General features: G+C 67.9%; 102 protein-coding genes and 2 pseudogenes (1 of these 104 only partly in view). 41 read left to right on the top strand and 63 right to left on the bottom strand.

Annotated elements, in window-relative coordinates; translation table 11 throughout:
• From OGL92_RS11470 to pdxY, 3 genes are all read right to left on the bottom strand, one after another.
• A partial coding sequence (locus tag OGL92_RS11470) for a DUF2946 family protein (protein WP_263143734.1) occupies nt 1–359 on the bottom strand: 359 nt, incomplete at its 3' end.
• Nucleotides 360–553: 194 nt separating this feature from the next.
• Nucleotides 554–1846, bottom strand: a complete 1293-nt coding sequence (locus OGL92_RS11465; protein WP_263143733.1) for a hypothetical protein — start codon at nt 1844–1846, stop codon at nt 554–556.
• Nucleotides 1843–2709 (bottom strand): pyridoxal kinase PdxY, encoded by an 867-nt coding sequence (pdxY, locus tag OGL92_RS11460; protein WP_263143732.1) that lies wholly within the window; start codon nt 2707–2709, stop codon nt 1843–1845. Before pdxY ends, OGL92_RS11465 begins: the two co-directional genes overlap by 4 nt.
• A 196-nt stretch (nt 2710–2905) precedes the next feature.
• Between pdxY and OGL92_RS11455 the strand changes: the two genes are divergently transcribed.
• Entirely contained in the window at nt 2906–3310 is a 405-nt protein-coding gene (locus OGL92_RS11455; protein WP_263143731.1) for a DUF3301 domain-containing protein, read from the top strand.
• 113 nt (nt 3311–3423) lie between these two features.
• A complete protein-coding gene (locus OGL92_RS11450) occupies nt 3424–4626 on the top strand; it encodes a PQQ-binding-like beta-propeller repeat protein (protein WP_263143730.1) in 1203 nt (400 codons plus the stop codon).
• 166 nt (nt 4627–4792) lie between these two features.
• On the opposite strand, the gene OGL92_RS11445 is transcribed toward OGL92_RS11450, so the two are convergent.
• Nucleotides 4793–5698: a zinc ABC transporter substrate-binding protein gene (locus OGL92_RS11445; RefSeq protein WP_263143729.1), complete on the bottom strand. Its 906-nt coding sequence runs from the start codon at nt 5696–5698 to the stop codon at nt 4793–4795.
• Between the two features lie 67 nt (nt 5699–5765).
• Here OGL92_RS11445 and OGL92_RS11440 point away from each other — a divergent pair, with 67 nt between their 5' ends.
• The 4 genes from OGL92_RS11440 (at nt 5766) to OGL92_RS11425 (ending at nt 8754) form a co-directional block, all read left to right on the top strand.
• Nucleotides 5766–6266, top strand: a complete 501-nt coding sequence (locus tag OGL92_RS11440; protein ID WP_263143728.1) for a Fur family transcriptional regulator — start codon at nt 5766–5768, stop codon at nt 6264–6266.
• The gene (gene znuC, locus OGL92_RS11435) at nt 6263–7036 is read left to right on the top strand and encodes a zinc ABC transporter ATP-binding protein ZnuC (protein WP_263143727.1); all 774 of its coding nucleotides are present in this window, start codon (nt 6263–6265) and stop codon (nt 7034–7036) included. The genes OGL92_RS11440 and znuC overlap by 4 nt, the downstream gene beginning before the upstream one ends.
• A complete protein-coding gene (znuB, locus tag OGL92_RS11430) occupies nt 7029–7814 on the top strand; it encodes a zinc ABC transporter permease subunit ZnuB (protein ID WP_263143726.1) in 786 nt (261 codons plus the stop codon). The genes znuC and znuB overlap by 8 nt, the downstream gene beginning before the upstream one ends.
• 109 nt (nt 7815–7923) lie before the next feature.
• On the top strand, nt 7924–8754 hold the full coding sequence (locus OGL92_RS11425; protein ID WP_263143725.1) for an aldo/keto reductase: 831 nt from the start codon (nt 7924–7926) through the stop codon (nt 8752–8754).
• 52 nt (nt 8755–8806) lie between these two features.
• Here the strand turns inward: OGL92_RS11425 and OGL92_RS11420 are convergent, their stop codons facing one another.
• Both OGL92_RS11420 and katE read right to left on the bottom strand, forming a co-directional pair.
• Complete coding sequence (locus tag OGL92_RS11420; RefSeq protein ID WP_263143724.1) at nt 8807–9958, bottom strand: acyltransferase; 1152 nt, start codon at nt 9956–9958, stop codon at nt 8807–8809.
• A gap of 222 nt (nt 9959–10180) precedes the next feature.
• Nucleotides 10181–12325, bottom strand: a complete 2145-nt coding sequence (katE, locus tag OGL92_RS11415; protein ID WP_263143723.1) for a catalase HPII — start codon at nt 12323–12325, stop codon at nt 10181–10183.
• A gap of 359 nt (nt 12326–12684) precedes the next feature.
• On the opposite strand from katE, the gene OGL92_RS11410 reads away from it, so the two are divergent.
• From OGL92_RS11410 to OGL92_RS11400, 3 genes are read left to right on the top strand one after another with little or no spacing between them, the layout of a single operon-like run.
• Complete coding sequence (locus tag OGL92_RS11410) at nt 12685–13692, top strand: methionine ABC transporter ATP-binding protein (protein ID WP_263143722.1); 1008 nt, start codon at nt 12685–12687, stop codon at nt 13690–13692.
• Nucleotides 13692–14369, top strand: a complete 678-nt coding sequence (locus tag OGL92_RS11405; protein WP_263143721.1) for a methionine ABC transporter permease — start codon at nt 13692–13694, stop codon at nt 14367–14369. Before OGL92_RS11410 ends, OGL92_RS11405 begins: the two co-directional genes overlap by 1 nt.
• Before the next feature lie 47 nt (nt 14370–14416).
• Nucleotides 14417–15193 carry a MetQ/NlpA family ABC transporter substrate-binding protein gene (locus OGL92_RS11400; protein ID WP_263143720.1) on the top strand — a complete coding sequence of 259 codons (777 nt, stop codon included), beginning with the start codon at nt 14417–14419 and terminating at the stop codon, nt 15191–15193.
• A gap of 121 nt (nt 15194–15314) precedes the next feature.
• Here OGL92_RS11400 and OGL92_RS11395 read toward each other — a convergent pair whose 3' ends face one another.
• From OGL92_RS11395 to OGL92_RS11375, 5 genes are all read right to left on the bottom strand, one after another.
• The gene (locus OGL92_RS11395; protein WP_263143719.1) at nt 15315–15950 is read right to left on the bottom strand and encodes an SCO family protein; all 636 of its coding nucleotides are present in this window, start codon (nt 15948–15950) and stop codon (nt 15315–15317) included.
• Between the two features lie 82 nt (nt 15951–16032).
• Complete coding sequence (gene cyoE, locus OGL92_RS11390) at nt 16033–16929, bottom strand: heme o synthase (protein ID WP_263143718.1); 897 nt, start codon at nt 16927–16929, stop codon at nt 16033–16035.
• 28 nt (nt 16930–16957) lie between these two features.
• Nucleotides 16958–18037, bottom strand: coding sequence for a COX15/CtaA family protein (locus tag OGL92_RS11385; RefSeq protein WP_263143717.1), 1080 nt, complete (start codon nt 18035–18037; stop codon nt 16958–16960).
• 88 nt (nt 18038–18125) lie between these two features.
• A complete protein-coding gene (locus tag OGL92_RS11380) occupies nt 18126–18710 on the bottom strand; it encodes a hypothetical protein (protein WP_263143716.1) in 585 nt (194 codons plus the stop codon).
• Nucleotides 18685–19413, bottom strand: coding sequence for an SURF1 family protein (locus OGL92_RS11375; RefSeq protein ID WP_263143715.1), 729 nt, complete (start codon nt 19411–19413; stop codon nt 18685–18687). The genes OGL92_RS11380 and OGL92_RS11375 overlap by 26 nt, the downstream gene beginning before the upstream one ends.
• Before the next feature lie 71 nt (nt 19414–19484).
• Between OGL92_RS11375 and OGL92_RS11370 the strand changes: the two genes are divergently transcribed.
• A complete protein-coding gene (locus OGL92_RS11370) occupies nt 19485–19688 on the top strand; it encodes a twin transmembrane helix small protein (RefSeq protein ID WP_263143714.1) in 204 nt (67 codons plus the stop codon).
• 40 nt (nt 19689–19728) lie between these two features.
• Here the strand turns inward: OGL92_RS11370 and OGL92_RS11365 are convergent, their stop codons facing one another.
• The 4 genes from OGL92_RS11365 to coxB all read right to left on the bottom strand — a co-directional run bounded on the left by OGL92_RS11365 (nt 19729) and on the right by coxB (nt 24019).
• On the bottom strand, nt 19729–20616 hold the full coding sequence (locus tag OGL92_RS11365; protein ID WP_263143713.1) for a cytochrome c oxidase subunit 3: 888 nt from the start codon (nt 20614–20616) through the stop codon (nt 19729–19731).
• A 58-nt stretch (nt 20617–20674) separates the two neighbouring features.
• Entirely contained in the window at nt 20675–21223 is a 549-nt protein-coding gene (locus tag OGL92_RS11360; protein ID WP_263143712.1) for a cytochrome c oxidase assembly protein, read from the bottom strand.
• A gap of 41 nt (nt 21224–21264) precedes the next feature.
• Entirely contained in the window at nt 21265–22788 is a 1524-nt protein-coding gene (gene ctaD / locus OGL92_RS11355; protein ID WP_263143740.1) for a cytochrome c oxidase subunit I, read from the bottom strand.
• A gap of 106 nt (nt 22789–22894) precedes the next feature.
• Complete coding sequence (gene coxB, locus OGL92_RS11350) at nt 22895–24019, bottom strand: cytochrome c oxidase subunit II (protein ID WP_263143711.1); 1125 nt, start codon at nt 24017–24019, stop codon at nt 22895–22897.
• Between the two features lie 434 nt (nt 24020–24453).
• Between coxB and OGL92_RS11345 the strand changes: the two genes are divergently transcribed.
• On the top strand, nt 24454–25110 hold the full coding sequence (locus OGL92_RS11345) for a hypothetical protein (RefSeq protein WP_263143710.1): 657 nt from the start codon (nt 24454–24456) through the stop codon (nt 25108–25110).
• 25 nt (nt 25111–25135) lie between these two features.
• Here the strand turns inward: OGL92_RS11345 and OGL92_RS11340 are convergent, their stop codons facing one another.
• From OGL92_RS11340 to prlC, 9 genes are all read right to left on the bottom strand, one after another.
• On the bottom strand, nt 25136–26677 hold the full coding sequence (locus tag OGL92_RS11340; protein ID WP_263143709.1) for a SulP family inorganic anion transporter: 1542 nt from the start codon (nt 26675–26677) through the stop codon (nt 25136–25138).
• Between the two features lie 129 nt (nt 26678–26806).
• The gene (locus OGL92_RS11335) at nt 26807–27529 is read right to left on the bottom strand and encodes a carbonic anhydrase (RefSeq protein ID WP_263143708.1); all 723 of its coding nucleotides are present in this window, start codon (nt 27527–27529) and stop codon (nt 26807–26809) included.
• A 243-nt stretch (nt 27530–27772) separates the two neighbouring features.
• Entirely contained in the window at nt 27773–28834 is a 1062-nt protein-coding gene (locus OGL92_RS11330; protein ID WP_263143707.1) for a PA0069 family radical SAM protein, read from the bottom strand.
• A 95-nt stretch (nt 28835–28929) separates the two neighbouring features.
• Nucleotides 28930–29928: a bile acid:sodium symporter family protein gene (locus tag OGL92_RS11325; RefSeq protein ID WP_263143706.1), complete on the bottom strand. Its 999-nt coding sequence runs from the start codon at nt 29926–29928 to the stop codon at nt 28930–28932.
• A gap of 227 nt (nt 29929–30155) precedes the next feature.
• The gene (locus OGL92_RS11320) at nt 30156–31466 is read right to left on the bottom strand and encodes a cytochrome c (RefSeq protein ID WP_263143705.1); all 1311 of its coding nucleotides are present in this window, start codon (nt 31464–31466) and stop codon (nt 30156–30158) included.
• An 11-nt stretch (nt 31467–31477) separates the two neighbouring features.
• A complete protein-coding gene (locus OGL92_RS11315) occupies nt 31478–33262 on the bottom strand; it encodes a GMC family oxidoreductase (protein WP_263143704.1) in 1785 nt (594 codons plus the stop codon).
• Nucleotides 33263–33264: 2 nt separating this feature from the next.
• The gene (locus tag OGL92_RS11310; protein WP_263143703.1) at nt 33265–34008 is read right to left on the bottom strand and encodes a gluconate 2-dehydrogenase subunit 3 family protein; all 744 of its coding nucleotides are present in this window, start codon (nt 34006–34008) and stop codon (nt 33265–33267) included.
• Nucleotides 34009–34296: 288 nt separating this feature from the next.
• Entirely contained in the window at nt 34297–34581 is a 285-nt protein-coding gene (locus OGL92_RS11305; RefSeq protein WP_263143702.1) for a YheV family putative zinc ribbon protein, read from the bottom strand.
• Nucleotides 34578–36641 carry an oligopeptidase A gene (gene prlC / locus OGL92_RS11300; protein WP_263143701.1) on the bottom strand — a complete coding sequence of 688 codons (2064 nt, stop codon included), beginning with the start codon at nt 36639–36641 and terminating at the stop codon, nt 34578–34580. Before prlC ends, OGL92_RS11305 begins: the two co-directional genes overlap by 4 nt.
• 123 nt (nt 36642–36764) lie before the next feature.
• On the opposite strand from prlC, the gene OGL92_RS11295 reads away from it, so the two are divergent.
• Nucleotides 36765–37307 (top strand): gamma carbonic anhydrase family protein, encoded by a 543-nt coding sequence (locus tag OGL92_RS11295; protein ID WP_263143700.1) that lies wholly within the window; start codon nt 36765–36767, stop codon nt 37305–37307.
• 10 nt (nt 37308–37317) lie between these two features.
• Here the strand turns inward: OGL92_RS11295 and OGL92_RS11290 are convergent.
• Nucleotides 37318–37739 (bottom strand): annotated as a pseudogene (locus OGL92_RS11290) (NUDIX hydrolase).
• Between the two features lie 423 nt (nt 37740–38162).
• On the opposite strand from OGL92_RS11290, the gene OGL92_RS11285 reads away from it, so the two are divergent.
• From OGL92_RS11285 to OGL92_RS11275, 3 genes are all read left to right on the top strand, one after another.
• Nucleotides 38163–38990 carry a hypothetical protein gene (locus tag OGL92_RS11285; RefSeq protein WP_263143699.1) on the top strand — a complete coding sequence of 276 codons (828 nt, stop codon included), beginning with the start codon at nt 38163–38165 and terminating at the stop codon, nt 38988–38990.
• Complete coding sequence (locus tag OGL92_RS11280; RefSeq protein WP_263143698.1) at nt 38983–39504, top strand: hypothetical protein; 522 nt, start codon at nt 38983–38985, stop codon at nt 39502–39504. Before OGL92_RS11285 ends, OGL92_RS11280 begins: the two co-directional genes overlap by 8 nt.
• Before the next feature lie 269 nt (nt 39505–39773).
• Nucleotides 39774–40418 carry an HAD family hydrolase gene (locus OGL92_RS11275; RefSeq protein ID WP_263143697.1) on the top strand — a complete coding sequence of 215 codons (645 nt, stop codon included), beginning with the start codon at nt 39774–39776 and terminating at the stop codon, nt 40416–40418.
• 217 nt (nt 40419–40635) lie between these two features.
• On the opposite strand, the gene OGL92_RS11270 is transcribed toward OGL92_RS11275, so the two are convergent.
• Both OGL92_RS11270 and OGL92_RS11265 read right to left on the bottom strand, forming a co-directional pair.
• Nucleotides 40636–40866, bottom strand: a complete 231-nt coding sequence (locus tag OGL92_RS11270) for a DUF1161 domain-containing protein (RefSeq protein WP_263143696.1) — start codon at nt 40864–40866, stop codon at nt 40636–40638.
• Nucleotides 40867–40896: 30 nt separating this feature from the next.
• A complete protein-coding gene (locus OGL92_RS11265) occupies nt 40897–42018 on the bottom strand; it encodes an aminopeptidase (protein ID WP_263143695.1) in 1122 nt (373 codons plus the stop codon).
• A 70-nt stretch (nt 42019–42088) separates the two neighbouring features.
• On the opposite strand from OGL92_RS11265, the gene OGL92_RS11260 reads away from it, so the two are divergent.
• Complete coding sequence (locus tag OGL92_RS11260) at nt 42089–42502, top strand: hypothetical protein (protein WP_263143694.1); 414 nt, start codon at nt 42089–42091, stop codon at nt 42500–42502.
• A gap of 55 nt (nt 42503–42557) precedes the next feature.
• A complete protein-coding gene (locus OGL92_RS11255; protein ID WP_263143693.1) occupies nt 42558–42989 on the top strand; it encodes a hypothetical protein in 432 nt (143 codons plus the stop codon).
• A 43-nt stretch (nt 42990–43032) separates the two neighbouring features.
• Here OGL92_RS11255 and OGL92_RS11250 read toward each other — a convergent pair whose 3' ends face one another.
• From OGL92_RS11250 to OGL92_RS11235, 4 genes are all read right to left on the bottom strand, one after another.
• Nucleotides 43033–43458, bottom strand: coding sequence for an OsmC family protein (locus OGL92_RS11250; protein ID WP_346659496.1), 426 nt, complete (start codon nt 43456–43458; stop codon nt 43033–43035).
• A 91-nt stretch (nt 43459–43549) separates the two neighbouring features.
• Nucleotides 43550–44548, bottom strand: coding sequence for an LLM class flavin-dependent oxidoreductase (locus tag OGL92_RS11245; RefSeq protein ID WP_263143691.1), 999 nt, complete (start codon nt 44546–44548; stop codon nt 43550–43552).
• A gap of 273 nt (nt 44549–44821) precedes the next feature.
• The gene (locus tag OGL92_RS11240; RefSeq protein ID WP_263143690.1) at nt 44822–45046 is read right to left on the bottom strand and encodes a DUF1161 domain-containing protein; all 225 of its coding nucleotides are present in this window, start codon (nt 45044–45046) and stop codon (nt 44822–44824) included.
• 124 nt (nt 45047–45170) lie between these two features.
• Nucleotides 45171–45386 carry a dodecin gene (locus OGL92_RS11235; RefSeq protein WP_263143689.1) on the bottom strand — a complete coding sequence of 72 codons (216 nt, stop codon included), beginning with the start codon at nt 45384–45386 and terminating at the stop codon, nt 45171–45173.
• A 154-nt stretch (nt 45387–45540) separates the two neighbouring features.
• On the opposite strand from OGL92_RS11235, the gene OGL92_RS11230 reads away from it, so the two are divergent.
• Nucleotides 45541–45864, top strand: coding sequence for a DUF883 family protein (locus OGL92_RS11230; protein ID WP_263143688.1), 324 nt, complete (start codon nt 45541–45543; stop codon nt 45862–45864).
• A gap of 103 nt (nt 45865–45967) precedes the next feature.
• On the opposite strand, the gene OGL92_RS11225 is transcribed toward OGL92_RS11230, so the two are convergent.
• Entirely contained in the window at nt 45968–46885 is a 918-nt protein-coding gene (locus tag OGL92_RS11225; RefSeq protein ID WP_263143687.1) for a LysR family transcriptional regulator, read from the bottom strand.
• Nucleotides 46886–47055: 170 nt separating this feature from the next.
• On the opposite strand from OGL92_RS11225, the gene trpB reads away from it, so the two are divergent.
• From trpB to OGL92_RS11200, 5 genes are all read left to right on the top strand, one after another.
• Nucleotides 47056–48267 (top strand): tryptophan synthase subunit beta, encoded by a 1212-nt coding sequence (gene trpB, locus OGL92_RS11220; RefSeq protein WP_263143686.1) that lies wholly within the window; start codon nt 47056–47058, stop codon nt 48265–48267.
• Nucleotides 48264–49073 (top strand): tryptophan synthase subunit alpha, encoded by an 810-nt coding sequence (trpA, locus tag OGL92_RS11215; protein WP_263143685.1) that lies wholly within the window; start codon nt 48264–48266, stop codon nt 49071–49073. Before trpB ends, trpA begins: the two co-directional genes overlap by 4 nt.
• Nucleotides 49074–49694: 621 nt before the next feature.
• Nucleotides 49695–50210 (top strand): sigma-70 family RNA polymerase sigma factor, encoded by a 516-nt coding sequence (locus OGL92_RS11210; RefSeq protein WP_263143684.1) that lies wholly within the window; start codon nt 49695–49697, stop codon nt 50208–50210.
• The gene (locus tag OGL92_RS11205) at nt 50207–51127 is read left to right on the top strand and encodes a FecR domain-containing protein (protein ID WP_263143683.1); all 921 of its coding nucleotides are present in this window, start codon (nt 50207–50209) and stop codon (nt 51125–51127) included. Before OGL92_RS11210 ends, OGL92_RS11205 begins: the two co-directional genes overlap by 4 nt.
• A 109-nt stretch (nt 51128–51236) precedes the next feature.
• Nucleotides 51237–53678, top strand: a complete 2442-nt coding sequence (locus OGL92_RS11200; RefSeq protein ID WP_263143682.1) for a TonB-dependent receptor — start codon at nt 51237–51239, stop codon at nt 53676–53678.
• Between the two features lie 754 nt (nt 53679–54432).
• On the opposite strand, the gene pbpG is transcribed toward OGL92_RS11200, so the two are convergent.
• Nucleotides 54433–55332, bottom strand: coding sequence for a D-alanyl-D-alanine endopeptidase (gene pbpG / locus OGL92_RS11195; RefSeq protein WP_263143739.1), 900 nt, complete (start codon nt 55330–55332; stop codon nt 54433–54435).
• A gap of 211 nt (nt 55333–55543) precedes the next feature.
• Entirely contained in the window at nt 55544–56482 is a 939-nt protein-coding gene (locus OGL92_RS11190; RefSeq protein ID WP_263143681.1) for an AraC family transcriptional regulator, read from the bottom strand.
• A gap of 292 nt (nt 56483–56774) precedes the next feature.
• Here OGL92_RS11190 and OGL92_RS11185 point away from each other — a divergent pair, with 292 nt between their 5' ends.
• Nucleotides 56775–57512 carry an SDR family oxidoreductase gene (locus OGL92_RS11185; protein ID WP_263143680.1) on the top strand — a complete coding sequence of 246 codons (738 nt, stop codon included), beginning with the start codon at nt 56775–56777 and terminating at the stop codon, nt 57510–57512.
• 8 nt (nt 57513–57520) lie between these two features.
• Nucleotides 57521–57805: an antibiotic biosynthesis monooxygenase family protein gene (locus OGL92_RS11180; RefSeq protein WP_263143679.1), complete on the top strand. Its 285-nt coding sequence runs from the start codon at nt 57521–57523 to the stop codon at nt 57803–57805.
• A 141-nt stretch (nt 57806–57946) separates the two neighbouring features.
• On the opposite strand, the gene OGL92_RS11175 is transcribed toward OGL92_RS11180, so the two are convergent.
• The 8 genes from OGL92_RS11175 to hemF form a co-directional block, all read right to left on the bottom strand.
• Entirely contained in the window at nt 57947–60334 is a 2388-nt protein-coding gene (locus OGL92_RS11175) for a TonB-dependent receptor (RefSeq protein ID WP_263143678.1), read from the bottom strand.
• A gap of 182 nt (nt 60335–60516) precedes the next feature.
• Nucleotides 60517–61473 (bottom strand): FecR family protein, encoded by a 957-nt coding sequence (locus OGL92_RS11170; RefSeq protein ID WP_263143677.1) that lies wholly within the window; start codon nt 61471–61473, stop codon nt 60517–60519.
• A complete protein-coding gene (locus tag OGL92_RS11165; RefSeq protein WP_263143676.1) occupies nt 61470–61949 on the bottom strand; it encodes a sigma-70 family RNA polymerase sigma factor in 480 nt (159 codons plus the stop codon). Before OGL92_RS11165 ends, OGL92_RS11170 begins: the two co-directional genes overlap by 4 nt.
• 206 nt (nt 61950–62155) lie before the next feature.
• Complete coding sequence (locus OGL92_RS11160; RefSeq protein ID WP_263143675.1) at nt 62156–62740, bottom strand: hypothetical protein; 585 nt, start codon at nt 62738–62740, stop codon at nt 62156–62158.
• Nucleotides 62740–64008, bottom strand: a complete 1269-nt coding sequence (locus OGL92_RS11155; RefSeq protein WP_263143674.1) for a peptidyl-prolyl cis-trans isomerase — start codon at nt 64006–64008, stop codon at nt 62740–62742. Before OGL92_RS11155 ends, OGL92_RS11160 begins: the two co-directional genes overlap by 1 nt.
• A complete protein-coding gene (locus tag OGL92_RS11150) occupies nt 63989–64978 on the bottom strand; it encodes a hypothetical protein (RefSeq protein WP_263143673.1) in 990 nt (329 codons plus the stop codon). Before OGL92_RS11150 ends, OGL92_RS11155 begins: the two co-directional genes overlap by 20 nt.
• A gap of 123 nt (nt 64979–65101) precedes the next feature.
• A complete protein-coding gene (aroE, locus tag OGL92_RS11145; protein WP_263143672.1) occupies nt 65102–65923 on the bottom strand; it encodes a shikimate dehydrogenase in 822 nt (273 codons plus the stop codon).
• Between the two features lie 51 nt (nt 65924–65974).
• Nucleotides 65975–66892 carry an oxygen-dependent coproporphyrinogen oxidase gene (hemF, locus tag OGL92_RS11140; protein ID WP_263143671.1) on the bottom strand — a complete coding sequence of 306 codons (918 nt, stop codon included), beginning with the start codon at nt 66890–66892 and terminating at the stop codon, nt 65975–65977.
• 238 nt (nt 66893–67130) lie between these two features.
• On the opposite strand from hemF, the gene OGL92_RS11135 reads away from it, so the two are divergent.
• Nucleotides 67131–68108: an NADPH:quinone reductase gene (locus tag OGL92_RS11135; RefSeq protein WP_263143670.1), complete on the top strand. Its 978-nt coding sequence runs from the start codon at nt 67131–67133 to the stop codon at nt 68106–68108.
• Nucleotides 68109–68153: 45 nt separating this feature from the next.
• Here the strand turns inward: OGL92_RS11135 and OGL92_RS11130 are convergent, their stop codons facing one another.
• From OGL92_RS11130 to OGL92_RS11120, 3 genes are all read right to left on the bottom strand, one after another.
• Nucleotides 68154–68711, bottom strand: a complete 558-nt coding sequence (locus OGL92_RS11130) for a Sua5/YciO/YrdC/YwlC family protein (RefSeq protein WP_263143669.1) — start codon at nt 68709–68711, stop codon at nt 68154–68156.
• Nucleotides 68712–68803: 92 nt separating this feature from the next.
• Nucleotides 68804–69913, bottom strand: coding sequence for a DNA-processing protein DprA (gene dprA / locus OGL92_RS11125; protein WP_263143668.1), 1110 nt, complete (start codon nt 69911–69913; stop codon nt 68804–68806).
• Between the two features lie 75 nt (nt 69914–69988).
• Complete coding sequence (locus tag OGL92_RS11120; RefSeq protein WP_263143667.1) at nt 69989–71014, bottom strand: LysM peptidoglycan-binding domain-containing protein; 1026 nt, start codon at nt 71012–71014, stop codon at nt 69989–69991.
• 141 nt (nt 71015–71155) lie between these two features.
• Here OGL92_RS11120 and def point away from each other — a divergent pair, with 141 nt between their 5' ends.
• The 5 genes from def to OGL92_RS11095 all read left to right on the top strand — a co-directional run bounded on the left by def (nt 71156) and on the right by OGL92_RS11095 (nt 75860).
• The gene (gene def, locus OGL92_RS11115; protein ID WP_263143666.1) at nt 71156–71662 is read left to right on the top strand and encodes a peptide deformylase; all 507 of its coding nucleotides are present in this window, start codon (nt 71156–71158) and stop codon (nt 71660–71662) included.
• A gap of 84 nt (nt 71663–71746) precedes the next feature.
• On the top strand, nt 71747–72679 hold the full coding sequence (fmt, locus tag OGL92_RS11110) for a methionyl-tRNA formyltransferase (protein WP_263143665.1): 933 nt from the start codon (nt 71747–71749) through the stop codon (nt 72677–72679).
• Nucleotides 72676–73989 (top strand): 16S rRNA (cytosine(967)-C(5))-methyltransferase RsmB, encoded by a 1314-nt coding sequence (gene rsmB / locus OGL92_RS11105; protein WP_263143664.1) that lies wholly within the window; start codon nt 72676–72678, stop codon nt 73987–73989. Before fmt ends, rsmB begins: the two co-directional genes overlap by 4 nt.
• A 13-nt stretch (nt 73990–74002) precedes the next feature.
• Complete coding sequence (gene trkA / locus OGL92_RS11100) at nt 74003–75376, top strand: Trk system potassium transporter TrkA (protein ID WP_263143663.1); 1374 nt, start codon at nt 74003–74005, stop codon at nt 75374–75376.
• Nucleotides 75377–75545: 169 nt separating this feature from the next.
• Nucleotides 75546–75860 (top strand): tetratricopeptide repeat protein, encoded by a 315-nt coding sequence (locus tag OGL92_RS11095; RefSeq protein WP_263143662.1) that lies wholly within the window; start codon nt 75546–75548, stop codon nt 75858–75860.
• A 130-nt stretch (nt 75861–75990) separates the two neighbouring features.
• Here OGL92_RS11095 and OGL92_RS11090 read toward each other — a convergent pair whose 3' ends face one another.
• The 4 genes from OGL92_RS11090 to OGL92_RS11075 form a co-directional block, all read right to left on the bottom strand.
• Nucleotides 75991–76644, bottom strand: a complete 654-nt coding sequence (locus tag OGL92_RS11090; protein ID WP_263143661.1) for a 7-cyano-7-deazaguanine/7-aminomethyl-7-deazaguanine transporter — start codon at nt 76642–76644, stop codon at nt 75991–75993.
• Nucleotides 76645–76861: 217 nt separating this feature from the next.
• Nucleotides 76862–77146, bottom strand: a complete 285-nt coding sequence (locus OGL92_RS11085) for a PilZ domain-containing protein (protein WP_263143660.1) — start codon at nt 77144–77146, stop codon at nt 76862–76864.
• 155 nt (nt 77147–77301) lie between these two features.
• Nucleotides 77302–78189 carry a lysophospholipid acyltransferase gene (locus tag OGL92_RS11080; protein WP_263143659.1) on the bottom strand — a complete coding sequence of 296 codons (888 nt, stop codon included), beginning with the start codon at nt 78187–78189 and terminating at the stop codon, nt 77302–77304.
• Nucleotides 78190–78268: 79 nt separating this feature from the next.
• Entirely contained in the window at nt 78269–78820 is a 552-nt protein-coding gene (locus OGL92_RS11075; RefSeq protein WP_263143658.1) for a DNA-3-methyladenine glycosylase I, read from the bottom strand.
• A 234-nt stretch (nt 78821–79054) separates the two neighbouring features.
• Between OGL92_RS11075 and glyQ the strand changes: the two genes are divergently transcribed.
• From glyQ to OGL92_RS11055, 4 genes are all read left to right on the top strand, one after another.
• Nucleotides 79055–80023 (top strand): glycine--tRNA ligase subunit alpha, encoded by a 969-nt coding sequence (glyQ, locus tag OGL92_RS11070; RefSeq protein WP_263143657.1) that lies wholly within the window; start codon nt 79055–79057, stop codon nt 80021–80023.
• Nucleotides 80020–82074, top strand: a complete 2055-nt coding sequence (gene glyS, locus OGL92_RS11065; RefSeq protein ID WP_263143656.1) for a glycine--tRNA ligase subunit beta — start codon at nt 80020–80022, stop codon at nt 82072–82074. Before glyQ ends, glyS begins: the two co-directional genes overlap by 4 nt.
• Before the next feature lie 82 nt (nt 82075–82156).
• Nucleotides 82157–82687, top strand: coding sequence for a D-glycero-beta-D-manno-heptose 1,7-bisphosphate 7-phosphatase (gene gmhB, locus OGL92_RS11060; RefSeq protein WP_263143655.1), 531 nt, complete (start codon nt 82157–82159; stop codon nt 82685–82687).
• Nucleotides 82688–82700: 13 nt separating this feature from the next.
• Entirely contained in the window at nt 82701–83477 is a 777-nt protein-coding gene (locus OGL92_RS11055) for a lysophospholipid acyltransferase family protein (RefSeq protein WP_263143654.1), read from the top strand.
• A gap of 211 nt (nt 83478–83688) precedes the next feature.
• Here the strand turns inward: OGL92_RS11055 and OGL92_RS11050 are convergent, their stop codons facing one another.
• From OGL92_RS11050 to OGL92_RS11025, 6 genes are all read right to left on the bottom strand, one after another.
• On the bottom strand, nt 83689–85038 hold the full coding sequence (locus OGL92_RS11050; protein WP_263143653.1) for an OprD family porin: 1350 nt from the start codon (nt 85036–85038) through the stop codon (nt 83689–83691).
• 138 nt (nt 85039–85176) lie between these two features.
• The gene (locus OGL92_RS11045; protein ID WP_263143652.1) at nt 85177–86910 is read right to left on the bottom strand and encodes an FAD-dependent oxidoreductase; all 1734 of its coding nucleotides are present in this window, start codon (nt 86908–86910) and stop codon (nt 85177–85179) included.
• Nucleotides 86911–86919: 9 nt separating this feature from the next.
• Entirely contained in the window at nt 86920–87627 is a 708-nt protein-coding gene (locus OGL92_RS11040; RefSeq protein ID WP_263143651.1) for an NIPSNAP family protein, read from the bottom strand.
• Between the two features lie 23 nt (nt 87628–87650).
• Nucleotides 87651–88412, bottom strand: a complete 762-nt coding sequence (locus tag OGL92_RS11035) for an SDR family oxidoreductase (protein WP_263143650.1) — start codon at nt 88410–88412, stop codon at nt 87651–87653.
• Nucleotides 88413–88421: 9 nt separating this feature from the next.
• Nucleotides 88422–89150: an SDR family NAD(P)-dependent oxidoreductase gene (locus OGL92_RS11030; protein WP_263143649.1), complete on the bottom strand. Its 729-nt coding sequence runs from the start codon at nt 89148–89150 to the stop codon at nt 88422–88424.
• Between the two features lie 39 nt (nt 89151–89189).
• Nucleotides 89190–89951, bottom strand: coding sequence for an SDR family oxidoreductase (locus tag OGL92_RS11025; RefSeq protein WP_263143648.1), 762 nt, complete (start codon nt 89949–89951; stop codon nt 89190–89192).
• Nucleotides 89952–90281: 330 nt separating this feature from the next.
• On the opposite strand from OGL92_RS11025, the gene OGL92_RS11020 reads away from it, so the two are divergent.
• Nucleotides 90282–91685, top strand: a complete 1404-nt coding sequence (locus tag OGL92_RS11020; protein ID WP_263143647.1) for an aromatic acid/H+ symport family MFS transporter — start codon at nt 90282–90284, stop codon at nt 91683–91685.
• On the opposite strand, the gene OGL92_RS11015 is transcribed toward OGL92_RS11020, so the two are convergent.
• The 3 genes from OGL92_RS11015 to hmgA all read right to left on the bottom strand — a co-directional run bounded on the left by OGL92_RS11015 (nt 91625) and on the right by hmgA (nt 95205).
• On the bottom strand, nt 91625–92302 hold the full coding sequence (locus tag OGL92_RS11015; RefSeq protein ID WP_263143646.1) for a GntR family transcriptional regulator: 678 nt from the start codon (nt 92300–92302) through the stop codon (nt 91625–91627). The genes OGL92_RS11020 and OGL92_RS11015 overlap by 61 nt on opposite strands.
• Nucleotides 92303–92591: 289 nt before the next feature.
• Entirely contained in the window at nt 92592–93899 is a 1308-nt protein-coding gene (fahA, locus tag OGL92_RS11010) for a fumarylacetoacetase (protein WP_263143645.1), read from the bottom strand.
• Nucleotide 93900: 1 nt separating this feature from the next.
• Nucleotides 93901–95205, bottom strand: a complete 1305-nt coding sequence (gene hmgA / locus OGL92_RS11005) for a homogentisate 1,2-dioxygenase (RefSeq protein ID WP_263143644.1) — start codon at nt 95203–95205, stop codon at nt 93901–93903.
• Nucleotides 95206–95311: 106 nt separating this feature from the next.
• Between hmgA and OGL92_RS11000 the strand changes: the two genes are divergently transcribed.
• Nucleotides 95312–96106 carry an IclR family transcriptional regulator gene (locus OGL92_RS11000; protein WP_263143643.1) on the top strand — a complete coding sequence of 265 codons (795 nt, stop codon included), beginning with the start codon at nt 95312–95314 and terminating at the stop codon, nt 96104–96106.
• Nucleotides 96107–96143: 37 nt separating this feature from the next.
• Here the strand turns inward: OGL92_RS11000 and maiA are convergent, their stop codons facing one another.
• The 5 genes and pseudogenes from maiA to dnaA form a co-directional block, all read right to left on the bottom strand.
• Nucleotides 96144–96776, bottom strand: a complete 633-nt coding sequence (maiA, locus tag OGL92_RS10995; protein ID WP_263143642.1) for a maleylacetoacetate isomerase — start codon at nt 96774–96776, stop codon at nt 96144–96146.
• 218 nt (nt 96777–96994) lie between these two features.
• Nucleotides 96995–99412 carry a DNA topoisomerase (ATP-hydrolyzing) subunit B gene (gene gyrB / locus OGL92_RS10990; protein WP_263143641.1) on the bottom strand — a complete coding sequence of 806 codons (2418 nt, stop codon included), beginning with the start codon at nt 99410–99412 and terminating at the stop codon, nt 96995–96997.
• 3 nt (nt 99413–99415) lie between these two features.
• Nucleotides 99416–100518, bottom strand: a pseudogene (recF, locus tag OGL92_RS10985) (DNA replication/repair protein RecF).
• A 12-nt stretch (nt 100519–100530) separates the two neighbouring features.
• Complete coding sequence (gene dnaN, locus OGL92_RS10980) at nt 100531–101634, bottom strand: DNA polymerase III subunit beta (RefSeq protein WP_263143640.1); 1104 nt, start codon at nt 101632–101634, stop codon at nt 100531–100533.
• A gap of 35 nt (nt 101635–101669) precedes the next feature.
• Nucleotides 101670–103130, bottom strand: a complete 1461-nt coding sequence (gene dnaA / locus OGL92_RS10975) for a chromosomal replication initiator protein DnaA (protein WP_263143639.1) — start codon at nt 103128–103130, stop codon at nt 101670–101672.
• Nucleotides 103131–103662: 532 nt separating this feature from the next.
• Between dnaA and rpmH the strand changes: the two genes are divergently transcribed.
• The 4 genes in view from rpmH to yidC are tightly spaced (at most 14 nt apart) and all read left to right on the top strand, a layout consistent with a single transcriptional unit that may run on beyond the window.
• Nucleotides 103663–103797 carry a 50S ribosomal protein L34 gene (gene rpmH, locus OGL92_RS10970; RefSeq protein ID WP_003458028.1) on the top strand — a complete coding sequence of 45 codons (135 nt, stop codon included), beginning with the start codon at nt 103663–103665 and terminating at the stop codon, nt 103795–103797.
• Nucleotides 103798–103811: 14 nt separating this feature from the next.
• Nucleotides 103812–104216, top strand: coding sequence for a ribonuclease P protein component (gene rnpA / locus OGL92_RS10965; RefSeq protein ID WP_263143638.1), 405 nt, complete (start codon nt 103812–103814; stop codon nt 104214–104216).
• On the top strand, nt 104209–104454 hold the full coding sequence (gene yidD / locus OGL92_RS10960; RefSeq protein ID WP_263143637.1) for a membrane protein insertion efficiency factor YidD: 246 nt from the start codon (nt 104209–104211) through the stop codon (nt 104452–104454). Before rnpA ends, yidD begins: the two co-directional genes overlap by 8 nt.
• Nucleotides 104455–104456: 2 nt before the next feature.
• On the top strand, nt 104457–104742 hold the 5' end (the start) of the coding sequence (gene yidC, locus OGL92_RS10955) for a membrane protein insertase YidC (RefSeq protein WP_263143636.1). 1466 nt of this gene lie beyond the right edge of the window; 286 of the gene's 1752 nt are visible here — the first part of the coding sequence; its start codon is at nt 104457–104459; its stop codon lies off the right edge, out of view.

Genomic DNA, 104742 nt, shown 5'->3' with positions numbered 1-104742 from the left:
GGCCGCCGCGCGGCCCGGGCGGGCGGGGCGCGCGAGCGGGCGCCGGGGAAGATCGCCGAGGCGGCGTGGCCGTCGCGGGCGGGAACGCGCAGGCGCGCGTGGGTCAGGTCGTCCGCCGGCAGGGCCGCGTGGAGCGCGCCGGTCAGCACCGGGGAATTGAACAGCAGGGTGCAGTAGCCGCACTTGGCCCAGTGCGCCTCGGGCGCGCCGTGCTCGTCCGGGGCCGCGGGCGACTCGGTGGCGGCGCCGTGCTCGCTGCAATCCAGCCGCTCCATCCAGGCCGGCACCGCGGCCCTTTCGGCCGCGCGCGCCTGGGCCAGCCCCTGGGACAACAGGGGCCCGGCGAGCAGCAGGAGCATGGCGAACAGGCCGAGCCAAGCTCCGGGCCTTACGCGTCTGCGGGCGTGGGGCACGGCGTGATCCGCTGGAGGGGTGAGGGGGAACGCGGCGCTATCCTACCGAAAGCCGCCGCCGGGGATGAAGCATAGCGCCTGGGACGGATGGCCGCAGGCCGGTTCGCCCGGCAGCGGAACCCGGTCACAGTGGCGCGGCCTCAGCGCAGGTCGAGACAGCGCAGGCCGCGCGGGTCCGGATAGGGACCGGGGTAGCACAGGCTGCGCGCGGCGGCGTCCCAGACGGGCGCGTCGCCCGGCCCGTAGAGGCCGGGCAGGTCGGCGAAACGCTGCGCGTCCGGCGACGTACCCGCCGGCCCCTCGCGCAGGCGCTGGAACAGCCGCAACTTGCCGTCCAGGTCGTGGAAGCGGGCGAGGTAGGCGTTCCAGTCGGGCAGGCCGATGCGCAGCAGCTTGGCGCCGACCGGGTTGCGCCAGTCGCTGGACGGCGCTGCCGGGGGATCCGCGCGCAGGGCCCGGGCGAACCCCGGCGCGTCCAGGGCGGCAGTGTCGGCCACCTGACGGTAGCGCGGCCAGACCCGGTTCACCGTCATCCGCGGCTTGTAGAACAGCGCCCAGCCCAGCCGCTCCCCGAAGCCCGCCGCCGGATCGGCCATGCCGTCGGCGCGCAGGCCCAGCAGGCCGCGGGCGACCAGGGCGAACTCCCGGCGCATCGGCGCCCGCAACGAGCGCTCGGCCTCGCTCAGCGGCGCCTGGGTCGAGGGCGGCGGCAGCGCGCCGCGCTGGTACAGCCAGGCGAGGCTGTCGAGGTCGCGCTGGATCATCTTCAGCAGCACCAGCTTCAGCACCATCTGGTCGGCCTGGGCCAGGCGCCGGCGCAGGCCGGCCAGGTCGTCCTCCAGCAGGCGCAGCGCGGCGCCGCCCTCGGTGCGGGCCAGGCTCCAGGCCTGGGCGTTCAGCAGCAGGTTGCCGTTCAGCAGGTGGCGCAAGGCCGGCAGCGGCTCCGCCAACCCAGGCGCCAGGCTGCTGCGGTAGCTGGCGAAGGCCATCGCCCGATGATAGCGCCGCAGCAGTTCGGCATGCCGCTCCCAGGGCACCGGCGTGTCGACGGGGTCCTGCTCCCGTCGCGCGCGGCAGGCGCGCTCCAGGGGGTCGCAAAGGCCCTCGGGCAGCGCCAGCGCCGGGTAGGCCGGCAAGCCGAGGTCGGCGCCATCGGGGTGCCGCGCCAGGGCGGCGCGATAGTCCTCGAGGCGGCGCCGGCCGAGGGCCTGCGGCTCGCCTTCGGCGGCGTCCAGGCCGAGCAGGTAGAGGTAGGCCGGGTCGTCCGGTGCCTTGGTCTCGTCGGCCCGCAGCGCGTCGCGGGCACCGTCGTCGAGCGGCTCGTCGCGCAGGCACAGCGCCAGGCCCAGGGCCGCGACGAGCAGCAGCGCCAGGCCGACGCGTTTCCAGCCGCGCCGGCCACGGACCGGCGTTTCCGCCGGCGCCGGACTCACAGGGCCACGGCCTCGAACTTCACCCGCGGATGGGCGATGCGGTCCTGGGCGCGCACCAGTTGCAGCTCGTAGCTGGCACAGGCCTGGGTTTCCAGCAGCACCTCGTGGACCGCGGCGGCGCTGAACTCGAAAGCGTCGCGCGGGCCGTCGCCGAGCAGCAGGCGGGCGAGGAACAACCCCGAGGTGAGGTCGCCGACGCCCACCGGCTGGCGCGGGAAGGCCAGCAGCGGCCGGCTCAGGTGCCAGCAGGCCTCGGCGCTGACCAGCAGCGCCTCGAAGGCGTCGGCGGGCTTGCCGGGGTAGTCCAGGTGCTTCACCAACACCGCCCGCGGCCCGCGCTGCAACAGGGTCCGGGCCATCGCCACGCAGTCCGCCAGGGATTCCGGGCGGCGGCCGGCGAAGCTGTCCAGCTCCAGCTGGTTGGGGCAGAGGTAGTCCGCCACCGCCGCCGCCTCCTCGAGGAGGAACTGGCTGACTTCCGGGGCAACGATGCAGCCTTTCTGCGGATGGCCCATCACCGGATCGCACAGGTAGAGCGCCTGCGGGTTGGCCTGCTTGATCCGCGCCACCACCTCGAGGATCGCCCGGCCCTGGGCCGCGCTGCCCAGGTAGCCGGACAGCACGGCGTCGCACTGGCCCAGCTCGCCGATGGCGGCGATGCCGTCCACCAGCGCCGGAATCTGCGTCGGCGCCAGCACTTCGCCGGTCCACTGGCCATACTGGGTGTGGTTGGAGAACTGCACGGTGTTCAGCGGCCAGACGTTCACCCCCAGGCGCTGCATGGGGAATACCGCCGCGCCATTGCCGGCATGGCCGAAGACCACGTGGGACTGGATGGCGAGCAGGTGCGGCGTGCGTTTCATCGGCTATTCCTCGGGCGAACCCTCGAAGGGGACTGGGCGAACGTGGGGCGGCGAGCCGCGCGGCCAGGCTCGACGGCCGGCCTCGGCCCTCGACGAACCCGTGATTCAAGGGTGCGGACGCTATCCAAGAACGGCGGCCAGAGCAAGAAAGCCGGACGCCGTTCGGGTAAGCTGGGCGCCTGTCATCGGAGGCGACATGCTGAGTCTGGGTGATCTGTTCATTGTCTTGTTGTTCATCGCCGCCGCGGCTTGGCTGTGGCGCGCCCACGGCATTCGCGAACGTGCCCTGGAGCGGGTCAAGCAGCATTGCGCGCGGGAAGAGGTGGAGCTGCTCGACGAAAACGTCGCCCTGCGCCGCCTGCGCTTCGTCCGCGATGCCGGCGGCCGCCGGCGCCTGGCGCGCGTCTACGGCTTCGAGTTCACCGTCACCGGCGAGCAGCGGCATGCCGGCAGCATCTGCATGTTCGGCCAGCAGGCCGGGCACATCGAGATGGACCCCTACCCCTTCCGCGCGCCGCCGGTGGACGACGGCCGGGTGATCCAGATCGATGCCTGGCGCCGCAGCCATCCGAAGCCCGAAGAGCGGCGGCAGGCCGACTAGGCTGCGGCGGACCGCGCTGGCCCTCGCCGTTCCCGGCGGCTATACCTGATCCACCGGCGCATTCGCGACCCGCTCGACGGCTGGCGCCTCCTTCCAGCCGCGGAGCCTTGGCCATGATCCGTCCGTGCATCCCCTTCTTCCTTTGCCTGCTCGCCCCCCTCGCCGCCCGGGCCGCGCCCGGCGATGCCGCGCCTTCCGCCGCCGGCGACTGGGCGCAGTACGCCTTCGACACCGCCCATACGCGGCACAACCCGGCCGAGCGCGAGCTCTCCGCCGCCAGCGTCGGACGCCTGGTCCTGCATTGGACGAAGGCCTTCCGCTGCGGCGGACAGTTGTACACCTCGCCGGCGGTGAGCGGAGTCCGGCTCTATGTCGGCTGTCCGGCGGCGGGCCGCAAGGCCTACGGCCTGAGCGCGGTCAACCAGGCCGGCGGCGGTACCCACTGGTCGCGCAACGGCGACGGCTTCGGCCTGTCCTCGCCGGCGGTGGGCAACGGCCTGGTGTACACCGGCTCGCGGGAGGACGGGCGGGTATCCGCCTTCGAGCTGGGCAGCGGCGCGCCGCGCTGGACGCTGCGCACCGGCGGCTTCGTGACCGCTTCGCCGACGCTGTCCGGCGACAGGCTCTACATCGGCTCCCGCGACGGCGGCCTCTACGCGCTGAACGCCCTCGACGGCACCCTGCTCTGGCGCGCCGCCACCGGCGGGCCGATCAGCGCGTCGGCGGCCCTGGCCGGCGGCGTCCTGTACGTCGGCGCCGAGGACGGTCGCCTGTACGCCTTCGATGCCCGCGACGGCGCCCCGCGCTGGACCGCCGCCACCGGCGGCGCCCTGCATGCGTCGCCGCTGGTGGCGGAAGGCAAGGTCTTCGTCGAGTCCGACGACGGCAACCTGTACGCCTTCGACCTGGACGAGGGCACGCCGCGCTGGGCGGTGGCGTCGGGTACGGCGGCGCCGGTCGGCGACCAGATCGCCACCTCCGCCGCCTATGCCGACGGCGTGCTCTACCTGGGTTCGCGCGACGGCACCCTCGGCGCGCTGCGCGCCGCCAGCGGCGAACGCCTGTGGAGCCGCGCCCTGGGCGCGGCGGTGCTGGCCTCGCCGGCGGTGGCCAACGGCCTGGTGTACGCGGCCAGCGTGGACGGGCGCCTGCACGTGCTGAACGGCGCCGACGGCCAGACCCTGTTCGAGCGGGTGGTCGGCGACGGGTGGCCGATCCAGCATTCGGTGGTGGTCAGCCATGGCCGCGTGTACGTCGGCGCCAGCGACAACCGCTTGTACGCCTTCGGCCTGTCGGCGCCGGCCGCCGCGCCCTAGGCGCGCGCTGCCGGGGCCTTGCGGAGCGATCCGCGAGCCACGGGTGGGCGGGATGTCTGAGATGAAGCTCGGCGGCCGGGCGGACGTCGCCAGATCCTCGCTGTCCCGGCGGCATGCGCGACCCGGGACGCTGGGGAACCAGTCGGCGCGGGCCCGCCTTACGCCGCTACAGCGCGTTGAGGCAGGCGGCGAGGTCGCGGGCGAGGGTGTCCAGCAGGCTCTCGTAGCCGTCCGCCGTAGGCTCCAGGGCGGCGCCCATGGCGTCCAACTCGGCGAGGCGCACCGGCAGGCCGGCGGTGAGGGTTTCCGCCAGCCGCGGGCGCAGCGGCGGTTCGCTGAACACGCAGCTCGGCCCGGCCCGTTGCAGGCGTTCGCGCATGGCCGCCACGTGGCGGGCGCCGGGCTGCACTTCGCCGAGCACGCTGAACACCCCGGCATGCCGCAGGCCGTAGGCGCTCTCGAAGTAATCGTAGGCCTCGTGGAAGACGAAATAGGGCTTGTCGGCCACCGCCCGGAGCTCGCCGGACAGGCGCGCGTCGAGGCGTTGCAGGCGCTCGCCGAAGGCGTCCAGGTTGGCCTGGTAGCGGGCGGCGTGGGCCGGGTCGGCGGCGGCCAGGTCGGCGGCCATGCGCGCGGCGATCACCCGGGCGTTGGCCGGCAGCAGCCAAAGGTGGGCGTCCAGGCTGCCGGGGCGATGATCCTGGTCGTGCTCGGCCTGGGTTTCGTGGGCCTCGCCGCCCGCCTCGAAGCGCCGCAGGCGCAGGCCGGGCAGGGCCTGCACGGCGACGCTCGGCTTGGCGCGGCCGGCCAGCGGCTTGCCGAGGAAGCCTTCCAGGTCCTCGCCGACCCAGTAGAACAGCTCGACGTCCCGCACCCGCTGCACGTCCGAGGGGCGCAGCGCGTAATGGTGCGGCGAGGCGCCGGGGGGCAGCAGCACCTCGGGACGGCCGACGCCGTCCTGCACCGCGGCGGCGATCAACTGCAGCGGCTTGATGCTGGTCAGCAGGCGCACCTCGGCGCGCGCGCCACAGGACAGCAGGCAAAGGCAGAGCAGGAGCAATGAACGCGACACGGCAGCACACCTGGGCAGAAAAGGGTAATAGAATAACGTCCTTCCTCCTCTTCGTCGCGCCGCTTCCATGCCCAAACGCTCGCTGCCCTCCGCGCCCCTGGCCTGCCGGCCCCACGATCACTCCCACTGCGTCAGCGATGCCCTGGACAGCGCCGAACGCATCTGCGCGCGCCTCGGCCTGCGCCTGACCACGCTGCGCAAGCGCGTGCTGGAACTGGTCTGGCAGAGCCACAAGCCCCTGGGCGCCTACGACATCCTCGGCGTGCTGACCGAGGAGGACGGCCGCCGCGCCGCGCCGCCGACCGTCTACCGCGCCCTGGATTTCCTCCTGGAGAACGGCCTGGTGCACCGCATCGCCTCGCTCAACGCCTTCGTCGGCTGCAACCACCCCGGCGAGGCGCACCAGGGCCAGTTCCTCATCTGCCGCACCTGCCACGCGGCCATCGAGCTGGAGCAGAGCAGCATCAGCGAGGCCATCGTCGCCAGCGCCAAGAGCGTCGGATTCAACGTCGAGGGCCAGACCGTGGAAGTCGTCGGCCTCTGCGCCGGCTGCCGGTTGCCGCAATGAGCGACGCGCTGATCCGCCTGCAAGGCATCGGCGTGCGCTTCGCCGGCCAGGACGTGCTGCAGGGCGTCGACCTGAGCGTGAAGCCGGGCGAGATCGTCACCCTGATCGGCCCCAACGGCGCCGGCAAGACCACCCTGGTGCGCACCGTGCTCGGCCTGCTCGACGCCGAGCGCGGCAGCGTCTGGCGCAAGCCGCGCCTGCGCATCGGCTACATGCCGCAGAAGCTCCAGGTCGACCCCACCCTGCCCCTCAGCGTGCTGCGCTTCCTGCGCCTGGTGCCGCGGGTGGATCGCGCGCGGGCCCTGGCGGCGCTGGGCGAAGTCGGCGCCCAGGGGGTCATCGACAGCCCGCTGCAACGGATTTCCGGCGGCGAGCTGCAACGCGTGCTGCTCGCCCGCGCCCTGCTGCGGGCCCCGGAGCTGCTGGTGCTCGACGAGCCGGTGCAGGGCGTCGACGTCGCCGGCCAGGCCGACCTGTACCGGCTGATCACACGCCTGCGCGATCGCCACGGCTGCGGCGTGCTGATGGTCTCCCACGACCTGCACCTGGTGATGAGCACCACCGACCAGGTGGTCTGCCTGAACCGCCACGTCTGCTGCTCCGGGCACCCCGAGCAGGTCAGCGGCGACCCGGCCTTCCTCGAGCTGTTCGGCGGCGACGCGCGCAGCCTGGCCATCTACCACCACCGCCACGACCATGCCCACGACTTGCGCGGCGGCGTGGTGAGCGGCGAACCCCACGTGCACGGCCCGGACTGCAACCATGGCTGATTTCCTGCTCAACGCCCTGCTCGCCGGCCTGGCCCTGGCCCTGGTGGCCGGCCCGCTCGGGTCCTTCGTGGTCTGGCGGCGCATGGCCTATTTCGGCGACACCCTGTCCCACGCGGCGCTGCTCGGGGTGGCCCTCGGCCTGATGCTCGACGTCAGCCCGACCCTGGCGGTGACCGTCGGCTGCGTGCTGCTCGCGGTGCTGCTGGTGACCCTGCAACAGCGCCAGCCGCTGGCCTCGGACACCCTGCTCGGCATCCTCGCCCACAGCACCCTGTCTTTGGGCCTGGTGGCGCTGAGCTTCATGCCCGACGTGCGCATCGACCTGATGGGCTACCTGTTCGGCGACCTGCTGGCGGTGAGCCCCACCGACCTGGCCTGGATCCTCGGCGGCAGCGCCCTGGTGCTGGTCCTGCTGGTGCCGCTGTGGCGGCCGCTGCTGGCGATCACCGTGCACGAGGAGCTGGCGCGGGTCGAGGGCCTGCCGGTGGCGGCGATCCGCCTGGCGCTGATGGTGCTGATCGCGGTGGTGATCGCGGTGGCGATGAAGATCGTCGGGGTGCTGCTGATCACCTCGCTGCTGATCATCCCGGCCGCCGCCGCCCAGCGCCACGCGCGCACCCCGGAGCAGATGGCCGGCGGCGCCAGCCTGCTCGGCCTGCTGGCGGTCTGCGCCGGGCTGGCGCTGTCCTGGTTCAAGGACACCCCGGCCGGCCCGTCCATCGTGGTCGCCGCCGCCGGCCTGTTCCTGCTCAGCTTCGCCCTGCCGCGCCGGGCCTGAGACCGGCGGCGGCGCATCGACGGGAGAAAGTTCGCCGGCGGCCGGTCACATGTCCCACGGGTGGCCGCCAGGCGGCCGCGAAACGCTCGATCCTCATCCCGGAGAGACCATGACCTCGATCCCCCTCGTCCAGCTCAACGACGGCCGGCAGATTCCCCAGCTCGGCCTGGGCACCTGGCGCACCCCCGACGCGGAGGCCGCCGCCCTGGTGGAAACCGCCCTCGGCCTCGGCTACCGGCACATCGACACCGCCGCCATCTACGGCAACGAAGCCGGCGTCGGCCAGGGGCTGGCCGGTTCCGGCGTACCCCGCGAGCAGCTCTTCGTCACCACCAAGCTGTGGAACGATCGCCAGGGCTACGACTCGGCGCTGGCGGCGTTCGACGAGAGCCTGGAGCGGCTCAAGCTGGATTACGTCGACCTCTACCTGATCCACTGGCCCTGCCCGGACAAGGGCCTGTTCCTCGACAGCTGGAAAGCCCTGCTGCGCCTGCGCGAAGAAGGTCGGGTGAAGTCGGTGGGGGTGTCCAACTTCCGCCCCGACGACATCGAGGCGCTGATCATGGAAACCGGCGTGGTGCCGGCGGTGAATCAGATCGAGGTGCACCCCTGGCTGCAACAGGCCGCACTGCGCGAGTTCGGCGTCTACAAGGGCATCGCCACCGAGGCCTGGAGCCCGCTGGCCCAGGGCGGCGAGTTGCTCGCCGACCCGCGGGTGCAGCAGTTGGCAGCCAAGCATGGCAAGAGCCCGGCGCAGGTGATCCTGCGCTGGCACATCCAGCTCGGCTCCATCGTCTTCCCGAAATCGGCCACGCCGAAGCGAATCGAGGAAAACGCGCAGATCTTCGATTTCCAGCTGGACGAGGCCGACATGCAGGCGATCGCCGGCCTGGACCGCCAGCATCGCCTGGGCCCGGACCCGGACACCTTCAACGGTTGAACGGCGGGCGGGCCTCGCCGGTCCGCCCTGCTCTCTCGCCCGCGGCGCTCGCTCAGGGCGCGCTGCGCGTTTCCGCTTGGTCGCGGCTCAGTTGGGTGGCGGACACCGGCTCGCGCGCTGCGGCGCGGCCGAACAGCCCTTCCGCCACCCGTTTGCCGAGGGCGATGAACGGCTTCTCGATGCAGACGTAGAGGGCGGTCGAGCCCAGCATGACCAGCGCCAGCACCCCGGCCAGGTACAGGAACCAGGGCAGGTCCGGGCTGTGGCGGGCGACCAGGGTCGCCATCTTCTCCATGACCAGCAGGTGGGTCAGGTAGATGCCATAGCTGATCTCGCCGAGGAACACCCAGCCGCTGCGGCGGAGGAAGCGCCCCACGGCCGGCGGCGTGCAGGCGAACACCAGCACCAGGTAACCGAACACCAGCGAGGAGAACAGACGGCCGAAGACCGTGGGGATTTCCGCGTCCCAGTAGTTGCCGACGTAGCCCTGCAACCAGGCCAGGAAGACGCCCAGGAGCGCCGCGCCGGTGGCGACGAACAGCGCGAAATGCCGCTCCACCCGGGGTTGCAGGGCCGGCTTCAGCTTCACCACCGCGAACCCCGCGGCGAACAGCCCGAGCATGCCGGGCAACAAGGTGCCGTGGAAGAAGCGCTCGGCATCGCTGCCGTAGCGATGGAACGCCGCGTAGCGGGCCGCGACGGACAGCAGGAGCATCCCCAGGGTGAGGGTCCACCACAGCGACCGGCGCTGCGGCAGGCAGAGCAGCAGGGCCGCCAGGAGATAGAACTGGAATTCGGCGCCGAGGGTCCACAACACCCCGTTGATCGCCCCGCCATACCCGGGGGTGAGGTTGTGCACCATGAACAGGTGGCTCAGCAGCAAGCCGCTGTTGTGGCGCAGTTCCGGCCGGCTGAAACACAGGCAGACCAGCACGATGACCAGATAGGCCGGATAGATGCGGAACACCCGCCTGACCAGGAACCCACCGACCCCTTCCTGCCGGTTCGAGGCGAGGATGGAACCGATCAGGAATCCGCTGAGGACGAAGAACAGGTCCACGCCGTTCCAGCCGACGTGAAGGACATAGCGGGACAAGGGCCCTTGATAGGCCGGTGCGACCCGTTCGACGTAGTGGAACAGCAAGACCCAGAGCGCGGCGAAGCCCCGCAAGAAATCCAGGCCGGCCAAGCGCTCGCGTTGCATAGGGGGCTTCCTTTCCGACAAGCGGGCAAGTGTGCCCCAAACGGGGGCATTAACCAATGCCGGGGTTCCCCCGGCTGGACTGTCCGCCACCCAGACGGGATGGCGCCCTAGGCCGGCCTACCCCCAGGCCGGCCGGAACCGCGCCCATGAAAAAGCCCCCGTGCCGGCAGGCAACGGGGGCTGGTTCGACCGGCCCCGGAGGGTCGGTCATGGGCAGCGGGATCAGGCCGGGATCGATTTGATCTTCGGCATGCGGGCCCAGACGCGGTGCTTGGCCATGGCGTCGAAGAACGGACGCTGCACCGCCTTGACGTCGGCACCCGCGATCAGGCCTTCGTCGGGGTCGAGGTGCACGGCCTGCAACAGGTCCTTGGCTTCGCCGGTTAGGGCGATGGCCTTGAGGTGCTTGTAGGCCTCCAGCAGGTAATGCTTGACCACGCCGTCGTTCATCATCGCCTTGACGCTCTGCGCGCCGCCGGGGACGAACACCGCATCCACGGCGACCGACGGCAGGCCTTCGGCCGAGCCGTCCACCGGGATCGCCTTGCCGTTGGCGTCCTTCACCGGGCCGGCGGTGGGGCCGAGCACCTTGACGTGGGCGCCCTGGCCTTTCAGCGCGGTCTTGATGGCGTCCACCTCGGTGCCGTTGACGCCGTCGGCGATCAGCACGGCGACCTTGAAGCCCTTGATCTTGCCGGACAGCAGGTTGAGCTGGCTGAGGGCAGGCGACTTGTCGAGGGACAGTTTCTTCGGCGGCACGGTCGGCGCGGTCGGCGGTTCGACGCCGATCTTGCGGGCGACACGCTGGGCCAGCTCGAGGTCGATGTTGGCGAGGATTTCCTTCACCTCACGCTCGCGGATCCATTGGCGTTCCACCTTGCCTAGCTCGAATCCGTAAGCATCGACCACGTGGTCCTGCTCCGGCTTGGAGAGGCTGTGGTAGAACAGCGCGGCCTGGGAGAAGTGGTCGGCGAAGGATTCGCTGCGCTGGCGCACCTTGTGCGCGTCGACCCGCTCATAGTAGGTCTCGAAGCCGCCATCCACCGGGCCCGGCGGGGTTTCCTTGGGCCAGCCGCCGTCGATCGAGTTGGGCTCGTAGGAGGCGCGGCCCTTGTCGATGCGCATGCGGTGCTGGGCGTCGCGCTGGTTGCTGTGGTTGGGCGCCAGCGGACGGTTGATCGGGATCTCGTGGAAGTTCGGCCCGCCCAGACGGCTGATCTGGGTATCGGTGTAGGAGAACAGCCGGCCCTGCAGCAGCGGATCGTTGGAAAAGTCGATGCCGGGGACGATGTGCGACGGGCAGAAGGCCACCTGCTCGGTCTCGGCGAAGAAGCTGTCCGGGTTGCGGTTGAGCACCATCTTGCCGATGGGGGTCACCGGCACCAGCTCTTCGGGGATGATCTTGGTCGGGTCGAGCAGGTCGAACTCGAACGTGTGCTCGTCCTGTTCCTCGACGATCTGCACGCCCAGTTCCCATTCCGGGTAGTCGCCGCTCTCGATGGCTTCCCAGAGGTCGCGACGGTGGGCGTCGGTGTCCTTGCCGGCGAGCTTCTGCGCCTCGTCCCAGACCAGGGAGCGCACGCCCTGGGCAGGCTTCCAGTGGAACTTGACGAAGCGCGACTTGCCGGCGGTGTCGATCATCCGGAAGGTGTGGATGCCGAAGCCCTGCATGCTGCGCAGGTTCACCGGGATGGCGCGGTCGCTCATCGCCCACATCACCATGTGCGCGGATTCCGGCACCAGCGACACGAAGTCCCAGAAGGTGTCGTGGGCGCTGCCGCCGGTGGGGATTTCGTTGTGCGGCTCGGGTTTCACCGCGTGGACGAAGTCGGGGAACTTGATCGCGTCCTGGATGAAGAACACCGGCATGTTGTTGCCGACCAGGTCGAAGTTACCCTCGTCGGTGTAGAACTTGACCGCGAAGCCGCGCACGTCGCGCACGGTGTCGCCGGAGCCGCGCGGGCCCTGCACGGTGGAGAAGCGCACGAACACCGGGGTTTTCTTCTTCGGGTCCTGGAGGAAGCCGGCCTTGGAGAGTTTCTTGCCCAGCGGCTCGTAGACCTGGAAGTAACCATGGGCCGCGGTGCCGCGGGCATGCACGATCCGCTCGGGGATGCGCTCATGGTCGAAATGGGTGATCTTCTCGCGCATGATGAAGTCTTCGAGCAGCGACGGGCCACGCTCGCCCACCTTGAGCGTGTTCTGGTTATCCGAGATTTTCACGCCCTGGTTGGTGCGCAGCGCGGCGCCGGTGGCGTCGCTGCGGAAGCGTTCGAGGCTTTCCAGCTTGGCGTTGCTGTTGCCACGGTCGAGCGTCTGGGTGCCTGCGAGCTCGCTGGATTTCGCGTCGGGTTGCTTGCTGTCCATCGGATGTAGCTCCTCGGTTAGGCTGTAACCCCGCAGGGTCGGTTTCTAATTGCGGGGGCCTCGATCGCGGACCACCCGTCACGAACAGGATCGGCGCATCCCCGAAAGGGACCCGCCAAGGGTTCAGGCGCGGTAGGCCGAACGGCCGATACCGCGTGTTAGGTAGTGACGGTGTTGGCCGGGAGACGTTCAACCGCGATGCACGAGCGGTGCCCGGAGCGCCGGGCCGCTCATCGACTTATTCCATTTCAGTCGCGAGCTCGCTCAATAAAAACTAAGTTCGTATAAGGGTTCAGGCTAAAATGCGCGCCGGCCAAACGCCCCACCCCGCTATTCCTCGCACCCACAAGGTTCGCCCCGTGATCGAGTTCCATAACGTCCACAAGACCTACAGGGTCGGCGCACGCGAAATTCCCGCGTTGCATTCCAGCTGCCTGAGCATCGAAGGCGGGCAGATCTTCGGCCTGATCGGCCACTCCGGCGCCGGCAAGAGCACCCTGCTGCGGCTGATCAACCGCCTCGAAGAGCCCAGCGGCGGACGCATCCTGGTCGACGGCGAAGACGTCACCGCCCTGGGCAGCGAAGGCCTGCGGCGCTTCCGCCAGCGCGTCGGGATGATCTTCCAGCACTTCAACCTGCTGTCGTCCAAGACCGTCGCCGACAACGTCGCCCTGCCCCTGCGCCTGGCCGGCGAGCTGGGCGCCCGCCAGATCGACGCGCGGGTCGCCGAGCTGCTGGCGCGGGTCGGCCTGTCCGACCATGCGAAGAAGTACCCGGCACAGCTGTCCGGCGGGCAGAAGCAGCGGGTCGGCATCGCCCGCGCCCTCGCCACCCAGCCGAAGATCCTGCTCTGCGACGAGGCCACCAGCGCGCTCGACCCGCAGACCACCGCGCAGGTGCTGCAACTGCTGGCGGAAATCAACCGCGAGCTGAAGCTCACCGTGGTGCTCATCACCCATGAGATGGACGTGATCCGCCGGGTCTGCGACCGGGTCGCGGTGATGGACGCCGGGGTGATCGTCGAGGAAGGCCCGGTCTCCGATGTCTTCCTCCACCCGCAGCACCCCACCACCCAGCGCTTCGTCCTGGAAGCCGAGCAGGTGGACGAGCACGAGCAACACGACGACTTCCGCCACGTGCCGGGGCGCATCCTGCGCCTGACCTTTCAGGGCGAGGCCACCTATGCGCCGCTGCTGGGCACGGTGGCGCGGCAGACCGGGGTGGACTTCAGCATCCTCGCCGGGCGCATCGACCGCATCAAGGAAACCCCCTATGGCCAGCTGACCCTGGCGCTCACCGGCGGCGACGTGGAGGCGGCGCTGACCTGCTTCCGCGAGGCCGACGTGCACCTGGAGGTGCTGCGCTGATGGACGCGTCCTTCGCTTCGCTGATCCAGAACATCGACTGGTACGAAATCTGGCTGGCCACCCTCGACACCCTGATGATGCTCGGCGGCTCGCTGCTGTTCACCGTGCTGCTGGGGTTGCCGCTGGGCGTGCTGCTGTTCCTCACCAGCCCGCGCCAGTTGTTCGAGCAAAGGGGCCTGTACGCCCTGTTGTCGCTGGTGGTCAACGTGCTGCGCTCGCTGCCGTTCATCATCCTGCTGATCGTGATGATTCCCTTCACCGTGCTGCTCACCGGCACCTCCCTCGGGGTCGCCGGCGCCATTCCGCCGTTGGTGGTGGGCGCCACGCCCTTCTTCGCGCGGCTGGTGGAGACCGCCCTGCGCGAAGTGGACCGCGGCATCATCGAGGCGACCCAGGCGATGGGCGCCACACCCTGGCAGATCGTGCTCAACGCCCTGTTGCCGGAAGCCCGGCCGGGCATCCTCGCGGCCACCACGGTCACCGCCATCACCCTGGTGTCCTATACCGCGATGGCCGGGGTGGTCGGCGCCGGCGGGCTCGGCGACCTGGCGATCCGCTTCGGCTACCAGCGCTTCCAGACCGACGTCATGGTGGTCACCGTGGTCCTGCTGCTGGTTCTGGTGCAGGTCCTGCAAACCCTCGGCGATCGGCTGGTGGTGCACTTTTCCCGTAAATGAACCGTGGGCGCCGTCGCGCCCGCGCCTTATCGAGTAGGAGTCCGAACATGAAAAAACTGCTGGCCGCCCTCGCCACCCTGGTGGCCGTCTCCGCCCACGGGGAAGCCCTGAAAGTCGCCGCGACCCCGGTGCCCCACGCGGAAATCCTCGAATTCCTCAAGCCGCAACTGGCCAAGCAAGGCGTGGAGCTGGAGGTCAAGGTGTTCACCGACTACGTCCAGCCCAACGTGCAAGTGGCCCAGGGCCGCCTGGACGCTAACTTCTTCCAGCACCAGCCCTACCTGGACGAGTTCAACAAGAGCCACAAGGACGCGGTGCAACTGGTCAGCGTGGCCGGCGTGCACGTCGAGCCTTTCGGCGCCTATTCGAGCAAGTTCAAGCGCCTGGAAGACCTGCCCCAGGGTGCCTCGGTGGTAATCCCCAACGACGCCACCAACGGCGGCCGCGCCTTGCTGCTGCTGGCCAGGGCCGGTGTCATCACCCTCAAGGACGCCACCGATATCCTGGCCACGCCCAAGGACATCGTCGGCAACCCGAAAGGCATCAAGGTGCGCGAACTGGAAGCGGCGACCCTGCCGCGGGTGCTGTCCCAGGTCGACCTGGCGCTGATCAACACCAACTACGCCCTGGAAGCCAAGCTGAACCCGACCCGGGACGCGCTGGCCATCGAGGGCGCCGAATCGCCCTACGTGAACATCCTGGTGTCCCGCGAGGACAACAAGGACAGCGAGGCGGTGCAGAAGCTGGCCAAGGCGCTGCACAGTCCCGAGGTGAAGCAGTTCATCCTGGAAAAATACAAGGGTGCGGTGGTGCCGGCGTTCTGAGCCGTTCGCGGCCACGAAAAAGCCCGCTCAGGTAGCGGGCTTTTTCATGCGCGGGCTTCGGATGGCCCAGGGCTTGGCGGTGTGTCGCGACGGGCTTGGTGGCCGCGGCGCCCGGGTGGCCTCATCCCTCGCTGTCGACCAGCCTGGGCAACTGCTTGAGCAGTTTCTCGTTGTCCAGCGGGGCGCGGATGAAACCGCGCTGGGTGCCGTCCGGGCCGATGATCACCAGGTTGCCGCTGTGGTCGACGGTGTAGTTGGGCTTGCTGGTGTCGCCGGGGATGAACGGGATGCTCACCGCGTTGGCGAATTTCTGCAGGGTGTCGAGGTCGCCGGTGACGCCCTTGAACGCCGGGTCGAAATAACCCAGGTACTGCTTGAGCTGGGGCGGCGTATCGCGGTTCGGGTCGACGCTGACCAGCATCACCTGCAGGCGGTCGCGGGTCTGGGCGGGCAGCATGCCCTTGAGCTGGCGCAGCTGCGCCAGGGTGGTCGGGCAGATGTCCGGGCAGAAGGTGTAGCCGAAGAACAGCAGGCTCCAGCGCCCGGTCAGGCGGTCCACCCGCAGCGGCTGGCCGTCCTGGTCGGTCATGCTCAGCTCGGGCAGGCTGCGGCTCTGCGGCAGCAGCACGATGCCGGCATCCAGCAACTGCGTGGGGTCCTGGCGGTGCTGGGTGCTCAGGGCCTTGTACAGGGTGAGGCCCATCACCAGGGCGACGATGGCGACGAGGATGAAGACGGTTTTCTGCACACGGGTCATGGGCGTTGGCTTACTCGATCGGTGAAGTGATGCGGTCGTCGTCGAAGGCCGCGACGGCGCGGCCAGCGGACGGAGCGGGTCATCATAGGTTCAGCAGCAGGTAATGGTCGACCAGCAGGGCGATGAACAGCAGGAACAGGTAGGCGATCGAGTACTTGAAGGTGCCCATGGCCACCTGCGGCCGGCTGTCGCGGTAAAGCGCCCAGGCCCAGTGCAGGAAGCGCGCGCCCAGGCCGATGGCGCAGGCCAGGTAGAGCACGCCGCTCATGTGGATGACGTAGGGCATCAGGCTGATGGCGAACAGCGCCAGGGTGTAGAGCAGGATGTGCACCTTGGTGTAGTGCTCGCCATGGGTGACCGGCAGCATGGGGATGTCGGCCTTGGCGTATTCCGCCTTGCGATGGATCGCCAGCGCCCAGAAGTGCGGCGGGGTCCAGGCGAAGATGATCAGCACCAGCAGCAGGGGCTCGGCGCTCACCTGGCCGGTCACCGCCACCCAGCCGAGCAGCGGCGGCGCGGCCCCGGCCACCCCGCCGATGACGATGTTCTGCGGCGTCGCGCGCTTGAGGAAACCGGTGTAGATCACCGCGTAGCCGAGCAGCGAGGCCAGGGTCAGCCAGGCGGTGAGCGGGTTGGTGAAGGCCAGCAGCAGCGCCTGCCCGGCCAGCGCCAGCAGCAACGCAAAGCCCAGGGCGGCATAGGGCGACACCCGGCCCTCCGCCAGCGGCCGCTTGTGGGTGCGCGCCATCAGCGAATCGATGCGGCGGTCGACCACGTGGTTCACCGCCGCCGCGGAACCGGCGCACAGGGCGATGCCCAGGTTGCCGAACAGCAGGACGCTCCAGGGCACCCCGGCGCGGGTGGCGAGGAACATGCCCACCAGGGAGGTGATCAGCATCAGCACCACCACCTTCGGCTTGGTCAGCTCCAGGTAATCGCGCCAGCCGGCGCGGCCGCTTTCGCTCAATAGGGTAGCCATGGCGTTCTCCTCGTCATTGGTCTTCGTCTCAGGCCACGCGGCTTCGCGGCGGCGTATCGTCCAGCGGCAGCCAGCGCGGGTCGCGGCGGAGCGCGTCGTCGGTGGCCGCCACCCGCGGCCGGTGGGCGGCGAGCCGGTAGTTCACCAGGATCAGGCTGAGCAGCAGCAGGGCGCCGCCGCCGTTATGGGCGACCGCCACCGGCAGCGGCAGGTGGAACAGTACGTTGCTCAGCCCCAGGCCCACCTGCAGCGCCAGCACCAGCAGCAACAGACCGGCATGGCCGGCCAGGTGATGCCGCCAGAGGCGCCAGGCGAGGGTCAGCAGGGCCAGGCTGAGCAGCGCCGCGCCGAGCCGATGGCTCAGGTGGATGGCGGTGCGCGCCTCGCTGTCGAGCTGGCCGCCGAGGTAGTTCGGGCCGATGTGCTGGGTCAGGTTGAAGCCCGCGGCGAAATCCATGTCCGGCCACCATCGGCCCTGGCAGGTGGGCAGGTCGATGCAGGCCATGGCCGCGTAGTTCGAACTGACCCAGCCGCCCAGGGCGATCTGCCCGATCGCCAGCGCCAGGCACGCCGCAGCGAGGACGCGCAGGCGCGGCGCGTACGGCGCTTGGGCGGGAACGCGCCCGGACAATCGCAGGGCCAGCAGGAACAGCAGGCCGAGGGTGGCGAAACCGCCGAGCAGGTGAGCGGTGACCACTTGCGGCCAGAGCTTGAGGGTCACCGTCCACATGCCGAAGGCGGCCTGGGCGACGATCACCGCGAGCACCAGCAGCGGCAGCTTCAGCGGTTGCCCGTCGCGACCGCGGCGGCGCAGGGCGTGCGCGGCCAGCCCGAGCACCAGCAGCCCGAGGCTGCCGGCGAAGTAGCGATGGATCATTTCGTTCCAGCCCTTGTGGGCCTCCACCGGCGCGTCCGGGAAGCGCGCCTCGGCGTGGGCCAATTGCGCCTCGGTCGCCGGTACGTGGATGAAGCCGTAGCACCCCGGCCAGTCCGGGCAGCCGAGGCCAGCGTGGGTGAGCCGGGTGTAGGCGCCCAGCAGCACCACCAGCAGCGCCAGCAGGGTGGCGGCGCAGGCCAGCAGGAAACCGGGACGGGACGTGGCTGACATGGACTCTCCTCGCAATCAGGCTCTCTGACCGGCCGCGCCGGGGTTTTGCTCCGACGATCTCGCCGCGCCCCGGACGGGTCGCCGACGCTCAGCCGATCTTCGACAGTTTCAACAGGTGACGCAGATCGTCGAGCACCCGCTTGCCGTCGACGTCGGCGGGATAGCGCAGCACCAGGTTGCCGTGGGGGTCGAGAATCCACAGGGAGGGCGCGCCCTCGCCGCCGCCCTGGCGGTAGCGCGCCGGGTCCAGCCCATAGCGGCGCAGCTGCGGGTATTCGCGCTCCAGGGTCTGCCGGTACGCCGCCGTCGGCGCCGCGGCGCTGGCCAGGGCGTGGCTGCCCCGGGATGCGTCGCGGCCGAGGCCGATGTGGATCTGCCGGGCCAGGTAGACCAGCCGCTGGCAGGCCTCGGGGCAGTCGTCGGCGCTGGTGACCAGCAGTTGCCAGCGCGACTCCGCCGCGCCCTCCACGCCGATGTCGACGCGGGTCTGCCCGTCGCCCAGCAGCACGCCGTGGAAGCTGCGCCCCTCGGGCACCCAGAAGCGCCAGTGGTACATGGCCGACGCCAGCAGCATCGGCCCAATCACCATCGCCAGCAGGGCGATCAACTGCCAGCGACCGCGCCCCCGCGGCAGGCTGGGACGGTGTTCAGACAGGGGCAGACTGGGGTTCATCGAGCACCTCCCGGGCACGGCGCAAGCCGAGATAGACGTAGAGAAGAACGAGCGCGAAGGCCATGGCGAACCATTGCACCGCATAGCCTTCGTGGGTCTGCGGGCCCATGGCGACCACCGGCCAGTCGGCGCGCAGGGCGGCGGGTCCCGCGTCGAGACGGATTTCGTAAGGCAGGCCCTGGCGCGCCAGGGTGGGCCACAGGGCGGCGGCGTCGACCCGGTTGACGAGCCGCGGCCAGCCCTGGCCTTCGACGTGCTTGAGCTCGAAGGCGGCGCCCGGCGGTAGGTAGATCCAGGCGGTCAGTTCCAGCGGCCGCTCCGGCGTCTCGAACCGCACCGGCTGGCGCCGGTCCGGCCAGGGCAGCCAGCCGCGGTTGAGCAGGACCCAATGGCCGCTGTCCAGGTCCTCGAAGGGTTGCAGCAGTTCGACGCCGGGCTGGCCCTCGCGGGTGCGATTGTCCAGCAGCAGGCTGTGCGCGGCGTCGAAGCGGCCGCGCAGGCGCACTCGCTGGTAGGCCGCGTCCGGCAGGCGCAGCGCCGCGTCCAGGGGCAGCGGTTCGGCCTGGCGGCGCACCTCGTAGGCGGCGAGCAGGGCGCGCTTCTCCTCGGCGCGGGCCAGTTGCCAGGCGCCCAGGCCGAGCAATGCCGGCAGCAGCGCCAGCAGCGCCAGGGTCGGCGCGAGGCCGGGGCGGAAGCCCTTCATGGCGCGCCCGCCGGCGCCCACGGAGGGCTGGCTATACTGCGGGAACCCCTCCCGAACCCGAGGACGTTCCCATGCTCAAGGCGGCGATCTTGCTCATGTTGCTGGCCACCCTGGTCAGCCTGTTCAGCGGCCTGTTCTTCCTGGTCAAGGACGAAGGCCGCGGCTCGCGGGTGGTCAATGCGCTGACCCTGCGGGTGGTGCTCACCGCCGCCACCGTCGGCCTGATCGCCTGGGGCTTCTACAGCGGCCAATTGATCTCCCACGCGGCCTGGTGAGCCCCCTGGCCGCGCCCGGGACCGCTCCATCGGACGCGCCTCAGAGCACATAGACGAAGATGAACAGGCCGAGCCAGACCACGTCGACGAAGTGCCAGTACCAACTCGCCGCCTCGAAGCCGAAATGCTGGCCGGCAGTGAAATGCCCGCGCTGCACCCTCACCAGCATGATCCCCAGCATCAGCGCGCCGATGGTCACGTGGGCGCCGTGGAAACCGGTGAGCATGAAGAAAGTGGCGCCGTAGACCCCCGAGCCGAGGGTCAGCCCCAACGCGTGGTAGGCCTCCACGTATTCGGTCACCTGCAGGCCGAGGAAGCACAGCCCGAGCAGCACCGTCAGCGCCAGCCAGAGCTTCAGCCGACCCCGGTCGTCGCGCTTCAACGCGTGGTGGGCGAGGGTCACGGTGAAGCTGGAGGAGACCAGCAGGATGGTGTTCACCAGCGGCAGGTGCCAGGGGTCGATGACCCCCTTGGGCGGCGGGAAGAGTTTCGGGTCGGGGTTGTGCAGCAGCGGCCAGCTGTACTGGAAGTTCGGCCAGAGCATGTGCGCCACGCCCTTCGCGCCCTCGCCGCCGAGCCAGGGGCCGGCCCACATGCGGATGTAGAAGAGCGCGCCGAAGAAGGCGGCGAAGAACATCACTTCCGAGAAGATGAACCAGGTCATGCCCCAGCGGAACGAGCGGTCCATCTGCGCGCTGTAGAGCCCGGCGCGGCCTTCCTTGACCACCGCGCCGAACCAGCCGAACAGCATGTAGGCGATGAACAGCGCGCCGACGAAGAAGATCAGCGGCCCGTGGGAAGCGTCGCGGGCGGCCTTCAGGTCGTTGAACCAGGTCCCCAGGCCGTAGACGGTGATCAGCAGGCCGAGGGTGGCGACGATCGGCCACTTGCTCTGCGCCGGGACATAGTAGTGCTCATGGCTTGCCATTCTTGTTCTCCTTCTCTCGAGGGCGAGCGCAGCCTGGAGGGGCGTGCCTGCCGTCCGTTCACTGCACTTGGGCCACCGGGGGCTTGCGCGCGGTGACGTCGAACAGGGTGTACGCCAGGGTCAGGTGAAACACGTCTTTGGGCAGTTCGCGGTCGACGATGAAACGTACCGGCATCTCGATGCGCTGGCCCGGTTGCAACACTTGCTGGGTGAAGCAGAAGCATTCGGTCTTGTGGAAATAGGCCGCCGCTTCCGCCGGCGCCACGCTGGGGATCGCCTGGGCGGTCATCGGCCGGTCGGTGGGGTTGTAGGCGACGAACAGCATCTCGTTGCTGGCCCCCGGCCGCACCTTCAGGTCGTCCGCCTTGGGGCGGAATTCCCAGGACATCCCGGCGGCGTTGGTGGCGAGGAACTGCACGCGTATCTCCCGCGTCTCGTCCGTCGCCTGGGTGCCTTCGTAGGCCGAGCCGGCGGTCTTGCCGTTGATGCCCAGGGCCTTGCACATGACGTCGTAGACCGGTACCAGGGCGAAGCCGAAACCGAACATCGCCACCACCGCCAGCGACAGGCGCCCGACCAGGCGGCGCAGGGGGATCGAGTCGCCCATGGCCGTCTCCGCCGTGGCGGACGGCCGATCGCGTCGCCCGTTCATTTCACGTCCGGCGGAACGCTGAAGGTGTGATAGGGCGCCGGCGAGGGCACCGTCCATTCCAGGCCCTCGGCGCCGTCCCAGGGTTTCGCCGGGGCCGGCTTGCCGCCGCGGATGCACTTGATGACGATGAACAGGAACAGCAACTGGGTGGCGCCGAAGGTGAAGGCGCCGATGGACGACACCATGTTGAAGTCGGCGAACTGCAGGTTGTAGTCCGGAACGCGCCGCGGCATGCCGGCGAGGCCGACGAAGTGCATCGGGAAGAACGCCAGGTTCATGCCGATGAAGCTCATCCAGAAATGCAGCTTGCCGAGGGTCTCGTCGTACATGTAGCCGGTCCACTTCGGCAGCCAGTAGTACGCCGAGGCGAAGATGCCGAAGATCGCCCCGGGCACCAGCACGTAGTGGAAGTGCGCCACCACGAAGTAGGTGTCGTGGTACTGGAAGTCCGCCGGGGCGATGGCCAGCATCAGCCCGGAGAAGCCGCCGATGGTGAACAGGATCACGAAGGCCACGGCGAACAGCATCGGCGTCTCGAAGGTCAGCGAGCCCTGCCACATGGTGGAGACCCAGTTGAACACCTTCACCCCGGTGGGCACGGCGATCAGCATGGTGGCGTACATGAAGAACAGCTCGCCCACCAGCGGCACGCCGACCACGAACATGTGGTGCGCCCAGACCACGAAGGAGAGGAAGGCGATGCTGGCGGTGGCGTAGACCATCGAGGTGTAGCCGAACAACGGCTTGCGCGAGAACGCCGGGATGATCGAGCTGACCGCGCCGAACGCCGGCAGGATCATGATGTACACCTCGGGATGGCCGAAGAACCAGAACACGTGCTGGAACAGCACCGGGTCGCCGCCGCCGGCGGCGTTGAAGAAGCTGGTGCCGAAGTGGATGTCCATCAGCATCATGGTCACCACGCCGGCGAGCACCGGCATCACCGCGATCAGCAGGAACGCGGTGATCAGCCAGGTCCAGCAGAACAGTGGCATCTTCATCAGGGTCATGCCCGGGGCGCGCAGGTTGAGCAAGGTGGCGATGACGTTGATCGCGCCCATGATCGAGCTGATGCCCATCAGGTGGATGGCGAAGATGAAGTAGGTGACGCTTTCCGGTGCGTATGTCGTGGACAGCGGCGCGTAGAAGGTCCAGCCGAAGTTGGGTCCGCCGCCGGCGGTGAACAGGGTGCTGACCAGCAGGCCGAAGGCCGCCGGGAGCAGCCAGAAGCTGAAGTTGTTCATCCGCGGCAGGGCCATGTCCGGCGCGCCGATCATCAACGGGATCATCCAGTTGGCCAGGCCGACGAAGGCCGGCATCACCGCGCCGAAGACCATGATCAGCCCGTGCATGGTGGTCATCTGGTTGAAGAAGGCCGGCTCGACGATCTGCAACCCCGGTTGGAACAGCTCGGCGCGGATGACCATCGCGAAGGAGCCGCCGAGCAGGAACATGGTGAAGCTGAACCACAGGTACAGGCTGCCGATGTCCTTGTGGTTGGTGGTCAGCACCCAGCGCATCAGGCCCTTGGCGGGACCGTAGGGGACGTGGCCGGCATGTTCCGGGTGGCCATGGCCCGGCTCCAGGCTGCCCGGATGACCGGGCTCGATCACTGCGCTCATCTCGTCACTCCTCGGATTGTTTCAGGGCCAGCACGTCCTTCGGGGTGACCATGTCGCCGTCGGCGTTGCCCCAGGAATTGCGCTCGTAGGTAATCACCGCGGCGATATCGACTTCCGAGAGCTGCTTGCCGAACGCCGCCATCGCCGTGCCGGGTATGCCGTGGAACACCGTGCTCAGGTGTTTTTCCTTGGGTCCGGTGACGATCTTCGAGCCCTTCAGGGCGGGGAACATCGGCGGCAGGCCTTGCCCTTCGGGCTGGTGACAGGCAGCGCAGGTGGTGTGGTAGACCTTGTCGCCGCGGGCGATCAGTTCGTCCTGAGTCCACTCCTTGTCGGTCAGTTCCTTGAGCTGGGCCACCTCGGCCTTCTTGCCGGCCAGCCAGGTGGCGAAGTCTTCCTTGGACTTGGCTTCCACCACCACCGGCATGAAGCCGTGGTCCTTGCCGCACAGCTCGGTGCACTGGCCGCGGTAGATGCCGGGTTTGTCGATGCGCGTCCAGGATTCGTTGATGAAGCCGGGGATGGCGTCCTTCTTCACCGCCAGGGCCGGCACCCACCAGGAGTGGATGACGTCGGTGGCGGTGATCAGGAAGCGCACCTTGGTGCCCACCGGCACCACCAGCGGCTGGTCCACCTCCAGCAGGTAGTGCTCGTCCTTTTCCGCCTTGTTGTGGATCTGGTCGGCCGGCGTGGCCAGGTTGCTGAAGAACTCGACGTCCTGGCCCAGGTACTTGTAGTGCCACTTCCACTGGTAGCCGGTGATCTGCACGTCCAGTTCGGATTCGCTGGGGTCGTAGATCTCGATCAGGGTCTTGGTCGCCGGTATCGCCATCAGCACCAGGATCACCAGCGGCACCACCGTCCACAGCACCTCGACCACGGTGCTTTCGTGGAAGTGCGCGGGTTGCTGGCCGGTCGCGCGGCGGTGCATCAGCATCGACCACATCATCGCGCTGAACACCAGCACGCCGATGACGACGCAGATCCAGAAGATGGTCATGTGCAGATCAAAGACGGACCGGCTCACGGCGGTGGCGCCGGGTGCCATGTTCACCGTCCAGGCCGCCTCGGCGGATGCGCCTGTCAGCCACAACGGAAGGCCCATCCAGACCCTTGGATGTCGCATCATTGCGGGTTCCCCTTATCGTTCTTGTTATCCCGCCGGCTGCGCCTGCGGCTAAGGGAGCGACTGTCGATACGGCTGGCTTCGACGGCCGAACGCTCAGCGCATACGCGCAAGTCGGACTCATCAGGTACTGCCTTTCGAAACCGAGTATAGACGGCGACTTCACCCTGGCAACGTGAACCACCCAGGAGCGCGCAATCCCAGCGCCACGGGTCGCCGGCGTTCGCCATATAGCGGGTTTTCCGCCCCGGCCGCGGGGTTATGCGAATCGAATCTGAGACAATCCGGGACGCCAGCTATGGTGTGTTGCTGTCCGGGTCCGCCGTCCCGAGCGCTCGCGCCCACCGCGAGCGATACCCCCGCCGACGTGACCTCAGGCTGGCAGGGCGGCGTCGTACGCCGTTCACTCATTCGTCCAACCGTCCCGAGGAGTCCCCATGAACACCGCCGCCCTGCGCGAGCTCATCCAGCATGCCCATCGCCACGAAGCCGAGACCGGCCACCTGGCCCGGCGGCTCGAAGCCCAGTGGGAGGGGTTGCACCCGGCCATCCGCCTGCCGCCGGAAAACCCCCACGCGGCCCTGGCGGCGTTCGTGGCGGCCTATGTGGACGAAGTACCGGAATTGCTCGACGCCGCGGCCGAGGTGGCGCTGGAGGCCGGCATCGAGGATCGGATCAAGCCGATCCTGAAGGTCGCCGAGCAGTTCTTCCTGCAACCGCCGGCGCTGATGGCCGGCCACGAGGGGCTCGACGGCCTGCTCGACGAAGCCTACTTGGCGCATCGCCTGGTGGAGGAAGTGAACGACCGCTACATCGCTCACCTCGGGCAACCGCTGATCCCGCTGGACACCACGGTGGCCAACCTGATCGCCCACCAGTTGATCGGCGAGGCCTTCGCCAACCAACTGGACGAGGCCGTGCGCCACGCGGTGGAGGGCATGCTCGAGGCGGACACCTTCGCCCAGGACTCGGTGCAGCGCTATCGGGAGCGCCTGAGCGACCCCCACACCGAAGCGGCCTGGAAACGCTGGCCCTGCCTGTCGCGCAGGCTGGGCGTGGAGCTGCAACTGGAGCCGCGGGTGGCCTTGGGCTGAGCCGAGGGCGGACGCCCGCCCCGGTTCAGGCGGCCGGCTTCGCCGCGCCGAGGCCGCTGGCCGTGCGCAGGCGGCCCTCCAGGCGCCGTTTCAGGGCGTGCGGCTCGATCACCAGGCGCGACCCGCTGGCGGCGGCGGCGCGGCTCCAGTCCTCCAGCAGTTCCATGCAGGCGTGGTCGATGTAGTTCAGGTGCTCCAGCGGCACGTACAGCGTGGTGCCGGGGCGCACCGACTCCAGCACCTTGGCCAGCAGGGGCACCTTGAGGAAGGTGGCGGCGCCGATCAGCCGCAGCTCGGCGCGATCGGCCTCGCGGTAGACCAGGCTGACTTTCAGCCGCGACGCTTTCCAGGCCAGCTTCGCCAGGGTCAGGCCGAAGCCCACCAGCACGCCGGTCAACAGGTCGCTGCAGACGATGCTCAGCGCGGTGGCCGCGTAGATGAACATCGGCATCCGCCCGTAGCGCCCGAGCCCGCGCAGCGCCTTGAGGTCGACCAGCTTGAAGCCGGTATAGACCAGCACCCCGGCCAGGCTGGCCACCGGAATGCTCTGCAACACCCCCGGCAATAGCATGACGAACGCCAGCAGCCAGGCGCCGTGCAGGATCGCCGCCAGGCGGGTGCGCGCGCCGGCCTGCACGTTCGCCGAGCTGCGCACGATCACGCCGGTCATCGGCAGCGCGCCGAGCACGCCGCAGAGCATGTTGCCGACGCCCTGGGCGGCGAGTTCGCGGTCCAGGTTCGAGCGCGCGCCGTCATGCATGCGGTCCACCGCGGCGGCGGACAGCAGGGTCTCGGCGCTGGCGATGAAGGCCACCGCCACGGCGGCGAGCAACAGGCTGGGGTCGGCCAGACGCAGCAGGTCGGCGGGACGCAGCCAGTCGATGGCCTCGCCAAGGTTGGCCGGCACCTGTACCCGGTTGACGTCCAGGCCGAGCCATAGGCTGACGCCGGTGGCGAGGCTGACGCCCAGCAGGGCGCCGGGAAGGAACCGCAGGCGTTGCGGGCGCAGCCGGTCCCAGCCGGCCATCAGCGCGATAGTGCCCAGGCCGAGCAGGGCGGCGTCGAGGCCGAGGCCGGCGCCCATCACCGGCAAGGCCTCGCCCAGGGCGCCAGGGAACGCCAGTAGGTTGGCCAGCCCGGAGGCCTGGGGCGTGGCATCGAGCATCACGTGGACCTGTGAGAGCACGATCAGCACGCCGATGCCGGCGAGCATGCCGTAGACCACCGCCGGGGCGGTGACGCGGAACCAGCAGCCCAGGCGCAGACGCCCGGCGAGCAGTTGCAGCAGCCCGGCGAGCAGCAGGATCGGCCCGAGCATGGCCAGGCCATGGTTGCGCACCAGTTCGAAGACCAGCACCGCCAGGCCGGCCGCCGGGCCGCTGACCTGCAGGGGGGAACCGGCCAGCCAGCCGACCACCAGGCCGCCGACGATACCGGTGACCAGGCCCTTGGCCGGCGGCATGCCGGAAGCGATGGCGATGCCCATGCACAGCGGCAGGGCGACGAGGAAGACCACCACCGACGCGAGGGCGTCGCGGGGCAGGGTGTTTTTCAAGTGTTCGAGCATGATGAAGGCTCCTGCACGTTCTAGGCACATGACGGATCTCGACGCGCGCGGGGACGGGGCGTCGGGCAGGCGAAACGGTGGGAAGTCTTGTCCGGCCCGGCGTGACTGCAGCGGGCGTTGGATGACCGGCTAGGAAGGGCTGTAGCGCGGTCGGGGGGTCGCCATCGGCACCGGGTGATCGCCGTCGATCGGGCGGAATTCGCCACGCTCGGCGTCATAGGCGCGGATCGCGCAGGTCTCGATGTCGTAGACCCAGCCGTGGATGAACAACTGGCCGCTGGCCAGGCGCGAGGCCACCGACGGGTGGGTGCGCAAGTGATCCAGTTGCGAGACCACGTTTTCCTCGGTGAGCACGCCGAGGACTTCGTGCTCGGCGCAGGTGCAGTTGTCCGCCACCACGGTCCGGGCGACCTCGGCGTGGCGCAGCCAGGCCTTCACCGTGGGCATCCGCTCGAGGGTCGCCGGGGCGAGCACCGCTTTCATCGCGCCGCAGTCGGAATGGCCGCAGACGATGATGTGCTGCACGCCCAGGGCGAGGACGGCATATTCGATGGCGGTGGAGACGCCGCCGTTCATCTGCCCGTAGGGCGGCACCACGTTGCCGACGTTGCGGGTGACGAACAAGTCGCCGGGGGCGCTCTGGGTGATCAGCTCGGGAACGATGCGCGAGTCCGCGCAGGTGATGAACATCGCCCGCGGCTGTTGCGCGGTGGCGAGTTTCTTGAAGAGTTCTTCCTGCTCGGGAAACACCTCGTGACGAAAGCGCAGGAAGCCTTCGACGATGGTTTGCAAGGCTGTTTCGGCGTTCTCCGCCTCGACGGGGGCCGCGCCCGAAGGAGTGTTGTCGCTCATGTCCCTACCTCTTTTGCATGACTTGCGGAAGAAACGATCCCATGTCGCTCACGCTTCTGACGAACGCAGCGGGTCGCCGGAGCCGGCCCCCACTGCCGGGTCAACATACGGCCAGAAGCTTAAGCGAAACTGAACGGAACGCTCTAGGGCGAGCGGTTCAAGGTTTATCCGCATGTTTCCACGCGATCGCCATTGGCCAGCATGCCAGCCCCGCAAGGGCTTATCCAGCGGCAGGCCACGGCGCTACAGCAGCGACAGTTGCCCACCGGGCGGGGCGAAGCGGCTGCAATCCAGGGCGTAGCCGTCGCGGCGGTTCAGCCCCAGCCGCTTGATCGCCACCGCGAAACGCTGCGCCAGCAGGTCGGCGAAAGGGCCTTCGCCGCGCATCCGGTGGCCGAAGCGGCTGTCGTAGGTTTCCCCGCCGCGGCACTGGCGGATCAGGCTCATCACGTGTTCGGCGCGCTGCGGGTAGTGCGTCGCCAGCCACTCCTCGAACAGCGGCGCCACTTCCCGCGGCAGGCGCAGCAGCATGTAGGCGGCGTTCTGCGCGCCGGCGTCGCGTGCGGCTTCCAGCAGGCGCTCCAGCTCCATGTCGTTGACCATCGGGATCATCGGCGAACACAGCACCCCCACCGGCACCCCCTGGCCGCGCAGCACGCGAATGGCCCGCAGGCGCGCGAACGGCGCCGCCGCCCGGGGTTCGAGGATGCGCTTGAGGTCGTCGTCGAGGCTGGTCAGGCTGATCATCACCGCCACCAGGCGTTGCTCGGCCAGTTCGCTGATCAGGTCGAGGTCGCGCAGGATCAGCGAACCCTTGGTCACCAGGGTGACCGGGTGGCGATAGCGCAGCAGCACTTCCAGGCAACGGCGGGTCAGCTGGTGCTCGCGCTCGATGGGCTGGTAGGGGTCGGTGTTAGCCCCCAGGTTGATCGGCGCGCAGACGTAGCCGGGCTTGGACAGCTGCTGTTCGAGCAGGGCCGCCGCGTTGGTTTTGGCGATCAGCCGGGTTTCGAAGTCCAGCCCCGGCGACAGGTCCCAGTAGGCGTGGCTGGGCCGCGCGTAGCAGTAGATGCAGCCGTGCTCGCAGCCGCGGTAGGGGTTCAGCGAGCGATCGAAGGGCAGGTCCGGCGACTGGTTGCGGCTGATGATGCTTTTCGCCGTCTCCAGCCGCACCTCGGTGACGCAGGCCTTCGGCACCTCCTCGTACCAACCGTCGTCGCTGGGTACCGAGCGGGTGGGCGCGAAGCGGTTGTGGGGGTTGCTGGCGGTGCCACGGCCACGGGGCGGCGGGGGAAGGCTCGGCATGACGAGAGCTCGCGAGGGATACTGTTCGCATATACAGTATTCGCAGCGCCGGATGCCGGCAAGCGCCCGCGGACCGGCGGACGCGCCGCCCGCGCTCAACGCGGCGCGGACAGCCGTTCGTCTTGAGGGTCCGGCGCGCGCCGGGCATAACGCTGGGCGAGCACCGCGCAGACCATCAGCTGGATCTGGTGGAACAGCATCAGCGGCAGGATCACCGCGCCGATGGAGCCGCCGGCGAACAGCACCTGGGCCATGGGCACGCCGCTGGCCAGGCTTTTCTTCGAGCCGCAGAACACCAGGGTGATCTCGTCTTCCTTGGCGAAGCCCAGCACCCGGGCGAACCAGGTGGTGGCGAACAGCGCCAGGGCGAGGATCAGCACGCAACTGCACAACAGAGCGAACAGCGCCGGCAGCGGCACCTCGCTCCACAGGCCCTCGATCACCGCGGCGCTGAAGGCGGTGTAGACCACCAGCAGGATCGACCCCTGGTCGACGTAGCGCAGCCAGTGTTTGTTGCGCGCGACCCAGGCGCCGATCCAGCGCCGCAGCAGCTGGCCGGCGATGAAGGGCGCCAGCAGTTGCAGGACGATCTTCAGCATGGCGTCCAGCATCGAGCCGCCCTGGCCGTGGGCGTCCAGCAGCAGGGCCACCAGCAGCGGCGTGAGGAAGATGCCGAACAGGCTGGAAGCCGAGGCGCTGCAAATGGCCGCCGGGATGTTGCCGCGCGCCAGGGAGGTGAAGGCGATGGCCGATTGCACCGTGGCCGGGAGCGCGCACAGGTAGAGGATGCCGGTGTACAGCTCGGGGGTGACCCAGGGCGACAGCAGCGGCTTGAGGGCCAGGCCGAGCAGCGGGAACAGCACGAAGGTGCAGGCGAAAATCACCAGATGCAGGCGCCAGTGGGTGGCGCCGGCGATGATGGCCTCCCGCGAGAGCTTGGCGCCATGCAGGAAGAACAGCAGGCCGATGGCGAAGTTGGTCACCCAGCCGAAGCCCACCGCGACCGCGCCGCTGCATGGCAGCAGGCTGGCCAGCAGCACCACGCCGACCAGGATCAGGGTGAAATTATCGGGAAGCAGACGGGGACGGGCCATGGCGCGAAGAACCTGAGCGAGGGACGTCCGCGCACTTTAACGCGCCCCGCCCACGGCCGGCTAACGCTGGAAAGCCGAGGACTGTCGCCGAACGGACATCCTCCGCGCCGGTTCTTGCTCGGCGAGGCACGCGATCCATGGGCCGTGGGCGTCCTTGGAGCGGCGCGCCACCGAGCGCCTCGGCTTCGTACGGAGGCGGGGGCGGCCTGTCGGGCCGACCCCACCGCTCATCCGCCGGTGTGCGGGGTGACCTGCCCCAGATCGTCGCCAGAGGTGCGCGCGGAACCCTGGTCGCGCAGGTGCGCCACGTCCTTGGCATGCACCGCGTCGCCCCGATTGCCCCAGCTGCTGCGGATGAAGCTGACCACCTCGGCCACTTGTTCGTCCGACAGCCGCCAGCCGAAGCCCGGCATGGTGAAGCTGGACGGCGCGGCATGGGTCGCCGGCAGGGTTCCGCCCTTGAGCACCAGGCTGATCAGCGAGGTGGGGTCCTCGGTCTGCACCACCGGGTTGCCCGCCAGGGCCGGGAACACCCGCGCGTAGCCCTGGCCGTCGGTGCGGTGGCAGGCGGCGCAGTTGTCCACGTAGACCGCGGCGCCGGGGCGGCCGTCGTCGCCCTTCCACAGAGCGTCCGCCACCTGGCGGTCGTAGACGTGGGGCGCGTCCTGGGGATTGCGCGGCGGCAAGGCCTTCAGGTAACGGGCGATGGCGGTGAGGTCGTCGTCGCGCAGGTACTGCATGCTGTGCACCACCACGTCGGACATGCCGCCGAACACCGCGCTGCGCTCGCTGCGCCCGGTCTTGAGGAAGGCCACCAGTTGCGCCTCGCTCCAACCGCCCAGGCCGTCCTTATGGTCGCCGCGCAGGCTCTTGGCGATCCAGCCCTCCAGCGGTGCGCTGCCGGACAGGAACAGGTCGCCGTCGGCGGTGCTCAGGGCCTTTTCCTGCATGCTGAAGGCGCGCGGCGTATGGCAGGCGCCGCAGTGGCCGAGCCCTTCCACCAGGTAGGCGCCGCGCGCGGCCACCGTATCCTGGCCGGGCAGCGGGGCGAAAGGCTCGACGTCCGGGGCGAACAGCCAGCGCCAGATCGTCAGCGGCCAGCGCATCGACAACGGCCAGGGAATGTCGCTGTCGCGGTTGTCCTGCGCCACCGGCTGCACGCCGTGCATGAAGTAGGCGTAGAGCGCGCGCATGTCGTCGTCGCTGACCCGCGCGTAGGACGGGTAGGGCATCGCCGGGTAGAGCGTGCCGCCGCCCTTGGCGATGCCGTGGCGCACCGCCTTGTCGAAGTCCTCGAAGCTGTAGTCGCCGATGCCGGTCTTGTCCGGGGTGATGTTGGTGGAGTAGAGGGTGCCGATCGGCGACTCCATCGGCAGGCCGCCGGCGAACGGCTTGCCGTCCTTGGCGGTGTGGCAGGCGACGCAGTCGCCGGCGCGGGCCAGGTATTCGCCCTGGGCGACGAGCGCCGGGTCCGCCTCCTCGGCGAAGGCCGGGGTGCCGAGCAGCAGGGCGAGCGCGGTGGCAGCGAAGGTTTTCATGGCCATGCTCCTCACGCCTGCACCAGCGGGCCGGGGTTCTTCAGGTACTGCTCGCGGATCGCCCGCGCCGCCCAGTAGGTCAGCGCCGCCACCAGGCCGGTGGGGTTGTAGCCGAGGCCCTGGGGGAACGCCGAGGCGCCGGGCACGAAGACGTTGTGCACGTCCCAGCTCTGCAAGTAGCGATTGACCGCGCTGGTCTTCGGGTCGGTGCCCATGATCGCCCCGCCGTTGAGGTGGGTGGTCTGGTAGCTCTGGGTGTTGAAGCGATCGCCCGGCTGCTTGCCCATCACCGCCAGGGCCTTGGGGTTCATCGCCTCGGCGATGCGGCGCATCTTGCCGACCATGAACTGATTCATGCGGATGTCGTTTTCCTTCCAGTCGAAGGTCATGCGCAGCAGCGGCTGGCCGTAGGCGTCCTTGTAGGTCGGATCCAGGTCCAGGTAGTTGTCGCGGTAGGACTGGTGCGCACCGTGGGCGTCCATCGACAGCTGGTGGGTGTAGTAGTCGGCGGTGGCTTTTTTCCAGGCGCTGCCCCAGGCCGGCGTGCCGGGCGGATTGGAGATGCCGCCGATGGGCCGGGTGCCGGCCTGGTTGACCCAGAACGGCGAGCCGCCGACGAAGCCATGGGGGCCGTGGTCGAAGTTGTCGGCGTTGAAATCGTCCACCGCCACACCGTTGCCGCCGGCGCCGATGAAGGGGTTGGTGTGCACGTCCTTGTCGAAGTAGGCCTTGATGGTGGCCATGTTCTGGTAGGCGAAGTTACGCCCCACCACGCCTTCGCCGGTCTTCGGATCGTAGGGCTGGCCGATACCGGAGAGCAGCATCAGGCGCACGTTGTGGAACTGGAAGGCGCCGAGGATGACGAGGTCGGCGGGCTGCTCCACCTCGCCGCCCTGGGCGTCCACGTAGGTGACCCCGGTGGCCTTGCGGCCGCTGCTGTCGAGGTTGATCCGCAACACGTGGGAATTGGGCCGCAGCTCGAAATTCGGCACCTGGCGCAGCGCCGGCAGGATGTTCAGGTTGGGCGAGGCCTTGGAGTACATGTAGCAGGCGTAGCCGCTGCAGAAGCCGCAGAAGTTGCACGGCCCCATCTGCACGCCATAGGGGTTGGTATAGGGCCCGGAGGTGTTCGCCGAAGGCAGGTTGTAGGGGCTGTAGCCCACCTCCGTCGCGGCCTTCTGGAACAGCTGCGCGGAATAGGTGTTCTTCTGCGAGGCGAGCGGGAAATGGTCGGAGCGGTCCGGGGCGAAGCGATTGCCGCCCTTGCCTTCGCCGACCCTCTGGCCCTTTACCGTCCAGGCCTGGCCGGAGGTACCGAAGACCTTCTCGGCGTAGTCGAAATAGGGCTCCAGCTCCTCGTAGCTGACCCCGAAGTCCTGGATGGTCATGCCTTCGGGGATGAAGCCTTTGCCGTAGCGCTCTTCGTAGTGGCTGCGCAGGCGCAGTTCCACCGGGTCGACCCGGAAGTGCACGCCCGACCAGTGCAGGCCCGCGCCGCCCACCCCGTCGCCGGGGAGGAAGACGCCGAGCTGGCGGTTCGGCAGGGCCACGTCGTCGAGGCCGTGGCGGATGGTCACGGTCTCCCGCGACAGGTCCTGGAAGAGCTTCTTGCGGATGCTGTAGGTGAGTTCGTCGATCACCTGGGGGTAGGAACCGTCGGGGTAGGTGTCGCGCATCGGCCCGCGCTCCAGGGCGACCACCTGCAAACCGGCCTCGGTCAGTTCCTTGGCCATGATCGCGCCGGTCCAGCCGAACCCGACGATCACCACGTCGGCTTTCTTCATCGTCTTGGCCATGGCTATGCCCTCTCCCCGCGAATCGACACCGGTGGCAGGGGATAGCGCTCGCCGCGCTCGACCCAATCCATGAAGTCGGCGCGGGCGCCGGGGAAGTTGATCAGCGTCCAGCCCACCAGCCCCTTGTTGCCACCGTGGATCGGGTCGCAGAAGAAGCCTTCCTTGGTGTTGGTCAGCAGGTAGGCGAAGAACACCTTGGCCGGCAGCGCGTCGAACTCGGCCTTGCCGGCCTCGAGCAGCCCCAGGGCTTCGTCCTGGCGGGCGCCGTCCAGCTCGGCGAAGACCTTGCCGTACTGGGTGCGGCACCAGGCATCCGCCGCGGCGATGCCCAGGCGGTAGATGTCCCGCGGCACCAGCTTGAGCTGGTAGCCGAACTCCACCGGCGCGTCCGTCACGAACGGCCCCTGCATGTACCAGTTGGCGCCGGTGGCGTAGGGCGTGCTCATCTGCCGATCGATGAATTCCGGCACGCCGGCCTCCAGGGCGCCAGGGCCGTTGGCGTCGGCCGGGATCAGGCGCGCCACGGCGGCCTTGACGAAGGCCCATTCCTCGGCGGTGAAGAAGGTCGGCCGATAGGCCTCCGCCGGCGGCGCCACCGGGGTGTCGCGGGCCGCCACCGGATCGGCGGACAGCGCGGGAAGCGCGGCGCCCAATCCGCTGCCGGCGACGGTGACCACCGGGATCAGGGTGAGGGACTTACGCAGGAAATCGCGCCGGGAATCGCGAATGTCGTCGTCGGCTGACATGGGGCACTACCTATCTGGCGAACACGGTCTGTTCGGTGTGATTGACCGGTTTTCTACGGGCGTACGGTGCGCCCTGGAACGGCGAAAACCAGCGCGTTGCCTGGACTGGGCGTCCGGCGACTATCGTAAAGACTGGTTACAAATGCAGGAGGTTCAACATCATCGCCCCGCCAGGGGACGCGAGCGTGCCCATGGGCCGCCCGCGGACGCCAGGAGCGGGCGTTGTCCGGCGGCCGGCGAGCGCCGGGCCGCACGCGCCGTGGGCGACCATCGGCGCAAAAGCGCCGTTCAGGCCTGCCCGTCGGGCTTCTTCAACTTGGGGTTGGGGAAGAACTGCACCGGCTGCACCTTGGGGTCGGCGGGCTTCTTCAGGGCGCTGGCATTGACCCGGGTGGTCAACTCCTTGGGCACCGACTGGCCCTGGGCGTTGAGGGTGTCGGCGTAGCCGCAGGCGACGCACTCGCGGTGCGGCACATCGTCCAAGCTCCACATGCGGATGGTGTCCTGGGCGCTGCACGCCGGGCATACGGCACCGGCGATGAAGCGTTTCTTCGGCGCCTCGGCCTCGCTCATGCCGCCTCCGCGCTCAGGCCCAGGTGGCGCAGCAGCGCGTCGATGCTCGGCTCGCGGCCGCGGAAGTCGACGAACAGCAGCATCGGCGCCTGGGAGCCGCCGCGGGCCAGGATGGCGTCGCGGAAGGCGCGGCCGGTCTGCGGGTTGAGCACGCCGTCTTCCTCGAACTTGGAGAAGGCGTCGGCGGACAGCACTTCCGCCCACTTGTAGCTGTAGTAACCCGCCGCGTAACCGCCGGCGAAGATGTGCGCGAAGCTATTGGGGAAGCGGTTGTAGGCCGGCGGCCGCAGCACCGACATCTCGTCGCGGATGCCTTCGAGCACCTCCAGCACGCTGGGCCCGTCGCCGTGGGTGGCATGCAGCTCGAAGTCGAACAGCGAGAACTCCAGCTGGCGCAGCATGCCCAAGCCGGACTGGAAGTTCTTCGCCGCCAGCATCTTGTCCAGCAGGTCCCGGGGCAGCGCCTCGCCGGTCTGGTAATGCCCGGAGATCAGCGCCAGGCCCTCCGGCTCCCAGCACCAGTTCTCCATGAACTGGCTGGGCAATTCCACCGCGTCCCAAGCCACCCCGTTGATCCCGGACGCGCCGGCGTGCTCGACGCGGGTGAGCAGGTGGTGCAGGCCGTGGCCGAACTCGTGGAACAGGGTGGTCACTTCGTCGTGGGTCAGCAGCGCCGGTTGCGCCTCGCCCGCCGCATTCGTCACCGGCGGGGTGAAGTTGCACACCAGGTTGGCCACCGGGCTGACCAGTTCGCCGCGCGCCGTGCGGCGCTTGTCGCGGGCGCCGTCCATCCAGGCGCCGCCGCGCTTGTTGGCGCGGGCGTAGAGGTCGAAGAAGAAACGCCCGACGTGCTCGCCGTTCTCGCGGATCTCGAACAGGCGCACGTCCGGGTGCCAGCTCTCGAAGTCGTGCAGCTCGGCGATCTCGATGCCGTAGAGCTGCTGCACGAGGGCGAACAGCCCGTCGAGCACCTTGTCGACCGGGAAGTAGGCGCGCAGGGCTTCCTGGGAAATGCTGTAGCGCTGCTCGCGCAACTTCTCGCTGTAGTAGCCGACGTCCCAGCTCTGCAGGTCGTCGCAGCCCTGCTCGGCGGCGAAGGCGCGCAGCTCCACCAGGTCGCGCTCGGCGAACGGCTTGCTGCGGCGGGCCAGGTCGCGCAGGAAGTTCAGCACCTGCTCGCTGGACTCGGCCATCTTGGTCGCCAGGCTCAGCTCGGCGAAGTTGTCGAAGCCGAGCAGCTTCGCCAGCTCCTGGCGCAGGTCGAGGATCTGCGCCATCAGCGGACCGTTGTCGAAGCGGCCGGCATTCGGCCCCTGGTCGGAAGCGCGGGTGCAGTAGGCGGCGTACAGCTCTTCGCGCAGGCCGCGGTCGTCGGCGTAGGTCATCACCGCGTAGTAGCTGGGGAACTCCAGGGTGATCAGCCAGCCGTCCAGGCCCTTGGCCTCGGCCGCCTGTTTCATCTGCGCCTTGGCCGAGTCGGTGAGCCCGGCCAGCGCGGCCTCGTCGGTGACGTGCTTGGTCCAGGCCTGGGTGGCGTCGAGCAACTGGTTGGAGAAAGCGCTGGTCAGTTCGGAGAGCTTCATCTGGATTTCGCCGTAGCGCTTCTGCTCGGCTTCCGGCAGGTCGATGCCGGATAGGCGGAAATCCCGCAGGGCGTGTTCGAGGATGGTCTTCTGCGCCACATCGAAACCCTCGGCCTCCGGGCTGCTGGCGAGCGCCTCGTAGGCCTGGAACAGCGCGCGATTCTGGCCCAGTTCGGTCCAGTATTCCGACAGCATCGGCAGGCAGGCTTCATAGGCGGCGCGCAGTTCGGCACCGTTGCACACCGCGTTGAGGTGGCTCACCGGGCTCCAGGCGCGGCCCAGGCGCTCGCCCAGTTCGTCCAGCGCCAGCACCAGGCCGTTCCAGCTGGGGTGCTCGCGCTGGCTTTCCAGCAGGGGGCCGAGGGCGGCGCGGCTGTCGGCGAGGATGCGCGCGATGGCCGGCTCGACGTGTTCCGGGCGAATCTCGGCGTAGGGGGGGAGGTCGAAGTCTTGCAGAAGGGGATTGCGGGCAGTCACGGCATTCACCTGCGTACGGAAAAGAGTAAGGGTGTGACCACAACCCGGTGGCGTTCTCACACCCTGCATGGCCCGCATCTTAATTTAGAATCGGCTGACACCGCAGCCCGAGAGGTTTCTATCGTGACGATTCGGAATTACCGGGGCCAGGCGCCCCAGCTCGGCGAACGGGTGTTCGTCGACGCCTCCGCCGTGGTCATCGGCGACGTGACCCTGGGCGAGGACAGCTCGGTCTGGCCGCTCACGGTGATCCGTGGCGACATGCAGCGCATCCACATCGGCGCGCGCACCAGCATCCAGGACGGCAGCGTCCTGCACATCACCCACGCCGGCCCCTTCAACCCCGCCGGCTTCCCGCTGACCCTCGGCGACGAGGTCACCGTCGGCCACAAGGTGACCCTGCACGGCTGCACCCTCGGCGACCGCATCCTGGTCGGCATGGGCAGCATCGTCATGGACGGCGCGGTGGTGGAGAGCGAGGTGATCATCGGCGCCGGCAGCCTGGTGCCGCCGGGCAAGCGCCTGGAGAGCGGCTTCCTCTACGTCGGCAGCCCGGTGAAGCAGGTGCGGCCGCTGACCGAGAAGGAGCGCGCCTTCTTCGCCTACACCGCGGGCAACTACGTGAAACTCAAGGACCTGCACCTGGCCGAGGGCTACGACCGCTGACGGCGCGGCCTCAACCGCGCTGCGCCAGGTAGTCGCGCAGCCGGGCCTGGAGATAGGGCACCGCCTCGGGATGCTCGAGGAAGGTATCGATGGCCATCAGTTCCCAGAACTGGCCCTCCTCACCGAAGCGGATCGCCTCGACCTCAGCGGCGGTGAGGTCCGCCACCAGGAAATAGCTCGGCAACGCTCGCGGCCGCACGCCCGCGTAGCGTCGCTGCCAGTACAGCCGCTCCGGCGCCAGGCGCAGGGCGAACTCTCCTCCAGCTCGCGCAGCGCGCACTGCGCCGGGCTTTCCTCGCCCTCGCGGCCGCCGCCGGGCAGATCCCAATGGTCGGGGTAGGGAATGCCGGCCTTGTCGTCGCGCCGATAGACCAGGATGCGGTCCGCCAGCAGCAGGGCGAGCTTGGCGCCGTTGAAGGGGGGAACGATCATTCGTGATACCTGCAAAAAGGGCTCCGCCGCAGGATACCCCTCGAACCCGCTGAGGCATTCGCCACGGCCACGGGCGGCGGAGCCGATCCCGAAGCGCCACCAACCGGCGCGCCGCTCGCACAGAAGCCAACGCCGGGGGAACGGGATCGACTTCGCAGCCAGCCATACGCGGATCGAGCCGAATCGGCTTGATCGTGGCGGGCGATAACCGAACGGTTCGCCTGGAACTCAGCGAAACGGCCACCGGCATCAGGCTCCGCCGTCCTTCGACGGCGAACCCAAACGTGGCAAGCGCTCCTCGCCCGCTACAACCCATGACATGACTGTGGCAGTCCTCACAGTAAGGAGCGAAATCAAAGCGGTAAAATCGCCGCCTGGCTGAACGATTCAGTCAACGCCGTTTGTTTACAGGGAGGAGTTTACGTGGAAAGCATTGAAAACATTCAAGTCCATGTACGCACAAGAAATCCGGTAACACGATTCAAATACAATGCCTCAGCGGACAAATTGGATATCTGGAAATTCGATCGCGCAACTTCACTGAAGAGGCATCCACAATGGCATCAACACGATCCCCTTTTTTGCGAAATTTCAGCAGCATTTAATACCTACCACCTCGCCAGGCAAAGCCCTCAGCCCTATCCTTATTCATGCTCGCCCATGATCGACGCAATATGGTTGAAAACCATAGCCTGTACCGAAGTGCATGCGGTACAAAATAACACCCAGTGGAACAGCCGTCCGATGCAAATCGGTAATTCCGGCGACAGAGCCATAGACGACGTCTTGGGGCACGACGCGCATTGGAAAGCAATAGCCGAGCTCATAATTCCCCCCGAGTATCGATACCTGAATATCGCCAATATACGGGCCAATCCGAAAGAGAATATCATCGCGGCCACAGCCTATATCTTAATGAATAGTTGTACCTTTGCGACGGCGACATTCGTACAGGATAAAGATATAAAGGAAGTCGAAATTTCCCGGGACTTAAATAGCTATGCCAAGCTCGCCAAAGCAACGGAAAGTACGATTGATACCCTCATTCGCCTTAATCCGGAAAAGCACCCCAATCGTCTTCAGCTCGGAGACCGACTGCGCTATCAGCCTGCCGTCCGCAAAATGATGATCTATAGAACCGAGCCGCTGGATGCCGCGTCGCTTGCCGCTCTCTATAATGTTTCCGGCGACGCCCACTACGGTGCAAAACTCATATTTATCAGAAATTTGCTGGAAAATTATCATGAATAAATCGGCTCTATTTTATCTGGCAGCCCTGCGTTTCCCGACTGTTGTCTATGCCCAAGAAAATACGATGCCAGACTTCTATACGGATCTCTACCGAGAAGTCGTCTACGACGCTTCTTTCTTCCAAGGTCGATATCAAAGCATGGGCAGGGGATGCAACGGCACCTTGCTGGTCGCAGAAAGGCAGCTATCTTGGCATTCCGATTACCTCGCCTGCGACGCCGCGAGCTATCAGCCCGCGCAGGAGAAGCACGACGAAAGCGGACATTCCATTACTTATTTTCTGTCGCCTTCTTCCAAGCACTGCAAGGTAAAGATTGTCACTCTGAGCCATGGGAAAGAACCCGGTTATGTAGATGGCTGGGTAGCCAATGCGTACTCTACGCAGAGCGATTATGAGCATCAGAGAAATCCTTATTCCTGCTCTTTGGATAAAGACTTCAACCCTCGCAACAACCCTGCACCCGATGCGCAAACCCTGAAAAACGTCAGAGAGCATCTGAAAAGTTACGAGTAGGATCCGTACGAACAATCACCGCGCGAACGACAGGCAAGGCCAAAACAGACGAAGAAGCGGAGTTTATCTGCTGTAAAATGAGCAGTCTGAGCCTGTTCTAAACGCGGCATCACCGAGCGCAGGCTCTTTCGTTCGGAACCGAGGGTTCCCGCGCAGATGATTCGGCATCAGTGGACGCCTCGTCGCGATTCCTTCCTCGTGGCACGTCGACTCATGCACGACTCAAACCGCTAAGATGCGGCTTTTCTCGCCACCACCTGTCAATCGCCATGGCTTACCAGACCCTGCTCTTCGATCTCGACGGCACCCTCACCGACCCGCGCCTGGGCATCACCCGTTCGATCCAGTTCGCCCTGGGGCGGCTGGGCATCGACGAGCCGGATCTTGCCAAGCTGGAACATTTCATCGGGCCGCCGTTGCTACAGGCGTTCATGCACACCTACGGCTTCGACGAGGCCAAGGCCTGGGAGGCGGTGGGGTATTACCGCGAGCGCTTCAAGGTCACCGGGCTCTACGAGAACAGTGTTTATGCCGGAGTGAACGAGTTGCTCGAGGCCCTGAGCGCGCAAGGCCGGACGCTCTACATCGCCACCTCCAAGCCCTGGGTCTTCGCCCGGGAAATCGCCCGGCACTTCGACTTCGCCCGGCACTTCAAGGTCATCTACGGCAGCGAGCTGGACGGCGCCCGCGCCGACAAACGCGAGCTGATCGCCCACTTGCTGGCCGAGGAAGCGCTGGACCCGACGCAAACCCTGATGATCGGCGACCGCAAGCACGACCTGATCGGCGCGCGGCACAACGGCTTGCACGCCGCCGGCGTGGGCTACGGCTTCGGCAGCCGGGAAGAATTGCTGGCGGAAGCCCCGCAGCATTACTTCGCGACCCTGGACGCGCTGCACCGGGCGCTGGTCTGACACCGTGGGGCGCCCTGAAAGACCCAGGCGGCGCCAGCGAGCGGGCTTTCACGGACCGTTGCGCCTGAGCTCATGCCCGAACCCGAGGGGCACCTGACTCGACGGGATCGTTGCGAAACCAGATCGCCGCTCTGCCGGGAATAGGCGCAAGCCATCGACTGCCGCCCGATAGGCGCGAGTCCGAGCGATGTCCGACGGCCCGCCGGACATGCCGGGCTCAGCCGTTGCGCTGGTAGATGATCTTCCGGGTGCCGTAGGCGCAGCTGCCGACCACCATGTTGGGGTCCTTCACCTCGGCGGCGGGGACGATTTCCAGGGTGTAGCTGGTGGCGCCGGTGGACTGGATCTTCACCTCGATTTCCTGCTTGAGCGCTTCGCAGTCTTTCGGCGCCGCCCACAGCGAGGGGGCGGCCAGGGCGAGCAGGGCGGCAACGACGAACGTCTTCATGATCTTTCCTTGTGAAGGGCGCCTGGCGTTTCAGGTCGCTCCTGAGCGTTCGACCGGGGCCGCGGGCGGCGAGTTCGTCGCGCGGCCGGCCAACCTCTCCAGAGCGCGCTGGCGCGAGGCGTCGGACAGCTCGCCGAGCGCCTCGACCCGTCCATAGAAGCGCGGCCAATCGCCGTCGACCTCGGCGAACAGCGCGGCGAACGCCGGCACCCATTGATCGTAGAGGCCGAACGGCAACAACTTGGCGTTGTTCAGCGGACCCTCGATCCAGGTGTCGTAGCCGCTATAGCCTTGCCAGTGTTCGTCGCGCAGGGTGCGGTAGTCGCGCCGCAGGCGATCGAACTCGGCTTGCTTGGCGACGCCCATCGCGGCCTCCGGCAGGCCGCTGGCGTAGAGCGCTTCCAGCCGTTCGCGACACGCCAGGACCAGTGCGGTGAACGCCGCGCTCCGCCGGGCGCGCCCGTCCTCGGCTTCCGCCAGGCCACGGTCGCGGTGCCACTGGCGCAGCCCCTCCTGCTCGACGAAGCTGGCGAAGGACTCATTGAAGGCGGTGTCGTCGCGCAGGTAGAAGCGCTGGTGCGCCAGCTCGTGGAAGATCACCGAGGCCAGGCGATCGTCGTCCCAGCGCAGCATCGGGCTGAGGATAGGATCGTCGAACCAGCCCAGGGTGGAATAGGCCTCGACACCGCCGATGTAGGTGTCCAGGCCTTCCTGGCGCAGCAGCGCGGCGGCACCGCGCGCGCGACCGGGCTGGTAGTACCCCCGGTAGGCGACGCAGCCGGCGATGGGGAAACACTGCAGGCGCGGGGTCAGGGAATAGGCTTCGGTGGCGAACAGGTTCCACACCACGAACGGCCGGTGGATATCGGCGTACAGCCGATAACTGCGGTTGTCCGGCAAGCCCAGCCGGGCGCTGGCGAAGGCGCGCGCCTGCACGGCCAGCCCCAGACGCCGTTGCAGCACGGGATCCTGCGGGTGCTCGGCGAGGACCTCGGCGATCGGCTGTCGGACGCGCAGCAGGTCGAACTGCCCCTGGGCCAGGTGGGCGTAGTAGTCGAGGCTGGCGCAGCCGTTCAGCAGGGCGGCGAGCGCCAGCGGAACCGCGAGGCGGCGGGGAAGGTCGAGAGAGGCAACGAAGCGGGCGGGGATCATCCGCCGACCCTACCCGAACTCGCGGCGTCTCTCCAGCCCGGCGCAGCCGCCCCCTCTTGGGAGAAAAATCATGCGCAAGCCCTTGCTGTACTGCCTGTTCCCGGCGCTCGGCGCCTGTTCCCTGCTGCCACGCCCGGACCCCGACCAGGCCTGGATCGAACTCCACGACAAGGCCGGCAATACCCTGCAAGCCACCGAGGTGGACGAGCGTCCGCTGGAGGACGATCGCTACTTCCAGGTCACCCCGGGCGAACACGCCTTGCAGGTACGGCTGCAATTCGACGTCGACCCGGCCAACGTCGGTCCGGATAGCGCGGGCCTGTCGCGCACCTGCCTGCTGACCCTGGACTACGACGGGTTCGATGCCGGGCGACGCTATCGGCTGGCCACCGGCAGCTTCGGTTTCCGGCCCTGGGCGCAGTTGTACGACGAAAGCGGCAATGCGGTGGCGCGCGGGCGGGAGGGCCGCTGCGGCGATGTCTGACCGGGCGGCGGCGACGCTCGCGTATGCTCGGTGTTTTTCCACGAGGGATCATCCGATGAGCCGCGCTTCCATCCACCGCGTTTTTCCGCTGATCGCGCTCGGCCTGAGCGCCTGCGCCAGCTCGACCCTGCCGACGCCGGACCCCCAACAGGCCTGGATCGACGTCTATGCCACGCCGGGGCAGACCGTCAGCGCCACCCGCCAGGACGGGCAACCGGCCGGCGACGCCCGTTATTTCCAGGTCGCGCCGGGCGCCCACGAATTGCAGGTGCGTTATCAATACGAAGTGAACAGCGCCAGCCGTGACGGCGTCAGCGAGTCGATGCAGATCACCTGCCAATTGCGGGTGAGTTACGAAGGGTTCGTCGCCGGGCAACGCTACCGGCTGGAAGTGCGGCCGCTGGTGCTCAAGGCGCAGGGATATCTGTTCGATGCCCAGCGCCGTCTGCTGGCACGGGCCGAGGTTTTGCGCTGCGGGCCGATCTGACCCTGGCAAGCGGCCCCGACGGGGCCGCCTCGCCGGTTTAGGCTCAGTTTTCCAGCGTCGCTTCCAGGGTGATGTCCGCGTTCAGCACCTTGCTGACCGGGCAGCCGGTCTTCGCCGCGTCCACCGCCTGCTGGAACTTCTCCCGATCGGCGCCGGGAATCTTGGCCACCAGGGTCAGGTGCACCGCGGTGATGGTGAAACCCTCGGCATCCTTCTCCAGGGTCACTTCGGCCTTGGTGTCGATGCTCTGCGCGGTCATGCCGGCCTCGCCCAGTTGCAGGGACAGGGCCATGGAGAAGCAGCCGGCATGGGCGGCGCCGATCAGTTCCTCGGGGTTGGTCCCGGGCTGGCCCTCGAAACGGGTATTGAAGCCGTAGGGATTGCTCTTCAATGCGCCGCTCTGAGTGGAAATCGTGCCCTTGCCGTCCTTGATGCCGCCTTCCCAATGAGCGGTTGCGGTTTTCTTGATCGCCATGCGGTTTCTCCTTATGTACATGAGTCGTTCAGAGTGAGAGGAAGGTTGCGCCGATAAGTTCGGCGCCCCGGACCGACCGCTCGCCTCAGTGCCGCAGGCTGGCCAGGATGTCGAAGGCGCGCAGGCGATCGGCGTGTTCGTAGAGGTCGCAGGTGAAGATCAACTCGTCGGCCTCGGTCTGCTCCAGCAGGACCTCCAGCTTGGCGCGGATCTTCTCCGGGCCGCCGATCATCGCCAGGGCGAGGAAGCTGCCCACCGCCTCTTTCTCATGGGGCAGCCAGCGGCCGGCCATGCTCTCCACCGGCGGCCGCAGCACCAGGCTTTCGCCGCGCATCAGGGCGAGGATGCGCTGGTAGACGCTGGTGGCGAGGTGTTCCGCCTCTTCGTCGGTGGGCGCCGCCACCAGGGGCACGCCGAGCATCACGTAGGGCTTGTCGAGGGTCGCCGAAGGCTTGAAGTGATTGCGATAGACGCGGATCGCCTCATGCATGTAACGCGGCGCGAAGTGCGAGGCGAAGGCGTAGGGCAGGCCTTTCTCGCCGGCCAGCTGCGCGCTGAACAGGCTCGAGCCGAGCAGCCAGATGGGCACGCCGGTATCGACGCCGGGCATGGCGATCACCCGCTGCCCCGGCTGCCGCGGGCCGAGCAGGGCTTGCAGCTCCTCGACGTCCTGGGGGAAGTCGTCGGCGCTGCCCGACCGCTCGCGGCGCAGGGCCCGCGCGGTGGCCTGGTCGGCACCGGGCGCCCGGCCCAGGCCGAGTTCGATGCGGCCGGGATAGAGGGTGGCGAGGGTGCCGAACTGCTCGGCGATCACCAGCGGCGCGTGGTTGGGCAGCATGACGCCGCCCGAGCCCAGGCGCAGGCGGTGGGTGCCGGCGGCCAGGTAACCCAGCAACACGGAGGTGGCCGAGCTGGCGATGCCGTCCATGTTGTGGTGCTCGGCGACCCAGTAGCGGCTGAAGCCAAGCTTCTCCACGTGCTGGGCCAGGGCCAGGGAGTTGTGCATGGCTTGCGCCGGGCCACCGTCGTCGCGGATCGGGGCCAGGTCGAGAACGGAAAACGGGGTATCGGTCAGGCGTTTCATGGGCGAGCTCCTCGAGTCATTCCTTCCACATGGGGCCGCGGCGGGAAAAGGCAATGCCCGGATCCGTCGGAGAGAGCGGTCGTGGCGAAAGCGCGCCGTCGACGAACACCGCATTGGGGGAGGCACGGCGCCCCCGCTGGCGCTGCAACCGCCTGATCGACAAGCGTTTATCCGTCCGGCGCACGGCGTGGGCCGACGACGTGGCGCGCCACTTTTTCGCAGGCATGAAAAAGCCGGCATCACTCCCATGATCCCGGCTCGGTGCCGCGCGTATCAGTGACGCTGGTAGACGATTTCCTTGGTGCCCGCTTCGCAGGTACCCACCACCTTCTTGTCGCCACCGGTGCCTTTGTCGACGATTTCCAGCGTATAGGACGATGCGCCATTCGCCTTGATCTTGGCTTCGATTTCGGACTTCAACTCTTCACAGGGTTTGGCGGCTGCCAGGGCGGAACCGGCCATGCAAAACAAGCCCACCGCCATCAGTACCTTCTTCATGGATAACGCTCCCTCGTTCACAACACATGTCTGCGTGTGCAGACGGTAAGGCGCTGCGTCGCAGACGCTCGCCACAGCCCGTTCGCTCCGCCGCCGTCAAGGATCGGCTGGCGGAGCGCGCGGATCAGCTGTTGACGATGCGGAAGCCCACTTTCAGGGTGACCTGATAATGCGCGACCGCGCCGTTCTGGATGTGGCCCCGGGTCTCGGTGACTTCGAACCACTCCATGTTCTGGATGCTCTTGGAGGCTTCGGCCAGTGCGTTGCCGATGGCCTCCTCGATGCTGGTCTCGGACGATCCGACCAGTTCGACTTTCTTGTACGTGTGGTGATCCGACATGGGTGTTCTCCTCAGACAGATGGGGATGCGGCGCTGACCGCTGGTACTGTTGAGTCCGAAAAACCGTCGGATAAGTTCAGCTGAGGATAGCCGCACTTTCCAGTGCGGGCGCAGTCCCACTCTTCACCACCCCTTACCGGTAAGGAGAAGCCTGATGGCACTGTTCAATTCTCGGAAAAAATCCCTGCACAGCATCGAAGCGGAAATCGAAAACCTGATTTCGACCCTGGATAGCCTCAAGGGCGACGCCACCGACGAGTCGCGCAAGTCGCTCAAGGTGCTCAAGGCGAGCGCCGAACGCGCCCTCGGCCACTCGCGCAATCTGCTCAGCGACACCTATGAAGAGGTCAAGGAAAGGACCTACCAGGCCGGTGCCGCGACCTGCGACTACTCCCGCCAGCATCCGCTGGCCGCCGCGGGCATGGCCCTGGGCGCCGCCGCATTGATCGGCTACCTGTTCTTCCGCGACAGCGAATGACCCCTCGCGGCTCCGCGCCGCGATCCCCACTGCCGACCGCCCTCCCGGGCGATCGGCAAGGTCGAGCATTCCCGCCCGCCTGCGGTCCCGCCCACGGGGCCGCTCAGGCGGCGGGTTCGACCTGCCCCTCCGCCAGTTCGTCGGCCAACCAGCGCGCCAGCCGCTGCGCCTCAGCGCCGGCTCTTTCCGTCCGCTGACTCGGCACCCACAACGCCAGCCGCGCGTGCGTTTCCACGAAGCCCCAAGGCGCTTCCAGTCGTCCGCTCTTCAACTCGTCGGCCACCAGGAGCTGCGGTGCCACCGCGATGCCCTGGCCTGCGATGGCGGCTTCCAGCGAGTAATAGAGGTGTTCGAATCCCTGACCGAGGCTCAGGCGATCCTCCGCCAGCCCCTGCGCGGCGACCCATTGGGGCCAGGCCTGGGGCCGCGACAGGGTGTGCAACAGGGGCTCGTCGAGCAATTCGCTCGCCGAGGCCCGCTGCAAGTCGGCGAAGCGCGGATGCCGCGGCGACACCACCGGGCCGATCCGCTCCATCGCCAGCTCGTACACTCGCACGTCCGCCGGCCAGGGTGGTGCGGCGAAGCACAGCAACGCATCCAGGCCGGGCCGCCGGGGATCGAGTTCGCCCTCGCTGGCGGACAGCTGCAGGCGCAGCCCGGGCAGGTCGCGCTGCAGGCGATCCAGCCGCGGGATGAACCAGCGCGCCAGCAGGCTGCCGGGGCAGGCCACGACGAAGGACGCCTCCCCGGCATCGCGGCGTAATTCGCCGCAGAGCAGGGCGAGACGGTCGAAGGCCTCGCCGGCGGCATCGCGCAGGCGCACACCGGCATCGGTGAGTTTTATGCCTCGACCTTCCTTGCCGAGCAGGGTTACCCCCAGGCGGTCCTCCAGCGCCCGTAGCTGCCGGCTGACCGCGCCATGGGTGACGTGCAGCTCGTCGGCGGCACGGGTCACGCTGAGCAGGCGGGCGGTGGCCTCGAAGGCGCGCAAGGCGTTCAGCGGCGGAAGGTCGCGGCTCATATCGGTGAGTTTTCCTGACGGATTTCGGCGATCTTATCGCTTTTCATCGGCGCCCGCCGCGGTAGGATGGGCCCAATCCGACGGCGCAGCGACGCGCTGCGCCGAGGCACCTTTCGACGGTGTCGCCCGGGCCCTGGCCCGCGCGGCCCCACCGACCCGCAGGAGTCACCATGAGCTCATTCCGCAACGGCCCCGACGCCAATGGCCTGTTCGGCACCTTCGGCGGCCAGTACGTCGCCGAGACGCTGATGCCGCTGATCCACGATCTCGCCGCCGAATACGAGAAGGCCAAGCAGGACCCGGCTTTCGCTAAGGAGCTGGCCTACTTCCAGCGCGACTACGTCGGCCGGCCGAGCCCGCTGTATTTCGCCGAACGCCTGACCGAGCACTGCGGCGGGGCGAAGATCTACCTCAAGCGCGAAGAGCTGAACCACACCGGCGCGCACAAGATCAACAATTGCATCGGCCAGATCCTCCTGGCCCGGCGGATGGGCAAGCGACGCATCATCGCCGAGACCGGCGCCGGCATGCACGGCGTGGCCACCGCCACCGTGGCCGCGCGCTTCGGCCTGCAGTGCGTGATCTACATGGGCACCACCGACATCGATCGGCAGCAGGCCAACGTGTTCCGCATGAAACTGCTGGGCGCCGAGGTGATTCCGGTCACCGCCGGCACCGGCACCCTGAAGGACGCGATGAACGAAGCCCTGCGCGACTGGGTGACCAACGTCGACTCCACTTTCTACCTGATCGGCACCGTCGCCGGCCCGCACCCCTACCCGGCCATGGTGCGTGACTTCCAGGCGGTGATCGGCAGCGAGACCCGCGACCAGATGCACGCCCAGGAAGGCCGCCTGCCGGACTCCCTGGTCGCCTGCATCGGCGGCGGCTCCAACGCCATGGGCCTGTTCCACCCCTTCCTCGACGACGAGAGCGTGAAGATCATCGGCGTCGAGGCGGCCGGCCACGGCATCGAGACCGGCCAGCACGCGGCCAGCCTGAACGGCGGCGTGCCCGGCGTGCTGCACGGCAACCGCACCTTCCTGCTGCAGAACGAAGACGGCCAGATCATCGACGCCCACTCGATCTCCGCCGGCCTCGACTACCCCGGCATCGGCCCCGAGCACGCCTGGCTGCACGACGTCGGCCGCGTCGAGTACACCTCGATCACCGACAAGGAAGCCCTCGCCGCCTTCCACACATGCTGCCGCCTGGAGGGCATCATCCCGGCCCTGGAAAGCGCCCATGCCCTCGCCGAAGTGTTCAAGCGCGCCCCCGGCCTGCCCAAGGATCACCTGATGGTGGTCAACCTCTCGGGCCGCGGCGACAAGGACATGCAAACCGTCATGCACCACTACGACGAACAGGAAGAACACCTATGAGCCGCCTGCAGAGCCGCTTCGCCGAGCTGAAGCAAGAGGGCCGCGCCGCCCTGGTCACCTTCGTCACCGCCGGCGACCCGGACTGCGCCACCTCCCTGGCGATCCTCAAGGGCCTGCCCGGCGCCGGCGCCGACGTGATCGAACTGGGCATGCCCTTCACCGACCCCATGGCCGATGGCCCGGCGATCCAGCTGGCCAACATCCGCGCCCTGGCCGGCCGGCAGGACCTGGCGAAGACGCTGCGGATGGTCCGCGAATTCCGCGAAGGCGAGCAGCGCACGCCGCTGGTGCTGATGGGCTACTTCAACCCGATCCACAAGTATGGTGTCGAACGCTTCATCGCCGACGCCAAGGCGGCCGGCGTCGACGGCCTGATCGTCGTCGACCTGCCGCCGGAACATAACCGCGACCTGTGCGACCCGGCCCAGGCCGCCGGCCTCGACTTCATCCGCCTGACCACCCCGACCACCGACGACAAGCGCCTGCCCAAGGTGCTGAACGGCAGCTCCGGCTTCGTCTACTACGTCTCGGTGGCCGGCGTGACCGGCGCCGGGTCGGCGACCCTGGAGCACGTCGAGCAGGCGGTGGCGCGCCTCAAGCGCCACACCGACCTGCCGATCGCCATCGGCTTCGGCATCCGCACCCCGGACCACGCGGCGACCATCGCCCGCCTGGCCGACGGCGTAGTGGTGGGCTCGGCGCTGATCGACCGGATCGCCCAGGCGGCGACCCCGGCGCAAGCGGTGCAGGACGTGCTCGACCTGTGCTCGGCCCTGTCCGAAGGCGTCCGCAGCGCCCGCCGCTGATCGCCCCTACCGCACGGGCGATTTCCAAACCGTAGGGTGGAAAACCGCGAAGCGTTTTCCACGCAGTAGCCCGAGCACTCGTTTCAGCGCCCAGGTCGCCTGCCGCTTCGTCGGTGGGAAAGCGGAGCGTTTCCCACCCTACGGCTACCGGCCCGCACGGGCGATCCCGAGCCGTAGGGTGGAAAACCGCGAAGCGTTTTCCACGCGATAGCCCGCGCACTCGTTCCAGCACCCAGGTCGCCTGCCGCTTCGCCGGTGGGAAAGCGGAGCGTTTCCCACCCTACGGCCGCCCGGCCCGCGCGGGCGATCCCCAAGCAGTAGGGTGGAAAACCGCGAAGCGTTTTCCACGCAGTAGCCCGTGCGCTCCTTCCAGCGCCCAGGTCGCCCGCCGCTTCGCCGGTGGGAAAGCGGAGCGTTTCCCACCCTACGGCTACCGGCCCGCGCAGGCGATCCCGAGCCGTAGGGTGGAAAACCGCGAAGCGTTTTCCACGCGGCGGCCCAGGTCGGTCTCGCGACCCAGGTCGCCCGGAGCCGAGGTCGCGCCGACAGGCATTTCCAAACGGCCCGCCACGCCCGTACACTTGCGACAAATTCTTATTCGCAATATTTCCAGGAGGCGGGATGTCCAGAGTGTGTCCCGATACCGCATGCCATGCGCAACTGGACGCGCTCTACCGGGGTCATCACGGTTGGTTGCAAGGCTGGCTGCGTCAGCGCCTGGCGTGTCGCGCCGATGCCGCCGACCTGGCCCAGGACACCTTCGTCCGCGTGTTGCTCGCCCGCACCGCGGGTAGTCTGCACGAGCCGCGGCATTACCTGGCGACCATCGCCCGCGGCCTGGTCATCGACCTCTACCGGCGCCGCAGCCTGGAAACGGCCTACCTCGACGCCCTGGCCGCGCGTCCCGAGTTGTACGAACCTTCCGCCGAAGTGCGCGCGCTGATCCTCGACAGCCTGATGGCCATCGATCGCCTGCTCGACGGCCTGGGCGCGCGCACCCGGGCGATCTTCCTCGCCGTGCAACTCGACGGGCTCAGCTACGAGAAGGCCGCCGCCCAGGTCGGTGTGTCGGTCACCACCGTGCGCAAGCACCTCGCCCGGGCGCTGCTGCATTGCCTGCTGCTCGACGACGCATGAAGGCGATACTCGCCGAAGCGGTGGACTGGTACGTGCGCCTGCACGACAGCGACGCCACCGAGGCCACCCGCGTCGACTGGCGGAACTGGCTGTCCGCGGACCGCCGCCACGCCGAGGCCTGGGCCCGCCTGGAGCAGTTGCAGCATCGGCTCGGGCAGGCGCCGGCGGGCACGGCGCATACCCTGAAAAGCGCGCGACGCAGTCGGCGCGGCGCCTTGAAGGTCCTGGCGCTGCTGCTGGGCGTCGGCCTGGCCGGCTGGCAGGGCTACCGGGCCTCGCCCTGGAGCGCCGACTATGCCACCCGCGTCGGGCAGCGCCGCCGGCTGACCCTGGCCGATGGCAGCCGGCTCGACCTCAACACCGATACCCAGGTCGATGTCCGCTTCGATGCGAACCAGCGCCTGATCCAGCTGCGCCGCGGCGAAATCCTCGTGGAAACCGCCAAAGATGCCCGGCCGCTGAGCGTGCGGACCGCCGAGGGCCGCATCCTCGCCCTCGGCACCCGCTTCGGCGTACGCCAGGAGGACGGCCTGAGCCGCGTCGCGGTGGCCGCCCATGCCGTCGAGGTGCGCCCGGACCAGGCGCCGGGCCGGGTCGTCCGGGTGGACGCCGGCCAGAGCTTGGCGTTCACCGCCGACCACCCCGGCCCGCTGCGCCCCATGGCGCCCGATGCGCAGGCCTGGACGCACGGCATGCTGGTGGCGGTGGACTGGCGCCTGGCCGACCTGGTCGCCGAGCTGTCGCGCTACCGGCCCGGCTACCTCGGCTGCGCCGAGCAGGTCGGCGGACTGCGCCTGTCGGGGGCCTTCGCCCTGGACGACAGCGACGCCGCGCTGGCCAACCTGGAGGACTCGCTGCCGGTGCGGGTTCGCCGCCTGACGCCCTATTGGGTGCGGGTGGAAGCCCGCGGGGCCTGACTCAGGGACATTTTTCGCGAGGGGGGTGACAGATTTCCGCTTCCGCTTCGGCTCCACCCTGAACGGCGCATCAGACGCCCGCCCCATGCCATCCCGAACAGGAGCCCCCATGTCACCGCGTCCCCACCGCCTCACCCGGCGCATCCGCTTCTCCGCCCTCGCCCTGGGCCTTTCCGGCCCGCTATTGCTGGCGGCCGCGCCCGCCCCCGCGTGGGCGCAGACGCTGAGCTACGACATTCCCGCCGGCGACCTGGGAGCCGCCCTCAGTCGCTTCGCCGCCGCCAGCGGCGTGACGATCAGCTTCGGCGCCGAGGAGACCGCGGGCCTGCGCTCGCCCGGGCTGCGCGGCGACTACGCGCTGGACCAGGGCTTCGCCCACCTGCTGCAGGGCAGCGGCATGCAGGTCCGCCAGGCCGGCGAGACGCGCTACGTGCTGGTCAAGCCGCAGCCGGGCGACGCGCTGGAACTGGGCGCCACCACCGTCAGCGCGAACGGGCTGGGCGCCACCACCGAGGGCAGCCGCTCCTACACCACCGGCGCGATGCAGACGGCGACCAAGCTGCCGCTGTCGATCCGCGAAACGCCCCAGGCGGTGACGGTGATCACCCGACAGCGCATCGAAGACCAGGGGCTGAGCAACCTCAACGAAGTGGTGCAGAACACCCCGGGGTTGATCCTGCGGCGCCACGGCCCGGAGCGCTCGACCTACCATTCCCGCGGGTTCTCGGTCGACAACATCCTGTACGACGGCCTGCCCACCAGCCTCGACAGCTCCTGGCTGTCCCAGGACCTGCTCGCCGCGGACATGGCGATCTACGACCGGGTCGAGGTGGTGCGCGGCTCCACCGGCCTGATGCAAGGCGCCGGCAGCCCCTCGGCGGCGATCAACCTGGTGCGCAAGCGCCCCACCCGGGATTTCCAGGCCAGCCTGCAGGGCAGCGCCGGCAGCTGGGACCGCTACCGCACCGAGGTGGACGCCTCGGGGCCGCTCACCGACAGCGGCAACCTGCGCGGCCGGGTGGTGACCGCCTACCAGAACCAGAACAGCTTCCGCGACGTCGCGGAGAACGAGCGCGGCCTGTTCTACGGCATCCTCGAAGCCGACCTGAACGACAGCACCACCCTCACCCTCAGCGCCTCGCACCAGAACGACAACTACAACGGCAACGGCTGGACCGGGGTGCCCGTCGACTTCGACGGCGGCGACCTGCACCTCTCCCGCTCGACCTCCCTGAGCAACGACTGGGAATACTGGGACAGGACCACCACCACGGCCTTCGCCGGGCTCGAACACGCGCTGGACAGCGGCTGGAAACTCAACCTGTCGGCGCAGCGGACCTGGTCGGCCCTGGACATGCTGGGTACCTACCCGAGCGTCAACGTCAGCACCCGGACGATCAACCAGATGGTCGGCATGGGCGAGTACCGCGAGCGGCAGAACAGCTTCGACCTGTACGCGAGCGGCCCCTTCAGCCTGCTGGGGCGGGAGCACCAACTGGTGCTCGGCGCCAGCCACCGGACCGTGACGTTCGAGGGCGACGTGGCGACGAACCGCCTGCTGGCCAGCGCCATCGACGTCCACCACTGGGATTCCGGCGCCCTCGCCAAGCCGGCCAAACCCGACCTGTACGACTGGCTGGACTCCGACGCCGAACAGACCGGCGTCTACGCCACCACCCGCCTGAGCCTGGCCGATCCGCTCAAGCTGATCCTCGGCGGCCGGCTCGACTGGTACGAGCTGGACAGCGTATACCCCTACCTCAACAGGCCGACGCCGCCGACCCTGAAGATCACCCGCAACGTCACCCGCTACGCGGGGCTGATCTACGACCTGAACGACACCCATTCGGTGTACGTCAGCTACACCGACATCTTCAAGCCGCAGAACTACTTCGACGGCAGCGGCAACCCGATCCAGCCCATCACCGGCAAGAACTACGAGGTGGGCCTCAAGGGCGAATACTTCGACGGCGCGCTCAATGCGTCCCTGGCGATCTTCCAGATCGACCAGGAAAACCGCGCCAAGAAGCTCGACGACCAGTCGAGCTGCGCCAGCTACCCCACCACCAGTTGCTACGAGGCCGCCGGCAAGGTGCGCAGCAAGGGCATCGAGCTGGAACTGCAAGGCGCGCTGACGCCGGACTGGCAACTGGCGGCCGGCTACACCTTCGCCGAGGTCAAGTACGTGAAGGATGCGACCAAGGCCAACGAGGGCCAGTTGTTCGACACCGACATCCCGCGCCACCTGTTCAAGCTCTCGACCACCTACACCCTGCCCGGCGAGCTCTCGCGCTGGCGCGTGGGCGGCGCGCTGTACCGGCAGAACAGCATCTACAACCGGAGCGCCACCTACTCCATCGAGCAGGAGGCTTATTCGCTGGTGGACCTGATGCTCGGCTACAAACCCACCGACCGGATCGACGCGCGGCTGAACCTGAACAACGCCTTCGACAAGAAGTACTACAACGTCATCAGCTCCTCGGTGAGCACCCCGAGCAGCGTCTACGGCGAACCGCGCAACCTGACGTTGTCGGTGAAATACGACTTCTGAGCCCCTGCCGCGCGCGCCAGGGTCCAGCCCGTGCGCCCCCGGTGGGAAAGCGGAGCGTTTCCCACCCTACGGTTGGGTCGCCACCGCAAGGGCGCGGTCCGCACATTCGCCGTAGGGTGGAAAACCGCGAAGCGTTTTCCACGGGGTGGCCGCGAGCTGGACCGCTGCATCCGCGCTGCCCGATACCCCGCCGGTGGGAAAGCGGGGCGTTTCCCACCCTACGCCTGGATCACCACCGCCAGGGCGCGGTTCGGCCATTCGCCGTAGGGTGGAAAACCGCGAAGCGTTTTCCACGGGGTGACCGCGAGCCTGGACCGCTGCATCCGCGCTGTCCGATGCCCCGCCGGTGGGAAAGCGGAGCGTTTCCCACCCTACGCCTGGGTCGCCACCGCAAGGGCACGGTTCGGCCATTCGCCGTAGGGTGGAAAACCGCGAAGCGTTTTCCACGCGGCGGCCGCGAGCTGGATCGCTGCATCCGCGCCGCCCGATACCCCGCCGGTGGGAAAGCGGAGCGTTTCCCACCCTACGCCTGGGTCGCCACCGCCAGGGCACGGTCCGGGCATTCGCCGTAGGGTGGAAAACCGCGCAGCGTTTTCCACGCGGTGACCGCGAGCTGGATCGCTGCATCCATGCCGCCCGATACCCCGCCGGTGGGAAAGCGGGGCGTTTCCCACCCTACGGCTGGATCACCACCGCAAGGGCATGGTCCGGCCATTCGGGATCCGCCGTGCCTCGGCGAACGCGGGCGCCGCGGTCAGCTGGCGGGGGCCGCGCGCGCCGCCAGGTTTTTCTGCAGCTTGTAGCTCTTCGCGGCGTCCGGGATCGGCGTGACCTTGCCGGTTTCCAGCCAGCGGCGCAGGCGGGTGGCGTCGGCCATGTGGGTGTACTTGCCGAAGGCGTCCAGTACCACGAAGGCCACCGGCCGCTTGGCCATTTCGGTGCGCATCACCAGGCAGTGTCCGGCCTTGTCGGTGTAGCCGGTCTTGGTCAGCTGGATGTTCCAGTCGTCCTTCTGCACCAAGTGGTTGGTGTTGCGGAAGCCCAGGGTATAGGCCGGCTTGCGGAAGGCCACGGTCTGCTCGCGGGTGGTGCTGAACTTCTCGATCAACGGGTACTGGCGGCTGGCCTTGAGCAACAGCAGCAGGTCGTGGGCGCTGGAGACGTTCTGCTCGGACAGCCCGGTGGGCTCGACGTAGCGGGTGTGGCGCATGCCCAGGGCCTTGGCCTTGGCGTTCATCGCCGCGACGAAGGCCGGCGTGCCGCCCGGGTAGTGGTGGGCGAGGCTGGCGGCGGCGCGGTTTTCCGAGGACATCAGCATCAGCAGGAGCATCTCGCGACGGCTGATCTCGCTGCCGATGCGCACCCGCGAGGCGACGCCGCGCATCTGGCTGACGTCGCTGACGAACACCGGCAGCGATTCGTCCAGGGCCTGGCCGGCATCGAGGGCGACCATGGCGGACATCAGCTTGGTCACCGAGGCGATCGGCACCACCAGGTCGGGGTTGCTGGAGTAGAGGGTCTGGCCGGTCTGCAGGTCGACCAGCAGCGCGCTGCCGGAAGCGAGTTCCTGGACCGGCGCCACGGTCGCGGCGCGTTTCTCGGCGGCAGCGAGGTCGCCGGCGAAGGCCAGCGCGGCGCACAGGCAGATATTCAGGATCGGGCGGGACACATTCACGACGATCACCTGGAGAAAAAAGATCGATGAAAAGACGCCCGGCGCGACCCGCATGCACGAACAGGCGGGCTAACGGCGGGCGTCTGTAGGGAATTCCGGCGAATCGTCGCGGATCATACCCGCCCCGGTGCGACGGCGGGAACGCTTTCCCGGGGTCCGCGACCCGCCTATCCGACGGACGCGGCGGGGCTCAGGCCGGGGCCGTCGCCGGACCGTTGCGCAAGGCCGCCAGGTCCCTGAGCGGCGGCGCGCCGAACAGCCGGCTGTATTCGCGGCTGAATTGCGAGGGGCTGCCGTAGCCGACCCGGTGCCCCGCGAGGGAAGCCTCCAGCCCTTCCGAGAGCATCAGCCGCCGCGCCTCCTGCAAGCGCAGCTGCTTCTGGTATTGCAAGGGGCTGAGGGCGGTGAGCGCCTTGAACCGGTGGTGCAGGGTCGACACGCTGAGGTTCACCCGGCGCGCCAGGTCCTCGATGCGCAGCGGCTGGCCGTAGTGATCGTTCAACCACTCGATGGCGCGGGTCACCCGGTAGGCCTGGCTGTCGCCCATGGCGATGTCGTGCAGCAGGTGCCCCTGAGGCCCGCGCAACACCCGGTAGAAGATTTCCCGGATCACCAGCGGCGCCAGCATCGGTACGTCCGCGGGCGCCTCCAGCAGGCGCAACAGGCGCAGCACCGCGTCCAGCAGCGACTCGTCCAGCCGCTGCACGTAGAGGCCGCGTCCCTGGGGTCGTTGCGCCGCGCCGGACAGCCCGGCGTCGGCGATCAGCCGAGCGATTTCGCCGGGGTCGAGGGTCAGCCGCAGGCACAGGTAGGGGCGCTCAGGCGAGGCCTCGATCACCTGCCCGCAGACCGGCAGGGCCACCGAGACCAGGAGGAAATGCAGCGGATCGTAGCGGTAGCGTTCGGTGCCCAGGTACAGGTCCTTGCCGCCCTGGGCGATCAGGCACAGCGCCGGCTCGTGGACGCCGTGCATTCGCTGGGTCGGCGCATCGCAGCGGATCAGGGTCAGGGGCTCCACCGCGGTGTCGTGGAAGCCTTCCTGGGGGCAATGGCGGCTTATCCGCTCGGTCAGTTCGCGATGCCGCGCCGCTTCGGCGGCCTGCGCCGCCTGAACCTCTGTGTGCGTCATGGGAAGCCCTCGGCCGGTGCGAACCACCAGCTTAGCGGTTGCGGCCGCGGAAAGCCGCACCCCCCGCCATCGCCCGGCAGGATCGGGCAAGTTCGCGGGAGGATCGGGCAATTCTGCCCACGCGTACCGGCCCGGACGCCGAGCCTGCCGGCCTTCTCCGACGGATGCGGACGTCGGCGCGACAGAATCGGGCAAGAACGCGGCAGCAATCGCCTACCGCCTGGCCGGTCGCGACCCCTAGGCTGAACCCATGGCGACGCACCGGGCGTCGCCTCTGCGGGGGAAGGCGAACATGAACGAACTCGACGGCAAGGTAGTGGCCATCACCGGCGCCAGCAGCGGGATCGGCGAGGCCACCGCGCGCTGGCTCGCCCGCCGCGGTGCCCGCCTGGTGCTCGGCGCGCGCCGCGAAGAACGCCTGCGGACGCTGGCCGAGGCGATCCGCGCGGACGGCGGCGAAGCGGATTACCAGGCGCTGGACGTGACCCGGCGGGAGCAGGTGCAGGAATTCGTCGACTTCGCCACGCGGCGTTTCGGCCGCCTCGACGTGCTGGTGAACAACGCCGGGGTGATGCCCCTGTCGCGCCTGGACGCGGGGCGGGTGGACGAGTGGCAACGGATGATCGACGTCAACCTGATGGGGGTGCTCTACGGCATCGCCGCCGCATTGCCGCTGATGCAGCGCCAGGGCAGCGGCCAGTTCGTCAACCTGGCGTCCATCGGCGCCCACGCGGTGAGCCCGACCGCGGCCGTGTACTGCGCCACCAAGTTCGCCGTGCGCGCCTTGTCGGAGGGCTTGCGCCAGGAGGTCGGCGAGGCCATCCGGGTCAGCGTGATCTCTCCCGGGGTGACCACCTCGGAGCTGGCCGAGAGCATTTCCGATCCGACCGGACGCGAGGCCATGCGCGCCTTCCGGCGGATCGCCATGCCGGCCGAGGCGGTGGCCCGCGCCATCGCCTACGCCATCGAGCAACCGCCGGAGGTGGACGTCAGCGAAGTCATCGTGCGGCCCACCGCCAGCCCTTTCTGAGGTTTCCCATGGGCATCGAACAGTACCTGAGCGGCCGTGGCCGGCCGGGCCACGAAGCGGCCATCGCCGCCCTGCTGCAACGCCTGGCGCGGCTGTCCCGGGACGTGCCCGGCTGCCTGGAATGCGAGCTGCACCTGCCCGACGCCGGCCGAGCCGAATGGTGGCTGCGCGCGAACTGGGCGAGCGCCACGGCGCTGTGGCGGGCGACGGCGACCGCCGCGCCGCTGCTGGACGAACTGCTGCGCGACCATTGCCTGCACCTGCGCGCCGGCACCACTGCGGAGGCCTGCTGAACGGACCCGCGCCGCGCGGCCAAAAACCGGCGGCTCGGGCGCCTGGACTCGCGGGCTGTCGCGGCGCATTTCCACCGGTTGCGGGGCGACCCGCGCCTGGTCAACCGGGCCTTTCGGATAGCGGCGCCGCGCTTTTCCGCCTCAGTACTCCACGCGCCAACCCAGGGTGAAGGTGCGCCCGCGGCCTTGGTAGTCATACAGATAGGCCGGCCCGAAGGTCGGCGAATAGAACAAGGTCGCGCGTTGCCCCCAGACGGTGCTGTAGTGCTTGTCCAGCAGGTTCTGGATTCCCGCGCTGAAGGTGCCGAACCCGGTCTGGCGTTCGCCCATCAGGTCGAAGGTGGTGTAGCCATCGATTTCGTGGTCGGCGTCGTCCTTCAGGCTGAAGGCGCGATTGGCCTGCAGCCGCGCGCTGTTCTGCCCGTCCCCCCAGCCGACGAAGGCGGTGGATTTGGAGAGCGACGCATAGCGGGCATCGCGCTTGATCCAGTCGCCATCGGCATCCTCTTCCTGGGAGCGCACCAGGTGCAGCGTGGTGCCGCCCTGCCAGCCGTTGTCGAAGTAACGGGTCAGCGCGCCCTCGAACCCGAAGTCGCGGCTCTTGTTGTCGATCACGTCGATGGTCAGGGTGGCCTGGTCGGTGGTGATCACCTTGTCGGACCAGATGTAGTACACCGCGGTTTGCGCCTGCCAGTGCGGGTCGGCATAGCGCCAGCCCAGTTCCACCTGGCGGCTCTTGATACCGGCCAGCGGGTTGTCGTCCACCGACAGGCCGGCCTTGCCGTAGTACTTGGCCGGATCGGGCAGGTCGAAGCCTTCGCTGTAGTTGCTCCACGCCTGGTGGCCGTTCTTGAAGTCGTAGATGGCGCCGAGGTTGTACAGGCTGACCTGGTAATCGTTGTCGCCGCCGGGGACGTTCTTGAAGTCGCTCACCTCGACGTCCATCTTCTGGTGCCGCGCGCCGCCGGAGACGGTCAGGCCGTCGGTGGCCTTCCAGTCCAGTTGGCCATAGGCCGACAGGCCGTCGACGACATAGCTGGGATAGCGCGGCGCGGTACTCAGGGTGCTCAGGTCCAGGCCGCCGCTTTCCGAAGAGATCAGTGAGTCGAAGGTCTTCTGTTCGGCGTTGAAGCGCTCGTGGTCGAGGTCCACGCCGTAGGTCAACTTGACGCGATCCCACTGCTTGCTGAACAGGCCCTTCAGGCCGCTGACCTCGAAGTTCTGCTGCGAGGCGGCGAAGTACACGCCTTTGCTGCCGACCGGGCCACCGCTGTTGTAGTAGGGAAACGGGTAGAAGTTGTCGTCTTCCTTGCGGTAGTAGGCCTGCAGGTAGAAGTCCTGGCCGAGCACATCGGCATGGTGGTAATTGGCGTTGAGCAACAGGCGGCGGGTGCGGGGTTCCAGGTCGGTATCCAGCCCGCTGCGGACCTCGGCATCGTCCAGGCTCGACGGCGCCTTGTCGTTCAGGTGTGGAAAGTAGATGCCCGTGCTGCCGTCGTTGCCCGAATCGTAATACTGCGCCAGCAGGTCGAGGCTCTGCGCGTCGCTGAGCTGCGCGGAAAGGTTGCCCATCACATCCAGGGTGCGGTTGTACTGCAGGTCGGTCTGGGTGTTATCGATGAAGATCTGCTCGCCGGCGCCGTCATAGAAGGCTTCGCTCTTTTCCGCCGACACGCCCAGGCGCGCGCTGATACGGTCGTTGCCGCCGCTCACCGACTGGGCCAGGCGGGTGGACAGGTCGTCGCTGTTGTTGAAACCGCTGCTGGCGCCCGCCTGCGTCTCGAAACGGGCCGCGCCGGCGGCCCCCTTCTTGGTGATGAGGTTGATGATGCCGCCGGTGGCGCCGCCGCCGTACAAGGCGCTGGCGCCGGACAGCACCTCGACGCGCTCGACGTTGAACGGCGAAATGCTGTCGAACTGGCGCGACAGACCTCGCGAGCTGTTCTGGCTGACCCCGTCGATCATCAGCAGCACGTTGCGCCCGCGCATGTTCTGGCCGTAATTGGTGCGGCCTTCCGGCGCCAGGTCGAGGCCCGGCACCAGCTTGCCCACCGCTTCCTTGAGGCTGACCCCGGTGTCGAGCTGTTCGCGCAATTGAGCCTGCTCCAGCACCCAGACAGTGCCGGGGATCGAGCCGATATCGGTGGGGGTGCGCGCCGCCACGCTGATTTGCGTCGAGGCCAGGTTGAGCGCGGCCTCCTCCGCGCGCGCCTGGGGCTGCAGCAGCACCGTACGCTCGTCGGTGAAGCGCCAGCTCATCCCGCTGCCGTCGAGCAGGCGGCGCAGCGCCTCGTCCGGGGTGTAGCGACCGTCCAGACCGCTGCTGCGCAGGCCCTGGATATCCTCGGAATTGAACAGCAGGTGCAGACCGGCCTGATCGGCGAACTGGGTCAGGGTGCTGTCCAGGCTGTGCGGCGCGATGTGCAACTCGACGGCGGCCTGCTCGGCGGCCATGGCCAGCGGACTGGCGCCAGCGATCAGCGAGGCGAGAAACAAACCGCGGTGCAGCGGAGAAGAAGGGTGAGCCATACGAGGGGTTCCGTGTCGGTTGGGCAGGGCGCGTTATTGGGAATTCTTCGCGTTCATGCCTACGACGAAACGACTTCGCGAACCTTGCAGTGCCGAAACGAAAAAAATTTCGACCCATCATCCGCCGGGCGCGGGGCGATGAGCACCGCCATGCCAGGCCCGGGTCGGCGCTGCCGGGGGCGCTATTCGCCCGGGCCGCGTGGAGCGGGCCGGATCAGCACCAGCCAAGGCAAGCGGGTGATCCTCACCGGTTGCAGGCGCTCCAGGGTCGTGAGCAGGGCGGCCGGGTCATCGAGGTCGAACACGCCGCTGACCCGATGCCGGCCGAGGTCGCGGTCGGTGAGCAGGATGCGCCCGGGCAGGTAGCGTTCCAGTTCGTCGAGCACCTCGCCCAGCGGGCGCCGATTGAAGATCAGCTTGCCGCGTTGCCAGGCGCTGGCGCTGTACAGGTCCAGCGGCTGCACCGCGCCGGGCGCGCCCCGCTCGCGATAGCTCAAGCGCTGCCCGGCCGCCAGGCTCACCGGCTGACCGCCGGCGCTGTCCACCTGGACCACGCCCTCGCTCACGTCCACCCGTACCCGCGGGCCCCGGCTATCGACGTCGAAGCGGGTGCCCACGGCGCGCACCCGGCCGCCGGCCGCCTCCACCACGAAGGGCCGCGCCGGGTCCTTGGCCACCTCGAAGAGCGCCTCGCCACGCAGCAGGCGCAGGCGCCGCAGCCCCGGGGAAAAGTCCTCGGACAGCGCGCTGTCGCTGTTGAGCCAGACGCGGCTGCCATCGGCCAGTTCGATCAGCCGACGCTCGCCGGTCTGGGTGCGGTAGTCGGCATACCCGCCGGGCCGCAACGTGGGTAACGCCAGGCCCACGGCGACGACCGCCAGGCAAGCCGCGATCGCCAGCGGCAGCCCGCGGCGCACGCGACCCGGGGCACCCTGCCGGTGACGCCGGGCGGCGCGGGTCCGCGGCAGCGCGTTCCACAGTGCCTCGGCCGTGGCGGCGGCATGCGCGTGGGCCGGGCTCTGCGCACGCCACTGGGCGAAGGCGGCATGCCGTTCGGCGTCGGCGCGTCCGGAATGCAGCTCCGCCAGGTGCTCGAGGGCCTGCTCTTCCAACGCGGCGAGCGACTGATGGCGGCTCATGGCACGCCCGCCTGCTGGCGTTGCCAGGCCAGGCAATGGCGCATGGCCTGGACGATGTATTTGCCCACCATGCTTTCCGATACGCCCAGACGCCGGGCGATCTGCGCATGGGTCAGGCCGTCCAGGCGATTGAGCAGCAGGGCGGTGCGCGCGTTGACCGGCAACTGGTCGAGCGCGGCGTCGAGCAGCTCCAGGCTTTCGTGGGCGAGCACGTGGGACTCCGGCGTGGCCAATGGGTCGCACAGCTCGTCGGCGGCGGTCGCCTCGACGTGCAGTTCGGCCAGGCGGCCTTCGCGACGCAGGTTGTCGATGGCCAGGTTGCCGGCTACCCGAAACAGATAGGCACGCGGGTCCAGCACATCGTTTTCATTGGGATGATCGGCCAGGCGCAGCCAGGTGTCCTGGGCCACGTCCGCCGCACGCTGGCGATCGCCCAGGCGCCGGGCGAGGAAGCGGAGAAGGTCCGCGTAGTGCACCTGGAAGCTCTGCAGGAGGGACGAAGAGGCGAAACGCCGCATATGACCGAGGACCCCTGGAAACCGGCCACATGGCGCGGCGTGCTGGAGAGGCCGGCCAGCATACAACGAATCGAGAATGATTATCGAAACACGGGGGGCTCGCGTCGAGCTTCTCGCCGGGGCCGAGGCGGGTTTTCGACGCGTCCGGCGCATGGCCGCGCAAATCAAGGCGCGGGCGGCTCGGACAGCAGCTCGGGCGCCTGGGTGCGCAGGCTGTCGCGGAGCATTTCCAACTGTTGCAGGGCGCCGCGCGCCTCGTCCAGTTCCGCCGCGCTGCGTTCGCCGCCTTGGGCGGCGTCCTCGATCCGCGCGCGGATCGCCGGAATCTGCTGCACCCCGGCGATATAAGCCTGGGCCTGGCGGCGTTCCTCGTCGGCCTGGAACGCCGCATAGGCCTGGGGATCGGCGAGCGTCGCCGCCGTTGCCGGACGCCGCGGGCGCAAGCCACCCAGGGCCGGGCTGCGTGGGTCGCCGCGTTCGATCATCACCTGCATGAGCACTTGGGCGGCCTCGGCATCCAGGCCTGGTGGCGAGTCCGTCTCGGCGACCTTGGCCGTCGGCGCCGGCAGGGCGGGACGGGATACCCGCGGTGCCGGCGGGGGCGACCACGTCCCGGCCTCCGCCAGGGGCGCGCCGCGGGGGACCGCCGCGACCGCGGGAGGCGCGGGCGCCGGGTCCGCCTCCGCCAGATAGACCACTGCCGCCACCGCGCTCGCGGCGCAGCCCAGGGCGGCGGCCAGCCAGCGCATCACAGGCCGTCCACCCGCGCCCGCGCCATCTGCTCGTCGAGGCGCGCCTGGAGCTGCGCGGCGATCCGTTCGCGGGCCACCGCCTGGTCGACCTCCGCGCGCACCGCCGGGTCTTCCAAGGGCAGTTGGCGATCCTCGCGCTCGCCCACCCGGATGATCTCGAAGGCGCCGTCGATCAGCATCGGCCGCGACAGGGTATCGGCCTTCTGGATCAGCGCCGCCTTGTGCAGCAGGTCCAGGCGGGGGTCGGCGGTGTGGATGATTCCGAGGTCGCCGGGCGGGTCCAGGGCCTTGTCCGCGGCCTGGGAATGGCGCCGCACCGCCTCGTCGAACGCCAGGCCGGCCTGCAACTCGGCATAGACCCGGTCGGCGCTGGCCTGGTCGGCCAGGCGCAGGTGCGCCGCGCGCACCCGGGCGACGTTGCGATAACGTTCGCCGTGGCGCTGGTAATAGGCGCGCGCCTCGGCATCGCCAACCTGGCGGGCGGCCGCTTGCAGGTACGCCGACGTCTGGTGCAGCTCGTCGGTGAGACCCACCTGGCGCAGGTAGGCCTGCCGGACCAGCTTGTCGCGCACGATGCGTCGCAGGCCGTCGCGCTCGGCCGCGCCGAAGCCCTGCTCCGCCAGCCGCTGCCAACGGTAGGCACGGCGCAGGCGCCGGTCGGCGCGTTGCTCCAGGTAGTCCAAGTTGCCTTCCTGGAGTTCGGCGCGGCCCTGCACCTCCTCGGCCTCGTAGAGGTCGAGCAGGTCGAGGACCTCGGGCGCGCCGCCGGCGAAGCGCCAGACCCGGACCCGGGTCGCGGCGGCCGCCGCACGCTGCCCGGCGTCCAGGGCCTGGCTGTCGAGGCGCAGGCCGTTGCCGCGCGGCGCGAGCAGCGCGCGCAGGCGCGCCGCGTCGAGGCCGTCGTCGGGCAGGCGGAACGCCTGGAGGTCGGCCTCGAGCCGTTCGCCGTAGACCAGCTCCACCAGGCGCTCGGCCTCGTCGTCCACCTGGGCGTCGAGCGCCCGGCGTTGCCGTTCCGGCAGGCCGGCTTCCTCCTGCCGCGCCAGCAGGCGGTTTTCCACCAGGCCCCGGCGCACCCGCAGCGGGTCGCCGCCCGGATGCAGGCGGGCCAACGCCTGCTGCACCAGGTCGACGCTGGCGGCGGGCAAGCGCTCGCCGTCGATGCTCAGGTCCGGGCCGGCCAGTGCCGGCAGGGCACCGGCCAGCCAGGTGACGAAGGCCAGCCCGGCGAGCGTCCGGCGCGGCCTACAGGCTGCCTTGCGCATAGAAGCTATTGGCGGCTTTGGTGAGCACCGCGGCGGTCAGCGCCACCGATTGCGGGATCAGCTCGCGGGCCAGGCGCCGGCGGGTGGCGTCGCTGGTGTCGTAGAGCGGTTCGGGGTTCTGGTAGGCGATCTGCGCGGTCTGGGTGATCAGGTCGCGCAGCGGCTGGCGGGTGTCGTAGACGGCGATCCGGTTGGCCACCGCCGCCGGGTCGGCGAAGCCTTCGGCGAGGTAGCGGTCGTCGACCCAGCCTTCCCAACTGGTGTGGCCGTTAGCCGAGGTGACCCAGGAATGGTGCGGCTGGCCCACGTCGCCGGTGGCGTGCAGCACGTAGCCGATGGTCTGCAGCGACGGCGCCGCCTTGAACTGCTCGAACCAGTAGTTGGCGAGGTTATCGATGGGCTGGAAGGCGGTGGTCTGGAAGTCGCCGTAATCGCGCTGCCAGTCGGACCGGCTGCCCTGGCGGTAATGCGCCTCGGTGGTGTCGAAGTCGCTCTTGAGCAGCTCGCGGTTGTACAGGTAGATCATCGCGTAGCGGTCCACGTCGCTGATGCTACCGTCGACCTTGTGGTAGCGGTAGTCGTAGCCGCCGTGGTCGTTGCCATGCACGTCGCCCTGGCGGCCCATGTCGATGAAATGCCAGTAGGAGGTGTAGTTGACCAACGAAGCCGCCGCGTCGCCCATGGGTGCGTACTCGTAGCCGACCCACCAACCGCCGAGGTGGGTGTCCTGGAAATCGTCGACGTCGTAGGCGGCCTGGCCGAGGATTTCCCCGGCCTTGGCCTCGCTACCGGCGGCACCGACGTAGAACTGGTAGGCGCGCTTCATCTCCGGCGTGGCATAGGCCGAATTGAGGAAGGCCAGGGCGTCCTTGGCGATGTTCTTGTGGGTCGGTTGCGACCAGGCGGCCGCGTGGCCGGCGACCAGGCAGAGGCCGGCGGCGGAGACGAAAGCGAACAGGGATGGCGACATGGGACACACTCGGTAAGGGTGGGGTCCCGGTAGTTATAAAAGCGGAAAATGGCAGTCGTATTGCAAAATCCGGCCAAAAGGTACTTTCGTACCAATTGGCAGGGCGAGCAGGCTGTCCCTCGCTCAGGCGGTCAACAGGCGGCGCATTTCCGCGAGCACCGGCGCGGTCCGCGGGCGCACGCCGCGCCAGACGAAGAAGGCTTCCGCCGCCTGTTCCACCAGCATGCCGAGGCCGTCCAGCGCGCGCGCCGCGCCCTGCTCCAGGGCCCAGCGGCAGAAGGCGGTGGGCTCGCTGGCGTACATCATGTCGTAGCACAGCGTATGGCCGCGGCGGATCAGCGCCGGGTCGATGGGCGGCCGCTCGCCGGCGAGGCTGGCGGAGGTGCCGTTGACGATCAGGTCGAAGGGCCCTTCGAGGGCTTCGAAGCCGCTTCCCGAGACCCGGCCCAGGTCGGCGAAGCGCTCGGCCAGGTGCTCGGCCTTGTGCGCGGTGCGGTTGGCCAGGGTGAGCGTGGCCGGGCCTTCGCCGAGCAGCGGTTCGAGCACCCCGCGCACCGCGCCGCCGGCGCCGAGCAGGAGGATCCGGGTACCGCCCAGGGCGAAGCCGGCGTTGCCGGTGAGGTCGCGCACCAGGCCGGCGCCGTCGGTGTTGTCGCCGTAGAGGCGGCCATCGGCGAGTTTCTTCAGGGTGTTCACCGCGCCGGCGCGCTCGGCCCGCTCGCTGAGGACGTCGGCCAGGCGATAGGCCTCCTCCTTGAACGGCACGGTGACGTTGGCACCGCGGCCTTCGGCGAAGAAGGCGCGGGCGAACCCGGCGAAATCCTCCAGGGGCGCCAGCAGCGCCTCGTAGGCCAGGGCCTCGCCGGTCTGCTCGGCGAAGCGCCGCTGGATCAGCGGCGATTTGCTGTGGCCGATGGGGTTGCCGAAAACGCCGTAACGGTCCATGGGACTCCTTTGATCGAGGGTGCGCGCAGCGGTGGGGAACGCCCGGCGGGCTCAGCCCGGCGTGCCCAGCCAGTCGCGGTCGGTGAGGAAATACTCGGTGAGGCGGGCCTCCGCGCTGCCCGGCTCGGGGTGCCAGTCGTAGCCCCAGCGCACCTGCGGCGGCAGCGACATGAGGATCGATTCGGTGCGGCCGCCGGATTGCAGGCCGAACAGGGTGCCGCGGTCGTACACCAGGTTGAACTCCACGTAGCGGCCGCGGCGGAAGGCCTGGAACTCGCGTTGGGCCTCGTCGAACGGCTGCGCCTTGCGCCGCTGCACGATGGGCAGGTAGGCCTCCAGGTAGGCGTCGCCGATGGCGCGGAGGAAGGCGAAGCTGGTGTCGAAGTCCCACTCGTTGAGGTCGTCGAAGAACAAGCCGCCGATGCCCCGCGGTTCGTTGCGGTGCTTGAGGTGGAAATAACGGTCGCACCAGGCCTTGTAGCGCGGATACACCTCGTCGCCGAAGGGCGCGCAGGCATCCCGCGCCACCCGGTGCCAGTGCTGGCAATCCTCTTCGACGCCGTAATAGGGGGTGAGGTCGAAGCCGCCGCCGAACCACCAGACCGGCGCCTCGCCCTCCTTCTCCGCGACGAAGAAGCGCACGTTGGCGTGGGAGGTGGGCACGTGGGGGTTGCGCGGGTGGATCACCAGGGACACGCCGAAGGCCTGGAAGCCGCGCCCGGCCAGCTCCGGCCGGTGCGCGCTGGCGGACGGCGGCAGGTTGCTGCCGAACACATGGGAAAAGTTGACCCCGCCCTTCTCGACCAGCGCGCCGTTCTCCATCACCCGGGTGCGCCCGCCGCCGCCGCCGGGGCGGGTCCAGGCGTCCTCGATGAACCGGCTGCCCGCGTCCTCGGCCTCCAGGGCGGCGCAGATGCGGTCTTGCAGGTCGAGCAGGTAGGCTTTCACGGCCTCGATGGATTCAATCACGGCGTCACCTTGGGTGCGGGTCCGGCGCCGCCACCGAGGGCGGGCGGGGTTGTCGACGAATGCGCGGCCGCGCCTGGGCGGGCGGCGACGGCGCGCTAGCATACCACCCGCCTCCGCCGCCCGCGGTTGACAGCGGGCCGGCGGGCGGCTTGGATAGATCGTTCGACCGATGACCCCGGAGGGACGCAGCCCTTTCGCTCGGCGCGGGGGCGCGCTCTTCCCGTACAGAGGAACCCGCATGACCAAACGAATCCAGTTCAGCACCCATGGCGGCCCGGATGTCCTCGAATACGTCGACTACCGCCCCGCCGAGCCCGGCCCCCACGAAGTGCGGGTACGCAACCGGGCGATCGGCCTCAACTTCATCGACACCTATTTCCGCACCGGCCTGTACGCGCCGCCCGCGCTGCCTTCCGGACTGGGCACCGAGGGCGCCGGCGAGGTGGACGCGGTGGGCAGCGCCGTGCGGCACCTGAAGGTCGGCGACCGCGTCGGCTACGCCCTCGGGCCACTGGGCGCCTATGCCGAGCTGCACGTGCTGCCCGCCGACAAACTGGTGCGCCTGCCCGACACCATCGACTACGAGCAGGCCGCGGCGGTGATGCTCAAGGGCCTGACCGTGCAGTACCTGCTGCGCCAGACCGCGCCCCTGAAGAGCGGCGATACCGTGCTGTTCCACGCCGCCGCCGGGGGCGTCGGCTCCATCGCCTGCCAGTGGGCCAGGGCGCTCGGGGTGCGGCTGATCGGCGTGGTCGGCTCGCCGGAGAAGGCCGAGCGAGCCAAGGCCCTGGGCGCCTGGGCGACCATCGACCGCAGCCGCGAGGACATCGTGGAGCGGGTACGCGAGCTGACCGAGGGGCGCAAGTGCCCGGTGGTCTACGACTCGGTGGGCAAGGACACCTGGGAGATCTCCCTGGACTGCGTGGCGCCGCGTGGCCTGCTGGTCAGCTTCGGCAATGCCTCCGGCCCGGTCAACGGGGTCAACCTGGGGGTGCTGGCGCAGAAGGGTTCGCTGTTCGTCACCCGGCCGACCCTGGCCAATTACGCCGACAACGCGGAACGCCTGCAGGCCATGGCCGACGAATTGTTCGAGATGATCGCCAGCGGCAAGATCGCCGTGGAAGTCGGCCAGCGCTATGCCCTGCGCGACGCCGCCGAAGCGCAGGCCGCGTTGACGTCACGGAAGACCACCGGTTCCACCGTGCTGCTGCCCTGATCCGCCCGGCTCGGCGCCGAGGAGGCCGCCGAGCCTAGGGTCGCCTCAGGCCGGCCGGATCACCCGGCCGCTGACCAGGTCACGGATCAGGCTGGGGTTGCGCCGGCCGCCGAGGGCGCCCCCGAGGACGCCGTCCAGGCGGTCGCCGAAGTATTGGCGTACCCGCAGCCGGCTGACGGCGGCGGGGCGCCCGGCGGGATTCGCCGAGGTCGACACCAGCGGCCCGGTCAATGCGCACAGCTCGCCCACCAGGGGGTGATCGCTGACCCGCAGGGCCACGCTGTCGTGCTCGCCGGTGATCCATTCCGGCAGCCGCTCGCGGTGCGGCACCAGCCAGGTGTTGGGCCCCGGCCAGGTGCTGGCGAGGCGCTGCAGCCAGGCGTCGGGCAGGTCCTCCAGGAGAAAGTCGAACTGGCGGATGGTGTCGGCCACCAGGATCAGCCCCTTCGACGGAGAGCGGTCCTTCAACGCCAACAACCGATACACCGCGTCCTCGTCCCAGGGGTCGCATCCCAGGCCCCACACCGCTTCGGTGGGATAGGCGATGACCCCACCCTGGCGGATCACCCGCGCCGCCCGCTGCACTCGCCAACTGCTGACCATCGCTTCGCTCCGGTAAATCTGGATCGGCGCAGTTTACAGGGCCCGCGCGCGCGCGGGCCGGTTTCGCGCGGCATTTGCCGCGGGTCACGGGTTCAGGCGGTCGCGCCGCGGTAGACCCAGCGCCCGGCCTCGCAGGCAACCAGGCCGTCCAGTTCCAACTCGGTGAGGGCGGCGAGCGTGCGCGGCATCGGCCAGCCGGCGGCCAGCGCCAGGCCCTCGCTGCTCTGCGGCGCGGCGCGAAGCAGGCTCAGCAAGGGCGACTCGGCGGGATCGACCGGCTTCGGCACGGGCGCCAGCGCCTGCCAGCCGCGCAAGGCCTCGAGGATATGCTCGACGCTTTCCACCAGGGTGGCGCCGTCGCGGATCAACTGGTGGCAACCGCGCGCGCCGGGATGATGGATCGAGCCGGGGATCGCGTAGACCTCGCGGCCCTGCTCGGCGGCCAGCCGCGCGGTGATCAGCGAGCCGCTGGAGGGGCTGGCCTCCACCACCAGCACGCCCAGGGACAACCCGCTGATCAGGCGATTGCGGCGGGGGAAATTGCCGGCCTGGGGCGGGCTGTCCAGCGGCAGTTCGGACACCAGGGCACCGCCTTCGGCGACGATGCGCGCGGCCAGGCCGGCATGCCGGGGCGGATAGAGCCGCTGCAGGCCGGTGCCGAGCACCGCCACGGTCTCCCCGGCGGCGTCCAGCGCGCCCAGGTGGGCGGCGCCGTCGATGCCCAGCGCCAGTCCGCTGGTGATGACGAAGCCGGCGCCGGCCAGGGCGCGGGAAAACCGCCGGGCGCTGTCGAGCCCCGGCGCGCTGGCGCGGCGGCTGCCGACGATCGCCAATTGCGGCTTTTCCAGGATCGTCGGGACGCCGGCGACGAACAGCAGCGGCGGGGCGTCGTCGAGCTCGGCGAGCAAGGCCGGATAGCTCGGCTCGTCCCACATGACCAGGTGGTGCGCCGGGTCGTCCAGCCAGCCCAGGGCCGCGGCCGCCCGCTCGCGGATTTCCGCGCTGCGACGCGGCTCGGCGCAGCTGTCGGGCAGGCCGAGGGCGCGCCAGGCGGCGGCCGGGGCACTGAGGGCGGACGAGGCGCTGTCGAAGGCGGACAGCAAGCGGCGGAAACGCCGGGGCCCGAGGTCCGGCAGGCAATGCAAGCGCAGTCGGGCTTCCAGCTCGGCCGGCGAGACCGGCGCGGAAGAGAGGTGAGGCATGTCGATCATCCTTGATCGTCGCCGCCGCAGCGGACGGTGGAACGAAAAACCCCGCCGGGGAGGCGGGGTTCGGTGTTACGGGTTGCGGACCTTGTCGAGCACCGACAGCTGCCGGGTGGCGACGAGGATCAGGCCATAGCTGAGCTTGTCGTAGGTGCGGAACACCATCAGCAGGCCGGAGCGCTCATCGGGGATCTTCACCCGCTCGCCGGTGAGGCGGTCGCGCACGCTTTCGCCGGTCTTGTACACGGCGAGCACGTTGCCCTCGGTAAGGCCGTCGCGCTTGCCCTTGTTGATGGTCACCACGTCGAACTGGCCGACCTGGGTCACGCCGCGCGGCACGTCGAGGATCACGCCCTTGATCTCGTTGCTCGGCTCGCTGGGCATGAAGGTGGAATTCACCGCGCGCTCCTCGGTGGGGAACAGGCGGTCGCCCAGGCGCACTTCCTGGGTCGAGCGGGTCAGCGAGAGGGTCGCCACGTCGCCTTCCACCGCGACCATGTCGCCGCTGCCGATGTCGTCGGCGTTGATGCCGAGGAATTCCTGGGTTTCCGGGTCGAGGTAGGTCCGGCCCTGGCGGAAGATGCCGTAGGCCGGCTGGTTATCCTCGAAATGACCGCGGGCGTAGATGCGGTCGCCGGTGCCGCTGAGCACCCGCTCGGCGTTGCCGGCCACTATATAAGGCACGCCGTTAAACTGTTCCGGCGTATCCAGGATGCGGTTGCTGATCAGGAAGCTGTTGATGGCCTCCAAGGGAATCGCCGGGATCGCTTCGGCCATCGGCGTGCTGCGCACTTTCGGCGACAGCTTGATGGTGCCGCGCGAAGCGCCGCGGTTGAGCATCAGCCGAGGCTGCCCATCCACGTAGGTGAGGGTGAGGGTGTCACCGGGGTAGATCAGATGAGGATTGGCCACCTGAGGGTTGGCGTGCCAGATTTCCGGCCACTTCCAGGGCTCCCGCAGGAACCGCCCGGAAATGTCCCACAGGGTATCGCCCCTGACCACCGTGTAGCTTTCCGGATGCCCGTCCCTGAGCTGTACGGCGGCCTGCGCCAGGCCACTGGCGGCCAGCAGCAGCAGGGCGAGTAATGATTTCCTCATGCGGTGAATCCCTTTATTATGTTCGTTCACACTTTGACGGCTGCGAGCCGCCCCAACCGGGCTCTACAGGCGTTTTTCAATGCTGCTCATCATCTTAGCAGCGGATTTTGAATTTATTCTACAAGTGCATCACAAACCCATATGGCGATTCTGAATATCCTCGAATTTCCCGATCCGCGTCTGCGCACCCTCGCCAAGCCGGTGGATGTGGTCGACGATGGGCTGCGCGCGTTGATCGACGATATGTTCGAAACCATGTACGCCGCACCCGGCATCGGCCTCGCCGCGACCCAGGTGAACGTGCACAAGCGGGTGGTGGTGATGGACCTGTCCGAGGACAAATCCGAACCGCGGGTCTTCATCAATCCCGAATTCGAGACCCTCACCGAGGAACTGGAGCAGTACCAGGAAGGCTGCCTGTCGGTGCCCGGCTTCTACGAGAACGTCGAGCGGCCGCAGAAGGTGCGGATCAAGGCGCTGGACCGCGACGGCAAGCCCTTCGAGCTGATCGCCGAGGGATTGCTGGCGGTGTGCATCCAGCACGAGTGCGACCACCTCAACGGCAAGCTGTTCGTCGACTACCTGTCCACCCTCAAACGCGATCGGATCAAGAAGAAGCTGGAGAAGCAGCACCGCCAGCAGGCTTGAAGGCCGATCCCAAAGGCTTGCTCCGGCAAGCCTTTTTCTTTTCCGGAGCCTAGGTTCTCCGCGCCCATTCCAAGGAGCCCGATCTTGCGCATCGTTTTCGCCGGCACGCCGGAGTTCGCCGCCCACCACCTGCAGGCTCTGCTGGACGCCCGGCAGCCGGTCGTCGCCGTCTACACCCAGCCGGATCGCCCGGCCGGACGCGGCCAGAAACTGATGCCCAGCCCGGTCAAGCAGTTGGCCGAGCGCCACGGCATTCCCGTGCTGCAACCCGCCAGCCTGCGCGATCCCGCCGCGCAGGCCGAACTGGCCGCGCTGGCGCCGGACCTGATGCTGGTGGTCGCCTACGGGCTGATCCTGCCCCAGGCGGTGCTGGACATCCCGCGCCTGGGCTGCATCAACAGTCACGCCTCGCTGCTCCCGCGCTGGCGCGGCGCCGCGCCGATCCAGCGGGCGCTGGAGGCCGGCGATGCCGAGTCGGGCGTCACCGTCATGCGCATGGAAGCCGGGCTCGATACCGGGCCGATGCTGCTCAAGAGCGCCACGCCGATCGGCGCCGACGACACCGGCGGCAGCCTGCACGACCGCCTGGCCGTGCTGGGCGCGGCGGCCGTGGTGCAGGCGCTGGAAGGCCTCGCGGCCGGCACCCTGCTCGGCGAAATCCAGGACGACGCCCTCGCCACCTACGCCCACAAGCTGAATAAAGAAGAAGCGCGGCTCGACTGGCAGCGTCCGGCACGGGAGCTGGAACGGCGTATCCGCGCGTTCGACCCCTGGCCGGTGTGCCACACCGGTCTGGACGGGGACACCCTCAAGGTATGGGCGGCGCGCCTGGGCGAAGGCCGCGGCGCGCCGGGCGAAATCGTCGCCGCCAGCCGCGAGGGCCTCGGCGTCGCCTGCGGGGAAGGCGTGCTGACGCTGACCCGGCTGCAACTGCCCGGCGGCAAGCCGCTGCCGTTCGCCGACCTGTTCAACAGCCGCCGCGAGCAATTCGCCGTCGGCAAGGTCCTGGGCCGATGAATCCGCGTCTCGCCGCGGCCCGCGCCCTGGGCGCCGTGCTCGCGGGCAAGGCGTCGCTGGGCGGCAGCCTGCCGGCACAACTGGAGCGCGTCGAGGCGCGCGACCGCGGCCTGGCCCAGGAACTGGCGTTCGGCGCGGCCCGCTGGCAACCGCGCCTGGCCGCGCTCGCCGAGCGCCTGCTGCAGAAGCCGTTCCGGGCCGCCGACAAGGACGTGGAGGCCCTGCTGCTGATCGGTCTCTATCAGTTGCTGCATACGCGCATCCCGCCCCACGCCGCCATCGGCGAGACCGTCGGCTGCGTCGAGGCATTGAAGAAGCCCTGGGCCAAGGGCCTGCTCAACGCCGTGCTGCGCAACGCGCAACGCGACGGCGCCGCGCTGTTCGCCGAGCTGGAGCGCGACCCGGTGGTGCGCAGCGCCCATCCGCGCTGGCTGCAAAAGGCGCTGAAAGCGGCCTGGCCGGAGCACTGGGAAGACATCTGCGCGGCCAACAACCTGCATCCGCCGCTGATCCTGCGGGTCAACCGCCGCCAGGGCGACCGCGACGCCTACCTGACCGAGCTGCGCGACGCCGGGATCGAGGCCATGCCCTGTGCCTTCAGCGCCGACGGCATCCGCCTGGCCCAGGCGCAGGACGTGAAGGCCCTGCCGGGCTTCGCCGAGGGCCGCCTGAGCGTGCAGGACGAGGCGGCGCAGCTGGCCGCCGGCCTGCTCGAGCTGGCCCCCGGGCAACGGGTGCTCGACGCCTGCTGCGCGCCGGGCGGCAAGACCTGCCACCTGCTGGAGCGCGAACCGGCGCTGGCCGAGGTGGTCGCCCTCGACTTGGAGCCCGGCCGCCTGCAACGGGTGCGCGAGAACCTCGACCGGTTGCGCCTGAACGCCACGCTGATCGCCGCCGACGGCCGCGACACCGCCGCCTGGTGGGACGGCCGGCCGTTCCAGCGAATCCTGCTGGACGCGCCCTGCTCCGCCACCGGGGTGATCCGTCGCCATCCGGACATCAAGCTGACCCGCCAGGCCGACGACGTGGCGGCGCTGGCGCAGTTGCAGGGCGAACTGCTCGATGCGCTGTGGCCGACCCTCGAAGTGGGCGGCGTGCTGCTCTACGCCACCTGCTCGGTGCTGCCGCGGGAAAACAGCGAGAACATCGCCGCGTTCCTCGCCCGCACCCCCGGCGCGCGGGAACTGGACCTGGCCACCGACGCCGGCCTGAAGGTCGCCCACGGCCGCCAGTTGCTGCCGCAGCCGGAAGGCCACGACGGTTTCTACTATGCCAAGCTGATCAAGATCGCCGCCGCGCCGCGCGGCTGAGGAAGGCACACGGATGAAAATCATCATTCTCGGCGCCGGGCAGGTCGGCGGCACCCTGGCCGAGCACCTGGCCAGCGAGGCCAACGACATCACCGTGGTCGATACCGACGGCGAGCGCCTGCGCGACCTCGGCGACCGCCTGGATATCCGCACCATCCAGGGCCACGGGTCGTTCCCCACGGTGCTGCGCCAGGCCGGCGCCGACGACGCCGACATGCTGGTGGCGGTGACCAACAGCGACGAGACCAATATGGTCGCCTGCCAGGTGGCCTACACGCTGTTCCACACCCCGACCAAGATCGCCCGGGTGCGCGAGACGGCCTACCTGTCCCGCGCCGGGCTGTTCGACAACGAAGCCATCCCGGTGGACGTGCTGATCAGCCCGGAACAGGTGGTGACCAACTACATCAAGCGCCTGATCGAATACCCCGGTGCCCTGCAGGTGATCGACTTCGCCGAGGGCAAGGCGCAATTGGTGGGGGTGCGCGCCTACTACGGCGGCCCGCTGGTGGGCCAGGAGCTGCGCCAGTTACGCGCGCACATGCCCACGGTGGACACCCGGGTGGCGGCGATCTACCGGCGCAACCGGCCGATCACGCCCCAGGGCGACACGGTGATCGAGGCCGACGACGAGGTGTTCTTCATCGCCGCCAAGGCCCACATCCGCGCGGTGATGAGCGAAATGCGCCGCCTCGAGGACAGCTACAAGCGGATCGTCATCGCCGGCGGCGGCAACGTCGGCGAGCGCCTGGCGGAAGCCATCGAGAGCCGCTACCAGGTGAAGATCATCGAGAAGAGCGCGGCACGCTGCCGGCACCTGTCCGACAGCCTGGACAGCACCGTGGTGCTGCAGGGCAGCGCCTCGGACCGCGACCTGCTGCTGGAAGAGAACATCGACGCCACCGACATCTTCCTGGCCCTGACCAACGACGACGAGGCCAACATCATGTCCTCGCTGCTGGCCAAGCGCATGGGCGCACGCAAGGTGATGACGCTGATCAACAACCCCGCCTACGTGGACCTGGTGCAGGGCGGCGACATCGACATCGCCATCAGCCCGCAACTGGCGACCATCGGCACCCTGCTCACCCACGTGCGCCGGGGCGACATCGTCAGCGTCCACTCGCTGCGCCGGGGCGCGGCGGAGGCGATCGAGGCCATCGCCCACGGCGACTCGCGCTCGAGCAAGGTGGTCGGGCGCCGGGTCGGCGACATCGACATGCCGCCGGGCACCACCATCGGCGCGATCATCCGCGACGAGGAAGTGCTGATCGCCCATGGCGACACGGTGATCGCCTCGGGCGACCACGTGATCCTGTTCCTGGTGGACAAGAAGCACATCCGCGACGTGGAGCGGCTGTTCCAGGCGGGGCTGACCTTCTTCTGAGGGCCGCGCCGGCCCCTGGGCTCCGTACCAAGTGCCTGCGCTCGGTGACGTTGCGTTAAAACAGGCGCGGTAGGCTCATTGACGGCGCGTAAACTCCGCCTCTTCGCCTGTTTTCGCTTGGCCTGACCTTCGCTTGGTGACTTTTCGTACAGACCTCAGGAGCGTGCGGATGCTGCAATCCCTGGAAAACCTGCTGGCCAAGGGCACCGACAATGCCCTGCTGCGCTTTGGCCTCGGCAAGGGCTACCTGGACGCGGGCGACGCCGCGCAAGCGGCGCTGCACCTGCGCCGCTGCGTGGAACAGGACCCGGCCTATTCCGCCGCCTGGAAACTGCTGGGCAAGGCGTTGCAGGCGGATGACGATCCGGCGGGGGCCCGGGAGGCCTGGCAACGGGGCCTGGAAGCCGCCCAGGCCCGTGGCGACAAGCAGGCGGAAAAGGAAATGACGGTGTTCCTGCGCAAGCTGGCGCGTTCCGCACCCTGACCCTTCGCGCGCCATCGGCGCGCCGTTCCAAGGGGCCTAGGGTGCCTCTCCGCTATGGCCGTCTCGGGGCGGCGTCGTGGCCCGTCGTGTCCGGGTGACGCGCTTCGCGCGGAGCGCCACCGGTGCGGAGTCAATTCGCCAGTGCCGGACGCTGGCCGAGCATCCGCACGATGGCGTTGAGCAGCATGCCGTAGAGCGGCACGAACAGGATCAGGCTGACGCTCAGCTTCACCCCGTAGTCGACGGTGGCGATTTCCACCCAGTGCTCGGCCATGAAAGGGTTGGTGCTGTGCCAAAAGGCGACGGAGAAGAAGCTGAAGGTGTCCAGCAGGTTGCCCAGCACCGTGGCGGCGGTGGGGGCGATCCACCACTGCGGCAGGCGGCGCAGCCGGTCGAACACTTGGATATCGAGGATCTGGCCCAGTACGTAGGCGAAGAAGCTCGCCAGGGAAATGCGCAGGACGAACAGGTTGAATTCGAGCAAAGCGCCGAGGCCGCGGAACTCGGCCTCCTGGAACAGCACCGAGACCACGTAGGAGGCCAGCAGCGCCGGCAGCATCACCCGGGCGATGACCTGGCGCGCCGAGGCCTTGCCGAGCAGGCGCACGGTGAGGTCGGTGGCGAGAAAGATGAACGGGAAGCTGAAGGCGCCCCAGGTGGTCTGCCAGCCGAACAGGGTCATCGGCAACTGCACCAGATAGTTGCTGGCGATGATGACCAGGATGTGGAAAGCGATCAGGCCGGCCAGCGTCAGGCGCTGCGCCGAGGGCGAGAAAAGCGGCATGGGGCGTCCTTTTTTTGCAGGCTATGGGGTGAGGGAACCCATTCAGGTGCCGCATCGACGCGGCGCCGGCCATTCTACCGGCTTCGTTCCCGCGCCAGGGGACATCCGTCGGAAAACCCCGCGCGATGGAGGCCAGGCCTGGCGCCCGGCGAGCACCAGGTCCGCCGAGAAGCCTGACGGGCGACGCCGTGGCGCCAGGGCCGCCGCCTGGCCCGCCTCATTCCTCGCCGACGAAGCGCAGCCCGGCGCCGTCGGCGTCCACCCGCATGATCTCCAGTTGCAACACCGGCGCGTCCATCGGCAGGTCCTGGACCTGCCCGGTGACGCGCGTCCCCAGGGGCAGGGCGGCGAGACTGGCGTCGCGGATATAGACGCCGCCGTCCGAGAGGTCGCGGGTCTGGGCGATCAATTCACCGAAGCTGGGATGGACGATCTTGATTCGGCACTTCATCGGGATGCGCGGGTGTTCGCGTTGGTTGGGTCCGGACCGCTTGCTGGACATGGGGGCTCGCCATTGGCAAAGGGAAGGGGCTGGCGTCTACGAAACGGCCTGCGTCCGCCGTGCCGGAGGCGGCGAAACCGTCTCCGAAACGACACCCGAACATTTCGTACAGCACTAGATAGCGCAAAAATCCACCGCCGCCCAGCCTTCGCCCCTCAGTACCAGCGGCTTTCGCCCTCGGGACGCTTCTTGAAGCGCTTCATGCTCCACATGTACTGGCTGGGATAGCGCCGCACGTAGCCTTCCAGCACCCGGCTCATGGCCGCCACGCCGACCTGGGGATCGGGGTCGTAGATGTCCGCCGGCGCCGCCTCGAGGATCACCTTGTAGCCGGACCCGTCCTCCAGCCGCACCGCATGGAAGAACACCCCGCGCGCCTTGGTGCGGGCGAGCAGGGACGGCACGAACTTGCTGGTCAGCGCCTGGGTGCCGAGGTAGGGCACGAAGATCCCGGCGCTCAGGGCCGGTTCGGGATCGGCGGGAATCCCCACGCAGCCGCCGCGCTTCACTTCCTTGATGACGCTGAGGATGCCTTCCGGGGTGGAAGGCGCGACCCGGTTGCCGAGCTGTACGCGCTGCTTCTTCAGCAGGTCGTCCACCGCCTTGAGCTTCGGCGGCCGGTAGAAAATGATCGGCTTGGCGTGGGAACAGTAGAAGTGGTTGAGCACTTCCCAGTTGCCCAGGTGGCTGGTGATGCCCACCAGGCCGGCGCCGGAATCCAGGGCCTCGCGGAGCACGTCCATGCCCTCGACCTCGCGGATCAGGCGCAGGGACTTCTCCGCCGGCCAGATCCAGGCGCAGGCGCTTTCGGTGAGGGTCCGGCCGATGTCCCTCAGGCTGCGCCGCACCAGCCGTTCGTGGGCCTCGGCGTCCAGTTCGGGGAAACACTTGGCGAGGTTGATGCGCACCACCGAGCGGGCGCGGGTCGGCAGTTTCCACATCAGCCAGCCGATGAGCCCGCCCAGGCCTTGCACGACGCGCCAGGGCAGCAGGGCGAACAGGCGCAGGAAACCGACGACCAAGGCGCCTTTGAACTTCTCCACGGAACACTCCTGAAAACGGGGGCGGGTATTCTACCCGCCTTGGGCAGGACGCAGGCGACCCCGTCGGCCAGGCGACGGCTCAGTCGATCGGGTGTGGGTGGCGGTCGCAGTCCAGGGTGTGGTCCATCACCATGCCGGTCGCCTGCATGTAGGCATAGCAGATGGTCGGGCCGACGAAGGTGAAGCCCGCCTTCTTCAGCGCCTTGCTCATCGCCTCGGCCTCCGCGGTGACCGCCGGCACTTCGCTGCGCTCGCGGAAACGGTTGATCCTCGGCGCGCCGCCGACGAACGACCAGAGCCAGCCCGCCGGGTCCTCCAGCGCCAGCCAGGCGCGCGCATTCTGCCGCGCGGCCTTGAGTTTCAGGCGATTGCGGATGATGCCGGGGTCGCGCATGCGCGCCTCGATTTCCTCGTCGGTCATCCGCGCCAGGCGCTGGGGGTCGAAGCCGAACAACACCTCGCGGTAGCGCGCGCGCTTCTTCAACACGGTGATCCACGACAGCCCGGCCTGGAAGCCCTCCAGCAGGAGCATCTCGAACAATGCCTGCGGGTCGCGCTTCGGCACGCCCCATTCCTCGTCGTGGTAGGCGATGTAGAGGGGGTCGTCGGTGCACCAGGAGCAGCGCGGCATGGGCGGTCATCCTCGGGGGTCGGGCCGATACTATAGCCGCCCAGGCTGTATGCCCGTACAGCCACGGGCAGATTCTTGCCCGTCGTGGACCCATGGAGGCGCGCGGACCCGTCTCCGCCGCCGACGCAGGGGCGCCGACGGGCGCGACCGCTCGGCACGGCACCGCACGCGGCCGCACCGCCGCTTCGGGTATACTCCCGGGCTTTCTGTCGCAGCCCCACAGGTGAATTTTTCGTGAGCCAGCCTACGCCTGCCGTGCGCACCTTCCAGGATTTGATTCTCGCCCTCCAGCGCTATTGGGCCGAGCAGGGCTGCGTGGTGCTGCAGCCCTACGACATGGAAGTGGGTGCCGGCACTTTTCACACCGCCACCTTCCTCCGCGCCATCGGCCCGGAGACCTGGAACGCCGCCTACGTGCAGCCCAGCCGCCGTCCCACCGACGGCCGCTACGGCGAGAACCCCAACCGCCTGCAGCACTACTACCAGTTCCAGGTCGTGCTCAAGCCGAACCCGGAGAACTTCCAGGAGCTCTACCTGGGTTCGCTGGAGGCCATCGGCCTCGACCCGCTGGTGCACGACATCCGTTTCGTCGAGGACAACTGGGAATCGCCGACCCTCGGCGCCTGGGGCCTGGGTTGGGAAATCTGGCTGAACGGCATGGAAGTCACCCAGTTCACCTACTTCCAGCAAGTGGGCGGCATCGAGTGCTACCCGGTGACCGGCGAGATCACCTATGGCCTGGAACGCCTGGCCATGTACCTGCAAGGCGTGGACTCGGTCTACGACCTGGTGTGGACCGACGGCCCCTTCGGCATCGTGACCTACGGCGACGTGTTCCACCAGAACGAGGTGGAGCAGTCCACCTACAACTTCGAGCACGCCAACGTGCCCAAGCTGTTCGAGCTCTTCGACTTCTACGAATCCGAGGCCAATCGCCTGAGCCAATTGGACCTGCCGCTGCCGACCTACGAAATGGTGCTCAAGGCGTCCCATACCTTCAACCTGCTGGATGCGCGCCGGGCCATCTCGGTGACCGAGCGCCAGCGCTACATCCTGCGCGTGCGCACCCTGGCCCGCGCCGTGGCGCAGAGTTACCTGGAGGCGCGCGCACGCCTCGGCTTCCCCATGGCGCCCGCCGCGCTGCGCGATGAAGTGCTGATGCGCGACGAAGTACTGGCCAAGCTGAAGGAGTCTGCGCAATGAGTGCACAGGATTTTCTCGTCGAACTGGGCACCGAAGAGCTGCCGCCGAAAGCCCTGAAAACCCTCGGCGACGCCTTCCTCGCCGCGGTGGAGCAGGGCCTCAAGGCCGCCGGCCTGGGCTATGTGGCCGCCCGCGTCTACGCCGCGCCGCGGCGCCTGGCGATCCAGGTCGACCAACTCGCCGACCAGCAGCCGGACCGCAGCGTCAACCTCGACGGCCCGCCGTTGCAGGCCGCCTTCGACGCCGACGGCAACCCGACCCAGGCCGCCCTCGGCTTCGCCAAGAAATGCGGCGTCGACCTGGAGCGCATCGATCGCAGCGGCCCCAAGCTGCGCTTCAGCCAGGACATTCCCGGCCAACCGGCGCTCCAGCTGTTGCCCGGCATCGTCGAGAGCGCCCTGGCCGGCCTGCCGATTCCCAAGCGCATGCGCTGGGCCGCGCGCCGCGAGGAGTTCGTCCGCCCGACCCAGTGGCTGGTGATGCTGTTCGGCGAGCAGGTGGTCGAGTGCGAGATCCTCGCGCAGAAGGCCGGTCGCGAATCCCGCGGCCATCGCTTCCATCACCCCGACCCGGTGCGCATCGGCCAGCCGTCGAGCTACCTGCAGAACCTGCGCAGCGCCCACGTGCTGGCGGACTTCGCCGAGCGCCGCGAGCTGATCGCCAAGCGCATCGAAGTGCTCGCCGCCGAGCAACAGGGACGGGCGGTGGTGCCGCCGGCCCTGCTGGACGAGGTCACCGCCCTGGTGGAATGGCCGGTGCCGCTGGTGTGCTCGTTCGAGGAACGCTTCCTCGAAGTGCCCCAGGAGGCGTTGATCACCACCATGCAGGACAACCAGAAGTATTTCTGCCTGCTCGACGCCGCCGGCAAGCTGCTGCCACGCTTCATCACGGTCGCCAACATCGACAGCAAGGATCCGGCGCAGATCGTCGCCGGTAACGAGAAGGTCGTGCGGCCGCGCCTCACCGACGCCGAGTTCTTCTTCAAGCAGGACAAGAAGCAGAAGCTGGAAAGCTTCAACGAACGCCTGAAGCACGTGGTCTTCCAGGCCCAGCTGGGCAGCCTCTACGACAAGGCCGAGCGGGTTTCCGCCCTGGCCGCCTTCGTCGCCCCGCAGATCGGCGCCGACGCCCAGCGCGCCGCCCGCGCCGGCCTGCTGGCCAAGTGCGACCTGGCCACCGAGATGGTCGGCGAGTTCCCGGAGATGCAGGGCATCGCCGGGCACTACTACGCGCTCAACGACGGCGAGGCGCCGGACGTGGCCCAGGCGCTGAACGAGCAGTACATGCCCCGCGGCGCCGGCGCCGAGTTGCCGCAGAGCCTCACCGGCGCCGCCCTGGCGGTGGCCGACAAGCTCGACACCCTGGTCGGCATCTTCGGCATCGGCATGTTGCCCACCGGCAGCAAGGACCCCTTCGCCCTGCGTCGCCAGGCCCTGGGCATCCTGCGCATCCTCATCGAGAAGCGCCTGGACCTGGACCTGACCCAGGCGGTGAACTTCGCCATCCAGCGCTATGGCGCCAAGGTGAAGAGCGCCGGGCTCGCCGAGCAGGTGCTGGAGTTCATCTTCGACCGCCTGCGCGCGCGCTACGAGGACGAGGGCATCGACGTCGCCGCCTACCTGGCGGTGCGCGCGCTGAATCCGGTTTCCGCCCTGGACTTCGACCAGCGCGTGCAGGCCGTGCAGGCGTTCCGCCGGTTGCCCGAGGCCGATGCGCTGGCGGCGGTGAACAAACGCGTCTCCAACCTGCTGAGCAAGGCCGAGGGCCAGGTGCCGGCGGCGGTGGAAGCGCATTACTTCGACAACCCCAGCGAATTCGCCCTCTATGCGGCGATCCAGCAGGCCGATCACGCGGTGCAGCCAATGGCCGCCGAGCGGCGCTACGGCGAAGCCCTGGAACGCCTGGCCAAGCTGCGCGAACCGGTCGACGCCTTCTTCGAGGCGGTGCTGGTGAATGCCGAGGACCCCAGGGTCCGGGCCAACCGCTACGCCTTGCTGGCACGCCTGCGCGGGCTGTTCCTCGGCGTCGCGGACATCTCGCTGCTCGGCTGAAGACCCGGGTGCCGCTGTATGGCGGCACCCGGCCACCCCGTTCAACCGCCTCACAGGGGTGCCACGACCCCGAGCGAATACGATGAAACTGCTGATTCTCGACCGCGACGGTGTCATCAACCAGGACTCCGATGCCTACATCAAGACCCTGGAGGAATGGTTGCCGCTGCCCGGCGCCCTGGAGGCCATCGCCCGGCTGTCCAAGGCTGGCTGGACCGTGGCGGTGGCCACCAACCAGTCCGGGCTCGCCCGTGGCTACTACGACCTGGCCACCCTCGAAGCGATGCACGCGAGCCTGCGCGAGCGGGTGGCGGCGCTGGGCGGCGAGGTGGGGCTGATCGTGCATTGCCCCCATGGGCCCGACGAGGGCTGCGACTGCCGCAAGCCGAAGCCCGGCCTGCTGGTGCGGATCGCCGCCCACTACGGCGTCCCGCTGGCCGGCGTGTGGTACGTGGGCGACCGCCTCGGCGACCTGCAGGCCGCGCTGGCCGTCGGTTGCCAGCCGGTGCTGGTGCGCACCGGCAAGGGTGCCCGCACCCTTGAATCCCCCCTCCCGGCTACCACACTGGTATTCGACGATCTGGCGGCCGTCGCCGCCCGGCTCATTGGTTAAAAGGTCCGATTCGATGTCGACACTGCAGGTCCTGCGTACCCTTCTGTTCTACCTGCTGTTGTCCTCCAGCTCGTTCTTCTGGTGCATCCTCAGCGTCTTCGTCGCGCCCTTCCTGCCGTTCCGCGCCCGCTACCGCTTCGTCATCCAGAACTGGTGCCGCTCGGCGGTCTGGCTGGCGCGGGTGGTGGTCGGCATCCGCTACGACATCCAGGGCCTGGAGCACCTGCCGGCGCGCCCCTGCGTGATCCTCGCCAAGCACCAGAGCACCTGGGAAACCTTCTTCCTCTCCGGGCTGTTCGAGCCGCTGAGCCAGGTGGTGAAACGGGAACTGCTCTTCGTGCCGTTCTTCGGCTGGGCGATGGCCATGCTGCGTCCGATCGCCATCGACCGCGCCAACCCCAAGGCCGCGCTCAAGCAGCTCGCCAAGCAGGGCAACGAATGCCTGGCCAAGGGCGCCTGGGTGCTGGTGTTCCCGGAAGGCACCCGGGTGCCGATGGGCAAGATCGGCAAGTTCTCCCGCGGCGGCGCGGCGTTGGCGGTCAATGCCGGGGTACCCGTCCTACCCATCGCCCACGACGCCGGCCGCTTCTGGCCGAAGGAAGGCTGGGCCAAGTATCCCGGCACCATCCGCGTGGTCATCGGCCCGGCGATGCAGGCGGAAGGGCAGGGCCCGCGCGCCATCGCCGAACTGAACGACAGGGCGTTCCGCTGGATCGAGCAGACCCAGCGCGAGCTGGGCGCCCTGGATGCGGAAGGCTACGTCGAGGAACGCTCGTCGGCGTCGGTGTGACGCGAACTGTGGATAAACTGTGCACGATATGTGCTAAAAAGTGCGCTTTAATCCTGTAAGCCTTTGAATGTGAAGGCTAATTCTTGAGGCGAAAACAGCCCTCGCGGCGTGCATAACTTTCGTCGCCCGAACCTGGAAAGCCGGCCTGGAGCCGGCTTTTTTCGTGGCTCGGGCCGGGCACCAGGCCCGGCGGGTGGCAAGCGGCGGCCGCTCAGAAGATATCCAGCGGGTAATCGATGATCAGGCGGACTTCGTCGATATCCGCGTAGCGGTAGCCGGTGCTGGCCCGGTGGGTGGCCTGGCGCACGCGGAAGGACAGGTTCTTGGCGCTGCCCGACTGCACGACGTAGCGCGCCTCGATGTCCCGCTCCCAATGGTGGGCGTCATTGCCTTCGTAGCGGTAGCGCGAGGTGTAGTAGGTGTTGTCGCTGTCCTCGTTGCCGATGTTGTCGCCGCGCAGGTAGCGGGTCATGAAGGTCAGCCCGGGCACCCCGTAGGCCGCCAGGTTGAGGTCGTAGCGCAGTTGCCAGGAGCGCTCGTTGGCCTCGGTGAAGGTGGCGTACTGCACCGCGTTGGCCAGTGCCACGCCGCCGCCCATGGTGCCGAAGCCGATCCAGTCCATCGGTTCGTCGCTGTCCACCTGCTGGTAGGCCGCGGTGAAGGTGTGCCCCTGCCACTGGTAGGCGGCGGACAGCGACCAGGTGGTGTTGTCGATGGTGCTGGCCAGCTTCTTCCCGGTGTCGAGGGTGCGATACAGGTTGGCGTCGAAGGTCAGCGCCTGGGTGTCGCTCAGCGGCTGCACGTAGTTGGCGTTGGCGTAGTACTGGTGCCAGACGTCCTCGAGCTCCGAGGCGTACAGGCCCAGCTTCAGGTTCTGCGCCGGCTTGTAGACGCCGCCCACGTAGCTAACCGAATCGATGGAGATCGGCAGGCCGTAGTCGAGGGCGAGGGGGTCGTCGTTGTTGCTCGAGTCGACGCTGCCCTTGGCGGTGAAATGCCCGGCGTCCAGGTGGAGCTTGGCGAACTCGTCCGAGGTCAGCATGAAGCCGGTCGCCGAGCTGGGGAACAGGCGCACCTGGTTGACCCAGAAGACCGGCACGGCCGGGAACAGGTTGCCGTAGCGCAGCTCGGTTTTCGACAGGCGCATCTTCACCGAGGCGCCCGCCTTGGAATAACTGTCCTCGGGATGGCCGTCGTCCTTGAGCGGCATCAGCCGCAGCCCGGCCCTGCCGCCGCCGCTGTCCAGGCGCAGGGCCTGGTAGAAGTAGGCATCGACCCCGAACCCCAGGGTGCCCTGGGTGAACCCGGAGGTGAAGTTGGCCATCAGGCCCTGCACCCATTCCTCGGAGTAATCGCTGCGCCGGTCCACCGGCTTGGTGCCGTTGCGCGCCAGCGACGTGGTGCCGTCGTGGGCGTAGTCGCGACGGAAATAGAAATTGCGGTTGAGCACCGTCAGGTGGCTGTCCTCGACGAAGCCGTGGCTACTCTCCTGTTCGGCGACGGCCAGATCGATACAGGCCAGGGGGGCCAGAAAAGCGAACGCGGTCCTGCTCAGTTTCATGATGGATCACTCTTTTATTGTTGTTGTGTGTCGGTACGGTGGAATGGCGGCTGGCCGAATCCCGCCAGGCCCGTATCGGCCCGGTTGGGGGGTGGAAGAACTTCGAATCGGTGGCGGCGGCAGGCGCGCGCGGCGGCGTCAGCTCATGTCGGCCATCGCTCGCGGCGGCTGGAGCATCGGTTCGGCGGCCCCGGCCATGTGGCGGGCGGCGAGGTAACCGAAGGTGAGGCCCGGGCCCAGGGTGATACCGGGACCGGGGTACTGGCCGCCCATGATGGAGTTCATGTCGTTGCCGGCGGCATACAGCCCCTCGATGGGCGCACCGCCGGCATCCAGGACCCGCGCATGGACATCCGTCAGCAAGCCGCAGGCGGTCCCGATGTCGCCCGGCACGACCTGCACGGCGTAGAAGGGGCCTTTTTCGATGGGCGCCAGGCAGGGGTTGCCCGGCGCCGAGGGATCGCCCAGGTAGCGGTTGTAGACGTTCTGTCCCTTGCCGAAATCGGGGTCCTGGCCCTGCCGGGCATGGCCGTTGTAGCGCTCGATGCTGGCTTCGAGCTTTGCCGGCTCGATGCCCAGCGCCCGTGCCAGGCCGGCCAGGCTGTCGCCCTTGAACAGGTAGCCCTTGTCGAGGAAGGCCCGCAGGGACGCGGCCTGGGGCCGGACCATGCCGAGGCCGTAGCGGTGCAGGAAACGCGCGTCGCAGACCAGCCAGGCCGGCACCGCGCCCGTCCGGTACTGCGCCTCGCCGCAGGCGTGGTAAGAATCCGCCTCGTTGACGAAGCGCTGGCCCTGGGCATCCACCATGATCACCCCGGGCTTGTAGCGATCCAGCATCAGGTGGGGAAAGCGCGCCATGCTGCCGTCGTCACGGCGCATCAACGATACCGGCGAATAGAAGGCGTTGTTGGCGTTGGTCGCATTCCCCAGGCGCGCGCCGAGGGTCATCGCCATGCGCAGGCCGTCGCCTTCGTTGGCCTCGTTGCCGGCGGACCACTGCCCGGTCGGGTGGGGCAGCAGTTCCTCGCGCATCTGCAGGTTGGCGGGAAAGCCGCCGGTGGCGAGCAGCACGCCGCGCCGCGCGCGAACCGTCCAGGCCTTGCCCGCGTGGGTCAGGCGCGCGCCGGCGACACGTCCGTTTTCCGTCAGCAGCGCGGTCACCGGCGCCGAACGCCAGATCTCCACGCGCAGGTCGAGCAGGCTTTTATACAGCCGCCCGGCCAGGGCATTGCCCAGCACCAGGCGCGTGCCCCGCGAATAGCCTCGCAGGCGATCGCCGAGGAAACGCGCGAGTAGCTTCAGCGCATGGCGGAAACCACGCCACGAGCGCTTGGCCTGCAACAGCAGGTCGATATCGGTCTTGTTGACCATCATGCCGCCGAAGGCGAGGAACTCCGGCCAGGGCTTGCGCAGGTACTCGAAGTGCTCGCCCAACTGGCGGCCATCGAACTCCAGGGGGTCCAGGGCACGCCCGCCCATGCCGGCGCCCGGCGCGTCCGGCCAGTAGTCCGGCGAATACTGGCGGCCCGAGAAGCGCACCTGGGTGTTGGCTTCCAGGTACTCGAGCATCGCCGGTCCCGCGTCGAGGAACGCCTGGCGCAGCGCGCGCGGGGCGAAGGCGCCGACCAGGTGATCCAGGTAGGTCTCCACCCGTTCGCGGCTGTCCTCCACGCCCAGGGCGCGTCCCTGGCGATTCAGCGGGATCCAGGTGCCGCCTCCGGACAGCGCGGTGGTGCCGCCGATCCACTCGGTCTTCTCCACCAGCAACACCTCGAGGCCCGCCAGCCGGGCCACCGCCGCCGCGCACATGCCGGCGGCGCCGCTGCCGACCACCAGCACGTCCACCTCACGCGTTTCCAACTGCTTCGTCATGATTCGCTCCTAGCGCCCATGCCCCAGGGTCGGATGGACCTCGGCATAGGGCACCGGCTGCAACAGGTAGGTGTCGGCGCGCCCCAGCAAGCTGCGCCCGAGGGTGTCGCGCTGGGCCTGGTGCGCGGCCTGGATGGCCGGGTCCTGCCAATAGGCTTCCCAGCCGGCCTGGCGGGCGGCGAAATCCTTCCAGGCGATCAGGCTGACCAGGCCGGGCATGTGCGAACCCGCCTGCGGGGTGAAGCTGCCGAGCAGGCTGCCGCCGTGGCGTCTCAACGCCGGCAGCGCGATGTCGCGCAGGTAGTCGTGGGCGGCCTTCGGCTGGCCGTTGGCGATGGGTTGCACGATCAATTCGTGGATCGCCCCCGGCGCGGCGGCCGGTCCCTTCTGCAGGGCATCGAGCCAGGACGGGCTGGGAACCATCAACTGGATGTCGTAGTGCTGGACCAGCTCGCTGCCGGCGTTGGTCTGCGCGCGCAGCGCCCACCAGTCCGGGTCGTTGTAGAAGCCGCCCCAGTGGGCTTCCCGCTCGCGGTCGTCCTTCCAGGCCATCAGGTAGATGAACAGCGGCGTGGCACGGCCGGCCAGCGCGTGCCAGCGGCCGACGACGTTGATCCCGTGCTTTTCCAGCAGGGGCGGCAGGCCATCGCGCATGCGCGCGTCGAGGTCGTGCATGCGGCCGGGCTCGACGTAGTAAAACCGTAGTTCGTATTGCATGTCGGGAATCTCCTGGGGGGCGCTCAGGCCGTGGGTACGTAGTTGCCCACGCTCCAGCCGCCATCCACCGTCAGGGTGTGGCCGCTGATGAAGCTCGCTTGGTCCGAGCAGAGGAAGTGGATGGCGTTGGCGACGTCTTCCGGACGGCCGATGCGGTGGAACGGCGTGGTGTCGATCATCAGCGCTTTGAATCGCGCGTCGGTCCTGATCCGTTCGGCGGTGAGCGGGGTCTCGATGATCCCCGGGGCGACCGCGTTGACGCGGATGCCCTGGGGACCGTAGTCCACCGCCATCTGCCGGGTCAGGCCGACCAGCGCGGCCTTGGTGGCGGCGTAGGGGGCGACGCCGGGATGGCCGAGCAGGCCGAAGATCGACGCCAGGTTGACGATGCAGCCACGGCCCGGCCTGAGGTGCGGCAGGGCCTCGCGGGAAAAGCGGAAAACACTGCGCAGGTTGATGTCGGCATAGCGATCCCACTCTTCGTCGCTGGTCTGCGCGACGCTCTTGGCCTTGCCGATGCCGGCGTTGTTGATCAACCAGTCCAGCCCGCCGAAGCGGTCGAGGGCGAAGGCCACGGCTTGCGCCGGCGCGTCCTGCGCGGTGACGTCCTGCACCAGGGCGGCGACGCGTTCGGGCGCGCCGCTCAGCTCACGGGTTTCTTCCAGGAGCCGGGCGTCGAGGTCGGTGATCACCACGTGGGCACCGGCTTCCAGCAAGCGCAGGGCGGTGGCGCGGCCCAGCCCCTGGCCGGCCCCGGTGATGAGCGCAACGGGAGTCGTGTTCATGGGAAGTCCTCAGGCGTAGCTGCCGCCCAGTGATTTGCCGCCATCGACGAACAGCACCTGGCCGGTGACGAAATCGGTGGCCGGGCTGCAGAAGAAGGCGACGGCGTTGGCCACGTCTTCGGGACGGCCGGCCCTGCCGGTGGGCTGCAGGGCCTCCTGGGCCTTGCGCCGCTCGGGCGTCAGGGATTGCAGCAGGGGCGTGTCGATCAGCCCGGGAGCGATGGCGTTCACGGAAATGTCGCGGGGCGCCAGTTCCATCGCCGTTGCCCGGGTATAACCCACCACCGCCGCCTTGGAGGTGACGTAATGCACGTGGTTGCGCGCGCCGAGGTAGGCGCGGGAGGCGACGATCACCACCTTGCCCTTGGCCGGCATGCGTTTCACCGCGGCGCGGGTCAGGGTATGCACGGCGACGGTGTTGATCTCGAACATCCGCCGGAAGTCCTCGGCGGTGGCGTCGTCGAAGGCACGTTCGTCGAAGATTCCGGCGTTGTTCACCAGGGCAGTGATCGGTGGCAATTCCTCGATCAAGCGCTCGACCGCCGCGACGTCGGTGATATCCAGGCCGTAGGCGGAAACCTCCAGGCCGGCCTCGCGCAAAGTGGCGGCCTCCGCCTCGGCGAGGGCGACGTTACGGTCGATCATCGCCACCGCGAAGCCGTCGCGGGCGAGCCGCTCCACCGTGCAGCGGCCCATGCCGCTCGCACCACCGGTAACCAAAGCAAATGGACGGGTCATAGCCTTTCCTCATTGTTCTTGTGGATGGTCGGGACAGCGTCACTGCATGCGGTAGCCGCCGTTGACGTCGGTCATGGTCCCGGTGATGTAGGACGCTTCGGGGGAAATCAGAAAGCCGATCGCCGCGGCGATGTCGTCGGGCTGGCCCAGGCGCCCCAGGGGGATATTCGCCGCGGCGGCCTGTTCCTGTCCCGCCTGCATCGACAGGCGCAGCATGGCGGTGTCGATCAGCCCCGGCGCGATGCCGTTGACGGTGATGCCCTGGGCGGCCGATTCGCGGGCCAGCGCCTTGGTGTAGCCGAGGATGGCGGCCTTGCTGGAGATATAGGCGGAACTCGAGCGATAGCCGCCCAGTTGCGCCGCGCAGGAAGAGAAGGTGACGATGCGGCCGTGTTCCACCGGACGCTCGCGACGGGCCCGGACGTAGGCGCGGGTGCAAAGGAAGGTGCCGCGGGTGTTCACCGCGTGGGTGAGCTCCCACTCGTCCAGGCTGGTGTCGGCGATCAGCCGGCGCTCGCCGTCGTGCAGGATCAGGATGCCGGCGGCGCAGACCAACGCATCGACCGGGCCCTGCTGCGCCTCGAGCGCGGCGAAGGTGTCGTCGACCTCGCGCTCGCTGGAAACGTCCATCCGCCAATGGCTGTGGCCGTCGCCAGGCAGGGCAGCGACCACATCCGCGCATTTGTCCGCATTCAGATCGGCGGCGGCGATCCGGTAGCCCTGCTTGGCCAGATGGGCGGCGACCCCGGCGCCGATCCCTTGACCGGCCCCGGTGACCAGCACTAAACGTCGAGAAGACATTAGAGAGTTCCTGTGTTGTTTTTTCTCATCATGTATACATGTAAGCGATGATGTCAAACTCGACAGGGGATTTTATGGCTGATTTACAGTCTCATGGATACAAAATTTCAAGGCCAGGCTTGACCTTGCATCCAGACTGAAATTACGCTTTGCGTAATTGAAATATAAAAATAAAAAGGCCTTCGATCATGTCCCCTCCGCGTGCCGTTTTTCCCGCTGTGCCCGACTGCCTCCACAGGCGTTCCACCCTCGACCCTTGCGCATCCACCGGGCGGCCCGCCTCCGCGTAGCCGTGCCCTGTCCATCACAAAAACAATTCAGGACTTTCCCATGGAATCCCAAATCGCCCATTTTCATGCAGCACTGGACGCCAGGCCGGTATCGCGCCCGCAATGGCTGATGCTGCTCATGCTGGTTTTCCTGCTGGTGACCGACGGCTATGACGCCCAGGTGATCAGCTACATCGTGCCGGTGCTGTCCCAGGAATGGGGCCTGCCGCCGGCCGCCTTCGGCCCGGTGTTCAGCGCCAACCTGCTCGGCCTCACCATCGGCGCGCTGCTGGTGACGCCGCTGGGAGATCGCTTCGGCATCCGCCGGGTTTTGCTGTTGTGCGTGTCGCTGTACGCCTGCCTGACGGTGATGATGGTGTTCGCCTGGAACATCCCTTCGCTGATGGCGATGCGCTTCATCTGCGGCCTCGGCATGGGCGCGGCGATGCCCAGCACCATGGCGCTGATGGCCGAGTACGCGCCCCCGCGCCTGCGCACCGTGATGGTGACCATGGCCGCGGCGGGCTATTCGATCGGCGGGATGCTGGGCGGCTTCGTCGCCGCGTTGGCGATGGATCGGTTCGGCTGGCAGTCGATCTTCCTGGCCGGCGGCGTCGTGCCCCTGGTGCTGCTGCCGTTCCTGGTGCGCTACCTGCCCGAGTCGCTGTCCCACCTGTTCTCGGACGCGCCGCCCTATGCGCGCTTGATGAAGATCACCCGGCGCTTCATGCCGGACTGGACCGTGCCGGCGGCCGCGCTCGACGCCAGCCGCGCCACGACCGGCCAGACCAGCAGCAAGATGCCGGTACTCAACCTGTTCCGGCATGGCTGGGCACGGCCGACCCTGCTGATCTGGGGCACCTTCTTCTCCAGCCTGATCCTGACCTACTTCTACCTGAGCTGGCTGCCGGTGCTGCTCAAGCAGAGCGGCATGACCCTCAACGCCGCCAACGCCAGCACCTCGTTGTTCCTGCTGTCCGGAGTGATCGGCGCGGTGATCATGTCCTACCTGGCGGACCGCCTGCAGAACAAGACCCGCATCCTCGGCCTGATGCTGTTCGGCGCGGCGCTGGCCACCGTGCTGATCGGGCTCAACCAGGGCCACATGGGTTGGCTGGTGTTTTTCGTGCTGACCGCGGGCTTCTGCATCATCGGCGGGCAGCTGATGCTCAACTCCTTCACCAGCAGCTTCTACCCGACCTACGCGCGGGCCACCGGCATCGGCTGGGCGATGGGCATCGGCCGCTTCGGCTCGATCCTCGCGCCGCTGGTCGGCAGCATGCTGCTGGCCACGGAAACGCCGGTGGACAAGATTTTCTTCGTCTTCGTGGTGCCGGCGGTGACCGCCATGCTGCTGATCGTCCAGGTGCGCAAACCCTCGGAACCGGGCGAGCCGCCGCGGGATCAGTCGGAATCGATCGGCGAGATGCGCTCGAAGTTGCGCTGCAAGAACAACCCCGCGTAATGGATGTGCTCGCGCATCAGGTTCTCGGCACGCCAGCCCTCGCGCCGCATCACCGCATCGACGATGCGGTGATGGTCGTCGTGGGAGCGCGCGATGGTGGCGTAGTCGTGCCATAGGATGATGCGCGAGGAGACGTAGGGAATCTCTTGGGAGCGCTGCACGAAATCTCGGATCCAGGGGTTGCCGCTGCCTTCGATCAGGATCTCGTGCAGCACCACGTTCATCCGCTGATAGGGCTCGAAGTCCTCGGCCATCAACTCGCCCTTGGCGAGAATCCTGTCCCCTTCGCCCAGCGCTTGTTGCAACCGGGCGAGCTTCTCCGCAGGCAGGCCGTTCTCGGCGGTCAGCCGGCACGCCAGGCCTTCCAGGCTGGCCCGTACCTCGTAGGCGGCGATGATGTCCTTAATGTCGAAGCGGCGGATCAGGTAGCCGCGCTTGGGCAGGTAGACCAGCAACCCCTGGCCGGCCAAGGCGTTCAAGGCGCCGCGCAAAGGCGTTCTGGACACCCCGAGGGCGGCCGCCAGCGGGATTTCCTCCAGGTGCTGGCCGGGCTTGCGCACGCCGCTGAGGATTTCTTCGCGAAGTTGTTCGGTGATCTTCTGGGACAGCGTCTGCATGGTTTATCCGCTTCGACCTGAGGGGGTCAGCCTAGCGGCGCCGGAAGACGCCTGGGCTTTGTACGAAAAGCGTTCGCGCTCGGGGGATGCGCGTTGAAACAGGCTGAGAACGCGCGTTAAGCGCAGGCCCGCTTTTTCGCTTGTTTGGCCTGACCTTCGCTCGCCGACTCTTCGTGCGGGCCCTAGTCTACCGGCAAGACGGCGCGGGCGCAGGTGCGCCGGCAGGTACGCCGGAAACGAGAAGGCCCGACCGCCATCGGCGACCGGGCCTTCCTTCGCTCGCAGGTGCTCAGCGTGGCGCGGGGAGCAGCCTGCCGCGGCACTCGCCGAAGCCGATCGAAGGGTAGCCTTCGCGGCGGCAACGGGCGCGCAGGATCACTTCGTCGCCATCCTGCAGGAAGGTGCGTTGCTCGCCGCCGGGCAGCGTGATCGGCTGCTTACCGCCGAAGGTAGTCTCCAGCAGGCTGCCGAACTGATCGGGCTCCGGTCCGGACAGGGTCCCGGTGCCGAGCAGGTCGCCCGCTTGCAGCATGCAGCCGCCGACGGTGTGGTGCGTCACCATCTGGGCGACCGTCCAGTACATGTGTCGGGCATTGCTCAGCGCCAGCCGGTGGGGCGGCAGGCCCTGCTCGCGCATGGCGTCGGTGAGGATCAATACCTCCAGCTCGATATCGAAGGCGCCGGCCGCCTGGTCATGTTCACCCAGCAGGTAATCCAGCGGCTGCGGATCGCCCGCGGGGCGCGGAGCCTGGGCCTGGCGGAACGGCTCCAGCGCCTCGGCGGTGACCACCCAGGGCGAAACCGTGCTGGCGAAGTTCTTCGCCAGGAACGGCCCCAGGGGCTGGTATTCCCAGGCCTGCACGTCGCGGGCGGACCAGTCATTGAGCAGGCAATAGCCGGCCACGTGGTCTTCCGCGTGGTCGATGGCGATGGGCTCGCCCAGGGCGTTGCCCTGGCCGATCCACACGCCGAGTTCCAGTTCGTAATCCAGGCGCTTGCTCGGCCCGAAGCTGGGGACCTCCTGGCCGGGCGGCAACGTCTGCCCATTGGGGCGGCGCACCGGGGTGCCGGAGACACAGATCGTCGAGGCACGGCCGTGATAACCGATCGGCACGTACTTGTAGTTGGGCAGCAGCGGGTTGTCCGGGCGGAACAGCTTGCCGACGTTGTTGGCGTGGTGGATGCCGACGTAGAAATCGGTGTAGTCGCCGATCCGCGCGGGCAGATGTAGCTCGCAGGACGCCATGGGCACCAGCAGCCGCTCGCCGAGGGCCTGCGCCTCGTTCTGCCGGGCGCTGCCTTCCGCCAGCAGCTCGAGCAGCGCCGCCCGCAGCGCGCGGCGCGGCGCGGCGCCCAGAGAGAAGAACGGGTTGAGGTCGGTGCCGCTGGCGGCCTCGGCCGCGTGCGCGGCATCGCCTTGCAGCAGGCCGGCTTCGCGGGCCTCGCGCAGGTCGAGGATGGCATCGCCGATCGCGACGCCGCCGCGAGGCGTGTCGCCTGCGCGGCTGAACACGCCCAGCGGCAGGTTCTGCAGCGGGAAGTCGGCGTGCCCATTGGCAGACGCTATCCAGCTACGTAGGGAAGGGGAGGCGGTCATATCAAGGTTTCTCCGAATGGAACGACTTGCGCATGCCGGACCAGCAGGCATCGTAATCCCGTTGCAGGTGCTCGCATTCGAGCGCGAACTGGGTGGCGCGCAGGACGGCGCCGGTCTCGAACATGAAGGCCATGGTCTGGTCGATCTTGTGCGGCGCCAAGTCCGCTTCGATGGCCTTCACCGTCGTCGCATTATCGGGGCCGTGTGCGCTCATGCAATTGTGCAGCGAGGCGCCGCCGGGGCTGAAGCCATCGGCCTTGGCATCGTAGGCGCCGCTGATGAGCCCCATGAACTCGTTCATCAGGTTGCGGTGGAACCACGGCGGGCGGAAGGTGTTCTCCGCCACCATCCAGCGCGGCGGGAAGATCACGAAGTCGACGTTGGCCTGCCCGTGCACCGCGCCGGGGGCGGTCAGCACGGTGAAGATGGACGGGTCCGGATGGTCGTAGCTGACGGTGCCGATGGTGTTGAATCGGCGCAGGTCGTACTTGTAGGGCACGTTGTTGCCGTGCCAGGCCACCACGTCGAAAGGCGAGTGGTCCAGTTCGGTGGACCACAGCTCGCCGAGGAATTTCTGCACCAGTTGGGTCGGCCGGTCGGCCTCCTCGTAGCGGGCGACGGGCGCCAGGAAGTCACGCGGATTGGCCAGGCCATTGCTGCCGATCGGCCCCAGGTCCGGCAGGCGCAGCGCGCAGCCGTGGTTCTCGCAGATATAGCCGCGGGCGCTGGCATCCAACAGTTCGACGCGGAATTTGAGGCCGCGGGGCAATACCAGGATTTCCTCGGGGGCCACTTCGAGCGGGCCCAGTTCGGTCACCACCCGCAAACGTCCCTGCTGGGGCACCAGCAGCCACTCCCCGTCGGCATTGAAGAAGGCCCGCTCCATGGAGCGGTTGGCCCGGTATACATGGACGCTGACGCCACTGACCTGGTCGGGGCTGGCGGTCGCGGTAATGGTCAGCAGCCCCTCGAGCAGGTCGGTGGGTTCGCTGGGCAGGGCGAAGGCGTCCCAGCGCAGCCGGTTGGGGTTGATCGGCCCCAAGGCCTGGCCCGGTATCTGCCGCGCCAGACGCTGGTAAGAAGGGTGTTCCGCCGAGGGCTTGATGCGATACAGCCAGGTGCGCCGGGCTTCGCTGCGCGGCACGGTGAAGGCGGTGCCGGAAAACAACTCGGCATACAGCCCATAGGGCGCCTTCTGCGGCGAGTTCTGGCCAACCGGCAAGGCACCTGGCAAGGCTTCGCTGCTGAACTCGTTACCGAAACCGGACAGGTAACGTAGCTCGTCGACAGGAGGGGTTGGATTCATTGTTATCTCCCTTTTTAATCGTAAATCGATTACGCATAACGTAATTTGAGTAAAGAGAAGCGTCAAGCTATAAAGCAGCCTTCCCGCACCCGCAGCAGAGCCCCGCATGGCGAACGAACGCGACAAAGACAGCAGCAGCCGGCGCCAGACGGTACAGGCCGCGGAGGTCGGTACCGATATTCTCAAGGGGCTGGCCGAACGGGTCCCGGCCACCACTCTCAGCGGCCTCGCCGAACACGTGGGCATGCCGGCGAGCAAGGTGCATCGCTACCTGCAGGCGCTGATCGCCAGCGGATTCGCCGAGCAGGACCCGGCAACCAACCACTACACCCTGGGACGCGAGGCGCTGATGGTCGGCCTGGCGGCCCTGGGCCGGCTGGACGTGGTCAAGCTGGTGGCGCCGCGGCTCTGCGAATTGCGCGACCGTCTCAACGAAACCTGCTTCCTGGCCGTATGGGGCAACAAGGGGCCGGCCGTAGTGCTCGTCGAGCAGGCCATTCGCGCCGTCACCCTGGTGACCCAGGTCGGCTCGGTCCTGCCCCTGTTGAATTCCTCGACCGGCCTGGTGTTCAACGCCTTCCTGCCCGACAGCGAGACCGAAGCCTTGCGCCGGGAAGAGGCCGGCGCATCCGATAAGCAAGCGCTCCTCGACCTGGAGCGGATCAGCGACCGGATCCGCCGCAGCGGTCTGCAACAGGCCCGGGGCATGCTGATGCCGGGCGTGAACGCCCTGTCGGCGCCGGTGCTCACCACGGGCGATCGCCTGGCGGGCGTCATCACCGTGGTTGGAGGGGCGTCCGGCTTCGAGGCCGATCCCGATGGGGAAGCCGCCCAGGTGCTGCTCACCACCGCCCGCGAGATGAGCGAGCGCATGGGCGGGCGTTTCCCGGCGAATCGCTAGATCGTCGAAAACCGTCGCCGAGTGGCAATCCCGGCAATCAGGCGGGCGTATCCGGCTGCGCATCTGGATGGGCAGCGAGGAACGCCGGATGTTCCAGGGCCAGGCGTTCCACGCGGAGGATGTTCGGGAAGCCCGCCAGGTCCACCGAGAAACGCCGGGCCGCATAGAGTTGCGGCAGCAGGTAGACATCCGCCAGGCCGACGGTGCCGAAGCAATATCCCTCGTCGCCGATCAAGGCTTCCACGGCGCTGAAGCCCTCGCTCACCCAGTGGGCGATCCAGGCGGACACCTCTTCTTCGGCGACCTTCAAGTGGCGCAACCGATTCAGCACGGACACGTTGTGCAGGGGATGGATGTCGCACCCGATCAGGGCGGCCACCTGCCGGTGGCGGGCGCGGGCGACGAGATCGCCGGGAAGCAGGGAAGGGTTGGGGAAAGCCTCTTCCAAGTATTCGATGATCGCCGGGGACTGGATCAGCAGTTCGCCACCGTCGGTGCGCAGCGCCGGCACGCGTCCCTGGGGATTGAGGGCGCGATACGCCGCCTGGCGGTGTTCACCGCCATTGGCGATCAGGTTCACCGGCAGGGCTTGGTAGTCCAAGCCTTTCAAGCCGAGTGCGATGCGCACCCGGTAGGAAGAGGTCGAGCGGTAATAGGTATAGAGATCCACGGTCCATCCCTCGTAAGAATATTACGCTATACGTAATTCTCCTGGCTGAAGGGGCTGTGTCAAGGCGAACGGGCGACTCTGTCGAGCCCAAGGGCAGCGCGCTGCATGGGATAGCGCTTGAAAGCCCACAAAAAACCCCGGCACCAGGCCGGGGTTCGAACTCATCAAATGGGCATCAATTCGCTCGCTTTGGACCGAGGGTGCCCGTCGACGAGGCCCTAGACATCCAGGTTGGACACCGCCAAGGCGTTGCTTTCGATGAAGTCGCGACGCGGTTCGACGTGATCGCCCATCAGGGTGTTGAAGATCTGGTCGGCGCCGATGGCGTCTTCGATGGTCACCTTAAGCATGCGCCGGGCGTTCGGGTCCATGGTGGTTTCCCACAGCTGATCCGGGTTCATTTCCCCGAGACCCTTGTAGCGCTGGATCGTGTGGCGGCGCGTGGTTTCGGTCATCAGCCAGGCGAGAGCTTCCTTGAAGGTGGACACCGGCTTCTTGCGCTCGCCGCGCTGGACGTAGGCGCCTTCTTCCAGCAGGTTGTTCAACTGGTCACCCAATGCAGTGACGGTGCGATAGTCGTTGCTGGCGAAGAAGTCGCGGTTGAAGGTCACATAGTTGGAGAGGCCGTGGGCGACCAGTTCCACTTCCGGCAGCCACAGGTGCCGTTCGCGATCTTCGCGCAGGCTGGCCTTGTAGGTCAGGCCGGACTTCTCGGCGCCCTTCAAGCGTTCCTGGAAACCGCCCAGCCAGGCCTGCATGGCGGTCTCGTCACCCAGTTGTTCGACGCTGACCCGCGGCAGGTAGACCATGTGCTCGGTCAGATCCAGCGGATACAGGCGCGACAGGCGCTTGAGGGTCCGCATCACGCCACGGAAGTCGTTGACCAGCTTCTCCAAGGCTTCGCCGGAGACGCCGGGCGCGTTCTCGTTGACGTGCAGGCTGGCATCCTCGAGGGCCGACTGGGTCATGTATTCGTCCATGGCCTCGTCGTCCTTGATGTACTGCTCCTGCTTGCCTCTCTTGACCTTGTACAGCGGCGGCTGCGCGATATAGATGTAGCCGCGCTCGATCAACTCGGGCAGCTGACGGAAGAAGAAGGTCAGCAACAGGGTGCGGATGTGCGAGCCGTCGACGTCGGCGTCGGTCATGATGATGATGTTGTGGTAGCGCAGTTTCTCGATGTTGTACTCGTCCCGGCCGATCCCGCAGCCGAGCGCGGTGATCAGGGTGCCGACCTCCTGGGAGGAAATCATCTTGTCGAAACGGGCTTTTTCCACGTTGAGGATCTTGCCCTTGAGCGGCAGGATCGCCTGGGTCTTGCGGTTACGGCCCTGCTTGGCCGAACCACCGGCGGAATCACCCTCCACCAAGTAGAGTTCCGACAGCGCCGGGTCCTTCTCCTGGCAGTCCGCCAGCTTCCCCGGGAGTCCGGCGATGTCCAGCGCGCCTTTGCGGCGGGTCATTTCCCGGGCCTTGCGCGCCGCTTCCCGGGCGCGGGCGGCGTCGATCATCTTACCGACCACCGCACGCGCCTCGCTGGGATTCTCCAGCAGGAAGTCGGCGAAGTGCTTGCCCATTTCCTGTTCGACCGCGGTCTTGACCTCGGAGGAGACCAGCTTGTCCTTGGTCTGGGAGCTGAATTTCGGATCCGGCACCTTCACCGAAATGATCGCGGTCAGGCCTTCGCGGGCATCATCGCCGGTGGTGGCGATCTTGAATTTCTTCGCCAGCCCTTCCTGCTCGATGTAGGTGTTCAGGTTGCGGGTCAGCGCCGAACGGAAGCCCGCCAGATGGGTGCCGCCGTCGCGCTGGGGAATGTTGTTGGTGAAGCACAGCAGGTTCTCGTTGAAGCTGTCGTTCCACTGCAACGCCACTTCCACGCCCACGCCATCGTCGCGCTGGACGTTGAAGTGGAAGATCTCGTTGACCGCCACCTTGTTGGTGTTCAGGTACTCGACGAACGCCCGGAGGCCACCTTCGTACTTGAACAGCTCTTCCTTGCCGGAGCGCTCGTCCTTCAGCAGGATGCCGACCCCGGAATTGAGGAAGGACAGTTCCCGCAGCCGCTTGGCCAGGATGTCCCAACTGAAATGGATGTTCTGGAAGGTCTCGGCGGAAGGCTTGAAGTGGATTTCGGTACCAGAACCCTCGGTTTCGCCGACCGGGCGCAGCGGGAACTGCGGTACGCCATGGTGGTAGGTCTGTTCCCAGACCTTGCCTTCGCGGCGGACGGTGAGCAGCAGTTCCGCGGAAAGGGCGTTCACCACCGACACGCCGACGCCGTGGAGACCGCCGGAAACCTTGTAAGAGTTGTCGTCGAACTTGCCGCCAGCGTGCAGCACGGTGAGGATCACCTCGGCGGCGGAAACGCCTTCTTCCTTGTGGATGTCCACTGGAATGCCACGACCGTTATCGCGGACGGTAATGGATTCATCGACATGGATGGTGATGCAGATGTCGTCACAATGGCCGGCCAGTGCCTCATCGATGGAGTTATCCACCACCTCGAACACCATATGGTGCAGACCCGTCCCATCGTCGGTGTCCCCGATATACATGCCGGGGCGCTTGCGTACGGCATCCAGGCCCTTGAGGACTTTGATGCTGGATGAATCGTACGTGTGGTTTTCGCTCATGTTTCACTCCCGATGGTCGTGGTCTGGGTGATACGGCCGTGTTCCACGTGGAACACGGCTACCGGCGTATCCGTGCGCCAGCCATCCTTCAACAATTCGTGGTCCACGCAGGTGATGAACACCTGGCAGTTCAAATCTTCCAACAAACGGCATAACGCCCTTCGGTGTTGTTCATCCAGCTCCGAAGGCAAGTCGTCGACCAGATAGATGCATTGTCCGCGTTTCGCCAGATTGACCAGATGGCCCTGGGCGATCCGTAATGCACAAACGACCAACTTCTGTTGGCCCCGGGAAAGAATTTCCGCGGCGTTATGGCCTTCCAATCTCAGTCGCAGATCCGCACGCTGGGGACCGGCCTGGGTATGACCTATCTGCTGGTCCCGCTGCCAGGTACTGGCCAGCACTTCGCTCAGCGGCCGCTCCTTGTCCCATCCCCGGTAATAACTAAGGGTGAGCCCATCGAGCTCCAACAATTCGCTCAGGATACGTTCGAAGACGGGCTTCAATGCCTGGATGTAATCGCGCCGATAGGCGTCGATTTCGTCGCCTGCGTGGCACAATTCGCGGTCCCAGGCAGCATGCGAAGCCTTATCGAGTGTACCATGCCGCAGCCACGAGTTCCGTTGCCGCAGCGCCTTCTGCAAGCGCTGCCAGGCTGACAGGAAGCGTGGTTCCACGTGGAACACACCCCAATCCAGAAACTGACGCCGAACCTTCGGCGCCCCTTCCAGCAAACGGAAACTATCGGGGTTGATCAGTTGCAGCGGCAGGCTTTCGGCCAACTCGGCGGCGCTGCGCACGTTCTGCCCATCGATGCGGATTTGGAATTCGCCTTGCCGATCCCGGAACACACCCAGGTTGCTATGCCCGCCTGCCGCCAATTCGACCTGGCCGAACACCGTGCAGGAAGGCTGTTCGTGGGCGATCACCGGTTGCAGGCGAACGCTGCGAAAGGAGCGGGCGAGCCCGAGCAGGTGGATGGCTTCCAGCACGCTGGTCTTGCCGCTGCCGTTATCGCCATAGAGGATGTTGATGCGGGGGGAAGGGGAAAGGGTCACCGCGTGCAGATTGCGTACCGCGGTGACCGTGACACGGCTCAGTGACATTCAGCGATCACGTTACAGGCGCATCGGCATGACGACGTAAGCGGATTCGTCGTTATCCGATTCCTGCAACAGCGCGCTGCTGTTGGAATCGGATAGCAACAGGCGAACCTGCTCGGTACCCATGACGCCGAGCACATCCAGCAGATAGCTGACGTTGAAGCCGATCTCTAGGTTGCCGCCGGTGTAATCCACCGCGACTTCCTCCTCGGCTTCTTCCTGCTCCGGGTTGTTCGCCTGGATCTTCAGCAGACCCGAGGTCAACAACAAGCGGATGCCGCGGTACTTCTCGTTGGACAGGATCGCCGTGCGGCTGAAGGCTTCGCGGAGCATCTGCCGATCACCGAGAATGAGCTTGTCGCCGCCTTTGGGCAGCACGCGCTCGTAGTCGGGAAACTTGCCGTCCACCAGTTTGGAGGTGAAGGTGAATTCACCGGTGGTGGCGCGAATGTGGTGCTGGCCGAGAACGATGCTGACCTCGCCGTCCTGTTCGGTGAGCAGGCGGGCCAGTTCGAGGATGCCCTTGCGCGGCACGATGACCTGATGCTTGTCGGCCTGCTCGATGCCGGCGGTCATGGAGCACATCGCCAGGCGATGCCCGTCGGTGGCCACCGCGCGCAGGACATTGGAGCTGACTTCCAGCAGCATGCCGTTCAGGTAATAACGGACGTCCTGTTGCGCCATGGCAAAGCTGGTTCGTTCGATGAGCCGGCGGACTTTGGCCTGGGGCAGGGTGAAGGTCAGCGAACCCGGGCCTTCCTCCACGGTGGGAAAATCGTTGGCGGGCAGGGTGGACAGGCTGAAGCGACTGCGCCCGGCCTTGATCAATAACTTCTGCTCGTCGAGGCGAATATCGATCAGGGTATCGCTGGGCAGGCTCTTGCAAATGTCCATCAGCTTGCGCGCCGGAACCGTGATCTCGCCCGGCTCCGCGGTTTCCTCCAGCGTCACGCGGCCTACCAGCTCCACTTCCAGATCGGTCCCGGTCAGGGAAAGCTGCTGGCCCTGGACCACCAGCAGCACGTTGGACAACACCGGCAAGGTCTGACGGCGTTCCACGACGCCCGCCACCAGTTGCAGGGGTTTCAACAAGGCTTCGCGTTGAATGGTGAAATGCATGGTCTAGTCCCTTGCCTCGTGAGGCTGCGCCGATTTCAGGTGGTCAGTGTACGCAGCAGATTCTTGTAGTCCTCGCGGATATCCGCGTCGGATTCCCTCAATTCCGCAATCTTACGACAGGCGTGCAAAACAGTCGTGTGATCTCGCCCACCGAACGCGTCGCCAATCTCCGGCAGGCTATGGTTGGTCAGCTCCTTCGACAGGGCCATGGCCACTTGGCGAGGGCGCGCCACCGAACGCGATCGACGTTTCGACAGCATGTCGGAAACCTTGATCTTGTAATACTCCACCACCGTGCGCTGGATGTTGTCGATGCTGACCAGCTTGTCCTGCAAGGCCAGCAGGTCCTTCAACGACTCGCGGATCAATTCGATGGTGATGTCCCGGCCCATGAAATGCGCGTGGGCGATCACTCGCTTGAGCGCACCTTCCAGCTCGCGCACGTTGGAACGGATGCGCTGGGCGATGAAGAAGGCGGCGTCGTGCTGCAGGTCGACCTTCGCCTGCTCGGCCTTCTTCATCAGGATGGCCACGCGGGTTTCCAGCTCGGGAGGTTCCACCGCGACGGTCAGCCCCCAGCCGAAGCGCGACTTCAGGCGTTCCTCCAGGCCTTCGATTTCCTTCGGGTAGCGGTCGCTGGTGAGGATCACCTGCTGGCCGCCTTCGAGAAGGGCGTTGAAGGTATGGAAGAATTCTTCCTGGGAGCGTTCCTTGCGCGCGAAGAATTGGATGTCGTCGATCAGCAGAGCGTCCACCGAGCGGTAGAACCGCTTGAACTCGTTGATCGCGTTCAACTGCAGCGCCTTGACCATGTCCGCGACGAAACGCTCCGAATGCAGGTAGACCACCTTGGCGTTCGGATTCTTCTTCAACAGATGATTACCCACCGCGTGCATCAGGTGGGTCTTGCCGAGACCGACCCCGCCATACAGGAAGAGCGGGTTGTAGCCGTGCTTCGGATTGTCGGCCACTTGCCAGGCGGCGGCGCGGGCGAGCTGGTTCGATTTGCCCTCGACGAAATTGTCGAAGGTAAAGGTACGGTTCAGGTAACTGGTGTGCTTCAACGCACCTTCGACCTGCACCGAGCGTTCGGTGCGCGCCGGTGTGGCGCTGGAGGCGGGCGAGACGAAATGCCCGTTGACCTCGGTCGCCAGGGTGCGCGCCGGCTCGTTGTGGAAGGCGCTGGGCTCGACGGGCTGCGGCGCCGGTTGTGGAGTCGCCACCGCCTGGACCCGCGCCGGCGAGGTGGAGCGCCGGCTGCCTATGAGGAGCGACAGCGCTGGCGCGGAGCCTTCGCCGCGCTCGGCGAACAGCTCCATGAGGCGGCCCATGTATTTTTCGTTGACCCAGTCCAACACGAACCGATTGGGCGCGTAGACACGCAGTTCTTCGCCATTGGCCTCGACCTGCAGGGGGCGGATCCAGGTGTTGAATTGCTGGGCGGGCAGTTCGTCGCGGAGAAGCTCGACGCACTGCTGCCAAAGGGCCACGGACACGGATTTCCCTCGTATAGGTGTTCAGCGAAAGCAAGGTGGCCATTGTAGCCGCGCCAGCCCGAGTTATCCACACGCATGATGCGCAATTCGCTGCTAAATCAATATCTTAATAAAAATGCCGATGATCGGAATCTCGCACACCGGAAAGCTGTGGATAAACCCGTTCCAGCCTGCTGGATAACCCCGGGGATAATCGCCGGGATAACCTGCCTGTGCATAAGCCCACGGTTTATACCCAGCTTATGAGCGGCTGTCGCACACGCTTCCAACCGCCTATCGACAGGGTTTCGAGCGCACGGAGAGTACATACTCAGTGGGCCAAACGAGGTTATCCACAGAAGCAGCCCTGCCTAAGCATTACAACAGCATTCAAGATCTTTTAACTTCTTCTTCATTTATTTCTTAATACCTGGCGTGATCGGTTGGCTGGAAATTGACCTGACCCTTCCATTTCTCTAGAATCGCCGGTCTCTTTAAACGGGGACCACTTCGGGCCCCTCTCTTGCCTCACGTGATCACCAGGTAACGCATCATGAAACGCACTTTCCAACCGAGCACCCTCAAGCGCGCCCGCACCCACGGTTTCCGTGCCCGCATGGCTACCAAGAACGGCCGTCAAGTCCTGTCGCGTCGCCGCGCCAAGGGCCGCAAGCGCCTGACCGTCTGATTGACCCGGGACAGGTGGTGAATCGAGGCTTCGGCCGGGAGAAGCGACTGCTGATTCCCCGGCAATTCAAGGCGGTCTTCGATTCACCCACCGGCAAGGTTCCCGGTAAGCACGTCCTGCTCCTCGCGCGCGACAATGGCCTCGATCATCCCCGACTGGGTCTGGTGATCGGCAAGAAGAGCGTCAAGCTCTCCGTCGAGCGCAATCGCTTGAAACGCCTGATCCGCGATTCCTTCCGCTGCAACCAGGACAACCTGGTCGGCTGGGACATCGTCGTGGTCGCGCGCAAAGGACTCGGCGAACTGGAGAACCCCGAACTGGCCCATCAGTTCGGCAAGTTGTGGAAACGCTTGGCGCGCAATCGACCCGGCCCCGAAGCGCAACCCGACCCAGGGGTGACCGACAAGCCTCATGCGTAAACTGGCCCTCATTCCGATCCAGTTCTACCGCTATGCCATCAGTCCGCTGATGGGCAACCACTGTCGTTTCCATCCCAGTTGTTCCTGCTATGCGCAAGAAGCCATTGAACGCCATGGCTTGCTGCGCGGCGGCTGGCTCGGCTTGCGCCGGCTCGGTCGCTGTCATCCGTGGAATCCGGGCGGTTATGATCCGGTTCCACCCGCTTCCTCCTCACATTCCTCATCGATGGCCGAGTAATCATGGATATCCAACGCTCGATCCTGATCGTCGCTCTGGCAGTCGTGTCCTATTTGATGGTTCTCCAATGGAACCAGGACTACGGCCAAGCCACCCTGCCGAGCGCCGCCGCTACCACCCCGGCCTCCGGCGCCGCGCCTTCGCTACCGGATGCACCGGCACGCACGGCGAGTGGCGATGACGTACCCTCGGCCAGCGCCGATCGCAGCGAGCCGGCGACCGCCGCCGCGACCGCCGCGGTCAGCCAGGACCTGATCCGCGTCGAGACCGACGTGCTCAACCTAGCCA

Source organism: Pseudomonas sp. RIT-PI-AD, assembly GCF_025642785.1.
Lineage (GTDB): Bacteria > Pseudomonadota > Gammaproteobacteria > Pseudomonadales > Pseudomonadaceae > Pseudomonas_T.
Note: the sequence above shows the minus strand (reverse complement) of the source record. Positions and strands in the feature narration are given on the sequence as shown.

Bases quoted from the DNA above. Each gene is read 5' to 3' on its own strand.
- OGL92_RS11090 (WP_263143661.1), bottom strand. From the start codon at position 76,644: ATGCCGCTTTTCTCGCCCTCGGCGCAGCGCCTGACGCTGGCCGGCCTG.
- dnaN (WP_263143640.1), bottom strand. From the start codon at position 101,634: ATGCATTTCACCATTCAACGCGAAGCCTTGTTGAAACCCCTGCAACTG.
- OGL92_RS11375 (WP_263143715.1), bottom strand. From the start codon at position 19,413: ATGAAGGGCTTCCGCCCCGGCCTCGCGCCGACCCTGGCGCTGCTGGCG.
- OGL92_RS11245 (WP_263143691.1), bottom strand. From the start codon at position 44,548: ATGAAACGCCTGACCGATACCCCGTTTTCCGTTCTCGACCTGGCCCCG.
- coxB (WP_263143711.1), bottom strand. From the start codon at position 24,019: ATGATGCGACATCCAAGGGTCTGGATGGGCCTTCCGTTGTGGCTGACA.
- OGL92_RS11335 (WP_263143708.1), bottom strand. From the start codon at position 27,529: ATGAGCGACAACACTCCTTCGGGCGCGGCCCCCGTCGAGGCGGAGAAC.
- OGL92_RS11360 (WP_263143712.1), bottom strand. From the start codon at position 21,223: ATGGGCGACTCGATCCCCCTGCGCCGCCTGGTCGGGCGCCTGTCGCTG.
- OGL92_RS11420 (WP_263143724.1), bottom strand. From the start codon at position 9,958: ATGCAACGCGAGCGCTTGGCCGGCCTGGATTTCTTGCGGGGCTTCGCC.
- OGL92_RS11210 (WP_263143684.1), top strand. From the start codon at position 49,695: ATGTCCAGAGTGTGTCCCGATACCGCATGCCATGCGCAACTGGACGCG.
- OGL92_RS11050 (WP_263143653.1), bottom strand. From the start codon at position 85,038: ATGAAACTGAGCAGGACCGCGTTCGCTTTTCTGGCCCCCCTGGCCTGT.
- OGL92_RS11275 (WP_263143697.1), top strand. From the start codon at position 39,774: ATGGCTTACCAGACCCTGCTCTTCGATCTCGACGGCACCCTCACCGAC.
- OGL92_RS11240 (WP_263143690.1), bottom strand. From the start codon at position 45,046: ATGAAGAAGGTACTGATGGCGGTGGGCTTGTTTTGCATGGCCGGTTCC.
- OGL92_RS11380 (WP_263143716.1), bottom strand. From the start codon at position 18,710: ATGAACCCCAGTCTGCCCCTGTCTGAACACCGTCCCAGCCTGCCGCGG.
- trpB (WP_263143686.1), top strand. From the start codon at position 47,056: ATGAGCTCATTCCGCAACGGCCCCGACGCCAATGGCCTGTTCGGCACC.
- OGL92_RS11135 (WP_263143670.1), top strand. From the start codon at position 67,131: ATGACCAAACGAATCCAGTTCAGCACCCATGGCGGCCCGGATGTCCTC.
- gmhB (WP_263143655.1), top strand. From the start codon at position 82,157: ATGAAACTGCTGATTCTCGACCGCGACGGTGTCATCAACCAGGACTCC.
- OGL92_RS11235 (WP_263143689.1), bottom strand. From the start codon at position 45,386: ATGTCGGATCACCACACGTACAAGAAAGTCGAACTGGTCGGATCGTCC.
- OGL92_RS11160 (WP_263143675.1), bottom strand. From the start codon at position 62,740: ATGCGCTGGCTGGCCGCCGCCCTGGGCTGCGCCGCGAGCGCGGTGGCG.
- OGL92_RS11190 (WP_263143681.1), bottom strand. From the start codon at position 56,482: ATGACGCACACAGAGGTTCAGGCGGCGCAGGCCGCCGAAGCGGCGCGG.
- trkA (WP_263143663.1), top strand. From the start codon at position 74,003: ATGAAAATCATCATTCTCGGCGCCGGGCAGGTCGGCGGCACCCTGGCC.
- OGL92_RS11175 (WP_263143678.1), bottom strand. From the start codon at position 60,334: ATGGCTCACCCTTCTTCTCCGCTGCACCGCGGTTTGTTTCTCGCCTCG.
- trpA (WP_263143685.1), top strand. From the start codon at position 48,264: ATGAGCCGCCTGCAGAGCCGCTTCGCCGAGCTGAAGCAAGAGGGCCGC.
- OGL92_RS11370 (WP_263143714.1), top strand. From the start codon at position 19,485: ATGCTCAAGGCGGCGATCTTGCTCATGTTGCTGGCCACCCTGGTCAGC.
- OGL92_RS11130 (WP_263143669.1), bottom strand. From the start codon at position 68,711: ATGGTCAGCAGTTGGCGAGTGCAGCGGGCGGCGCGGGTGATCCGCCAG.
- OGL92_RS11365 (WP_263143713.1), bottom strand. From the start codon at position 20,616: ATGGCAAGCCATGAGCACTACTATGTCCCGGCGCAGAGCAAGTGGCCG.
- rsmB (WP_263143664.1), top strand. From the start codon at position 72,676: ATGAATCCGCGTCTCGCCGCGGCCCGCGCCCTGGGCGCCGTGCTCGCG.
- OGL92_RS11015 (WP_263143646.1), bottom strand. From the start codon at position 92,302: ATGCAGACGCTGTCCCAGAAGATCACCGAACAACTTCGCGAAGAAATC.
- pdxY (WP_263143732.1), bottom strand. From the start codon at position 2,709: ATGAAACGCACGCCGCACCTGCTCGCCATCCAGTCCCACGTGGTCTTC.
- OGL92_RS11185 (WP_263143680.1), top strand. From the start codon at position 56,775: ATGAACGAACTCGACGGCAAGGTAGTGGCCATCACCGGCGCCAGCAGC.
- OGL92_RS11055 (WP_263143654.1), top strand. From the start codon at position 82,701: ATGTCGACACTGCAGGTCCTGCGTACCCTTCTGTTCTACCTGCTGTTG.
- OGL92_RS11260 (WP_263143694.1), top strand. From the start codon at position 42,089: ATGCGCAAGCCCTTGCTGTACTGCCTGTTCCCGGCGCTCGGCGCCTGT.
- OGL92_RS11095 (WP_263143662.1), top strand. From the start codon at position 75,546: ATGCTGCAATCCCTGGAAAACCTGCTGGCCAAGGGCACCGACAATGCC.
- znuC (WP_263143727.1), top strand. From the start codon at position 6,263: ATGAGCGACGCGCTGATCCGCCTGCAAGGCATCGGCGTGCGCTTCGCC.
- OGL92_RS11385 (WP_263143717.1), bottom strand. From the start codon at position 18,037: ATGTCAGCCACGTCCCGTCCCGGTTTCCTGCTGGCCTGCGCCGCCACC.
- OGL92_RS11075 (WP_263143658.1), bottom strand. From the start codon at position 78,820: ATGCCGCGCTGCTCCTGGTGCACCGACGACCCCCTCTACATCGCCTAC.
- OGL92_RS11280 (WP_263143698.1), top strand. From the start codon at position 38,983: ATGAATAAATCGGCTCTATTTTATCTGGCAGCCCTGCGTTTCCCGACT.
- OGL92_RS11440 (WP_263143728.1), top strand. From the start codon at position 5,766: ATGCCCAAACGCTCGCTGCCCTCCGCGCCCCTGGCCTGCCGGCCCCAC.
- ctaD (WP_263143740.1), bottom strand. From the start codon at position 22,788: ATGCGCTGGGTGCTGACCACCAACCACAAGGACATCGGCAGCCTGTAC.
- OGL92_RS11455 (WP_263143731.1), top strand. From the start codon at position 2,906: ATGCTGAGTCTGGGTGATCTGTTCATTGTCTTGTTGTTCATCGCCGCC.
- OGL92_RS11150 (WP_263143673.1), bottom strand. From the start codon at position 64,978: ATGTCGCCATCCCTGTTCGCTTTCGTCTCCGCCGCCGGCCTCTGCCTG.
- OGL92_RS11405 (WP_263143721.1), top strand. From the start codon at position 13,692: ATGGACGCGTCCTTCGCTTCGCTGATCCAGAACATCGACTGGTACGAA.
- glyS (WP_263143656.1), top strand. From the start codon at position 80,020: ATGAGTGCACAGGATTTTCTCGTCGAACTGGGCACCGAAGAGCTGCCG.
- OGL92_RS11315 (WP_263143704.1), bottom strand. From the start codon at position 33,262: ATGGCCAAGACGATGAAGAAAGCCGACGTGGTGATCGTCGGGTTCGGC.
- def (WP_263143666.1), top strand. From the start codon at position 71,156: ATGGCGATTCTGAATATCCTCGAATTTCCCGATCCGCGTCTGCGCACC.
- znuB (WP_263143726.1), top strand. From the start codon at position 7,029: ATGGCTGATTTCCTGCTCAACGCCCTGCTCGCCGGCCTGGCCCTGGCC.
- OGL92_RS11155 (WP_263143674.1), bottom strand. From the start codon at position 64,008: ATGCGCAAGGCAGCCTGTAGGCCGCGCCGGACGCTCGCCGGGCTGGCC.
- OGL92_RS11340 (WP_263143709.1), bottom strand. From the start codon at position 26,677: ATGCTCGAACACTTGAAAAACACCCTGCCCCGCGACGCCCTCGCGTCG.
- OGL92_RS11425 (WP_263143725.1), top strand. From the start codon at position 7,924: ATGACCTCGATCCCCCTCGTCCAGCTCAACGACGGCCGGCAGATTCCC.
- OGL92_RS11040 (WP_263143651.1), bottom strand. From the start codon at position 87,627: ATGCAATACGAACTACGGTTTTACTACGTCGAGCCCGGCCGCATGCAC.
- OGL92_RS11120 (WP_263143667.1), bottom strand. From the start codon at position 71,014: ATGAGGAAATCATTACTCGCCCTGCTGCTGCTGGCCGCCAGTGGCCTG.
- yidD (WP_263143637.1), top strand. From the start codon at position 104,209: ATGCGTAAACTGGCCCTCATTCCGATCCAGTTCTACCGCTATGCCATC.
- OGL92_RS11085 (WP_263143660.1), bottom strand. From the start codon at position 77,146: ATGTCCAGCAAGCGGTCCGGACCCAACCAACGCGAACACCCGCGCATC.
- OGL92_RS11310 (WP_263143703.1), bottom strand. From the start codon at position 34,008: ATGTCAGCCGACGACGACATTCGCGATTCCCGGCGCGATTTCCTGCGT.
- OGL92_RS11255 (WP_263143693.1), top strand. From the start codon at position 42,558: ATGAGCCGCGCTTCCATCCACCGCGTTTTTCCGCTGATCGCGCTCGGC.
- OGL92_RS11320 (WP_263143705.1), bottom strand. From the start codon at position 31,466: ATGAAAACCTTCGCTGCCACCGCGCTCGCCCTGCTGCTCGGCACCCCG.
- OGL92_RS11230 (WP_263143688.1), top strand. From the start codon at position 45,541: ATGGCACTGTTCAATTCTCGGAAAAAATCCCTGCACAGCATCGAAGCG.
- cyoE (WP_263143718.1), bottom strand. From the start codon at position 16,929: ATGGCTACCCTATTGAGCGAAAGCGGCCGCGCCGGCTGGCGCGATTAC.
- OGL92_RS11400 (WP_263143720.1), top strand. From the start codon at position 14,417: ATGAAAAAACTGCTGGCCGCCCTCGCCACCCTGGTGGCCGTCTCCGCC.
- OGL92_RS11200 (WP_263143682.1), top strand. From the start codon at position 51,237: ATGTCACCGCGTCCCCACCGCCTCACCCGGCGCATCCGCTTCTCCGCC.
- hmgA (WP_263143644.1), bottom strand. From the start codon at position 95,205: ATGAATCCAACCCCTCCTGTCGACGAGCTACGTTACCTGTCCGGTTTC.
- OGL92_RS11180 (WP_263143679.1), top strand. From the start codon at position 57,521: ATGGGCATCGAACAGTACCTGAGCGGCCGTGGCCGGCCGGGCCACGAA.
- OGL92_RS11035 (WP_263143650.1), bottom strand. From the start codon at position 88,412: ATGAACACGACTCCCGTTGCGCTCATCACCGGGGCCGGCCAGGGGCTG.
- katE (WP_263143723.1), bottom strand. From the start codon at position 12,325: ATGGACAGCAAGCAACCCGACGCGAAATCCAGCGAGCTCGCAGGCACC.
- OGL92_RS11025 (WP_263143648.1), bottom strand. From the start codon at position 89,951: ATGTCTTCTCGACGTTTAGTGCTGGTCACCGGGGCCGGTCAAGGGATC.
- aroE (WP_263143672.1), bottom strand. From the start codon at position 65,923: ATGGACCGTTACGGCGTTTTCGGCAACCCCATCGGCCACAGCAAATCG.
- OGL92_RS11045 (WP_263143652.1), bottom strand. From the start codon at position 86,910: ATGACGAAGCAGTTGGAAACGCGTGAGGTGGACGTGCTGGTGGTCGGC.
- OGL92_RS11325 (WP_263143706.1), bottom strand. From the start codon at position 29,928: ATGGCCCGTCCCCGTCTGCTTCCCGATAATTTCACCCTGATCCTGGTC.
- fahA (WP_263143645.1), bottom strand. From the start codon at position 93,899: ATGACCGCCTCCCCTTCCCTACGTAGCTGGATAGCGTCTGCCAATGGG.
- OGL92_RS11000 (WP_263143643.1), top strand. From the start codon at position 95,312: ATGGCGAACGAACGCGACAAAGACAGCAGCAGCCGGCGCCAGACGGTA.
- OGL92_RS11305 (WP_263143702.1), bottom strand. From the start codon at position 34,581: ATGAGCGAGGCCGAGGCGCCGAAGAAACGCTTCATCGCCGGTGCCGTA.
- OGL92_RS11265 (WP_263143695.1), bottom strand. From the start codon at position 42,018: ATGATCCCCGCCCGCTTCGTTGCCTCTCTCGACCTTCCCCGCCGCCTC.
- OGL92_RS11020 (WP_263143647.1), top strand. From the start codon at position 90,282: ATGGAATCCCAAATCGCCCATTTTCATGCAGCACTGGACGCCAGGCCG.
- rpmH (WP_003458028.1), top strand. From the start codon at position 103,663: ATGAAACGCACTTTCCAACCGAGCACCCTCAAGCGCGCCCGCACCCAC.
- OGL92_RS11395 (WP_263143719.1), bottom strand. From the start codon at position 15,950: ATGACCCGTGTGCAGAAAACCGTCTTCATCCTCGTCGCCATCGTCGCC.
- gyrB (WP_263143641.1), bottom strand. From the start codon at position 99,412: ATGAGCGAAAACCACACGTACGATTCATCCAGCATCAAAGTCCTCAAG.
- OGL92_RS11450 (WP_263143730.1), top strand. From the start codon at position 3,424: ATGATCCGTCCGTGCATCCCCTTCTTCCTTTGCCTGCTCGCCCCCCTC.
- dprA (WP_263143668.1), bottom strand. From the start codon at position 69,913: ATGCCTCACCTCTCTTCCGCGCCGGTCTCGCCGGCCGAGCTGGAAGCC.
- OGL92_RS11330 (WP_263143707.1), bottom strand. From the start codon at position 28,834: ATGCCGAGCCTTCCCCCGCCGCCCCGTGGCCGTGGCACCGCCAGCAAC.
- OGL92_RS11270 (WP_263143696.1), bottom strand. From the start codon at position 40,866: ATGAAGACGTTCGTCGTTGCCGCCCTGCTCGCCCTGGCCGCCCCCTCG.
- OGL92_RS11205 (WP_263143683.1), top strand. From the start codon at position 50,207: ATGAAGGCGATACTCGCCGAAGCGGTGGACTGGTACGTGCGCCTGCAC.
- OGL92_RS11225 (WP_263143687.1), bottom strand. From the start codon at position 46,885: ATGAGCCGCGACCTTCCGCCGCTGAACGCCTTGCGCGCCTTCGAGGCC.
- OGL92_RS11345 (WP_263143710.1), top strand. From the start codon at position 24,454: ATGAACACCGCCGCCCTGCGCGAGCTCATCCAGCATGCCCATCGCCAC.
- OGL92_RS11170 (WP_263143677.1), bottom strand. From the start codon at position 61,473: ATGAGCCGCCATCAGTCGCTCGCCGCGTTGGAAGAGCAGGCCCTCGAG.
- OGL92_RS11030 (WP_263143649.1), bottom strand. From the start codon at position 89,150: ATGACCCGTCCATTTGCTTTGGTTACCGGTGGTGCGAGCGGCATGGGC.